The sequence below is a fragment of the Marimonas arenosa genome (genome assembly GCF_030848945.1).
In the GTDB taxonomy this organism is placed as follows: Bacteria; Pseudomonadota; Alphaproteobacteria; order Rhodobacterales; family Rhodobacteraceae; genus Marimonas; species Marimonas arenosa.
On record NZ_JANHAX010000004.1, the window covers coordinates 142,479 to 256,727 of the forward strand.

Consider the following 114,249-nt stretch of genomic DNA (forward strand, 5'->3'; position numbering starts at 1 on the left):
CGGCGCCGGTGAATTCGAGACCTGCCTTGCCGACGCCGACGCCGTAGCGCATGGCCTGGCGCGGGGCGGTGACGAAATAGAGGAAATGCGCCTTGGGCAGGATCAGCATCTCGCCCGGGGCATAGGCCGGGCCGATTTTCACCTGCTGCGGCGTGAAAACCGGGTCGAGTTCGAAGGCGCGGGCCACATGCGGCGCGGCGAGGGTTGCGGCAGTGGCGGTGAGGAAATGGCGGCGTGAAATCATGGTCGTTTCCTGCATTTGGCGGGGACTTATAGGGGATTCGATAGCGGAAAATGACGGATATCTCAACGCATCGCACGAAATCGTTAACGCGTCTTCGGGTGGGGGGCGACGGGTATGGCAGTATGGCTGGCACGCTGGCTGGCCGTCTGTCTGGCGCGCGGTGGGGCAACGGTCGGGAAAGACCCGGGTTAACACGCCGCGCGGTCGGAAAAAAACGGGGGCCCAGCGGAGCCCCCGTTTTCATAGCATGTCGCCGGAGCGGTCAAGCGAATGCCTGACGAACCCCGTGAAGGCGTCAAGCCAGCACGATGTTGGTCGCGGATTCGCGGCCGTCGCGGCCGGCTTCGACGTCGAAGGTCACCTTCTGATCGTCGGCCAGGCCGGTGAGGCCCGAACGCTCGAGCGCGCTGATGTGGACGAAAACGTCCTTGCCGCCCGATTCCGGTGCGATGAAGCCGAAGCCTTTAGAGGTGTTGAACCATTTTACGGTGCCATTGGCCATATCCGTAGTCTCCATGATTTTTTGCTGCCCGCGTTGGTGCGGCAGCCCGGCGTAGTCGGTCTGGATCGAGTGACTGAACGCCGTGTGAAGGGAGACAGTGGGTCGAAAAAGAATAACGTCTGCAAAAGCGCATATGGGGGCATGGGAGAGAAATAGCAAGGGAAATCGGCGCCGGGGTCGGGATTAAGGCGGCGTTAACCATGCGTGCCGCAGGGTGGGGCGATGTCCCGTTACCTCCGTCCCCGCGTCTTCGGCGCGACGATCTTCTTTACGGTGAACATGCAGCAAAGGGGGTCGGATGTGCTGGTGCGCGAGATTGACCGTCTGCGCCGCGCCGTGCGACAGACGCGGGCCGAGCGGCCGTTTCGCATCGACGCTTGGGTGGTGTTGCCGGATCATCTGCATGCGGTTTGGACGTTGCCGGAGCGGGACAGCGATTATGCGGTGCGGTGGGGCGCGATCAAGGCGCGGTTCACCATGAGTTTGCGTGGGGCGGGCTTCAGCCCGCCATCCGAGTTACCTGTGGTGCTTTCGGGTCGGTATGCCGGGCTGAAGCCCGGCCTACGCCATAACAAACGGGAGCGCGGCGTGTGGCAACGGCGGTTCTGGGAACACCACATTCGGAACGAGGCGGAGTCTGCGGCTTGCGTTCGGTATTGCCACATCAACCCGGTGAAACATGGGCTGGTGGAACGACCGCAGGAGTGGCTCTATTCGTCGGTGCACAGGGACATTCGGCATGAACGGTACGAACCCGCGTAGGCCGGGCTTCAGCCCGGCACCCATGCGGGGGGTTCGTGAAGCCGGGTTGAAGCCCGGCCTACGGTTCTTTTCGTCGGTTGATAGGGAGATACAGCGGGTAGGGTGGGGGTTTCTTCGAGGCGGCGAAGGTTCACCCACCGTTGAGGTGGATTGGGCGGTTTTGGTGATGGTGGTCGCAGCCGGTTTTTTTTTGGACAATGGTGGTTGAACCCGGCACAAATGCCGGAACCAACCACCCTGCGGTTAGTATTCGAGCCCGAGCGACTGCCTCAAGGCGTCTATGGAAAGCTCGTCAATGCCCAGCGGCATTATCGGAGGGCGGCCACGGATGCCCTTGGTCATGGTTGCGGGCCTTCTTTGCGTTGACGCACCCCGGCCGGTGTCACGCGTTTTTTGCTGAAGCCAAGCGATTTCGCTTTCCGTAACTGCCGAATGTGGACCGCAGACAGGCAGAACATAGAAATCCCATTGCGGTGGCTCACGGTGATCGGCGGTCGCAGGATCTTCGCCGCGGTGGTGACACAGAACATAAAGATCGCAAAGAAACCCCTCGTCCTCGCAGGGCACGCCGGGGTTGTCGCGGGTGAAGTAAAAGGGGCGCCTTCGCCAAGTGAGATTGAAGGAAGAATCGGACAGCTGCCCGCTTTTCATGTTCCATGATTGCATGCGCGCTCTGTTTTTGACCTGAATCCTAATGCGATCAGGAAACCCCCTGCGGCTGTTGCCAATCTGCAAATCCCAGGGATACCACGCGAAACCTGTGGGCCGACATTCGGAGCCAAGCGCTTCGGCAAGCATGAACTCGCACCACAAACCGCGAATGGTATTGTCCATAAGGGGTTGAGCGAAGGCTTCGCGATAGAAGCGATTCTTAACATCTTCTACACTAAGCGTTCGCTCCACCTTTGATCACCTCGTAAACTTCTTGAACTTGATCCGCTTCGGCTCCAGCGCATCCGCCCCCAGGCGGCGTTTCTTGTCTTCCTCGTAGTCCTCGAAGTTGCCCTCGAACCATTCGACATGGGCATCGCCTTCGAAGGCGAGGATGTGGGTGCAGATGCGGTCGAGGAAGAAGCGGTCGTGCGAGATCACCACGGCGCAGCCGGCGAAATCGACCAGGGCGTCTTCCAATGCGCGCAGGGTTTCGACGTCCAAATCGTTGGTCGGTTCGTCCAAGAGCAGCACGTTGCCACCCGATTTCAGCAGGCGTGCCATGTGGACGCGGTTGCGCTCGCCGCCCGAGAGCAGGTTGACCTTCTTCTGCTGGTCGCCGCCCTTGAAGTTGAAGGCGCCGCAATAGGCGCGGGAGTTGATCTCGGCATCGCCCAGCTTGATGATGTCCTGACCGTCCGAGATGACCTCCCACACCGTCTTGCCCTCGGGCAGGGCGTCGCGGGTCTGGTCGACGTAAGACAGCTTCACCGTGTCGCCGTAGTCGATGGAGCCGGCGTCGGGCTGTTCCTGGCCGGTGAGCATGCGGAAGAGCGTGGTCTTGCCGGCGCCGTTGGGGCCGATGACGCCGACGATGCCGCCGGGGGGGAGCGAGAAGGACAGGTCCTCGATCAGCTGCTTGTCGCCCATGTGTTTCGAGATGCCGTTGACCTCGATCACCTTCGAGCCGAGGCGGGGCCCCGAGGGGATGACGATCTGGGCGCGGGTGATCTTCTCCCGCTCGGACTGGTTTGCCAGTTCGTTATAGCGGTCGATCCGGGCCTTCTGTTTCGACTGCCGCGCCTTGGCGCCCTGGCGCATCCATTCCAGTTCGCGTTCCAGCGTCTTCTGCTTGGACTTGTCCTCGCGCGCCTCGTGTTCGAGCCGCTTGGCCTTCTGTTCCAGCCAGGCCGAATAGTTGCCTTCGTAGGGGATGCCGCGGCCGCGGTCGAGTTCCAGGATCCAGCCGGTGATGTCGTCGAGGAAATAGCGGTCGTGGGTGACGATCAGGCAGGTGCCCTTGTAGTCGATCAGGTGCTGCTGCAGCCAGGCGATGGTTTCGGCGTCGAGGTGGTTGGTGGGCTCGTCCAGAAGCAGCATGTCGGGCTGTTCCAGCAGCAGCTTGCACAGCGCGACGCGGCGCTTTTCGCCGCCCGAGAGCGTGTCAACAGCGGCATCGTCCGGCGGGCATCTGAGCGCCTCCATCGCCACGTCGATCTGGGCGTCGAGATCCCACAGGTTCTGGCTGTCGATCTCGTCCTGCAGCGCCGCCATCTCCTCGGCGGTTTCATCCGAGTAGTTCATCGCCAGTTCGTTGAAGCGGTCGAGCTTGGCTTTTTTCTCGGCCACGCCCAGCATGACGTTGCCGCGCACGTCCAAGCTCGCGTCGAGCTCGGGTTCCTGCGGCAGGTAGCCGACATTGATGCCCTCGGCCGCCCAGGCCTCGCCCTGGAACTCGGGGTCGAGCCCGGCCATGATTTTCAGCAGCGTCGATTTGCCGGCGCCGTTGACGCCCACCACGCCGATCTTCACGCCGGGCAGGAAGCTGAGATGGATGTTCTCGAAGCATTTCTTGCCGCCGGGATAGGTCTTGGAGACGCCCTGCATGAAGTAGACGTACTTGTGATTGGCCATGGCAATGCCCTTTGCATTCAACTTTTGCCTTCATCTAGCGAGGCATCCGGCCAAGCGCAATGTCACGCTGCGGTCACGGCGGCCGCGCGAGACGCGGTGTTTTGCCCTTCTGTTCAAAAATGATCTGGATCAAGGACAGAATGTCGCATGACGCTAAGGTGTCAAATATACGGTAACTACCTGAAAAAGGGAGGAAATTTCATGAAGTACAAGTTCAATTTCGCCGTTGCGGCCGCGATCGCCGCTGTGAGTGGGATGTTCGCCGGCGCGGTTTCGGCACAGGACATCGATCAGGGTTCGGTGGCGCGGGGCGGGAAGCTCTATGACAAATGGTACAAGGTGATCAAAGCCGATGTGCCGGAGGCATCGCATTCTCTTTATCCCGCAAGCAACGAGAAATACGCCAATGATCCCAAGAATAACTGGCGCTGCAAGGAGTGCCACGGCTGGGACGGCCGGGGGGTGGCGGGCGCCTATGCCAGCGGCAGCCACGCCACCGGTATCAAGGGGATCGATGCTCTGGCCGGCGGTGATCCGGCCGCGGTGGTGGCGATCCTGACGGCTCCGGCGCATGGCTATGGCGACAAGATGGCGGAAGCCGACTTGATGGATTTGGCGAATTTCGTGGTTTACGGCCAGATCGACTGGTCCACCTATGTCGACGCGGACACCAAGGCGCCAAAGGGTGACGCGGCAAAGGGCAAGCAAGTCTACAACACGGTTTGCGCCAATTGCCACGGCGCCGATGGCAAGCTGCCCAAGGACATGCCGCCGCTGGGGTCGCTGATGGGCAACCCGTGGGAGGTCATGCACAAGATCCTCAACGGCCAGCCAGCCGAGGCGATGCCGGCGATGCGGGCCATCGACCATCAGGTCAGCGCCGATGTCATGACCTATCTGACGATGCTGCCCAAGGAGTGAAGCGGCGCGCAGTTACGGGTGAGACATTGCACCGGGGCCCGTAAGGGGCCCCGGGAACGTTTCTGGCGCGCGAAGGGAGGCGGTGCATGGTGCGGTTGATCAAACGGATCTGGGGGTGGGTTTTTCGGCCCAGCGTGGTGGTCGGTCAGGGTATTCTTCTGCTGGTCGGAATAGTGATCGGGATCATCTTCTGGGGCGGGTTCAACACCGCGATGGAGGCCACCAACACGATGGGGTTCTGTATCTCGTGCCACGAGATGCGCGACACGGTTTATGAGGAATACAAGACGACGGTGCATTACAAGAACGCCTCAGGCGTGCGGGCGATCTGTTCGGATTGTCACGTGCCGCACGACTGGGGGCCGAAGGTGGTGCGCAAGATTCGAGCCACGAACGAGTTGTGGCACAAGGTGAAAGGTACGATCGGCACGCCCGAAAAATTCGAGGCCAAGCGGCTGGAACTGGCAACGCACGTCTGGGACACCATGAAGGCCAACGATTCACGCGAATGCCGCAACTGCCATAGCTGGGAGGCGATGGATTTCGAACATCAGAGCCGACGTGCCCGTGAAAAGATGGAACCGGTGGTGCTGGGTACCGATTTGTCGGAGGGCGAGACCTGCATCGACTGCCACAAGGGCGTCGCCCACAATATGCCAAAAATCGAGCGGGACGACTGAGATCGCGCCTTTTGGTCGCCGCGGCCTTTGCCGGAATGGCGCCACAGCAATGGTGGGTGGCGCAGGCCGGGCTGCCCGGTGCTGACGGGATCCCGCGGCAGGGTTCCCGGGAGCGACGCCCCTTTGCTTCCAACATAAGCAGGTGTTTCAAAGCGGGTCGAGCGCGCGGGCCAGTCTTTCGCGCAGTTTGGCGCCGCGCGGCGGGTTGACCTGTTCCAGCCAGGTGATCTGGCCGCTGAGCCGGGCAAGGAAGGCGGGATCAGCGAGGCGCGGATCCGCGGGATTGGAGAGGTGATGGACGGTCGCCTTGAGCCGATCATAGGCGGGGCGCGGGATGTTGAGATGCCGGTTTATGACCAGCCCGGTCACGGTCTGCCGTTGGCCCCGGCCCGAGGCCCCTGTCTTGGCGGGGTTGAGGGCGAACCCCTCGTTTTCGGCGATCTCGGGCAGGATGCGCAGAAGCGGGCGGGCGATCGCGGCATCGCCCGAGAAGGTCAGGTCGTCGGCGTACCGGGTATAGACAGCGCCAAAGCGCCGGGCGAGCCCGTCAAGCCGCCGGTCGAGCCCGTGGGCGCAGAGATTGGCGAGCGCCGGCGAGGTGGGCGCGCCTTGCGGCAGGTGGCGGTTCGAGAGCCGTTTGTCATGGCGGCGGCTGAGCCGGTGCAGGATGTAGGGTGGCGTCGCCAGCGTGGTCAGCCCGGTGAGGTCCGAAGCGACGGCGCCGGGGTATCCGAGGCAACGGTAGAGGCCGAACACGCGGGAATAGGCAATGGAGTTGAAGAACTCTCGCAGATCGAAGCGCAGCACGACGGCTTCGCCGGCGTGGCGGGCCGCGGCCTGAAGGCAATTGCGGCCGGGCACGAAACCATAGGCGGCAGGCGATGACGGCACCCGGTTCAGCAGGCCCGACAGCAACCGGCGCTGCAGCCGTTTGAGCAGGGGTTTGGGCTCTTCGATCAGGCGTTCTCCGCCCGAGGCTTTGGTCAGGATGTGGAAACGGTAATGCGGGGCGAAGGCGTTTTCCGTCCGGTTCGAGAGCGCATTGAGATCAGCAAAGCGGGTGAGCTGTTCGGGCGTGAGGCCGAGCCAGTCCGCCAGCTCGGCCCGGGTGCTGAGCGACGGCAGGCCGAGGTCGCGGAAGGCCGGCAGCGGCAGGAAGCGAGGCGGCGCGGTCTCGGGGGCGGGCCAGGTCTGATGCTGCCGGGCATGGTGCCAGATCGCCGCCATCTCGTGGGTGTTGCGCAGGGCGGCGGCCAAGTCATGGCGGCGCGGGGCGTAGGCCTTGGGAAAGCGCGCGCTCAATGTCGCGGCCAGCGGCGCCGCGTGGTGGTGCAGGCGCGGCGGCAGCAGGCGCTGCAGCCGGTCGGCCAACGCGCTCGGGGTCCAGTCGCAGGCGGTCAGGGTTGCGGCGATGGAGGTGCTGAAATCCTTGAAATTCATAGTCTGCGTGCCAGGGCGCCGGGGCACTTTCTCAACCAATCGATGCCAAGCATAACCAGCCCTGGGCGAAGCCCAGTGACGGTTGTGCGCCGAATGGCCAGGGTCAGGTGGGTCTGCGTGGGGAAACCCCACGCGGGAGGTGGATCGCTCCGCCTCCGGCTTGAGAAAGGCCCGGCTGCCGCGATTGGAGCAGAAATGAGTGGCGCGCGTCAATCTGCAATTGAAGCCGGCACGGGCGGGGCATTTCCAGGACAGGATTGACAGGACAGGGGCGCGGGGAGACAACGTGCCGATGCGGTATCACATGCCACATACGCGCGCGGGCCGGGTGGTGGGTTTGCTGGGCGGGTCGTTCGATCCGGCCCACGAAGGCCATGCTCATATCAGCCGCGAGGCGCTGAAACGGTTCGGGCTTGACGAGCTGTGGTGGCTGGTCAGCCCCGGAAATCCGCTGAAGCAACGCGGGCCGGCGCCGCTGGACGAGCGGATGGCGCGGGCGCGCGAGGTGATGGACCATCCGCGGGTAAAGATCACCGACTTCGAGGCGCGGGCGGGCACGCGATACACCGCCGAGACCCTGAAGGCGCTGATGCGGGCGTATCCCGGGGTGCGGTTCGTCTGGATCATGGGGGCGGACAACCTGCACCAGTTCGACCAGTGGCAGGACTGGCGCTGGATCATGCAGCACGTGCCGATCGGCGTGCTGGCGCGGCCGGGGCAGCGGATCGCGGCGCGACACGCCAAGGCGGCGGACATCTATCGTTTCGCCCGGCTGCGCGGGCGGCAGGCACAAGCCCTGGCATGGGGCGAGGCGCCGCGCTGGTGCTTCGTCAACGTGCCGATGGTCGATGTCTCGTCGACCGCTATCCGGGCGCGCGGCGGGTGGCGCCACGTCTGACCGGCGGCCAGGTGCCGACGGTCCGGGACGTGGGGAAAATGTGATCGAACGGACGCGCGGGCCCGCTTGTCTTGCACTGCTGCTTGCGGTTTAGTCGCGTCCATGACCAAACGCCTTTCGAGACGGGTTTTCCTCGGTGCTGGCCTGGCCGGGTTGGCTCTGCCGGCCTGGGCCAACGCCCCCGAGACGTCGCTCAGGCCGGTGCTGCGCCCCGGCGGGGGCGCCGCCAAGGCGACGGTGGCGACGAAGGCGCCGGTGCCGGGGGCCGCGGACCTGATCCAAGCGGCGCGGCTGGATGGGCAGGTGGCCTTTGCGGTGGCCGATGCCGGGTCAGGGCTGATGTTGGAGGCCCGCGACGGCAGCGTGGCGCAACCGCCGGCGAGCGTCAGCAAAGCGATCACCGCGCTCTATGCACTCGACAACCTCGGGTCGGGGCATCGCTTCGTCACGCGGCTGATCGCAACCGGGCCGGTGCAGGGCGGGGTGTTGAATGGAGACCTGGTGCTGGCGGGCGGGGGCGATCCCACGCTCGACACCAACGCGCTGGCAGAGATGGCGCGCAAGTTGAAGGCGGCAGGTGTGCGCGAAGTGCGGGGCGATTTCAAGGTCTGGGGTGGGGCCCTGCCACAGATCCACGAGATCGACCGCGACCAGCCGGACCACGTCGGCTATAACCCGGCGATTTCGGGCATCAGCCTGAACTACAACCGGGTGTATTTCGAATGGAAACGCGCCTCGAACGGCTGGCGGGTGACGATGGACGCGCGGTCGAACAAATACCGCCCCGAGGTGAGCGTGACGAAGATGCGCGTCGTGAACCGGGCGCTGCCGGTTTACACCTATGACGAGAAGTTCGATGAAGACCACTGGACGGTGGCGTCGAAAGCGTTGGGCAAGGGCGGATCGCGCTGGTTGCCGGTGCGCCAGCCCGAGAAATACGCCGGCGAGGTGTTCCGCACCTTGGCGCGTGCACAGGGGATCGTGCTGCGGCAACCGCAAGTGACGCGGTCGCGACCGGGAGGCACGGCGCTGGTCAGCCAGGCGAGCCCGGAGCTGCAGGTGATTCTGCGGGACATGCTGAAATACTCCAACAACCTGACTGCCGAGATGGTCGGGCTGGCGGCGACGGTGAAGCGCAAGGGGCGGGCCAGTTCGTTGCGCGACAGTGGCGGCGAGATGAGCCGCTGGGCGGCAACGGCGCTGGGCATGGGGCAGGCCCGGCTGGTCGATCACTCGGGGTTGGGTGAGGAGTCGCGGTTGACGGCGCAGGACATGGCGCAGGCGCTGGTCAAAGCGCGCAGCGCCGGCTTGTTGCGGTCGATCCTGAAGAAGATCGACATGCGCCACGACAATGGCAAGGTGAACAAGGGCCACCCGATCAAGGTCTACGCCAAGACCGGCACGCTGAATTTCGTCAGCGGCCTGGCGGGCTACATGGTGGCGCCGGATGGCACCGAACTTGCATTCGCGATCTTCGCCGCCGATCAGGGCGCAAGGGCCAAGATCAAGCGCGGCGACCGGGAACGGCCGCAGGGCGCGCGCAGCTGGAACAAGCGCGCGAAGCAGCTGCAGCAGAAGCTGATCGAACGCTGGGGGGAACTCTACGGGACGTGACGGGACGCACCGAAAGGGTGCAGCCCGAAGTGGTCATGCCACGCCTTGCGGCGCGGGTGCTTTCCCAAACGCGCGCAGGGGAGCCCCAGCTCGTCACGCCCAATCGGGATCTGCAACCTGGAGTGGGTCACCCGCGGCTTCAATGTCGAGACCTGCGGCCAAGAGGATGTCCTCGCGGAACCTGGGCGCAACCAGTTGAACCCCGACGGGCCGATCCCGGGTTGCGCCCGTCGCGACCGCGAGCGCGGGCAGACCTGTCGCAGGCAATCCTCGTTGCGTCAGCTGCGCTTCGAATACCCTGGCGAAGGCCTGTTCCGAACGCACATCCAACTGCTGATCGAATGGCAGTTCACCGGAAACGGGGCAGATGAAGACGGGGTAGTCCTGTAGAAAAAGCTCCCATTGCCTGACCAGCCCTGCCCGCGCCTGCAAGGCGTCCATCAGGCTTTCAAACCCGACTTCGCCTGCTTCCCTGGTCATCTGATCGAAGACAAACCGGGAATCCGGTTCGGCCTCCTTTTCGATCATGTCTTTTGCGCCGAACTGGGTTTCCGCCATCCAGAGGCGCGCGTTTATCGCCGCCGCGTGCCGCATCGGCGGGCAGTCGACCTCTTCGACGGTCCAACCGGCAGCCTTCAGTTTGTCTGCGGCATCGATCATGGCCGCCCGGACCTCGTCGGCGACGGGCATGTCATCCGGGGCTATGGTCAGCGCAGCGCGCTTTGGGAAATCCCGTTTCCCCAGGGGCGCCGGCACATGCCAGGGGTCACGGAGATCCGGCGCCGCCATGGCCGCCAGCGAGATTTCAATGTCGGAGATGCTGCGGGCAATCGGTCCGGAGACCGCCATGAGCTGGGCTCCGATAAACCGGTCCGGAGCGCTTGCATTGTAGGCCGGGACCCGGCCAAGCGTTGGCCGCAGGCCATGCAAACCACAAGCATAAGCCGGGTATCTGATGGACCCGGCGATGTCCGTGCCATGACCGAGGGCACATATCCCGGACGCGACCGCCGCGGCGGCGCCGCCGGACGAGCCGCCTGGTGTTATCTCCCTGTTGCGCGGGTTCAGTGTCTGTCCATGCAGGTTGTTCTTGGTGAACCAGCGCAGGGAAAAGGCCGGCGTATTGGTGCGTCCGACGATCACGCCCCCTGCCTTGCGAATGTTCGACACCACCGGGCTGTCATCCTGTGCCACCAGGTTTTCCAGCAGGCGCAGGCCGTTTGTGGTGGCATGTCCCTTCTGGTCAACATTGACTTTGATCGTGACGGGGACACCGCAAAGAGCCCCGGGGGCTTCGCCCCGCGAAATGGCATCGTCAACCTCTTTGGCGGCGTGCAGGGCTTCCTCGCGGCACTCCTGCACCACGGCGTTGATCTTAGGGTTTACCTCGTCGAGCCGTTCCAGATGGGCTTCTGCAACTTCCGTCGCAGACAACTTTTTTGAGCGCACCGCCGCGGCAATCTCGCTCGCGGTCATTTGCCAGATATGGCGCATGGACTCTCTCCCTGTTCCCGCCGAAGCCAATTCAAGAAACGTTCGCATCGTGCTGTTCGAAAGTCGACCACGAACTGGAATTGAGCATATCTGGACGTAGAAAAACGGGACGTTGGTCCGCAGACCTGCCGTTGGCTGGTTGCTATCTCACGACGTAGATGAATGTGTTGGCGCGGCCGTGTTCCAGCACCATGTGGTAGAGGGTGGCAGCGTTTTCCGGGTGCAGCCGCACGCAGCCGGCGCTGGCGGGGCGGCCGAGGCGGCCGATCTGGTCGGTGCCGTGGATGGCGAAATTGCCGGAGAAGAAGATCGACCAGGGCATCGGTGCGTTGTGATAGAGAGTGGAATAGTGCATCCGTTTCATCGACTGCACGGTGAAGAGCCCAAGCGGGGTGAACTTGCCGGCCCGCGCGGTGGAAACCGGCCAGCGGAAAAGCTCGCGCCCGTCGAGGAAGATGGTCATTTCCTGGTCAGACAGGTCGATCCGGGCCTCGACCTCGCCCGCCAGCGCGGGCAGAGGCAGAAGGCAAAGGAGGAAAGCTGCCAGACGGCGCATCACACCGTCATGTGCCGCGCGCGGGCGCCACGCTCGATGGCGGCGGCATGCAGGCGGTCGATGGACAGCTCGTAGCGGATTTCTTCGAGCAGGCGGAGCTCTTCGTCGCCGAGCGAGCCGTCGGCGGCCGCGACGTCGCAGGCCAGGGCATAGGCGGTCTCATAGAGCCGGGAGGGCAGGTTGTCGCGTACCAGGCCGAACAAGGCATCGAGGCCATCCTCCTGGTCGAACAGATCGAAGACCGTCCGAGACATGACCTGCATGCGGTCGATATCGTAGTTGGCGAAAACCGGAAGGTTGTTCACGGCCGACTGGATTTTCACCAGTTCCGAGGTACGGATGTTTTCGTCCGAGGCCGACACGGCGATCATCACCGCAACAAGGCAGTCTTGCGGGCTGAGCGGATGGGGGATCGGGTCGGTCATCTGGGTATCCTTTCCGGCTTGGTCTTCCCTTTTGTGAATATTGACCTCTGCCCGTCTGAACAATAGGAAACCGGGACCTGCGCGGACGGATCGCGCCGGGGAATCGGAGAATTCGCATGTCGGAACTGCGCGACGCCGCCCTGAACAGCAAAGCCTGGCCCTTCGAGGAGGCGCGCCGGGTGCTCAAACGCTATGAGAAGGCGCCGCCGGAGAAGGGCTATGTGCTTTTCGAGACCGGTTATGGGCCCTCGGGCCTGCCACATATCGGCACTTTCGGCGAGGTGCTGCGCACCACGATGGTCCGCCGCGCCTTCGAGCTGATCTCGGACATTCCGACCCGGCTGATCTGTTTCTCGGATGACCTCGACGGCATGCGCAAGGTGCCGGGAAACGTGCCCAATCAGGACATGCTGCAAGAACATCTGCAAAAGCCGCTGACCTCGGTGCCCGATCCGTTCGGAGAATACGAGAGCTTCGGCGATCACAACAATGCCATGCTGCGCCGGTTCCTCGACACCTTCGGGTTCGATTACGAGTTCTACTCTGCGACCGAGTTCTATAACACGGGCCAGTTCGACGAGATCCTGCTACGCGCCTGCGAGCGGTATGACGATATCATGAAGGTGATGCTGAAGTCCCTGCGCGAGGAACGGCAGCAGACCTATTCGATCTTCCTGCCGATCCATCCCGAGACGGGGCGGGTGCTGTACGTGCCGATGAAGAAGGTCGATGCCGAGAAGGGCGAGATCACCTTCGACGACCAAGACGGCCGCGAATGGACGCTGCCGGTGACGGGCGGCCATGTGAAACTGCAGTGGAAGCCCGACTTCGGCGCCCGCTGGGCGGCGCTGGGCGTGGATTTCGAGATGTATGGCAAGGACCATTCAACCAACACGCCGATCTACGATTCGATCTGTGAAATCCTGGGCCAGCCGGCGCCGGAACATTTCACCTATGAGCTGTTCCTCGACGAAAACGGCCAGAAGATTTCCAAGTCGTCAGGCAACGGCATCTCGATCGACGAGTGGCTGACCTATGCCTCGACCGAGTCGCTGAGCTATTTCATGTACCAGAAGCCCAAGACGGCGAAGCGGCTCTATTTCGACGTGATCCCGCGGGCGATGGATGAGTATCACCAGCAGCTGCGGGCCTATCCCGGGCAGAGCTGGGAGCAGAAGGCAAACAACCCCGTCTATCACATCCATTCGGGCGATGTGCCCGCGTCGGACATGGTGGTGCCATTCTCGATGCTGTTGAATCTGGCCAGCGCATCGAGCGCCGAGGACAAGGCGGTGCTGTGGGGGTTCATCGCGAAATATGCCCCCGAGGCCAGCCCGGAGAGCCACCCCGGGCTCGACGCGGCGGCGGGGTATGCGGTGCGCTATTTCAACGATTTCGTCAAACCTACGAAAGTCTATCGCCTGCCCACCGAGCAGGAGCGTGCGGCGCTCGAGGACCTCGTCGCCTGTTTCGGTGACGCCGAGCGGGCGCTGGCCGCGATTGCGCAGAAGAACGCGGCGATGGGCAGTGACGACCCGCTGCCCGAGGCCGATTTCGCCGACGAGGAGTTCCTGCAATCGGTAGTCTTCGCGGTGGGTAAGAACCACGGGTTCGAACCGCTGCGCGACTGGTTCAAGGCAATCTACGAGGTCTGCTTGGGCGCGAGCCAGGGCCCGCGGTTCGGCGGATTCGCGGCGCTTTACGGGATCGAGGACACCCGGGCGCTGATCAGCAAGGCGCTGGCGGGCGATTTCGTTTGACGAACGGTGGGGTGGCCCCCACCATTCCGCCATGGCAACCGGGTATGAACCGCTCAACACGCTGAAGCCGGTAGCAAAGGATATCTGGATTGTCGACGGTCCGTTGATCCGGTTCTGGGGCATGCCGTTTTCGACCCGGGCGACGGTGGTGCGGTTGGCCGACGGGGACATCTGGGTGCATTCGCCGACGGTTTTGACCGACGGGTTGCGAGCGGAGGTGTCCAGGCTCGGCCCGGTGGCGCATCTGATTGCGCCGAACTGGATCCACTACGCCTATGTGAGCGACTGGCAGGCGGCGTTTCCCGAGGCAAAGGCCTGGGCCGCCCCCGGTGTGGAGAAGCGGGCGGCGAAGAAGGGAATGACGCTCAGGTTCGACGCCGATCTGGGCGATGCGGCCGAAGACCCCTGGGCCGGCGAGATCGACCAGATGATCGTGCGGGGCAGCCGCATCCACCACGAGGCCGTGTTCTTTCATCGCGCCTCGAAATCGCTGATCCTGACCGACCTGATCGAGAATTTCGAGGCGGAGAAGCTGCCGTGGTGGATGCGGATCTTTCTGCGGCTGGCCGGAACCATGGACCCGGATGGACAGATGCCACGCGACATGAGGCAGACGTTTTTCCGCCGCGAGGATCAGCTTCGGGCGGCCGTCGAGCAGATGATCGCCTGGGGACCGGAGAAAGTGATCCTGGCGCATGGGCGGTGGTATGAGCGCGACGGGGTGGCGGAACTCAAGCGGGCGTTCCGGTTCCTGTGGTGACGCCGAAAAGGCCCGAGGTCAGGCCCCCGACGGGTGGGTCGATTTCATCTCGCCGAGCGCGACCTCGATCTCGGAGATCAGGCGGCGACGTTCCTTTTCACTGAGAAAGCTGCCGATCTCGACCTCGCGGCCATTGCCGGAAAGCGTAATGTAATATGGCACCGGGCCGCCGGTGGGGTAGATCTTGGCGCGGACCCAGTAGGTGTTGCACCGCCATTCCAGCACGTCACCCTTGCGTGGCTGGTGGATCAGGGTGGTGTCCTGCGGCGTTGTGGTGAGCACCTCCAGAACCTCGGCGGTACGGTAGGTGTGTTCCAGCGCCCACCAGAGCCCGGCGACAACGGCTAGCAGGAATGGTAGCAGGCCCCAGAGGAAAACGGTGCCCAGGAGCCCGTAGAGCGGCACAGTAGCCAACAGGAAGGCCATCAGGATGATCGCCGCAAAGCCGCGACGCGGCAGCGAGCGGTGTGGCCAGAGCGTGGCTTCGCATTTCTGTGACGTGTTGGACCAGCGGTGGGGCATGGGCTCTCAGGTCGGTTGCTCGTCTATCCTGACGGACGGTCTCGCTAGTGGCCCCGCGGGGGGTGACGAGCGAAACGTGTCGGAATTGAAAAGGGCCCCGGTTTTACCCGGAGCCCTGTTCGCGCGTTTTGTTCAGAGCCCGGCGCTTAGTGCGCGTGACCCTTGTCCCAGTCTTCCCGCTTGGGAAGGATCTCGAACGTATGCTCGGGCGGCGGCGACGGCAGCGTCCATTCGAGCGTGTCGGCATATTCGTTCCAGTAATTGTTCTCGGTGATCTTGGCGCCGGCACGCAGCGTGTACCAGACGATGCCGAAGAACAGGATGAAGGATGCAAAGCTCAGCAGGGCACCCCAGCTGGAGATGTAGTTCCAGTAGGCGAAGGCTTCCGGGTAGTCGATGTAGCGGCGCGGCATGCCCTGACGCCCGAGGAAGTGCTGCGGGAAGAAGGTCAGGTTGACGCCGATGAAGAACATCCAGAAGTGCACCTTGGCCCAGAACTCGGGGTATTGACGGCCCGACATCTTACCGATGTAGAAGTAGACGCCGGCAAAGATCGTGAAGGCGGCCCCCATCGACATGGTGTAGTGGAAGTGCGCCACGACATAGTAGGTATCGTGATAGGCGCGGTCGACGCCGGCCTGGCTGAGCACGATACCGGTCACACCGCCGATGGTGAACAGGATCAGGAAGCCGAAGGCGAACAGCATCGGCGCCTTGAACTCGACAGAGCCACCCCACATCGTCGCGATCCACGAGAAGATCTTAACGCCGGTTGGCACCGCGATCACCATCGTGGCCAGCATGAAGTAGGACTGCTGCGACAGCGACATGCCGACAGTGTACATGTGGTGCGCCCAGACCACGAAGCCGATCGCACCGATCGCGATGATCGCCCAGACCATCGGCAGGTAGCCGAACACGGGCTTGCGCGAGAAGGTGGCGAACACGTGGCTGATCAAGCCGAAGCCGGGCAGGATCACGATGTACACTTCCGGGTGGCCGAAGAACCACAGGATGTGCTGGTAGAGGATCGGATCACCGCCGCCGGCCGGGTCGAAGAAGGTCGTCCCGAAATTGCGGTCGGTCAGCAGCATGGTGATGGCGCCGGCCAGAACCGGCAGCGACAGCAGGATCAGCCACGCGGTGACAAAGATCGACCACGAGAACAGCGGCACCTTGAAGAGGGTCATGCCGGGGGCGCGCATGTTCAGGAAGGTGGTGATCATGTTGATCGCGCCGAGGATCGAACTGGCGCCCGAGACGTGCACCGCGAAGATCGCGAGGTCCATCGACATGCCGCCTTCGAGCGTTGAGAGCGGTGGATAAAGCACCCAGCCCACACCCGAGCCAAGCTGATCGTTACCGCCCGGGCTGAACAGCGAGGCCACGCCCAGCGACACGCCAGCGACATACATCCAGAAGCTGAGGTTGTTCATCCGCGGGAAGGCCATGTCGGGCGCGCCGATCTGCAGCGGCATGAAATAGTTGCCAAAACCGCCGAAGAGGGCAGGAATGACCACGAAGAACATCATCAGGACGCCGTGATAAGTGATCAGCACGTTCCACAGATGCCCGTTAGGCGTGCAGGTTTCAGGCGTCGTGAACAGGTAGAACCCTTCGAGGCACATATACTGCACCCCGGGGTGCATCAGTTCGAGCCGCATGAACACCGTGAAAAGAACGGCGATAAAGCCTACGAGGGCCGAGACAAAGAGATAGAGAATCCCGATGTCCTTGTGGTTGGTCGACATGAACCAGCGGGTAAAAAAGCCGCGGTTGTCTTCGTGGTCGTGCCCGTGGATGGCTGCGTCTGCCATGCTGCGGTGCCTCCTGTTGAATGTTCCTTGAGATGCCGGACCGTGGAATCCGCGCACCTGTTCCCTTTCGGTTTTAAAAGGCGGGGCGTGGAGGAGCAACGCCAGAATTTGATCTGGATCAACATTTTTTGTCGCACCGGGCCGGGGATCACCACCAGGGACCGGGTTGTGCCCGGTTATCCGGACGTTAAACAAGTATCTGATATGCAAGTATAAATGGCTTAGTCAAAAGAAAAACGGGGGCAGAGCCCCCGTTTTCCCCTGTCTTTGCGGCAGCGCCGGTCCGGACGGCTCAGCCGTCGGAATCGGCCGTACCTTCCTCGCCGCCTTCGGTCGAGTGGGTGGCGAGATAGGCGGACACGTCTTCGCCGCCTTTCTTGAGCTTGAAGGTCATTTTCGATTTGGTCGTGTAGCCTTGTTCGCCAAGCCAGGCTTTCGGGTCAGCGACATAGGCCGCCACGGCTTCTTCGGTCCAGACGAAGCCAGCTTCGGCGGCTTCCTGCAGGCCATTGCCGTATTTGAAGTCTTCGACAGAGCCTGCGACGCGGCCGACCACGCCATAGAGGTTGGGTCCGGTTTTGCCGCCTTTCATGATCTCGTCACCATCGGGGGAAACGATCATGTGGCAGGACTTGCACTTCTTGAAGGCCTTTTCGCCTTCGGCCGCGTCGCCTTCGGCGAATGCGGGTGCGGCGAGGGCCATCAGGGCGGCTGCGGTGGTCAGAATGGTTTTCATAGTTACCTCATTAGCTTGCGCACAGGGTGAGTCCGCATATTGATATATCCGCGCGCGACCCGGATACAAGCGATACCTTCGGATGATTTGTCGCGGAAATATGTTTCGCAAGGGGCTGGCGGGAAAACGCTCAGCCGGAAAAGACTTGCGGGAAGGTCCGCCGAAGGGCGACATCGACATCCCGCATGGTCACCGGCAGGCCGAGGTCGACAAGGCTGGTGACGCCATGTTCGGTGATGCCGCAGGGCACGATGCCCGAGAAGTGTTCGAGGTCCGGCTCGACATTGATCGACAGACCATGAAACGACACCCATTTGCGCAACCTTATGCCGATGGCTGCGATCTTGTCCTCGGCCGGGGAGCCGTCGGGCAGCCGCGGTTTTTCCGGCCGGGTGACCCAGACGCCGATCCGGCCGTCGCGAATCTCGCCCCTGACGTTGAACGCGTCGAGTGTGGCGATGACCCACTGCTCGAGCTGCTGCACGAAGCGGCGGACATCATGGCCGCGTCGGCCGACGTTCAGCATGACATAGACGACCCGCTGTCCGGGGCCATGATAGGTATATTGCCCGCCGCGCCGGGCGTCGTAGACGGGGAACCGGTCGGGGTCGGTCAGGTCTTCGCGCCTGGCCGAGGTGCCGGCGGTGTAGAGGGGCGGATGTTCGAGCAGCCAGATGCATTCGGGTGCCGTGCCGGCGGCGATGGCGTCGGCGCGGTCTTCCATGAAACGCAATGCCGCGTCATAGTCGACGAGTGCCTCAGAGATTTTCCATTCAATCATGTCATGCGCGCCTCGGGCAGGTTCGGCCATGATGTAAGCTGTGGCGACGGAAATGTCAGCCCGACGCATTATATTGAGGGAGATCAAGGCGGCCCGCTTGAGAGGGGGGCAAGCACGGTGCAGTTTGATCCGGAGTGTGTGATGGCAAACAAGCAGGGTGAAATCGAACGCAGGCTGGGGTTGAACCGGACGCGCCGGCGACGGATCTGGATATGGCTGGCGGCGCTGGCCGCGCTGGCCGCCGGCGCGGTGTGGTACTTCATGGCGGGCGATGCCGACCGCAGCGGCCCACGCTATGCCACGGCGGCGGTGTCGCGGGGCGATATCACGGTGATGGTGACCGCCACGGGGACCGTGGAACCGACCAATCTCGTGACAATTTCCAGCGAGTTGAGTGGGACGATCGAACGGGTCAGCGCCGATTTCAACGACATCGTCACGGCTGGGCAGGAATTGGCGCGACTCGACACCACCAAGCTCGAGGCGCTGGTGGCGGTGCAGCGGGCGCAGCTGCGTGCGGCCGAAGCGCGGGTGGTCAGCGCTGAAGCGACGCTGGCCGAGACTCTGAGAAGCTATGAGAACATCCGCAAACTGGACGAGCGCGGCGTGGCGACACACACCGAGTTGGTCAATGCCAAGGCGGCCTTCGACCGGGCACGGGCGAGCCTGCAGGTTGCCAATGCCGACCGCCAACTCGCGGAATCGAACCTGGCGCTGCAACAGGCCGATCTGGACAAGGCCTGCATCTGCAGCCCGATAAACGGCGTGGTGCTGGACCGGCAGGTTGATCCGGGGCAGATCGTGGCGTCATCGCTGAATGCGCCGACCCTGTTCACCGTGGCCGAAGACCTGACCAAGATGGAGTTGCAGGTCTATGTCGATGAGGCCGACATCGGGCAACTGAAACAAGGCAACCGGGGCACGTTCACGGTGGATGCCTATGACGACCGGGTGTTTCCGGCCGAGATCGAAAGCATCCGCTATGCCTCGGAAACGGTGGATGGGGTGGTAAGCTATCTCGCCACGCTGTCGCTTGAGAATACAGATCTCGCGCTGCGACCGGGTATGACGGCCACGGCAGATATCGTGGTGGCCGAGTTGACGGATGTTCTGCGGGTGCCGAACCGGGCGCTGCGTTTCGCGCCGCCGCAGACGGCGGAAGGCAGCGAGGAGGACGACAATCGCAGTGGCCTGCTGGGAATGATCATGCCGCATCGGCCGCAAGAGGTGCCGAAGCGGTCGCTCGATACGGTCTGGGTGCTGCGCGACGGGGTGGCCACCGAGATCGAGGTGCAGACCGGCGCGACCGACGGCGATTTCACCGAGATCATTGGCAGTGACCTGTCCGAGGGCGATGCGGTGATCACGGATCAGGACGACTGAGATGGCCGACACCGGGATGCCGCCGCTGATCCGGCTTGAAGACATCACCCGCATTTATGGCACCGGCGAAGCCGAGGTGCGGGCGCTGGACGGGGTGAGCTTTGACATCGCTGCCGGCGAGTTCCTGGCGATCATGGGGCCGTCGGGCAGCGGCAAGTCGACGGCGATGAACGTCGTGGGCTGTCTCGACCGCCCGACCAGCGGACACTATTTTTTCAACGGGGTCGACGTGGCCGGGCTGACCCGCGACCAACGGGCGCTGTTGCGGCGGCACTATCTAGGTTTCGTGTTCCAGGGGTTCAACCTGCTGCCGCGGACGACGGCGCTGGAAAACGTCGAACTGCCGCTGATCTACAAGGGGATGGACCGGACCGAGCGGCTGCATCGAGCCCGCGAGGCGCTGCGGCTCGTCGGGCTGGAGGGGCGTGAGCATCATGACCCAAGCGAATTGTCGGGCGGGCAGCAGCAGCGGGTGGCGATCGCGCGGGCGCTGTCGGGCGCGCCCGAGGTGGTGCTGGCTGATGAACCTACAGGCAACCTGGACACCAAGACATCGCTGGAGATCATGGCTCTTTTGGTCCGGCTGCGGCAGGAGCGGAACCTGACCATTGTGATGGTGACACATGAGGAGGACATGGCGCGCCATGCCGACCGGCTGATCTGGATGGTGGATGGCAAGGTGGCGCATGACGGGCCGATGCCGGACGGACCGCTGCACGGAGCCGCGATGGTTCCGGGGGTCACGTCGTGATCTGGGAGGCGCTGAAACTGGCCGTGAAGGCGATTTTCCGTAACACGTTGCGGTCGTTCCTGACGGTGCTGGGCATCGTCATCGGCGTGGCGGCCGTGATTGCCATGGTCACGGTGGGGCAGGGCAGTTCCGACCGGGTGACCGCGGATGTCGAGAGCCTGGGCACAAATGTTCTGATCGTGCAGCCGGGCAAGGACGCGATGGGGCCGCGGCGCGACGGCGGGCAGGCGCGGCCGTTCGGTCTGAAGGACGTGGAGACAATCCTCACCGAAATGCCGGAGGTCGAGACCGCCGCGCCGATCGGCAGTCGGACGCTGACCGCAGTTTTCGGGAACGAGAACCACGCCACCCAGGTCCTGGGCACCGATAACCGCTATTTACGGGCGACGGACTGGCCGGTGGTGATGGGACGCGGGTTCACCGAGAGCGAGGAGCGCAGCGGTAAAGCCGTTTGCATTCTGGGTGAAACGGTGCGGACCGAGTTGTTCGGATTTGCCGACCCGGTGGGCGAAACCATCCGGCTGGGCACGCTGAGCTGTGATGTGATCGGCGTCCTCGAGGCAAAAGGGGCGTCGAGTTTCGGCAGCGATCAGGACGAAATCGTGGTGATGCCGATTCGGGCCTTCCAGCGCCGGGTGGCCGGCAACACCAACGTCTCGATGATCTTCGTTGCGGTGCGCGACGGGTTTTCGACCGACGACGTCAAGCTGGAGATGGAATTCCTGCTGCGCGAGATGCGCCGGATCGGTCCCGAGGAGGAGGACGATTTCAGCGTCATGGACATGAAGCAGCTCGCCTCGATGCTGACCGGCATCAACAATGTGCTGACCGGGCTTCTGTCGGCGGTGGCGGCGGTCAGCCTGTTGGTTGGCGGCATCGGGATCATGAACATCATGCTGGTCAGCGTGACCGAACGCACCCGGGAGATCGGTATCCGGCTGGCCGTGGGGGCCCAGGGGGGGCAGGTGCTGATGCAGTTCCTGGTCGAGGCGGTCGTGCTGTCACTTCTGGGCGGGGTGCTGGGCAGCATCCTGGGACTGGCGCTGGCGGCGGTGGGGGCGCAGATGCTGTCGGTGCCGTTCACGCCCGACCCGCTGGTCGTGCTGATGGCCTTTGCCTTTTCGGCCCTGGTTGGAGTGGTGTTCGGGTTTTTCCCGGCCCGGCGGGCGGCGCGGCTTGACCCGATCGAGGCCCTGCGACACCAGTGATCAGCCTAGTTTGGCGAATTGCCGGAGCAGGCGGGCGTAGGTCTCGACCCCCTGCGCGCCGGTGACCAGGTGCTTGAGATCGAAGACCACCGACGGCACGCCGCGGATGCCCTTGTCGATCCAGAAGCGCTGCATGGTGCGCACCTCGGCGGCGAAGCGGCCGGTGCCGAGAGCCTGTTCAGCGTCCTCGGCATCGAGTCCCAGTTCGCCCGCGATAGCAGCCAATGTGGCGATGTCGGAGATGTCGCGGCCGTCGCTGAAATGCGCCTTGAGCAATGCGAGCTTCATGTCGGTCTGCCGGTCCCGGCCCTCGGCCCATTCGATGAGCTGGTGGGCGCGGAAGGTGTTCACCATCCGGCTGTCGTCGGAGAAGGCGAAGGTGAAGCCCAGCGTGGCGCCCAAATCGGTCAGCCGGGCGCGGGCCTGCTCGCTCTCTTCGCGCGTGGTGCCGTATTTCTCGGCCAGGTGCTCGCGGAGGTTCTGGCCTTCGGCCGGCATCTGCGGGTTCAGTTCGAACGGGTGCCAAAGGATCTCGACCGCCACACCGGTTTCAGCAATGGCGCGGGCCAGCTGGTGATAGCCGATTGCGCACCACGGACAGACAACATCCGAAACGATGTCGATGCGCAGGCGGGGATCGGAAGTGTCGGTCATCGGCAATCCTTTCGCGGGGTGATGGTGCAGGCTGCGGCACGGCAGGGCAAGGGCAGTTGTTTCAATCCTGCGTGTGCGGCGCTAGGTTGCGATGGCAGAGCGGGAGGACAGGCGATGGCACGACAGCAAGCAACGGCGACCCGGCTGGCCGAGGACACGCGTGTGCGGGTGACCCGGTTCGAGTTCCCGCCGGGAGCCGAGACCGGCTGGCATCGGCACGAGATGGACTATGTGATCGTGGCGGTGACCGCGTGCCGGATGCGGTTGGAAGAACCGGGCGGTGACGTGCGCGAGGTGACGGTGACCGCGGGCGAGTCCTACACGCGGCAGTCTGGTGTCGAACACAATGTGATCAACGCGTCTGACAGCGCCATGACCTTTGTCGAGGTGGAACTGAAATAGCCTGTTTGCGACACCGGGGCGCGGAGGAAGAAAGTGGCTGGCGCCCGGTGATTTTCTCTTCACATCACCGGAGGCCTTCGCTATATCGCCCTTCACCAAGCCAAGACAGTGCGGTCGTGGCGGAATTGGTAGACGCGCAGCGTTGAGGTCGCTGTGGGGTAACACCCGTGGAAGTTCGAGTCTTCTCGACCGCACCATATCTCTCTCGACAAAGCCAATAATGCTTGAGATATAAGGGCCTTATAGGTTTCCGGAGCTGGTTTGCAGCACACTTTGCAGCACACCGGAGGCACGCTGGACATGGCCATGACGATCAAGATCAAGCACGTTGACCAACTCAAGAATGGGGTCCTGCGATTCCGCAGGAAGTTCCCTAAGGATGTTGCCGAGGCGCTCGGAAAGCCCACCTTTCAAGTCCACATCAGGAATCGCGAGGGCCAAGCTTTTCAACGCGAATATGGCGCAATCCTTCGAAAGTTCGACGGTATCGTTGCGGATACTCGTGATCGTCTGGCTGGTATCGACACCCGCTCCCCCGTCACCCGCTGGCATGAAGCACTTCTGAACGCGGAAGGCCTTGTGGCCGAGGCTGTGGGATTGGAAGACGACGAGCAGTTCGCACGACACCTTCTGGTGAAAGGTTTAGCCCAACAGAAGGGCATCGACCCGCTGCTAATTCGTGCGCTCAAGAACCCTAAGGCGGCACCCCCAAGGGCAACCCTTTTGGACGCTCGTACGAGATATGAGAAGGACCGGGGCATAGTTGGTAACAAAGACGAAATGGTCCGCTCAGAAAGAACGTGGCGCAGGCTCACCGAGGCGTTAGGGCCGCTTGATCAGGTGTCACTTGTGGAACTTCGAAGGAACCACGGCACCGACTTCAAAGACCATCTTCTGGACTACAGAAAGAGCAATGGGGAGCCGATGGCGATTGGAAGCTGCAAGCGCGAAACCGACATTATTGCCGCCGCCATCAATCACGCCTTCGTAGAGTTCGACATCGAAGACAAGAGGAATCCCTTTGAGGGTCTGCCGTGGCCCAAGGAGGACACCCGAGCAGTCAACAAGAAGCTGCCCCTAAGCGACGACCTTATTGAGGTTGTTCAGGCCCGACTCGACAGGGGAAGGACCGAAGAACTTGGATCACTCTGGCGTCTCCTCAGAGCGACGGGGATGCGGTTGGGGGAGGCCGTGGGCCTTGTCGTAAAAGATTTCGAACTCGCCGGTGAGGTTCCCTGTGTCCATGTTAGACCCAACGTCATCAGGACGCTTAAGACCGCCGCGTCGGAACGAACCATTCCGCTTGTGGGAAGGGGGCTCAAGGTTGCGCAAGAATTGGTCAGCAGGGACCAGCCAGGAAATACCCCGGTGTTCCCTCGATATGCTCGCAAGAGAGGCGCGGACACAGCCTCGGCGGCGCTAATGAAGGCTGTGAGAGCAGAGACTAAGGACAAGAAGATGACGGTTCATGGTCTCCGGCATAGGGTTTCTGATGACCTCCGTGATGCTGGAGCTCCTGTCGAGGTGCGGCACGGGTTTCTCGGGCATGCATCTCAGGCTGTAGCAGAGACGACTTATGGCAGTCCGCTAGCTCGTCTGAAGGAGTTCGAGAGATGGGCCAGGAGGGCAGCCCTTTGATTGAGGCATACATTGGAAATTGCGGATAGTTCAGGGCGGGAAAGGCTACCTGCGATACTCTTGGCCAAAAGTGACAGGCCCAACCCGCCAACCAGCCTTGCTCGCAAGAACATCCGCCTTTGTCGTTTGTAGGCAACCCGGTCTGAATACATTTTCGCACGGCAGCACGCCGATGTTTATTGTCGTGCCGACGAACAAATTGAACATAAAGGCGCTTGAGAAGACAGCCCAGTGCGCTGTGGCGTCTGTGTCTAGCGCGCGCCCGCTGCTAAACTCAAAGGGATATGCTGACGCCTTCTTGCCTTGGCGCAAAGATTCCCGATTGGGAAGAAGCTTGAACAGCTGCTGCGGGACTTCTGCCTTAAGCGCAGCTTCGTTGCTTTGCCATATGACCCCCACGTGTCCATCGGGGCCTAGGATTTGACCACGCTCCTTCCAATGCAAAGCGAGAGCTAGCTTCGCTCCGTATAGAAGCATAGCCTGCGAGACCAGCGGACCCTTTAGGTTGAGTGCCCCGCATTCTTCACCGTTATGGTCGATTATTTTTCTAGCGTCTCGAATCTGCCGATGTGTGGGCTTTAGCTCTTCGGCGATGTCAGGATGCCGTGTGGCCAAGTGACTGAGCTTATTATCGAAATGAGAGATTGCATGTTCCTCGTGAGGCCCCCATTGAACACTGCCGACGAAGGAGGCGACGTCCTCAAACCACTTTGACCCTTGGTTGCAGGCTTGGCAGGAGGGGAACACCAGCCCCTCAACTCGGTCCTTCGGGAACATACCCTTGTTTGGCATGTGGTCCCACGTAGAACTCGGCTCAGAGCCACCACAATAGATGCAGAAAGGGTTGTCCTGCAGTAGCCTTTTCCTTTGCGCCCCACGTGCCACAATCAACCTCTCCTTGGCCATGAATGACCATATAGTAATTAGCGGGCGATCTGCATCTCTATTGGGAGACTTCTGATCTCATTTCACCACAAAAATTTGTCACACTGAAATAGATATAGCGGCCCCGCAATTTCCCCCCGTTGGGGTAGCGTCTTTGAGCGTGTATCTCCACCTGCGGGAAATCTCCATAAGTTAAGCAAAATCAGCTACGAGGCATGCTTCGTGTCGCGACCCATGCACGGGGAAAGTATGGCTCCATGCCGCCTTCAATCCAACGCAAGAAACACTTCAAGATCATCTTCGATATTTTCTTCGGTCGCTTCTCCGTCCTTGCCCAGCGCTAGACCATTCGAAGCCTCTTAAAGGTGACCCGCGATGGACCGGGTGAGGTCATCTTCGATCGGCCCTTCCTCAGCCTGACCTTCGCCAACCACCGACGGCTCGCGCGGTCGTAACGAAAGGGTACACTCTGACGTTACGCGACGAGGGGATTCAGAGGGCGTAACATTAGGGTTGACGGAGAAAATAAGTGACGGTAACAAAAATGAAGATACCCTAAAATTACAATCGGAGAACCCGCCATGGTTATCGCTACTGCTGACCCTGCTACCCTGAAGCAGACCGTTGAAGCCCGTGGAGGTGCCCTTTTGGGATACGCTAGGGTATCCTCAGAGGGTCAGTCGCTTGAGGTCCAGACCGCCGCCTTAGAAAAGGCCGGGGTGGCCAAGCGTCACCTCTATGCCGAGAAGGCCAGCGGCACGAAGCGAGAGGGGCGAGACCAGTTGGAGCACCTCCTGCGAAGCCTGCGCAAGGGAGACTGCGTGGTCATCACGCGTCTGGACCGGCTGGCCCGCTCGACGCAAGACCTACTGACCATTGCGGCTCAGATCGAGGAGGCAGGGGCCGACCTCACCGCGCTTGAGCAACCAATAAACACCGCATCTCCAGAGGGGCGACTCTTCTTCACGATGCTCTCAGCATTCGGGGAGTTCGAGACCGAGATTAGGAAGGAGCGCCAGCGGGAAGGCATCGCGGCGGCAAAGGCCAAGGGCGCTGACAGCCCCTACAAGGGGCGCCCTGCAAGTATCGACGCCGAGAAAGTCAGGCAGCTTCGTGAGGAAGGCGTCGGGCCTGCTGAGATAGCCAGGCGGCTGGGCATCAGCAGGCAGTCGGTCTATCGACTATCGAGACAGGTGAACCCTGCCTAAAATTGATTAACCCCCACTCTTGCCCCAATACGTCGCACCGCTTGGCGGCACCTCTTCAAGCCTGCTGCCTATTAACCGGCACTCTTGCCCCAAGAGAACCGGCCCTGCGCGGCCCATGGATTGCCGGGGCGCCGCACTCCTCAGCTGGCGATTTGGGCGTCGGTGCTCTGGACACAGGTTGATCTGGACTACGACCCGTTCCTTGATGAAGCGCCGCGGTGATCTCATGGCCGCCGGGGTTTTTTGCTTTTCGCGCATGCCTTTCAAGGGGTGGAGTCTGTCCATTTCACAGTTTGAACCCGATCTGGCGACCCCCAAGCGCCCTATAAGGAAACCTTCACATGACCCCGACAGATACCACGGCTGGTGCGCCCAGCGCAGCCCCGCACCTCCTCCTTGATCATCATGGATATCCTCTCTTCGGCGACGTCTTTCATCACCGCACAGAGACATTTGGAGGGGCGGCAATCGACATCATTGAAACCAATGGGAACATCTGGTTCAGCGGTTCCGATGCTCTCAACAGTATGGGGTTCGAGCCACACAGGAGCGGTGGACAAGGAAGGCGGCTAAAGCGTATTGAGCACCCCGACATCATCAAGATCGCCGACACCCCTTTCCGGTTCGCCGATGGACGCCGCAATCGCGGTAGCTTCATCAGTCCCCGGGCAATTCTCAAATTCGCCGATAGCAAGACGCAAGGCTTCAACCCCTTCAAGGCCCTGCCGTTCGCCGAGTGGATGAAGGACATCGCCATCTCCGGTGGGAAAGATGCGGAGGCCTGCTCCCCGGCCCGCCCACCGCCCACCACGCAAGCCCCTATATTCCATGCTATCGAAAAGGTCGCTGATAAGGACGAACATGGTCATGACCTCGACCAGCAACGCCCGGTCGGCATCTACCAACATGTCGCTGACAGCAGACCCATTTTGCATGATGAGATTGAGTTCTGCCTTTGCAGCGATGAGCGGGTTGGTCTCGGCAAATGCTGGTGCCGTGGAAAGGGCGGCATCCGCAGCTGCTTGCCACCTCTGCGCGTTGTCTATGAAGGCGATGACGTAATCGACGATGGGGACGATGGAACAGAATCCGGTTGGGTAGAGATACCCACCCGAAAATACCCACCGATGCCCTTAAGGTATTAATAGGAACCGCCACCTCGAACGGGGAAGACCCAATGCCGCTGATCGCTGCGAAGATCATGACTGAACGGGAACCCTCGGTTCTTCTTCATCGCGGCAGAGCCGCTCTGGGTCTACAATGGCGCAGCCCGCCACCTGAACGCTCATCCTGATACGATAACTGATTTCATCAGGACCACCATCAGGCTCCCTTCAAGGCCCACCTCTACTACCTCGCGACATTCGCGGACGAAGGTGGAGTTCTCCCCAATCAACAACCCTCACCAAGCCCTCACGGTCCTCCGTCGGGGACGCTTTCAGTTACATAAGAAGGGAACCCCCATGACTTCCACCAGTTACACTCGGCCTACCAAGACCCAGGCCACCGCAGTCGGCCAGAGCGGGCGCTCACGGTGGGCGCGAAAGCTCCGTAGGACGGTTTTCCGCCTCCTGCCGACCACAGACATCATGGCGGCAGAGGAGACCATCTCCAGCACCATTAGCAAGCGCAGGGGGCAAGATAAGGCTGCATGGACCAGCATTCGCGCCCGCTCCGTTCAAGTTGCGCTGCTGGACGTGCTCCGCAAGCGCCACCTAGAGAACACCGGCAAGGAAGTCTCAAGGGCCGAGGTTCTAGCGGCCCTCATGTCCGAGGGCCTCGAACGCCTCCTCGGGAACCAATCGTTCGGCGAATACCAGAAGTAACGCCGCCAGCTCAATCCAAACGCACAAGGACATCACCATGACGAATACCAAAATCACTATCCACACTGACGGCTCTTGCATCGGAAACCCGGGAAAGGGGGCTTGGGTGGCAGTCATCCGGCGATACCAAGACGGAGTCGAGGTCAAGAAGTCGACCGTTTCCGGCGGCGCACGGCAAACCACCAACAACCAGATGGAAATGCGAGCCGCGTTGGCAGGCCTCCAGAAGATCAAGCGGGATGAGCGCGCGACAATCCGGGTCTATTCGGACAGCCAATTACTCGTGAAGGGCATGAACGATTGGGTTCCAGGGTGGCAGCGCAAGAACTGGCGAAAGGCGGACGGAAGCTTGGTGAAGAACCGCGAACTCTGGGAAGCCCTTATAGCCGTTTGCGATGGCCTCAGCGTCCAGTGGGAATGGGTGCGGGGACATGACGGCGACCTTCGGAATGAGGAGGTCGATGGACTGGCTTTTGTGAAAGCAAGTCAGTTGTAGTTCTCGAAGCGTCGGAAGGTCTGAACTCGTTTTGGTCCCTCAGGTTGTTGCTTCATGAACAGCGGAAAGTGGCCCCTTCGCGGGCCCTTTCATGCTGAACCCAGCGATGTGTTCGACACGTGCGTCTCGACAGTGCCGACCGGTGTTGGCTCCAAAGGGCGGAAACCGGAAGTTCGCTGCGGGAGCAAGGCAAATGCTGGCAAACCCGAAAAGCGGTAATTGAACTGGAAAAATGGCGCCTAGTAAGCGAGCAAAGAAAGAGGCGCTGCAAACACAACGCCTCTCTGATGTTCCAGTATGCGCGTCAGACGAGCCTATTCGTCCGAACCAGGATGATAGATCATCTCAACACTCCAAAAAACGTGCTTTCGTTGTAACTGAAGGTAGTTACGATGTAGTAAATTGTCCAGAAGCAAAATTGCTACCCTATATTGTGGACGTTAGATGCAATCAATGCAGGTGTTTCGGCGCAGCTGTAAAGAACGGAGGAGTGATCACATCCCCTTCCTCTATCATTGAGCGCATTTCTTGCAGTTGTTCAGACATCTCTTCACTTGGCGTGTTTAGATATGTCCAGCAACTAAACGCTATCTCGCCAGGACTAAGCACTTCTTCCGCAAGTGCAATCTGTTCCAGAGCGGCCTCAGGGTTCCCCAACGCCATGTGAGCAAGTGCAAGGCACTGCCTAGCGTTCACGTTGGACTTAGATGATTGCATCTCACTATGCTCCACAAACATGGTGAGCATTTCAATGGGCGGCTCCAAATCCACCGCCCACTTAGCCATAGCGCGGTTGAACAGCTCGTCAACTTCGTTGCCCCCAGGATCACTTTGGATGGAGTTTTCGATAGCCTGTACTGCTTTGTGAAACTCGCCGGCGGCGATCAGACACAAGACAGCATGATTGAGAACTCGCCTTCTTTCATTGGCCGGCAACCCTTCGAATTCGGCTAGCCTCAACAACCGCTCGGCACACAGAGGAGTTGCTTCTCGCCATGACATCAAGTGCCAGACCAAAGAAAGCAATGTGTTGTACTGTTCGTTTGGTCGATCCAAGGCTGTTTTCACGTTCTCAAGCCATTCGCTCGAGAAGTCTTTTAGGACTTGTATCGCAGGGATGAGCTCGAAAGGTGTCGCCGTTTCTGACTTCAGTACTTCGCGCAAGTCCTCCAGTGAAGCTGTCTCATCTTCCGAAGAGGCAAGAGACTTGACGCCGCGAATTAAGCGGGCCCGGTCGGTATCGTAACCATGCTCAATCGCAATGCTCAGAGCTTCCAGCTCTTCAGCTTGATCGCCCAACGCCTCAAATGCTTGAGCCGCTAGAAAACCAATCTCACCATCATGGGAGTGAAGGAACAGAATATTCCGAGTTTGCTCATGCAGTCTTTCTCGTCTATCGGCATCCCTACGCTTACGGGCCCTATCAAGCTCCTCCGGTACCGCCCGGAGAGTGTAAACGGCTCCTTCCCGATCTGCAAAATTTTGCCCTATGATTTGCATGCGCAGCTCTTCCAACTCTCTAGACAGCTTCGAGTTTGGCCGAGTGATCGAGAATGTGTCCTTCGCAAGAACGTCCAGACTTTGATAGTGATGTATGGTCGTGGGGAAGCCACGGCCTCGTCTCAGTTTCCTTGAGGCGTCATCTAGCAGCTTTGCAAGAATACCCTTCTCGTCATCCAAGTCTGGGACATTGGATGGAGTGACGTGAAGATGGATCTGTTTGGACCTCATTGAGTTCTCAACGCGGATGTTTTCCACAATCGGAACCAGGCCAGTGATGTTTGAATCGTTGGGTAAGAACATGACGCTTACTGCATCTGGCAGATGTCGTGTGCAAATGCCGCCCACATCCGTATGCCCGGTTCTGCTGTCGATGAGGACGTAGTCGAACCCATGCCCGCCATACTCGGCCCACTGTTGTTTCATGTCTTCGAACAACAAATAGCCATCTTGCTTCTCGTAGAGCTCGTTCCAATCGATGTTATTAAGTGCTTCCGTATAGTCGCCGTCAGAGTGTCGCCCGGCGGGCATCACCCAAATTGGATTGCCTTCGACTTCACTCCGAACGATGAAATCTTCGCATCTCGGAGCAATCCCCGTTTCCCTATACGAAGTGACATAATCGACCAAACCGCTTGCGTTGTGGGCTCCTTGGAAGATCTCAAAGCTCGGCAAACTCGGAGCTTCGAGATCAAAGTCCACGGCGAGCACCTTCCGTCCGGACTTGGCAAGCATCGCGGCGATGTTGACCAATGCCAGAGTGCGACCGACACCCCCTTTGTAAGAAAAAAAAGTGACCACGTACATCATGCCGCCTCAAGCTGTCGGTTCGAGTTCGGTCTCAAGGAAAAGTTTCGGGCTCGTTCATGCGCAGAAGCAGAAATGGTCGTGCGAAAGGTGGGATTCCATACTCTCTGCGGATTGGCTTCGGTCCTTGGCTCCAACGCCCGAAGCTGCTTATCCAGAGCAGCGTTCTGGATTACCAAACCTGCTTCCCAGCGCTTGATTGAAGCAATCCCGATACCCGTGTGCTTGGCCAATTGAGCTTGTGACATATTCAGCTTTCCTCGAAGCTCGACAATGGCTCTCGGTGTCAACCTGCCGAGGAAATCACAGACCGCTTCATGTTTAATTTCTTCCGCCCCCTCGGCGAAGTAAGCCTCCTCACATTGATCGCATTCAACAACAGGAACACTAGCGGACAGGACATGCATCTTGTTGCCATTCTTGAAGTCGAACTCGTGGTCGACCATTGTGATTTTTGCACCTTCATGGCCGCATATCGCGCACGTACAAGTGGCGTTTGCCGCCCTCTCTTGTGACCTAGTCATGTCAGTTGCTCCTCTTGTCACTTACGTGAAAGCTGCGCCCGATTACCTTTTCGCCCACTATTTCTAATTTGATGTAGATTTCTTCGTTGTAGTTGCCTGGAATCAGCATGACATAGCCAGTTTTCCCAGGTGGTTTATCCAGAGTTATGACCTCAACATGAGCGCCACTCTCTAGGCGCGATGCCACGAATTCCCACGCACCAGCTTCAGTGAAGGGTTCAATTGACCCAGGAGGGCACAGGCTCGTTGGTGACCATTTGTTGGGGCGCCTCTTCGTGAATACGGATATCCTGGTGCGGGAAGACCTGCACAACATGGTCAGTTTCTTTCGTATCTCATCTGGGACCACCATTACCCATTGCTCACTCGCTGAGATGTTCGGTTGGCATCATATGATACCGTTTCCCGCGAATGTCAATGAGAATTCACGACTTTTCTGGTCAGGACCTGTTCCAGCCAGCAGGAGTGTTGCCCAATCTATCTGGGCATCGAGCAACCGCTTACTAGCGGTTTGTTTTCAGTGATTGGCGAGGTCGGCTCGTCATTGCCTTGAAGGAAATGCAACGCGACGAACGAACGGCAGGAATGCGAAAGCCGCACTGCGGCGATGGACGGTGGCACCAATGGCCGGTCTGGGCCGGACGTGCGAGTTGCTGTGACATTCGCGAAGGGCCGCTCGGTCCGCGTTGCGGTCGTTCGCCTTGGGTAAATGCTGCGTCGTCACGTGAACGTCCGGTTAGGGGAAGCTGCGCTGCAGCGACCGGGAAGGCCGTGAACGGCAGCTTTGGGCCGAGCGCAGCCCGAGGTACCGACCTACAGCTACGGTGGAATGGACCTGAGGGTGGTCCAGATCGACGACGAGCCGTGCCAGAGATTCCTACAACGGTCTCGGCCTGCGGCAGAGCGGGAGAGACCTCGGTCCCCGTCAATGACGACGAAAAGATGAAGAGAGGTCGCGCCTCTGTTTGTCTCGCCGGTGCTGGCAGGGCCGTCTGGGTCATCTCCGAAAGCGGCCTGAACAAGCTCATCATGCGGAGCGAAAGGGCCAAGGCTAAGCCGTTCCAATAGTGGGTCTCCCGCGACGTGCTGCCCTTGACGACCAATTGAAGCACACCGTAGAAGAACCCACAGCACACCCGCTCAGGAATGCCTCTCTTCGGTATCTTGGCAAGTGGTTGGTTTTACGTAGTGTTTCTCTGGCGTCGTGCAAGTTCGAGTCTTCTCGACCGCACCATTTACCGAGATTTAGATGAATTTTGCGCGTGTCCGACCTGTTGTGGGCGGCGCCTGTCTATGGCCTTGGAGCCGGCGTTTGCCTGACTGACGCTCAGAAGCGTAGGGTTTCGCCGTCGTTCGGTACATGTACGCGGGACTCGATTCCGCTGGTGGCCGCGAAAGTCTTAAGTTCCTGCCGTGTCAGCACGGCATGATTGACCGCCTCCATGTGCGTCGCCACGATGTTTGCCCGTGGCGCCGCATTTGAAACCTCGAGCAGGTCCGCACGACCCATGATGATCGAGCCAATCCCGTTGATCTGCGCGTCGCCGCAATTTAGGATGACCACGCCCGGCGCATGGCGGCTCAGGTTGTCCGCAACATCATCGTTCCAGACTGTATCGCCTGCAAGGTAGAGCGTTTCTTCGGCAGGGTGGCGGAACACCACGCCGCAGACTTCTCCCAGCCGGTCGCCAAGGCGCCGCATGGCCTCGTCGCTGCCATGCTGGCCCGGCGTCTTGATGAGGGCGATATCATCGAAGCTGCTGTTTTCAGACAGAAGCCGGATGTCGGTGAAGCCAGCTTCCCGGATTTTGCCGGCGTCGGCTTCGTGCTGCACGAAAAGCGGGAGGGTCTTCGGCAGGGTGTCGGCAGCGGCGCCGTCCCAGTGATCGAGGTGGGTGTGCGTCACGATGACGGCATCGACATTCGTGATGTCGTCCAAACCGATCGGCAGTTCAACCAGAGGATTGCGTTTGTGGTCGTTCGGCGTACCGGCAAAGGGTGGCAAGGAGTCCTTGGCGGACAGCATCGGATCGACAAGGAAACGTTTCCCCGCAAACTCGATGATCAGCGTGGCATTTCTGATTTGCTGGATTTCCATGGTCTCTGTCTTGGTTGATTGGGTTTGTGGCGGGTATCACGCTTTGTCTAACAAAAATCAACTCAACGCGGACCCCTTCCGTAAATCGCCGGGGTTGTGCTGCGTGTGCAGGCGCATAGAAACCGGGCGGCGACCGGCTCAGGGAGATGGCAGACGAAATTCGGCGGCCCGGGGATGAGGCCGCCGCCGACTGTACTGAACAGGGATTCGGGAATGGCCTGCAGCCTGCCCGGATCATGTGACATTGTGATGACGGGCCTGGCCGACGGCACGACGCAACGGCATTTGCGTTCCGGGGTTTACTCCGGGTCAGGCGCGGCCTCTACTCGGCCCGAGAAACGCGGAGAGAGGAAAGGACCAGAGACATGGACATGAACCTGGGCATTCGCGCGGAGCACGAACCGTTGCTGGAGCAGGTGCGCGACATGATCCGCAACGAGGTGATGCCGCTGGAAGACGAATACCATGCCGAGATCAGCAAGGGCGACCGCTGGCAATACACCGATCGCCAGCGTGAAATTCTGGAAAGCCTCAAGGCGAAGGCCAAGGAACGGGGCCTGTGGAATTTCTGGCTGACCGACAGCGATCGCGGTTTCGGCCTAACCACGGTGGAATATGCCTATTTCGCCGAGGAGATGGGCAAGACGCCGCTGGGCGCGGAGGTGTTCAACTGTTCGGCGCCCGATACCGGCAACATGGAAGTGCTGGAGCGCTATGGCGCGGACTGGATGAAGGAGAAATGGCTGAAGCCGTTGCTCGATGGCGAGATTCGCTCGGCTTACCTCATGACCGAGCCGGACGTGGCGAGCTCGGATGCGACCAATATCTCGATGTCCTGCGTGCGCGATGGCGACGATTACGTGCTCAATGGAGAAAAGTGGTGGTCGTCAGGCGCGGGCGATCCGCGTTGCAAGGTCTATATCACCATGGTGAAGACCGGCAGCGACGCGGACCCCAAGCACCAGCGGCATTCGATGCTGGTGGTGCCGGCCGACACGCCCGGGATCGAGGTGCTGCGGGCGATGGAGGTTTACGGCCACGACGACGCGCCGCACGGCCACATGCATATCCGTTTTACCGATGTGCGGGTGCCGGTGGATCACATGATTCTGGGCGAGGGCCGGGGCTTCGAGATCGCCCAGGGGCGGCTTGGGCCGGGCCGGATTCACCACTGCATGCGCGCCGTCGGCCAGGCCGAGGCGGCGCTGGAGCGGATGTGCAAACGCTCGCTGGAACGCGAGGCCTTCGGCAAGCCGATCGCACTTCTGGGGGCGAATTTCGACATAATCGCCAATGCCCGGATGGAGATCGAACAGGCCCGGCTGCTGTGCCTCAAGGCAGCGTGGATGATGGACAAGGGCGATCCGCGTGAAGCTTACCCGTGGATTTCGATGATCAAGGTGGTGGCGCCGCTGACGTCGCTGCAGGTGATCGATGATTCGATCCAGATGCATGGCGGGGCGGGGATCAGCCAGGAAACCCCGATGGGGATCGCCTGGACGCAGGTGCGCACGCTGCGCTTTGCCGACGGGCCCGACGCGGTGCACCGTCGCCAGATCGCGCGTAAGGAGTTGCGGAAGTATACTCAGCAGAAGATCTGACGACTCGGCGGAGCGGGGGAGGTCCCACCTGAGACCGGAAGCACGGGTTGGGCACGTTTGCCGAAACATGCTTTGCAGCTAAACGAAAAGAAACGGCGCCCCGATAGGGCGCCGTTTTTCGTTGGTAGGGTGGCAGGTTACTCGCCCGCGTAGCGTTTGCCAGGGCGGTAGGAGATGCTCTCGGAGGCCTTGAAACGGCCGCCTTCGAGTTTTTCGATTTTGCCTTCGCGCAGCAACTGGCCGAACGAGCGCAGCCCGTCTTCGCGCGAAAAGTCCTCCTGCTCGACCTGGCGCACCTGGGTCATCAGCTGCGGGCGCGAGAACTGTTTGCGGCCTTCGACGAAAGACAGGTAGGCGGCGGCCGCCTCGAGCAATTCGGGGAGGGAATTGGCGCCGACGTTTTCGGCGTATTCCGCGAAATCGCTGTCCGAAGTGATATCATCGACCAGCTCGGCTGCCGGGGCACTGACGCGGCGCGGCCGGATCGGCATCCGTTCTTCCGTCTTTTCGAGATCGACACGTTGTTCCGCCACCAGCTTGAGCGGTGCCGGGCGCGTCGGGTTGGGACGGCGGGTGTGGGTCTTGCCGGCCTCGGGACGGCGGGGCCGCACCACGCTGTCGAGATCGTCGCGATAAGCCTCGGTGTCGGGGCCGTGGGTGCGGATCTTGCCACCCTCGGCCTTGGCGGCAGCCACTGCGGCGCGCAGGTGCGCGATGGCATTGCGGCGGCCCTTGCCGGCCTCTTCGTCCATCTGGCTGTCGGCCATGTCGAACATGCGTTCCATGTCGGTTTCGGTGTCGTCGGTGAAGCGCGTCGTCGGCCGCGGCTGTTCCTCTTCGTCTTCCGCGTCGTCCAGGGCAACGGGTTCGTCCTCGGCCTCGCTTTCGTCGCTGTCTCCGAAGATCTCGGCATAGTCGGGGCCGGCTATGCCCTGGTCGTCGTCGTCTTCGTCGGAGTCGGCGCCGGCGAAGGCGGAGAGGTCGATGGGCGTTTCGTCTTCGTCTTCCTCTTCGAATTCGACGACCGCGAACTCGTCTTCGTCACCGGAGTCTTCGGGCGGGGCCAGTTCAGCCTCGACGGCGGCCAGTTCGCGCAGGAGATCGGCCTCATCTTCGGCGGACAGGCTCGAATCTTCGTCCCGGTCTTCGAGCTCATCGGTGGCAGCGTCGAGATCCTCTTCGAGATCGCCGGATGTAACCACCGCCTCGAAATCGGCGCGTTTCATTTTGATCACGCGGGCGCGGATCTGGGTTTCGGACACCTCGTCCTCAGCCGCGCCGCCGAGGGCATCTGCCGCGTCTTCGGGCGAACCGAAGAGTGAATCCTCGGCGTCCGACGAGAACAGCGCGTCATCCTCGTCGATTTCCGCGACATCGGTTTCGTCGGCGATGTCTTCCATTTCCTCCAAGGTTTCGTCGGCGTCGGCCTTCTGATCTTCGTCAGGCTCCAGTCCCACCGGTTCCTCACCCGCCTGGGGCTCGTCTGCCAGTTCTTCGTCTGTCAGCACCTCTTGGAGCAGGTCCGCTGCGACAAACGTTTCCTCGGCCAGTTCCTCCTCGGCCGACTCCTCCTCGGCCAGTTCGACCTCGGCCAGTTCGACCTCGGCCTGAGCGGCTTCGGCTTGTTCTTCACTGTCAAAGCGGTCGAGGAGTGCGGTCACCGCCGCGCTATCGTCGGTATCTTCCTCAACTTGCCAGGCGTCGCGCGCCTTTTCGGCCTGATCGTCGATGGCGAGGGCGGCTTCGATGTCTTCGTGCGCGTCCGCGAGGAATTCGTCGGCATGTTCGTCTTCGGAGAAATCGGTCCCGACAGCTGCCGCATTATCCTGCGAGACGACGGCGCGAATGCGCGACAGCTTTGCGGCGACGCTGTCGGTGTCGTCGCTCTGAACCTCCGGGGCCGGCTGGGTGGTTTCGGCGGTTTCGAAGAACGACGCGGCGTCGTCTTCGGGCCAGGCGATTTCGTCTTCCTCTGCTTCGTCGGCGGCGATGGTCGGTGCCTCCGTCGCCTCGGCCTCGCCGGCCACGAGGTCTTCGGCAAGCTCTTCGGTGTCGTCAACTGAGGTTTTGGCGCGACCTGTGAGCAGTTGCGTCAGCCCGGAAAAGCCGGTGGCGGCGTCGCCGGCCCGGGCTTCGGCGGCTTCGGCCGGGCCAGCGGTGTCTTCTGTGTCTGCGGGTTGCGGCCGGGCGACGGCGGCCTCGGCATGGACTTCCGGTTTTTCGGGGGCGGCTTCTGCGGCACGGGTCGCCACGGGCAGAACCGAACCCGGATCGGCGCGCAGGCGGATATTTTGATTTTCAATCTGGGCCTCGACCCGGCGCGCGATTTCGCGTTCGGCGATGCGGGCAAGCATCTCGGCATCCGGCGTCGGCGGTTCGGCGCCGAAATAGCGGTCATCTGCGGCAAGATCCCGGAAATATTCGGCAATGGCCTTCATGGTGCCGAAGGCATCCTCGAATCCTTCGAGGGTGCACGAAAACGTGCCGTAGGAGACTGTCAGGATTTTGTTGGAATTGACCATGTGATTGCTCGCCAAACGGTTATTGCTTTGTTTAAACTTGAAACATCTTTACCTCGTCCAAACCGGCCCGAATCTGCGATGTTTACCGTATCATTTCGTGACATAAATGTGATCCGTTTCCCGAACGGGCACAAATAACAGATGGGCGAGGAGATTGTTCACGATTCGCTACCCATTGTTCTAGTTGGTGGTGGAAAGGTGAAAAAAGCGCTGCTGAAGGCGGCGATTGTTCACGGGTCCAAGATTGTGGCGGCCGACGGCGCGGCGCGCGTCGTGCTCGAAAATGGGTTTGTGCCGGAGGCGGTGATCGGGGATTTCGACTCGATTTCCGAGGCGACGCGGGCGGTGGTACCGGAGGAACGCTGCCACGTCTTCGACGATCAGGATACCACGGATTTCGAGAAGTGCCTGAGCCTGATCGAGGCCCCGCTGATCATCGGAGTGGGCTTTCTCGGCGGCCGGGTCGATCATCAACTGGCGGTGCTGCACGGGCTGATACGCTTTGCCGCGCGGCCCTGCCTGTTGCTGGGCAAGCGCGATTTGGTTTTTCTCTGCCCACCCGATCTGCGGCTCGACCTGCCTGTCGGCAGCCGGTTTTCACTGTTTCCGATGACGGATATCAGGGCGCGGTCGGACGGCCTGCGCTGGGCGTTGGATGGTATCAGCTTCGCCCCGGGCGAACGGATTGGAACGTCGAACGAGGTATGCGGTCCGGTCCGGGTCGAGGTTGACCGCCCGGGGATGATCGTCATTCTGCCGGCTGGGCGGTTTGCGACGGTGGTGCGGGCGCTCGCCGACCCGCAGGCGCCGCGGTGGACTTTTCAGTGATCGCCACATAGAGCCCGGCGGCGACGGTGACGAGAATGCCCATCAGTGCGAGGGCATCGGGCCAGTCGCCGAACACGGCCAGTCCGATCATGGCGGCAACCGGGATTTCGAGATATTGCAGCGGCGCCAGCGTGGCGGCGGGGGCAAAGCGCAGCGACCAGGTCATCAGCAGATGCGCCAGCGTACCGAGCAGGCCGATGCCTAACAGCAACATCCATTCGGTGCCGTTCGGTGAGATCAGCGCCAGCGACTCCAACGGCAAGACAGGGCCCAGCAGCAGTGCCGGCCCGATCAACCCGACGGCAAACACGCCGGAGACCGCCTGAAGGCCGACGGGGTCGGTCTCCTTTGCGATCTGGCGGGTGACCAGGATGAAAAAGGCGAAGTTGAGCGCCACGCCCAACGGCAGCAGGGCGGCCCAGCCGACCTCGGTGAAGCTGGGCTGGATCACCAGCAGCGTTCCGGAGAACCCGGCGAGCGCGGCGAGGATGCGGCGGCGACCAACCTCTTCCTTGAGAAGCAGCCTTCCGAGGACCAGCAAAAGAAAGGGCATAACGAAACAGATCGCGATGGCGTCGGCCAGTGGCAGGTATTGCAGGGCAGCGACCATCAGGCCGATGCCGAAGACATGCATCACGGTGCGCAGCAGTGTCAGCCGCAGGACGCGTCCGCGCATACGCCAGGGCCGCGCGGTGACCCAGACCAGCGGGATCAGCAAGACTGCTTGTATGGCAAAACGGAAAAAGACCAACTGACCGATTGGCATGGTCTGTCCGAGCAGCTTGGCGACAGCATCGGCCGCGGGGGCAACAATGCAAAAACCGAGCATCAGCAGCAGACCATAAAGAGGGCGATCGGAAACCATGGAGCGACGCTAGGAGGGTTCCGGCACCTTTGCAACTTTATGTTTTAGAAAGTAAGTGGATTTCAATTTATGAGGTTGTTGGCATCGAGTGCCTTGCCACGTGCACGGGATGTGCCGCGACCCTGCGCCGATCAGCAGTTCGGCACGTTGACAGCAAGACCGCCGAGCGAGGTTTCCTTGTATTTCTCGCCCATGTCGAGACCAGTCTGGCGCATGGTCTCGATACAGGCATCGAGCGGCACCAGATGGGTTCCGTCACCGCGCAGCGCGAGACTCGCGGCCGAGACCGCCTTGATCGCGCCCAGCCCGTTGCGTTCGATGCAGGGCACCTGAACCAGGCCCTTCACGGGGTCGCAGGTCATGCCAAGATGGTGCTCCAGTGCGATCTCGGCGGCGTTTTCCACTTGCGCGGGCGTGCCGCCCATCACCGCACAGAGGCCAGCCGCAGCCATGGCCGACGCGCTGCCGACCTCGGCCTGGCACCCTGCCTCGGCGCCCGAGATCGAGGCGTTGAACTTCACCAGCCCACCGATGGCGGCGGCAGTGAGCAGGAAATCCTCGATTTTCGAGGGCACCGCGCCGGGGATATGGTCGAGCCAGTAGCGGATCACCGCCGGCATCACCCCGGCGGCGCCGTTGGTGGGGGCGGTCACGACCTGGCCGCCGGCGGCGTTTTCTTCATTTACCGCCATGGCGTAGGCGGAAATCCAGTCGTTGATCGTGTGCGGTGCGTTGAGGTTCATCCCGCGCTCGGCTTCGAGCTGCTCGCGGATCGACCTGGCGCGGCGCTTGACCCGCAGGCCCCCGGGAAGCTCTCCCGACGTGGTCAGACCGCGTTCGATGCAGTTGTTCATCACCTGCCAGATCCGCGCGGTGCCGGTGGCGAGCGACTGGGCGCAACCGCGGGCGATTTCGTTGGCGCGCTTCATCTCGGCGATCGACTTGCCGGAATGCAGCGCCATGTCGAGCATCTCCGCTGCGGTCTTGAACGGGTAGGGGACGGGAGCGCCTTCGTCGGTGGCTTTGCCCTGAGCCAGCTCTGTCTCGGTCAACACGAAACCGCCGCCGATGGAATAGTAGGTCTCCTGCAGGATCACGTCGCCCTGGGCGTCCGTGGCCATCAGGATCATGCCATTGGCATGGCCCGGCAGCGCGGGGCCATAGTCGAAGACGAGGTCTTCCCTTGGCAGAAAATTCAGCGTCGGCAGGCCGGGTGGCATGATGCGGCCGGTTTCGCGGATGGACACGAGTGTTTCCTCGGCCTTGTCGTGCTCGTAGGTTTCCGGCTGGAACCCGGCGAGGCCGAGAATGGTGGCGCGGTCGGTGGCATGGCCGATTCCGGTGAAGGCCAAGCTGCCATGCAGCGAGCCGCGCAGCCCGGAAAATTCGAAAGGCGAGGCGCGCATGAGATCGAGAAACCGCCCGGCGGCCGACATCGGGCCCATCGTGTGCGAGGAGGATGGGCCGACGCCGATTTTGAACATGTCGAAGACGGAGAGAAACATCTAGCGCGCGCTTCCTTCGGGCGGGGTGGCATGGCGGGGTCGGGAGAACGGGGTTTCGCCCAACCCTTCGGCAGCTTTGGCGCGGGTGACGCTGTCGCGCTGTTCGATCCGCGCCGCAAGAGCGTGCAAATGCGGCGTGTCGGCGAGACGGAACCAGCCGGTTACACCTGCGGGATAGAGGGCCATCCAGCGCAGAAGGGCCGGGAGGTAGAGATCGAGCGCGGTAAGCGGGATGCCGTTCAGAACCGGCGTCTGGGCGGCGGCGAGGGTATCGAGCTTGGTCAGGTGGGTCTTGAGGCTGGTTTGCATCCGGGTGCGCAGGGCGTTTCCTGCGCCCGGATCGGCGCCAACGTATTTCTCGGGGTAGAACAGCATCCTGAGCCCGGCATGGACCGTGTTCGAGGTGAAAAATAGCCATTTGAGAAAAGCGCCGCGCTCGCGGTCGTCTGGCGCAGGAGCCAGTGCCCCGTGGGTGTCGGCAAGCCAGAGAAGGATCGCGGCGGTTTCGAAGATCGGGCCGCGGGGCGTCTCCAGCGTCGGGATGAGGCCGTGGGGATTGAGCGCCAGATAGGCCGGGCTGTGCTGGCCCCCGGCGGCGCGGTCGACCAGGGCCGTTTCGTATGGCTCGCCGAGTTCCTCCAGCGCCAGCCGCACGATCAGCGAGGCGTTGTCGGGGGCATAGTGCAGGCGGTAGGGCGGTGACATGCAACTCGACCACGCTGTTTCGGGCGGTTCCTCGCTTGGTTCAGATTGTACCAGTCGGTGCTGTGAGCGAAACGGTATTTTTCCGCGGATGTGCTGGAAAAACGTGTCTCTCGGCTTTATCGATCAATTTTTGATTGATTGGCGGACAGCATGGCCTGCCTTTGTCGGAAAGTGCGGTGCTGGAACATACTCAGTGATGGATAAGTGAAAGAGGACAGGCAATGCGAAGAATTCTGACGGCAACGGTGGCGGTATTGCTGGCTCTGTCGGGGACCGCGATGGCGCAGGACACGAAGGCTGCTGCGCCAGCCGCAGAGAAGACGCTGGCCCTGAAAGACCTGCCGCAATCGCTGAGCTATGTCGAGCGCGGTCCAGCGTCAAATGCGATTCAATGGCTGGCGACGATTATGCTTCAGGTCGATCCGAGAGGTGACATCACCGGTGAGACACTGGCGGTCTATGAGAACATTCTGGTGGCCGAGATGCGGGCCAAGGCGATGCAGCAGTTGATCGCGATGGACCTGGATTTCGATGGTCTCCTGCTGCCCGAGGAGCGCGACGCGGTACTGAGCCGGATGGACAGTCGCCGCAAGGTCGACGCCGCGCTGATCCTGTCGGCTGCGGATGCCAACGGCGACGGCGCGATTTCGACCGACGAGATGCGCGAGGCTGCTAGAGCCCCCGGCGCACTGGACCGGCGATCCGAGAACGCATTGGCCCAGGCACGGGATCTGATGTTCTTCGATCTCGATGACGACGGGGCGGTGAACCTCCAGGAAATGGCGCGCGGCGTGCGTGGCATGATGGTGGAATGACGCCGGTTCTTCGTTGCCTTGCGCTTGCGCTGGCCGTTCTGGTGCCGGGGCTGGGCCGGGCTGACACGGGCATCGAGATATTCAACCGCATCACCAAGCAAAAGTTCTTTCAGAACGAGTTGCAGAGAATCTTGTCGGACCCGGAGGCGGCCAAGCGCCGCTATCTCGGGGTCGCGTTTCGTGTCGAACACGACGGCCATGTCAGTCGCATCGCCGTCGAGCGGCGGTTTCGTTTCGAAGACGCGCAGTGGCGGGCGCGGGAAGTTTCGAAGATGCTGAACTACGACCTTGACGGTGACGGCGCGGTGTCGGTCGAAGACATGAAGGAGATGGAGCAAATCCTGCCGTCGAACAATGCCGCACGAATTAGGGCGCGGCACTTTGCGGCCGACCGGGACGGGAACGGAACCGTGACGGTTCCGGAGATCCTTTCCGGGCTGGGCGAGAAGCCCGCTGAAGTGGGAGGGTTGAGAAACAGCAACGAAATCACCGTGATCCTTGGCATGGATCTGGACGGCGATGGCGTGACCACGCCCGACGAAATCATCGCCGCGATCGACCTGTTGCGCGATGCCGCAAAGCGCTGAGCGGACGAAAAACCGCAGCCCCGCCTGACAATCGCGTCTCGCTTCGGGTCCGGAATGTTCCTATAAGGCCGATGGGGACAAAGACGGAGAGCTGCCGATGACCGGAGAACTATCACCCATCGACAAGGCTAAGTTCGTTGCCGCCAAACGCGCCGCCGACATGGTCGAAGACGGCATGCGCGTGGGCCTCGGCACCGGCTCGACCGCGGCGTGGCTGGTGCGCTGTCTGGGCGAGATGGTGCGCGACGACGGGCTGAAGTTCAAAGGCGTGCCGACCTCGACACGTACGGCGGAGCTAGCCCGTGATGTCGGGATCGAGGTGATCTCGCTGGACGAGGCCAAGTGGCTCGACCTGACAATTGACGGGGCGGACGAGTTCGACAGTGAGCTGAACCTTATCAAGGGCGGCGGCGGGGCGTTGTTGCAGGAAAAGATCGTGGCAACGGCCAGTGACCAGATGGTGGTGATCACCGACGCCAGCAAGGAAGTCGAGACGTTGGGCGCGTTTCCGCTGCCGGTCGAGGTGATTCCGTTCGGCTGGCAGACCACCAAGGCGTTGATCGAGGAGACGCTGGTCTCGATGGACGTGCTCGGGCGGCAGACGACGTTGCGTATGAACGGCGAGGTGCCTTACATCACAGACGAGGGTAACCACATCATTGACCTGCATCTGAACCGGATCGGCAATGCCCGCCAGCTTGCCATGGTGCTGAACCAGATGCCGGGCGTGGTGGAAAACGGGCTGTTCATCGACATCTGCGACCGCGTGGTGATCGGATACGGCGACGGGCGGGTCGTGGTCCGCGATATCAACGAAGGCACCGAAGAAGAGGACCGGTTGGATTTCGTCGAGGACGACAACCTGTTCAGCGATTTGTTGGAATAGCACCGGAAACACGGATTTTCGGCGAAATTTCCTGCCTTCTCGGGATCGGCGATGCCGCTTTGGCTGGACTCCGCGGCCCTTTGCAATAGATGTGTCCGGAGCGCTGCAGCGGAAAAAGGGCGGACCATGAGTGATTTCGACTATGATCTCTTCGTGATCGGCGGCGGCTCGGGCGGCGTCCGCGCGGCGCGGGTTGCTGCGGTCGAGGCGGGGGCCAGGGTGGCCCTGGCCGAGGAGAGCCGCTACGGCGGTACCTGTGTGATCCGTGGCTGCGTGCCGAAAAAGCTGATGGTCTTTGCCAGCGAATATGCCCCTGCGATGGAAGATGCCGCCGCCTATGGCTGGACGGTACATACCGACGGGTTCGACTGGCCGGTTTTCCGTGGCAATCTCGAAGCGGAGCTGGACCGGTTGGAAGGGATCTATCGCAAACTGCTCGCCGGCAGCGGAGTCGAGACCTTCGACGCCCGGGCACGTATCGTCGATGCGCATACGGTCGAACTGTCCTCCGGAGAGCGGAAGTCGGCCAAGCATATTCTGCTGGCGATGGGTGGGCGACCGGTGAAGCCGGGTATTCCGGGCGAGGAGTTGGCCATCACCTCGAACGAGATTTTTCACCTCGATGAACTGCCCAGGTCGATCCTGATCGTCGGTGGCGGCTATATCGCCTGCGAGTTTGCCGGCATCATGAACGGGTTGGGCGTCAAGACCACGCAGTACTACCGGGGTGCACAGGTCCTGCGGGGATTCGATGAAGAGGCGCGCGGGCTGGTCAGCGAAGAGATGATCCAGAACGGGGTCGAACTGCATCTCGGCACCAACGTGATCGAGATGGAGCCGGCGGATGGCGGCGGGGTGCATGTCAAGGCCACCAACGGGGATAAGCGCGATTTCGACGTTGTGATGTTCGCCACCGGGCGGCACCCCAACACAGAGGATATGGGCCTTGAAGACGTGGGCGTGAAACTGGGCCGCAAGGGTGAAGTGCTGGTTGATGACTACGGTCAGACGGCAGTGCCCTCGATCTATGCCGTCGGCGATGTGACCGACCGGGTGAACCTGACGCCGGTGGCGATCCGCGAGGGCATGGCCTTTGTCGAAACGGTGTTCAAAGGCAACCTCACGAAACCCGACCACGAACTGATTCCGACGGCGATCTTCACCCAGCCGGAATTCGGCACGGTGGGAATGAGCGAGGAAGAAGCACGCGACGCAGGGCCGATCGAGGTTTACGCAACCTCGTTCCGGCCGATGCAGACGCTGTTTGCAGGGCGCGAGGCACGGGTGCTGATGAAGTTGATTGTCTGTGCCGAAACCCGGAAGATTTTGGGTTGTCATATCGTGGCGCCGGGAGCGGGCGAAATGATTCAACTCGCCGGAATTGCGGTGAAGATGGGGGCGACGAAAGAGGATTTCGACCGCACGGTGGCGGTGCATCCGACAATGAGCGAAGAGATCGTGACAATGAGGACTCCGACGCGCGTCGTGGGTTGATTTTTCCGGACCCACTGCACAGGTAGTGAAAACCGGACGAAGAAGAGAGGAAAGCTGTAGATGGCAGGAAATTCGGGCGGCCCCTGGGGCGGCGGCGGAAACAACGGCGGCGACGACCGCGGTGGACGCGACAACGGACGCGGCGGCGGCCGACGTCCGGGCGATGACGGGCCGCAGATTCCCGAAATCGAAGAATTGATGAAGAAAGGCCAGGAGCAGCTCAAGGTGCTGATGGGCGGCCGTGGCGGCGACGGATCGCGGCGCGGTGGCGGCGGCGGTGCGGGGGGCGACGGCGGCCCGGCGCTGACGCGCGGTACCGTGCTGCTTGGCGTGCTTGCGGTGGTGGCGCTCTGGGCCTATGCCAGCTTCTACACGGTCAAACCGGAAGAACAGTCAGTGGAACTGTTCCTCGGCAAGTATTCCGATACCGGCAACCCGGGCCTCAATTTTGCTCCGTGGCCGGTGGTAACCGCCGAGGTGCTGCCAGTGACGCGCGAACAAACCGAGGATATCGGCGTCGGGGCCACCCGGTCAGATTCGGGCCTGATGCTGACAGGCGACGAGAATATCGTCGACATCGATTTCCAGGTGGTATGGAACATCAGAGATCCGAAGAACTTCCTGTTCGAACTGGCCGAGCCGCGTGAAACCATCCGCGCGGTGAGTGAATCGGCGATGCGTGAGATCATCGCCCAGAGCGAACTGGCACCGATCCTGAACCGTGACCGCGGCATCATCGCCGAGCGGTTGCAGGACCTGATTGAATCGACCCTCGACAGTTACCAGTCGGGCGTAAACATCGTTCGCGTCAACTTCGACAAGGCCGACCCGCCCGAGCGGGTGAAACAGGCCTTCTTCGCGGTACAATCGGCGGAGCAGGAGCGCGACCGGCTTGAAAAGCAGGCCGATGCCTATGCCAACAAGGTGCTGGCGGCAGCCCGCGGTGAAGCCGCCCAGGCGCTGGAAGAGGCCGAGGGCTACCGTGCGCAGGTGGTCAACGAGGCCGAGGGTGAGGCCAGCCGCTTCAGCGCGGTGCTGGAAGAGTACCAAAAGGCGCCGGACGTGACCCGCAAGCGACTCTACCTGGAAACCATGGAAGAAGTGCTGGGCCGCGTCGACAAGATCATCATCGACGAGCAAAAGGGTGGCCAGGGCGTGGTACCTTACCTGCCGCTCAACGAGCTGCGTAAATCGAATGCCGGGGGAAACAACTGATGCGGAAATCAACCTATATTCTTCCCGTCGTCGTATTGGTTCTGGCGGGATTGCTGTCGGCGGTGTTCATCGTGGACGAGCGCGAAAAGGCGCTGGTGCTGCAATTCGGACGGGTGGTGTCGACCAAGGACGAGCCCGGGCTTTATTTCAAGATACCGCTGATCCAAGAGGTGGTGCGCTATGACGACCGTATCCTGAGCCGCGAGGTGGACACGCTTCAAATCACGCCGTCGGACGACCGCCGGCTGGAAGTCGACGCCTTTGCCCGGTTCCGGATTGCCGACGTCAACAAGTTCCGCGAAGCCACCGGCGCCGGGGGTGATCAGGCGATTGCTGTCGCCGGGCGGCGGCTCGATTCGATCCTGCGGTCGAAAACCCGCGAGGTTCTGGGCGGGGTGTCATCGAATGACATCCTTTCGAGCGACCGGGCGGCGCTGATGCTGCGGATCCGCAATTTCGCCATCACCGAAGCGCGGGCGCTGGGGCTGGAAGTGATCGACGTGCGGCTGAAGCGGACCGATCTGCCCGAGGCCAACCTGGATGCCACTTTCGCGCGGATGGAAGCCGAGCGTGAACGCGAGGCCGCCGACGAGATCGCCCGCGGGAACGAGGCCGCGCAGCGCGTGCGCGCCCAGGCCGACCGGACCCAAGTCGAGATCGTGTCGGAAGCCGGCAAGCAGGCCGAGATCATCCGCGGTGAGGCCGACGCCCGCCGCAACGCGATCTTTGCCGAAGCCTTTGGAGCGGACAAGGAATTCTTCGAATTCTACCGCTCGCTCAATGCCTACAAGGAGGCGCTGCGGCAGTCGAACACGACCATGGTGATGTCACCGGACAGCGAATTCTTCGACTATCTCAAGACCGACCGTCCCGAATGATCGTCGGGACGGCACTCCTGGCCCTCGGGCTGGTACTGATCGTGGAGGGGCTGGTCTATGCACTGGCCCCTTCGCTTGTTGAAGAGATGCTCGAGGCACTGCGGCAGATCCCGCCCGAGGCGCGACGTCTGATGGGATTGTTGGCGCTGGTGCTGGGCCTGTTGCTGGTCTGGGTGGCCAAGTTGCTTGGGGCGTGAGCTCTGGGATTTACGCGGTTTTTCGCGTATCTTCACATTCGGTTGAGAAATCGTGGCCGGGTTTGTGTTGCGCGACAGGACACCTAGATTACTGTCAGTAATCAAAGCGGCCCCCTGCAAGGAGAGCTGCGGTTTGAACTTCACTTTGAATAAGGAGACCCGGAAGTGAAAAATCTGGCAGTTGCACTTCCCATCCACCGAAATGACTCGAACCGGGCGCTTCAGCTTGTCTGGCTGGGCGTTCTGTCGGCGCTCTTCCTCCTGGTACAAACGATTCAGGCCGCGGCGCGGCCCGAAAGCTTTGCCGATCTGGCCGATGAAGTCAGCCCGGCGGTGGTGAACATCACCACCTCGACCGTTGTGGCGCAAGGCACAGGCCCGGGGCCGATCGTACCGGAAGGGAGCCCATTCGAGGATTTCTTCCGCGAATTTCAGGACCGGAACCGGGAAAACGGTGACCGGCCGCGGCGCTCGTCGGCTTTGGGTTCGGGGTTCGTGATCTCGGAGGACGGCTATATCGTCACCAACAATCACGTGATCGAAAGCGCCGACGAGATCGTGATCGAGTTTTTCACGGGCGAAGAGCTGGAAGCGAAGGTGATCGGCACCGACCCCAATACAGATATCGCGCTGCTGAAAGTCGAGGCTGAAAAACCTCTGGCCTTCGTGCCTTTCGGCGACAGCGATACCGCCCGTGTCGGCGATTGGGTGATGGCAATGGGCAACCCGCTGGGGCAGGGGTTCTCGGTTTCCGCCGGCATCGTGTCGCAGCGTGGCCGGGCATTGTCAGGGGCCTATGACGATTACATCCAGACCGACGCGGCGATCAACCGGGGCAACTCGGGCGGACCGCTGTTCAACATGGATGGCGAAGTGATCGGTGTGAACACGGCGATCCTGTCGCCCAATGGCGGTTCGATCGGGATCGGGTTCTCGATGGCGTCAAACGTGGTGGTGAAGGTTGTCGACCAACTCAAGCAGTTCGGCGAGACGCGCCGCGGCTGGCTCGGCGTGCGCATCCAAGATGTAACCGAGGACGTAGCCGAGGCGATCGGTTTGGAAAAGGTGGCCGGCGCTCTTGTGACCGACGTTCCGGACGGACCAGCCAAGGACGCCGGAGTCCAGTCGGGTGACGTCATCCTGAGCTTCGATGGACAGGACGTGGAAGACACCCGAGGTCTGGTGCGACAGGTCGGCAATTCCGAGGTCGGCAAGACCGTCCGCTTGGTGGTGTTCCGCGAAGGCAAGACCCAGACATTGAAGGTCACGCTGGGTCGCCGCGAAGAGGCAGAAGGCGCGATCCCGGCCGCGCAGCCGGGTGGTGAGGATGATGGCGGAGCCACCGAGAAGGACGTGCTGGGCATGACGCTGAGCCAGATGACCGACGAACTGCGCGGTCAGCTCGATCTCGACGCCAGTGCCGAAGGATTGATCGTGCGCGACATCGACGAAACGTCGGAGGCCTACGAGAAAGGACTTCGCGCGGGCGATCTGATCACCGAGGCCGGCCAGCAGAAGGTCAAGGTCGTCGCCGATCTGGAGGCGCGCATTGACGAGGCCAAAGAGGCCGGGCGCAAGTCGCTTCTGCTGCTGGTGCGGCGTGCGGGTGATCCGCGCTTTGTGGCGCTGTCGCTGGAGAAGTGATGCCAGCCCGGGTGTGCCCGGGGCCAGGCGGAGAAACGAAGTAGGCCGGGCTCGCGCCCGGCCTACTTCGTTTCGCGCGGGATGGTCTCGGGGTGTTCGGCCAACCAAAAAGCCCTGGCCTCGGGCGGAAGGGTTTCAAGCATGCGGTCGAAATCTACCTGCCGGACATGTGCGCGCAGGGCACGGGCGGTGGCCTCGATGGCGTGTTGTGGCGTCAGATTGTGATGTGGGCGCAAGGCGCGGGCTTCGGCATTGAGTTCTTCGAGGCTGATCCAGGGTTCGGGGGGCTGCGAGATGTCCCAACGCGCGACGAAGATCGCCCGCAGCACCGCCGGGAGCTGATCGGCGAAGGCGAGGCCCTGTGTCGGCGTCAGGCGACGTCGGAAGGTGAGCAGCACGCCTTGTACCGCGGTATATGCCATATTGTCTGAGGTTAGCCCCAGTTCCTCCTTGGCATCCTCAAGAAAGGCACGCCAGTCGCGTGTCGCGTGGCGATAGGCCCAAGGCATGGGCACGGGATCACTCCTTTTCCGGCCGTTCCACGGGCACCAGGCCCAACTTGCGGGCGGCTGCCAGCGACAGGATCGCGCTGTCGAGGCCCTGCGGAGCCTGATAACGGCGGACGGCGTGACGGGTGCGACCGTCCATCTCGCCGGTGATGGCGCCGTGATAGTGGCCACGGGCCTGCAGGGCGCGTTGCAGCGAGGCGGTGAAATCGGGCGGCAGGTCTGCCTCGCAGGGCATGCGGAACCAGAGCTCGCGCTGCGGTTCAATGATGGCCTTACGGTCCTCGCGTTTGTAGATCGGCTCGGACATGACGGTGCCATCAGCCAGCACTTGCGCCGGCTGGACCATGACGTGGCCCGAGACGGTCTTGTAACGTGGCGGCGTGACCTCTTTGCCCCAGCAGCTGCCGTCGGGGGCACCGGGCGGGGCCTGTTGGAAGGTCTGTACCAGGGCAGGCTCGGAAAACCGGGTCACTCCGGGCGCGGGGTTGCAGGCGGCCAGCATGGCGCAGGTGCCGAACGCGGTTAACAGGATCCTCGGTGACATGGCTGCTCTGCCTGTGTTTTCTTTGGCAACAGTTTACCCGGTTTGTACGTTTTGGGAAAGTGTGCCGTCATGTCGGCCGTCGGGACCGCTCTGTTCGAGCGCGAGCAGGCGGTCGAGAAGGGGCGAGATGTCCTCGATCCGCTCGGCAATGAGATGCATGACCCCGTTCTCGCATTGCAACCGCCCCGTCACCCGCAGACAGCGCCCGGCGATCACCGCGCGGCGGAACCGTTCGTAGAGCGCGCGCCAGACGATCACGTTGACGATGCCGGTTTCATCTTCGAGCGTGAGAAAGATCACCCCCTTGGCGGTGCCGGGCCGCTGGCGCAGGATGACGATCCCGGCCACGGTGATGCGCTGGCCGTTGAGCCGGGTAGAGAGATGGCTTGCGGGCAGGCAGGCGGGCGGGCGAAGCGGAGAATGCTGTGTCGAGGGCGATGGATCAGGCATGTGAACAAAAATAGAACATTTGTGGATTCGCGCAAGACCGCGGGGATACATCGCAAATGGGGCTGGCGACCGGATGGCGGCTTCGCTAGAACATCCCGGACGATTTCAGAGGGGAGCCCAGCGGCGACATGGCGAAGATCACCTATATCGAGTTTGGCGGCACCGAGCATACCGTGGACGTGGCCAATGGCCTGACGGTGATGGAAGGTGCGCGCGACAACAACATTCCCGGCATCGAGGCCGATTGTGGTGGCGCCTGCGCCTGTTCGACCTGTCACGTCTATGTCGACGCGGCCTGGGTGGCCAAGATGCCGCCCAAGGAGGACATGGAGGCGGACATGCTGGATTTCGCCTATGAACCCGATCCGGAGCGCTCGCGCCTGACCTGCCAGATCAAGGTGACCGACGATCTGGACGGACTAATCGTGCATATGCCCGAAAAGCAGATCTGATGCGGCGCGCGGCAGGGCACCTCTTCGCGTGCCTTGCGGCGCTTTTCACGGCGGCGCCTTTGGCGGCCGCGGACGTGATCACCGCAGCCCGCTATCTCGAGCCGACCACCCGGTACGATCACGCGGTTTTGGGTGACGCCGTGGAATGGGGCGCGCTGGAGTTGACCGTGGCCGGTCGACGATATGTTCTCCGCCTGGCCGAGTCCCGCGTTTTCGAAGACATTGCCCCGCGCATCCTGCCCGGCGGTGCCGCGGTAGTGGTCGTTGAAAGCGACCTGCGGAAAGGCGCGCGGCTGGCGATCTATGGCATCGCGGGTCTGGTCGCGGCCACGCCGTTCATCGGGCAGAGCCATCGCTGGCTGGCGCCGGTGGGAGCTGCGGACCTTGACGGCGACGGCAAGATCGAGATCGCCTATGTCGATCGGCCACATCTTCGTAAAGTCCTTCGGATCTGGCGGTTTGACGGGGAAGCGCTGCATCTGGTCGCCGATCTTCCGGGGCTGACCAACCATCGGATCGGCTGGGATTTCATTCCTGGCGGGATCCGCGATTGCGGCCGGGGTCTCGAGATGATCCTGGCCGACGCAGACTGGCGTGACGTGATTGCCATCCGGTGGGACGGGCAGAGTGCGCAGGCCCGGCGGCTGGGCGCCTATGGCGGTCCCGAAAGCCTCGATCGGGCTTTGAACTGCAACTGAGGTGTGGGCAGAACGCGGCACTTGTGGTCTTATCGGTCCCATGTTGCGCACGCGTCACCTGAGCCTGCTTGTCGGATGCCTGGCCGTTCTGCTGGCGGCTTGCACACGCCCGGCGGTGACCGGGTTTTCGCAGCCTGTACCCGAGGCCACGGTTCAGCGCGTCTTCGTCGCAACCCAGCGCACCGCCAGCCAGATAGGCCAGATTTTCGGAGAAAATCGCAATCCGGTGATGAATTACGCGGCGGTGGATGTCTCGATCCCGCCGGATCACGAACTGGGTCATCTTGAGCGGACGTCGGGGCTCGCCGATCCGCGCCGCTATTTCGCGCCGGTGGGAATCGAGGCGATGAATGGCGCGCCGGCGCTGACCTCGGCTCTACGCCGTGCCCGGGCCGGTGACGGCGGGCTGTTGTTGTTCGTGCACGGTTACAACAACACGCTGGAAGACGCGGCCTTCCGCCTGGCACAGATCCGGCACGATTTCGCCCTCGAGGAACCGGCGCTGCTGTTTTCTTGGCCGTCGGCGGGTGACCCGCGCGGCTATGTCTATGACCGGGACAGCGTGATGTTCGCTCGCGATGGCTTCGTGCAGCTTCTGCGCGATCTGAACCGGTCGGGTCAGAAGCGTATCCTGCTGGTGGCGCATTCGATGGGCAGCTACCTGGCGATGGAGTCGTTGCGGCAAATCGCGCTGACCGGCGACCGCCACCTCTATGGTGCGCTGGAAGGGGTGATCCTGATGTCGCCGGACATCGATCCGGATGTCTTCCGTCAGCAGGCCGCCGCGATCGGCAAGCTGCCGCAGCCGTTCATCATCATGACTTCACAGAGCGACCGGGTGCTCAGCTTGTCGGGACTGTTGACTGGTCGCAAGGCGCGGCTGGGACGGATCAAGGGACCGGAGGAAGTCGAAGGTCTGAATGTGACGGTGATCGATATATCGGGATTTGACGATGCCGCTTTGGGCGGGCACAACGTGCCGTTTTCGTCGGCCAAGGCAATCGTTCTGTTGCGCGGACTGGACCGTCAATTGCGCACCGGGAGGACGGTGCTCGACGAGTTCGTGTTCCTGGGGCGGGATCTGACGACAGGCCTGCGCGTTCCGTAGGGACGCTTCGTGATTTGAACGGACGCGAAGGCGGGCGTAAGCTGGTGCGGGTTTGTGAAGGGAGCGGATCATGGCCGGAGGCTGGGCGAAGGACGGCGCGGTGAGCGAACAGATCGAGGCGTCGATCAAGGATGAACTGGCACGCCTGAAAATTCGCAAGACACCGGTGGGCGAGAGCCTGACCGAATGTGCTGAATGCGGCGAGGAGATTCCGGAAAAGCGGCGGCAGGCCATCCCCGGTGTGAAACTGTGCATCGATTGCCAGAAGGAGCGCGACGGCACTTACAAGGCGCGCGGCGGGATCAACAGGCGCGGTTCGAAGGACAGCCAGTTGAAGTGAGGTGAGTGCGACCGCGCGGCGCCGGGCCGCGAAACGTGGGGGCGCTGCCCCCACACCCCCGGGATATTTCCGGTCAGATGAAGAACCCGTCGAGCGCGGCGGGCCGCCGGCCTCTCGTCCGCGCGGTCGATGTCGAATTCTCCGGTGACGTTGAATGGCAGTCCATCATGGCGACGAGGGCGTCGGTGAAGTAGTCGGTGCTCGAGGTCGAACCGTCCTGCGACGCGGCTGTCCGTGAACGTGGTGCGCAGGGCGCGGCCGACGGGTGGATCGGCCGGGTCACGGTCGACGCGCCCGGATTTGCCATTCACCGAAAGGCGCGGGGTGATCGAGGTGTTGTTGCACCAGATTTGATTGGTTTCGTTGGCGCCGTCTGCGAAGCGAGGATGCAGGCGGATGTTGAAATCGCCTGCACGGAATTGCCAAAGGTCACTGCGCGCGCTGAGCACCCTGGCCGAGGGGTTGTCATGCGTGATCTCGCCTGCCGGCGTGGTGACGGCCCGACTGTCCTGGGCGGTGGCGAAGCCGGGCAGGGTGGCGAACAGAAGGGCGGAAAACAGGTGTTACATTTGGTGCCTCCGCGCTCAGTCGGTCTTGACGCGGGACACCGTGACCGGGCGCGCGATGGTCACGGGCACGCCCTGTGCGGTACTCTGCAGCTGCGTCGCGCCATACATCGCGTCGCGGTTCACCACGGCGAGGCGATAGGTGAAATGCATCGGTGCACCGTTCGGCCCGGAAACGGTCGCCTGCGCCTTGAGGCGCGGGGCTTTGCTCAGATCGCAGCCGAGCACGGTGGCCAATTCGTTGTCGTCGAATTCGGGGGGGAAGACGCGGGTGCCATCGGACACCGCGTTGAACCGCCAGCGGGGTTCTTCGACCCATTCGAAGACAAGTTCCTTAGCCACTTTCGGACTGATCGAAACCAGGTTCGTGCCGTTGTGAATGAACTGGAACTGGTGGACTTCGGGATCACCGGGGAAAGGCATGATCCCCTGCGGCGATTTCGCGACACCGGCCTTGTGTTGCATGGTCCAGATATCGGCTAAGAAAGGTTCGACCTTTTTCAATCCGACAGGGTGCCGGTCTGACAGGGGGGCGAACGCGTCAGGCGCGGGCAAGGCGGGATCCTGTGCGACTGCGGCGGGCGTGATCAGGAGTGCTGCGGCGAGACTGGCCGCGTGTTTGAAATTGATGGTCATCGCAATTGTCCGTTTGACTATGATGACGACAAAGGGGACTGCGACCGGTCAGGTCAAACGGACTGCATCGTGGCCGGCAAAGACCGCGGGTCGCAACGACCTGTTGCTAGAACCAGCCGCGCAGCGCGAAAGCGACAAGACCGAGCGCCAGTACGAGATTGAGAGCCCGGAACACGACCGTTTGACGTTTGAGGGCCGGGAGATTTGCCAGACGCTTAATCATACTTGAACCTTTCGGAAATGATATTGAGCGCCGGCACGCCGAGGTTGATCAGCGTCCGTTCGGCCGAGTCCATCATCGCCGGCGGTCCGCACAGAATATAGAGCCATTGCCGCATCTCCGGTTGGGTCACAACCTTACGGATCAGCGCGGCATCGCACATGCCGTGATAGCCGTCCCAGTCTTCGGGTGGTTCATAAAGCGCGTGAACGACACGAGTGCCGTGCTCACGGGCAAGCGTGTCCAGTTCGTCGCGATAGACGATCTGGTCTGCATTGCGGTTGCCATAGAGCAGCAACGTGGGCCGCAGGTCGTCCTCCAGCCGCAACTGCCGCAGGATGCTCAGAATCGGCGCGATACCAACGCCGCCGGCGATCATCGCGATGCCCGGGGCGTCGCGCCCGGTGATCACCATGTTGCCGTGCGGCCCGTCGACATCGGCGCGTGTGCCCGGTGCGATCTGCCCAAGCGTGCGGGTGAAATCCCCCAACTCTTTGATGACGAATTGTAACCGGTCGCCCGAACCCGGAGCCGAGGCGATCGAAAACGGGTTGTCGTTGAGCGATATGGCAGAGCGGCCGACGCTGATCCAGGCGAATTGTCCAGACCGGTAGCGCAGACCGGCATGCCCCCGTGGCGCGAGTGTCAGCTCCCAGGTGCGCTCGGCGATCTGGCGCACGCTGTCGACTTGCCAGGGGCGCAACCGTTTGAGCACCGGTTTGATCGCATAGATGAAGACCAGGGACAGGACCGCGACGGCGAACAGACCAATCCACAGCGCCGCGAGAACCGGATCCTGCGCCAAGCTGCCGGCGTAAAGCACGTGGTGCAGCACCAATCCCGCGATGACCGCCGCGCCGATCCCGTGCAGCAGGCGCCAGCTTTCATGGCGCAGGTCGGACCTGTCGCGAAAGATTGCCATCAGGAAAAGCAGTGCCAAGAGCGCCCAGGCGATAATACCTGTGGCCAGCGCTGACAGGTCAAACCCCATTGACGGGTTGCGATAGCCAAAAGGATGCAGCAGCGCCAGCACCACGGCGCTGCGGGCCAGCAACTGGTGAAACCGCATGGTGATGTCGATGCCGATTTGACGCGAAACGGTGCGAAAGCGGCCCGACAGCAGGAATTCCGTGAGCAGAATGGCATAGGCGAGCATGCCGGCTCCGGCAGCGAGCTCATCGGCGACGCTGCGTGGCGGACGGGCGCCGAGGGCGCTCAGCACCAGCGGCAGCAGCACAACGGCGAGGTAGAGGCCGATCAGTAGGCGAGCATTCATGACGCGATCCGCTGGAGATAGAGTATGGACTCCTTATCGCAGGCCGTGGCCTAAAAGGAAACGGGGTGCGCCCGATCAGGAACCGGAACGCAAGCTCCAGATTCGGGCGACAGGCTGATGGGGAGCGTTAGTCCTCCATCGCCTCCAACTGGTCGATGAAACCGGCGATCATACCGAGACCCTTGTCCCAGAATTTCGGGTCGGACGCATCGAGGCCGAAGGGCGCCAAAAGCTCTTTGTGATGTTTGGAGCCGCCGGCCTTCAGCATATCGAAATACTTGTCCTGGAAGCCTGTGGGTTGTTCCTCGTAAACCGCGTAGAGTGCGTTCACCAGCCCGTCGCCGAAGGCATAGGCGTAGACGTAGAACGGCGAGTGGATGAAGTGCGGGATGTAGGACCAGAAGGTCTCGTAGCCGTCCATGTATTCGAACGCCGGCCCGAGACTTTCGGCCTGCACGCTCATCCAGATGGCGTTGATGTCGTCGGGCGTCTGTTCACCGCCCCGCCGCGCGGCGTGGAGTTTGCATTCGAAATCGTAGAACGCGATCTGGCGAACCACGGTGTTGATCATGTCCTCGACCTTGCCGGCAAGCAGCACCTTGCGCTGGGTGTCGGTCTTGGCGCCGTCGAGCATCTTGCGGAAGGTCAGCATCTCGCCGAAGACCGAGGCGGTTTCGGCCAGCGTCAACGGTGTGGACGACAACATTTCGCCCTGACCGGCGGCCAGCACCTGATGCACACCATGACCGAGTTCATGCGCCAGCGTCATCACGTCGCGCGGTTTGCCGAGATAGTTCAGCATCACGTACGGATGCACGTTGGTCACCGTCGGGTGGGCGAAGGCGCCCGGCGCCTTGCCGGGTTTCACGGCGGCGTCGATCCAGCCCTTGTCGAAGAACGGCGCGGCGATCTCGGCCATGCGCGGGTCGAACCCGGCATAGGCGCCCATCACCGTATCGCGCGCCTCGTCCCAGCCGACAATGCGGGGGTCTTCGATCGGCAGTGGCGCGTTACGGTCCCAGACCTGCATCGCATCAAGTCCCAGCCATTTGCGTTTGAGCTCGTAATAGCGGTGCGACAGTTTCGGGTAGGCCGCGACGACAGCATCGCGCAGCGCCTCGACCACCTCGGGCTCGACGTCATTGGAGAGGTGCCGGGCGGTTTGCGCGGTCGGCATCTTGCGCCAGCGGTCGATGATTTCCTTTTCCTTGGCCAGCGTGTTGTGCACGCGGGAGAAGGTCTTGATGTTGTCCTGAAACACCCGCGCCAGTTCACGCGCCGCCGCCTCGCGCTTGCCGCGATCGGGGTCGGTCATGAAATTGGTGGTGCCTTCGATGTTGTAGGATTCGCCGTCGACGGTGAATTCCAGCCCGGCGATGGTTTCATCGAAAAGCTTCTCCCAGGCGTCACCGACGGCGCCGAGGTCATGCAGGAATTTCTCGAGTTCGTCGGAGAGCTGGTAGGGGCGCAGGGCACGGCGGCGGTCGAGCACCGATCTGTAGCGGGCAAGATCGGCATTCTCCGCAATCATCGCGGCATAGGCGTCGTCGGTGATCTGGTTGAACTCCAGCCAGTAGAATACCAGCGCCGACGAGGCGTTGATGATGCGCTCCTGCATATCGGACATGAACTTGGCGCGAGCGGCGTCGGTGGTCAGTTGATAGTAGAGCAGCCCGGCGAAGGACATGATGCGGCCGGCGATGTTGTCCATCTTTTCCGAGCGCTGGATCGAGGTAAGCAGCTCGGCCGCCGACAGCGAGGTGAGCTTGCCCTCGTAATCGGCGGCGAAGGCCTGGGCTTCTTTCTCGAACCACTCGAGATCGCGCTGCAATTCTGCTGCGTCTTCGCCGGTATAGAGATCTGTGAGGTCCCATTCGGGCAGGTCGCCCAGGTCCTTTCCTCCGGCACTGGCGTTGGCGTCAAAGACGGGGAAGGGGAGGGTGAGCATGAAAGGCGCCTTTCCTGTTGCGGGTTCCGGCAGAGATAAGCCGGGTGGCGCTAGGGCTCAAGGGGGCATCGCGGTGAGAGACAGGCTGTTGAGATCGCCGCGTGTTCAGTACCGCCGGGCTGGACCGGCGGGCAGCGTCAGACGCCGATGGCAGTCTCGACGGGTTGTTCGGCGAAGAAAGCCTGCATTGTGTCGAGGATACGCGCCTGAGTTTCGGGAGTATCCATCAACACCTCATGTTCGCCGGCGTCGATCAGTTCGAGCCGGCCGTCCGGCCAGCGGGCCATGCGGGAATGGATACGGCCGGCGTCGACGATCCGCTCGTTTGTGCCGAGAAAGGTGATGGCGGGGTGCGCCGGCGACGGCATCCGGTCGAGTTCGCGGCATTCGCGCAACGCCTCGTGAAGCCAGCGCAATGAAGGGCCGCCTAGCAACAGTTCGGGATGGGCTTCGAGGTGGTCCTTCATGTACTGCCACATGCCGGGGTCCCGTGTAAGCAGGTTATCCTCGAACGGTGCCGTGGCGACATAGCCGATGGCGCCGGTCCCGGGCGCATAAACATGCCCCAGCCCCAGAAGCTTGCCGCCCCAGGCGAGTGCCCAGGCGGCAGGACGGGTCGAGGGCGACATCTTGATCCCCCACATCGGGCCGGTAAAGCAGGCAGCCCGGACCGGCAGGTCCTCGTGAAGCGCGCGAAGGCCGATGCAACCGCCCATCGAATGGGCAATCAGGTAGTAGGGTTCCGGCAGGCCCATCTCGCGGATCGCCGCGATCACCGCCTTCACGTCTTTTTGATAGTCGGGAAACCAGTGAACATGGCCGGCAATCGGATCCTCGATCAACCGATCTGCCAGCCCCTGTCCGCGCCAGTCAATCGAAACGGTGGCCAATCCACGATCGGCCAGCAGGCGGGCGGTACGGCCGTATTTCTCGACATATTCGGTGCGGCCGGGAAACAGCAGGACGGTGCCGTCCGGGGCCGGTCGATTCCACACCCCGATGCGGATGCGCACGCCATCCTCGGCCATCAGCCAGTGAGCCGCCCCATCCTCGGGCCCGTCGGCAGCAGCATCGAAAAACGGCGCACTTTCCATGGCTTAGCCGAGAACGGCACCCAGCTTCATGGCGAGACCCATGTCGCCATCGACGCTGAGCTTGCCAGACATAAAAGCCGCCGTCGGGTTCAGATCGCCTTCCATCATGGATTGGAAGACGTCAGCCTCGGCGGTCAGCGTTACATCGGCGGGCTCGTCCCCGGCGCGGGCGCCCTCCGAATCCAGCACGATCGCGCCTTCGCCTTCGATCACGAATTTCGCGGAGCCGTCGAATCCGCCGCCGCCGAGTTTTTCATTGAGGGTGTTGACTGCTGCGTCGATCACGTCGCTCATGGGGTATCCCTTTCTGGTCTTCGTCCGGGGATGACATTCCTCGCGGACAGGCGTTAAACTCGGATGCACTATGAGCGTGTTTCGGTCCAATCTCAAACCTATCGTCGCGGCAATCGCCGCGACAGTTGGCTTTTCCCTGCCCCTGGCAGCCGGCCCGGTAACGCTGGACGAGCTGCTCCAGCGGTTGCAGACCGCCGACGCAGTGGATGCAGCCCGTATCGAGCGCGAAATCGAGCTGGAATGGGCCAAGTCGGGCTCGCCGGCGATGGACCTGCTTTTCAAGCGTGGGGTCGAGGCGCTGGAGGCGGAGGACTATGCGGTGGCGATCGAGCATCTGACCGCGCTGACCGACCATGCGCCGGATTTCGCCTCGGGCTGGTACAATCGCGGCCAGGCCTTTGCGCTGGCCGGCATGATCGGCCCGGCGCTGCACGATCTTGAACGCGCTCTTGTGCTCGACCCGAGGCACTATGATGCGATTTTCGGGCTGGGCACGATTTTAGAGCAGATCGGCCGCCCCGAGCGCGCCTATGACGCCTATCGGCTTGTGCTGGACCTGCATCCGCACCATGAAGAGGCACAGCAACTTCTGAAACGGCTCGAGGGTGACGTGAACGGCGTCGAACTCTGAGGCCCCAAATCCCCGGGGAAAGGTCATGAGCGCAGACGGGCGGGTCGTTGCGGTCCTCGGGCCCACGAATACCGGCAAGACGCACTATGCCATCGAGCGGATGCTCGGTTATCGCACAGGCATCATCGGGTTGCCTCTGCGGCTTCTGGCGCGCGAAGTCTACGACAAGATCGTCAAGGCGCGCGGGCCTTCGGTGGTGGCGCTGGTCACGGGGGAAGAGCGGATCGTGCCGGAGCGGGCGCAATACTGGGTCTGCACCGTCGAGGCGATGCCCGAGGGCATGGGGGCCGATTTCGTCGCGGTGGACGAGGTCCAGCTCTGTGCCGATCCCGAGCGCGGCCATGTCTTCACCGACCGGCTGCTGCATGCGCGGGGGCTGCACGAGACGGTGTTCCTGGGCGCCGACACGATGCGCGGGCCGATCCGGGCGCTGGTGCCGGGGGTGATCTTCGTCGGCCGGGAGCGAATGAGCGAACTGTCTTATACCGGCCCCAAGAAGATAAGCCGGATGAAGCCGCGTTCGGCTATTGTCGGTTTCTCGGTCGATAGTGTCTATGCCATTGCCGAGCTTTTACGCCGTCAGCGTGGTGGGGCGGCGGTGGTGATGGGGGCGCTGTCCCCGCGCACCCGCAACGCCCAGGTCGAGATGTATCAGTCGGGCGAGGTCGATTTCCTGGTGGCCACTGATGCGATCGGCATGGGGCTGAACCTCGATATTGATCACGTCGCCTTTTCGTCGCTGACGAAATTCGACGGGAGACGGATGCGGCCGCTGGCGCCGAACGAGTTGGCACAGATCGCCGGTCGCGCCGGCCGTGGGATGAGTGATGGCACTTTCGGCGTCACGGGAGAGGCGATGGATCTGCCGCCGGAAGTCGCCGAGGCCATCGTCGAACACAGCTTCACCCCGATCCGCAAGCTGCAATGGCGCAACTCGGCGCTGCAGTTCGGGCGGCTCGACGCGCTGATCCGTTCGCTGGAGGAAAAACCGCAGAATGAATGGTTTCTCAAGGCCCGCGAGGCGGACGACCTGATGGCGCTGAAGGCTTTGGCGGAAGACGTCGAAACCTCTGCGCGGGCGTCGGACGCGGCCTCGGTCAAATTGTTGTGGAATGTCTGCCGAATCCCGGATTTCCGCGGCATCAGCCATGCCGAACATGCCGGGCTTCTGACGCAAGTGTTTCACTTTCTGCACGAATCCGGGCAAATTCACGAGGACTGGTTCGCGCGGCAGGTTCAAAGAATCGACAAAGTGCAGGGCGACATAGACACATTGTCGAAACGTCTGGCCTATATCCGCACTTGGACCTATGTCGCGCAGCGAAAGGGCTGGCTGCGCGATGAAGAGCATTGGCGCGGTGAAACCCGCGCGGTAGAAGATCGCCTGTCGGATGCGTTGCACGACGCATTGACGCAAAGATTCGTGGACCGGCGCACCAGCGTGCTGTTGCGCCGGCTCAAGCAGAAGGAGGCCTTGGTGGCCGAAGTGAACGACAAGGGTGAAGTGACGGTCGAAGGCCATGTGGTCGGCCGTCTGGAGGGGTTCCGGTTCGCGGTCGACAAGAGCGGCGGCGGGCAGGAAGCCAAGACGCTGCAACAGGCGGGGATGCAGGCCTTGAGACCGCATTTCAGCCTGCGGGCGGACCGGTTCTATAACGCGCCCGATACCGAGATCGATTTCACCGAACAGGGCGGGCTGATGTGGGGCGAAAGCGCCGTCGGCAAGCTGGTGGCCGGGGCCGATCCGATGAAACCCACCGTGCAGGCCTTTGTCGATGAAGAGGCCGGCGACGACGTGGTGCAGAAGGTCACGCGCCGGCTGCAGCATTTCATCGACCGAAAAGTCGCGACCCTGTTCGAACCGCTTCTCAACATGAGCCGTGACGAGATGCTGACCGGGCTGGCGCGCGGTTTTGCCTTCCGGCTGGTCGAGAATTTCGGGATCATCCCGCGCGAAGCGGTGGCTGAGGATGTGAAGGTGCTGGACCAGGATGCCCGCGGCCTGTTGCGCAAGCACGGCGTGCGGTTCGGGCAGTTCACCATCTTCATGCCGCTCCTGCTGAAACCCGCGCCGACCCGGTTGCGGCTGGTGTTGTGGTCGCTGGCGCGGGGGCTCGACAATTTTCCCGAGGCGCCGCCGCCGGGCCTGGTAACAGTTCCAACGCCGAAGGAGGACACGCCCGGCGTCGACGCGATGAGCGGCTACCGCTCTGCCGGCGAGCGGGCGATCCGGATCGACATGCTGGAGCGGCTGGCCGACCTGCTGCGCGCGGAGGACAGCCGCAAAGGCTTCGAGGCTAATCCCGACATGCTGTCGATCACCGGTATGACGCTCGAGCAGTTCGCCGAGTTGATGCAAGGTCTGGGCTACCGTGCCGAAAAAGGCGAGCGCGAGAAGATGCGCCCGGAGCCTGCGGAAGAGGTGGAGGCCGCCCCGCCGAAGGAAGCCGGTGCCGAGCAACCCGCCGTGGCGTCTGGAGAGGCGACGAAACCTGTAACCGAAGCGACGCCGGAGCCGGCACCTGAGGCCGCGCCGGAGCCAATGCCCGAAGCGGTTGAGCAACCTGCGCCGGAGCCTGCCGCGGTCGACAGTGACGCGGAGGAGACCGGGCCGGAGATCGAGGTGTTCTATTCGTTCACCTGGGGCGGGCAGCGGGGCGCGCGCCGCGGTGGCGGCCCGCGTCGCGAGGGAGGAGATCGATCGCGCGGTCAGGGCAAGCCGAAGGGGGCCGCCAAGGGGCGCAAGGGCAAGCCGCGCCGCGATCAGGGCAAGCCGCAGGGTGCTCGGAAATTCGAGGCGAGGCCGCCGAAGAAGGACAAGATCGACCCTGACAATCCCTTTGCCGCCGCGCTGATGGGATTGAAAGACAAGAGCTGAGGCTTGGCAGAGGCTTCCGGAAAGATCCGCCTCGACAAGTGGCTGTGGTACGCGCGCTTTTTCAAGACGCGCGGGCTGGCCGCGAAGGTGGTCAGCGGCGGTCACGTCAGGGTGAACGGTGCCAAGGTGGCGAAACCGGCTCAGTCGGTGGCACCGGGGGATGTTCTGACTTTCCCGCAGGCGCGCGTGATCCGGGTCGTGCGGATCCTGTCGGCCGGCACCCGCCGCGGCCCGGCAAACGAGGCACAGGCGCTCTATGAAGACCTCACGCCCACACCCGGTCCAGGGGCAAACTCATCGCGTCCGCGCGGTGGCGGTGAGCGCCCGACCAAGCGCGACAGACGGGCCATGGAGGCGTTGAAAAAAGGTGAGCCGGGAATGTGAACCCCGCGACAAGACAGGTGCTTGAATGATCGGGATGACTCAATTAGCTAGTGCGGAACGCCGATAATGATGGATTCCCGATATGACTTATGTCGTGATCGATAACTGCATCGCCTGCAAATACACTGACTGCGTGGAAGTGTGCCCGGTGGATTGCTTTTACGAAGGCGAGAACATGCTGGTGATCCATCCCGACGAATGCATCGATTGCGGCGTCTGCGAGCCGGAATGCCCGGCCGACGCGATCCGGCCCGACACCGAGCCGGACATGGACAAATGGGTCGAGTTCAACCGGAAGTACTCTGAAATGTGGCCGGTGATCATCTCGAAGAAAGACCCGATGCCCGAGGCCGAGGACCGCGACGGGGAAACCGGCAAGCTGGACAAATATTTCTCGGAAAACCCTGGCGAGGGCGGCTGATTCGGCACGGGCGAAGAAAGGCTGCGCCTCGTAACCCTGCCTAAACACGGGCTAATCAGTCCGACTGTTGCCGCGGCACTTTGAAAGAGCCGTGATTTGTGTTATATTTATAAATGAAATGAGGAATCTTGCCTGAAGCCATCCATACGAGCAGCCGTTCCGTGGGTGGTTTTATTTGCGACAAACCAATCCGTGCGGTGGGCTAGCTAGTCCGCTGCCGGTAACGTGTCGATGTAAGGAAAGGTCGGGTTCCGGGATGCGATGCTGAGGAAAAAATTGCATGAGCAAAGCGAAAAAATCGGAGTTTCGTCCGAATGACTACGTTGTGTATCCGGCCCATGGTGTAGGGCAGATCGTTTCGATCGAGAAACAGGAAGTGGCGGGCTTCGAGCTCGAACTTTTCGTGATCTCGTTCGAGAAAGACAAGATGACCCTGCGGGTGCCGACCAACAAGGCGACCGAGATCGGTATGCGCAGCCTGTCGAGTCCCGACGTGGTGAGCCAGGCGATGAAGACGCTGAAGGGCAAGGCCAAGGTCAAGCGCGCGATGTGGTCGCGCCGGGCGCAGGAATACGAACAGAAGATCAACTCGGGCGACCTGATCGCGATTGCCGAAGTGGTGCGCGACCTGCACCGCAACGACGACCAGCGCGAGCAGAGCTATTCCGAGCGCCAGCTCTACGAGGCGGCGCTGGAGCGGCTGACTCGCGAAGTGGCAGCCGTTGCCGACGGTGACGAAGCCGCGGCGGCCAAGCAGGTCGACGAGGTATTGCTGAGCCGGGCCGCCTGACGGTAACTGCCGGAAAGAGCCAGGAAATGCCGCGCCCGGAAGGGCGCGGTTTTTTTTTGCTTGCGTCGGATGCTGTGCGGCCTCGTGAGTCAGAGGGTGGCGGTGAGGGCGAGAAGCGCTGCGATTTCAGTGATTTGCTGGGTGGCGCCGAGGACATCGCCGGTCTGGCCGCCGACCTTGGCAAGGGCGAGGTTGGCAACGAGAACGCAGGCTGCCGCTGCGGCGACAATCGCCCAGATCCCGGCCCAGCCGGCGAACAGCAGGGCGATGACCGCTGCGATCAACAGCGCTGCGCGCAGGGCATCGGCGCCGGGGAGACCGGTGGTGTGTGACAGCCCGTCGGGGCGGACGCCGGGCAGGGTGTCCATCACGTAGGCCATGGCCGCACGCGAGGTTGCCGCCGGCACGACCAGCGCCGCGAACAGATGATCGGACAGTGCGATGAGTCCGGCGCCGCGCAGCAACAGCGACAAAACCAAAGCCAGCACGCCATAGCTGCCGATTCGGCTGTCGCGCATGATCTCGAGCCGCCGAGTGGTCTCGAAGCCGCCCCAGAACCCATCGGCGGTATCGGCCAACCCATCCTCGTGCAGCGCGCCGGTCAGAACCACCAATGTCGTCAAGGCCAGAAGAGCGGAAATTTCTTCGGGAATTCCAAGGATTTGCGCGATCCAAGCGGTGAGGGCGGCAAGCCCGGCCAGGGCAAGTCCGACCAGCGGCCAACTCCAGGCGGTGCGGGCACCGCGGGCGAGCGCGCGCTCGGGTATGCGCAGTGGCCAGCGGCTGAGCAGCGCCAGCGCGGCGGGGAAATCATCGGGACGAAAAAGGCGGTCGCTTTCGTGCATGGGTCTGTCTCTTTGCGGCCTTGTGGGGCGGGGTCAATTCGTTAAACACGGGGGCCAAGACCAGATCAACGGGGATTTCGATGTCTGATTTCAAGACTCTAGGGCAGTTCCGTGAGCAATTGCAAAAGGCACCGCGCGCTGACGATTCGGCGCGGTCCGCGGCCAAGGTGCGCAACGTGCAGCTGACCAAGCCGCCGGGCGCGTTGGGACGGCTGGAGGAACTGGCGATCTGGTATGCCGGCTGGCGCGGCCAGGCGCGGCCCCGGCTGGAGCGGCCGCAGGTGATTGTTTTTGCGGGAAATCACGGGGTGACGGCGCAGGGGGTTTCGGCCTTTCCGGCGGATGTCACCGAACAGATGGTGCTGAACTTCCAAGCCGGCGGGGCGGCGATCAATCAGTTGGCGCAGGTATTCGGCGCGCAAATGGATGTGTATGCGCTGGCGCTGGACCGGCCGACAGCCGATTTCACTGCCGGGCCGGCGATGGATGAGGCGGAGTTTCTACATGCAATCGCAACGGGTTGGGATGCGGTGGATGCGCAGGCCGGACTGCTGGCCACCGGCGAGATGGGGATCGGCAACACCACCAGCGCTGCCGCCGTGGCCTGCGCGTTGTTCGGTGGGAACGCCGAGGACTGGGTTGGCCGAGGCACCGGCGTGGACGACGCCGGGCTGGTCCTGAAGGCAAAGGTGGTGCGCGACGGACTTTCTCGTAATTCCAACGCGCTAGGCGATGGTCTCGAGATATTGCGCTGTCTTGGCGGGCGCGAGTTGGCGGCGATGGCAGGAGCGATGGCTCGGGCGCGGGTCGAGCGGATTCCGGTGATCCTCGACGGGTTCATCTGCTGTGCTGCCGCCGCGTGCCTGGACCGCGCCGTGCCGGGGGCTCTGGATCATGCCGTGGCGGGCCACAGGAGTGCCGAGGCGGCGCATGGCAAGCTTCTGGAAAAGCTGGGAAAAGAGCCACTTCTGCAGCTCGATATGCGGTTGGGCGAAGGCTCGGGCGCGGCGCTGGCGATCGGCGTGCTGCAAGGCGCGATCGCCTGCCATTCCGGCATGGCGACATTTGCCGAAGCCGGGGTGTCTGAGGGATAGGTTAAGGCGTCGTCCCGATGGGTTAACGTGGCCGCGGCTTGGAACATCGCTGGTATGGCAGTCCGGCTGGCAGGCTGGCTGGCGGCCTGTCTGGCGCGCGGTGGGATAAGGAGTCGGTAATTCTCGGGTTAACAGGCCGTGCGGCGGGATCGGCTCAGTGACAGGGTGCCCGGCTGACGTCCGGACCAAAGCTGGCCTGCATAAAGGCTGCGGCGTTGGGCGGTCTTGCCCGTGCCGGGAAAATCGGAGAGACAGGAACCATGACCAAGCGGACTGAATTGCCGTCGACATCGCGGTCGCTGCCGATAGCGATGCTGCGGGCGCGCGAGACCATGATGGCGCCTATTCGCCAGATGCTGAACAAGGCCGGCGTGACCGAGCAGCAATGGCGGGTGCTGCGGGTGCTGGACGAGCGCGGCACCACCGATCCCAAGGACCTTGCCAGCGCGGCCTGCCTGCTGAACCCGTCGCTGACGCGGATCATGCAGCTTCTGGAAAAGAAGGGGCTGATTTCGCGCACCGATCACCCCAGCGACCGACGCAAGGTGCTGCTCGACATCACCGACGAGGGGCGGGCGCTGCTGGCCGCGGCGGCACCGGAGAGCAACATCATCTTCGCAAGGCTGGAGGAGCGTTATGGGCGCGAGCGGATGGACCAGCTTCTCGATCTGCTCAACGATCTGAGTGCGGTCGATCTGGATTGAGCCTCGGGAGCTCTGCTCCCAAACCTCCGGAGTATTATGGGAAAGAAGAAAGCGGGGAGCCCCGCTTGACTTGGCGTCCGGGCGCCGGGAGGGTGCAGCTGTGACCTAGGGAGGGGCCATGGCGAATTTACGCGAGATCGAGGAGATCGAGGATCAGGGCATCGTCCTGAGCGACGGTTGCCGGTTGTCGGCGCGGGTCTGGCGGCCGGTCGATGCCGGGGACGACCCGGTGCCGGTCATTCTTGAGTATCTGCCGTATCGCAAGCGTGACGGGACGTGCGCCCGCGATGCGCTGACCCACCCGTATCTTGCCAAGCGCGGCTATGCCTGCGTGCGGGTCGACATGCGTGGCAATGGCGACAGCGAAGGGCTGATGGAGGACGAGTATACCGCGCAGGAGCTGTCGGACGCGGTCGAGGTGATCAACTGGCTGGCGGCGCAGCCATGGTGCAGCGGCAAAGTCGGCATGATGGGGATCAGCTGGGGCGGCTTCAATGGCTTGCAGGTGGCGGCGCTGAACCCGGAGCCGTTGAAGGCGGTAATCACGCTGTGTTCGACCGTGGATCGTTATGCCGATGATATTCATTACAAGGGTGGCTGTCTGCTGAATGAAAATCTCGGTTGGGGCTCGACGATGTGGGCCTATTCCAGCCGCCCGCCCGATCCCGCATTGCGCCCCGACTGGCGCGAGATGTGGATGCAGCGGCTAGAGGCGGAGCCGTTTCTGCCGGTTGTCTGGCTGGGACATCAAACCCGGGATGCCTATTGGAAGCATGGCTCGATCTGCGAGGATTATTCGGCGTTGAAAGCCAAGGTCCTGGCGGTCGGGGGCTGGGGCGATGCCTATAAGAACGCAGTCCCGCAAATTGTCGAGAACCTGCCTGGAGCCAAGGGCATCGTCGGGCCCTGGGTGCACAAATACCCGCATTTCGCGGTACCCGAACCGAGGATCGGGTTTTTGCAGGAGGCGCTGCGCTGGTGGGACAAATGGCTCAAGGGCATTGACAGCGGTGTCGAGGATGACCCTGACCTGAGCCTCTATGTCATGGACGGGGTGCGGCCCAAGACGTGGTATGCCGAAAGACCGGGCCGGTGGATTGATCATGTGACCGGGCTGGTCGGTTGCGTTCGGTATCATCTTGAAGAAGGCGGTGCCCTGGGACCGCGCGGCGAACGTTTTGAAACCCAAATCATGAGCCCTGCTGATACCGGTATGGAAGGCGGTGAATATTGTGCGATCTGGCTGGGGCCGGAGATGCCGGGAGATCAGCGCGCCGACGATGCAAAATCTGCTTGTTGGGACAGTGCCCCATTGGCCGAGGAAATGCCGATTACAGGGTCGCCAGAAGCTGTGTTGCGACTCCGCTCCGAAGCGGTGCAAGGGCAGGTCGCGGTGCGGCTCAATCATGTGCATCCGGATGGGGCGAGTACGCGGATTACTTATGGGGTGCTGAACCTGACCCACCGTGGCGGCCATGATAGCCCGACAGAATTGGTGCCCGGCGAGGAGGTCGAGATCCGCGTTAAGTTGGATCACATCGCCTATGTCGTGCCAGAAGGCCATCGTATCCGCGTGGCGGTTTCAAACGCCTACTGGCCGCTTGTTTGGCCTGCGCCGGAAGCCGGTGTTTTGACGGTGACAGGTGGCTGGCTGGATATGCCGGAACGGGAGTCGGTTGGGGTCGATGAACGCGGATTCCCGCCGCCTGAGGCCGAATCCCCGTGGGAGGTGGAAACCCTGCGCGAGGCCGCCAACAGCCGCAGGATCGAACGCGACATGGGCACCGGTATCGTCAGCCTGATCATCGAGGACGATTTCGGCAAGCGGCGCGATCTGGGGCATGGGCTGATCACCGGCGGCAAGGCGCGCGAGCGCTGGGAGATCCATCCCGACGATCCGTTGCGCGCCAGAGGCATCACCCACTGGACCGAGGAGATGCAGCGCGGCGAGATCCGGATCAGGACCGAGACCCATGCCGAGATGCGGGCGGACCGGGAAAATTTCTTTCTCAAGGCCCGGTTGGAAGCCTACGAAAACGACGTACTGGTGTTCGAGAAAGACGTGGCCGAGACCATCCCGCGCGACGGGGTCTGAGGCCGTGTCCGGGGTTTCGGTCAAGAAATGCCTTGAAGCACGGGGGCGGATACGGTTTTCTTGATCCGACAATCAATAACGCAGGGCTGATGAACGGCCTTTCGGAGAAAACACATCAGGGAGAAGATGATGACAGATCGAAAAGATCAGCTTGACTATCTGAAGGTGCGCGCGGCGATGGGGCGGATGTCGCGCCGGGAGTTTTTTGGCCGCACGGCGGCGCTGGGCCTGACGGCGGGTATGGCGAACATGCTTCTGGCCGACGCGGTGCAGGCCGCCGGGCCGCAGAATGGCGGCACCATCAAGGTGGGTGTGAATGGCAGCGGTTCGGCTGACAGCCTTGATCCGGCCCTGTCGGCCAACCAGGGCCAGACGCTGGTTACGCGCATGTGGGGTGAACCATTGCTGGAGCTTGCAGTGGGCAACACGATCGAACCGGTTCTGGCCGAGAGCTACTCGTCCTCGCCGGACGCAAAGGTTTGGACCTTCAAAATTCGGTCGGGTGTGACGTTCTCGAACGGCAAGACGATGACGGCAGACGATGTACTGGCCACGATGGAGCGCCATTCGGGGGACGAGACCAAGTCCGGTGCGCTGGGCATCATGCGCGGCATCGCCTCGATGAAAGTCGAGGGCGACAGCTTTATCATCGAGCTGGAGCAGCCCAACGCTGACCTGCCTTACCTGATGACGGATTATCACCTGCTCATTCAGCCGAATGGGGGCAATGACGATCCGACGGCGGCTGTCGGCACCGGGCCGTATGTACTCAAATCGGCCGAGCCGGGTGTGCGCTTCGTGTTCGAGAAGAACGAGAGCTACTGGAGAGATGGCGGTAATGCAGGCACCATCGAGCTGATCGTGATCAACGACGACACGGCGCGCGTGGCTGCGCTTCAGTCGGGTCAGGTGGACATTATCAACCGCGTGCCGCCGCGCACGGCGAGCCTGGTCGACCGGGCACCGAACATCACGGTGCACAAGGCGTCGGGCCCGGGCCATTACGTGTTCATCGCGCACCGCGATACGGATCCGTTCTCGGACAACGATGTGATGCTGGCGCTGAAATGGGGCATGAACCGTCAGGAGATGGTCGACAAGATCCTCTTCGGCTACGGCTCGGTGGGCAACGACACGCCGATCAACGCCTCCTACCCGCTGTTCACGGAAATGCCGCAGCGCGAGTACGACCCTGAAAAAGCCGCGCATCATTGGAAGAAGTCGGGCCGAACGGACCCTGTTTTGCTGCGCACCTCCGACAACTCGTTCCCGAGCGCGCCTGACGCGGCGGCGCTGTTCCAGCAATCGCTGGCACAGGCGGGCATTCCGCTTGAAGTCAAGCGCGAGCCCAATGACGGCTACTGGTCGGAAGTGTGGAACAAGCAGCCGTTCTGCACCAGCTACTGGAGCGGCCGCCCGGTTCAGGACCAGATGTATTCGACGGCCTACCTGTCGACGGCAGACTGGAACGACACCCGGTTCAAGAACGAGAAATTCGACCAGCTGCTCATTGCGGCGCGGGCCGAGCTGGATGAAGCCAAGCGCAAGCAGATGTATGCCGATATGGGCATGATCCTGCACAACGAAGGCGGGTTGATCTGCCCGATGTTCAACGACTTCCTCGATGCTTCGACCGACCGTGTCGCGGGCTGGGGCGAGTCGGCGGGCTTTGGCCTGATGAACTATTACGCTCCGATCAAGATGTGGGTCGCCGCCTGACATGGGGCCCGCGTTAAAACTTGTTGCCCAGCGCCTTGCGCTGGGCGTCCTGCTGCTTTTTCTTGTGTCGATCCTGATCTTCGTCGGCACGCTGATCTTGCCCGGGGACGTGGCGCAATCGATCCTGGGCCAGTCGGCCACGCCCGAGGCGCTGGCCAACCTGCGCGAGGAGCTGGGGCTGAACGAGCCGGCGTTGACCCGCTATTTCGACTGGCTGGGCGGGGTTTTGACCGGCGACCTGGGCACCGCGCTGACCAACGGCATGGATATTGCCGAGGCGCTGGGCACGCGGCTTGGGAATACGCTGTTCCTGGCCTTCTGGGCGGCGGTGATCTCGGTGCCGCTGGCGATTTTCCTCGGCCTGCTGGCGGTACGTTACCGCGACCGCTGGCCGGACAAGCTGATCTCGGCGGTGACGCTGTCGACGATTTCGATCCCGGAATTCCTGATCGGTTACGTTCTGATGTATTTCGTCGGCGTGAAACTGGGCTGGGCGCCGACCGTGTCGACGATCTATGACTCGATGAGCCTGGGCGAGAAGCTGAACGCCATCGCGCTGCCGGTTGCGGTGCTGACGCTGGTGGTGCTGGCGCACATGATGCGGATGACGCGCGCCGCGATTCTCAACGTGATGCAGTCAGCCTATGTCGAGACGGCCGAGCTGAAGGGCCTGACGATGTTCAAGATCATCTGGCGGCACGCCTTTCCCAACTCGATCGCGCCGGTGGTCAACGTGGTGATGCTGAACCTCGCGTACCTGGTGGTGGGTGTCGTCGTGGTCGAGGTGGTCTTTACCTATCCCGGCATGGGCCAATACCTGGTCGATCACGTCAGCAAGCGTGACCTGCCGGTGGTGCAGGCCTGCGGCCTGATCTTCGCCGCGGTCTATATCGGGCTCAACATGCTGGCCGATATCATTTCGATCTTGTCCAACCCGAGATTGAGGCACCCGAAATGATCAAGAACATTCCTTTCGCGGCGGCCGTCGGGCTGTTTTTCACCACAATCTATTTCTTCGTGGCGATCTTCGCACAGTGGATCGCGCCCTATGGCATGGCCGAGGTCGTGGGCGGGGTCTGGGAGCCTGCGTCGTCCAAGCATTGGCTGGGGACCGACAATATCGGGCGCGACCTGCTGACCCGGATGATCTATGGCGGGCAGACGACGATCTTCATCGCCACGGCGGCGACGATCCTGAGCTTTTCCACCGGTTCGGTGCTGGGGTTCCTGGCCGCCGTGCTGGGCGGTTGGGCCGACCAGGCGCTGTCGCGGTTTGTCGATCTGGTGATGTCGATCCCGTCGCTGATCCTGGCGCTGGTGATCCTGTCGGTCACTCCGGTGACAGTGCCGGTGCTGATCGTGGTGATGGGGTTTCTGGACAGCACCCGGGTGTTCCGGCTGGCCCGGGCCGTGGCGGTGGACATCAACGTGATGGATTACGTCGAGGCCGCGAAACTGCGCGGTGAAGGCCGCAGCTGGATCATCTTCCGAGAGATCCTGCCCAACGCGCTGTCGCCGCTGGTGGCCGAGATGGGGCTGCGCTTCATCTTCATGGTGCTGTTCATTTCGACGCTTTCGTTCCTTGGCCTGGGCGTGCAGCCACCGATGGCCGACTGGGGCGGCATCGTGAAAGAAAACAAGGACGGGATCGTCTATGGCATCGGCGCGGCGCTGTGGCCGGCAGTGGCGATTGCCACGCTGGCGATTTCCGTCAACCTGGTGGCCGACTGGATCCTAAACCGCACCACCAGCCTGAAAGGGGGGCGGGGATGAGCGAAGACAAGCTTCTGAAAGTCCGTGGCTTGAAGATCGGGGCCACCGTCTATCCGCCGAACGAGAGGCCGCATGACATCGAGATCGTCCACGGTGTCGATTTCGACCTGGAAGGCGGCAAGGTGCTGGGTCTGATTGGCGAATCCGGGGCCGGCAAGTCGACCATCGGGTTGGCGACCATGGCGTACGGGCGCGGCGGGGTGAAAATCACCGGTGGCGAGGTCTGGCTGAATGGCCGCGAGATCCTCAACGCATCCCGCAAGGACGTGCGGCGTCTGCGCGGGCTTGAGGTGACATATGTCAGCCAGTCGGCGGCGGCGAGTTTCAATCCGGCTAAGAAGATCATGGACCAGGTGGTCGAGGCGAGTGTCGAGAAGGGTAAGTTTTCGCGCAAGGAGGCCGAGCGGCGGGCGGTGGAGTTGTTTGCCAAGCTGGGCCTGCCCGAACCGGAGACGATCGGCAACCGCTATCCGCACCAGGTGTCGGGAGGGCAGTTGCAAAGGTGCATGACCGCGCTGGCACTGTGCCCGGAACCGGACATGGTGGTGTTCGACGAACCCACCACGGCGCTGGACGTGACGACCCAGATCGACGTGCTGATGGCGATCAAGGAGGCGATCCGCGATACCGGCGTGGCGGCGCTCTATATCACCCATGACCTGGCGGTGGTGGCGCAGGTTTCCGACGACATCATGGTGCTGAAGATGGGCGACATGGTGGAGTATGGCCCCGTCCAGCAGATCATCGAAGCGCCGCAGGAGGACTATACCCGCGCGCTGGTGTCGGTCCGGTCGATCGACCACAAGGAAAAACCGCCGACCCCGGAGCCGGTGCTGAAGGTCGAGAATATCAAGGCGCGCTACAAGGGCACCAAGTTCGACGTGCTGAGCGATGTCAGCGTCGAGCTGCACCCGGGCCAGACCCTGGCCGTGGTCGGCGAAAGCGGTTCCGGCAAGTCGACGCTGGCGCGGGTGATCACCGGGTTGTTGCCGCCGCGCGAAGGACGGATCGAATTTGCCGGGCGGACGCTGTCGCCGGATCTGCCCAGCCGTTCGAAGGAGGACCTGCGCGAGCTGCAGATGATCTATCAGATGGCAGATGTGGCGATGAACCCGCGGCAGACGGTGGGCACGATCATTGGCCGGCCGCTGGAATTCTATTTCGGTCTGAAGGGCGCGGAACGGCGCAAGCGGGTGATCGAGCTTCTCGACGAGATCGAGATGGGGGTCGAGTTCATCGATCGCTATCCGGCGGAATTGTCGGGCGGGCAGAAGCAGCGGGTCTGCATCGCCCGGGCGCTGGCGGCGAAACCGAAAATGATCATCTGCGACGAGGTCACGAGCGCGCTCGATCCGCTGGTGGCGGACGGCATTCTGAAACTGCTGCTGAACCTGCAAAAAATAGAGGATGTCGCCTATTTATTCATCACCCATGACCTGGCGACGGTGAAGGCGATCGCGGATTCCATTGCCGTGATGTACCAGGGCCGGGTCGTGCGCTACGGCTCGAAAAGTGAGGTGCTGAGCCCACCGTTCGACGACTACACCGACCTGCTGCTGAGCTCGGTTCCGGAGATGAAACTGGGCTGGCTGGAAGAGGTGATCGCGAGCCGTAAAATGGAGAGCGCCGGAAACTGATCCAGACCGGGACTTCTCGCGTAGTTGTTAGTTTGACTGCAGATCAGAAACGGAATGGTGGGTATCTCGACGCGACTTTTCAGCGCCCTCTGTCTGTGTGCCGTGTTCGGAACACCGGCGCAATCGCAGGACAGGATGGTGGTGTGGCAGGGCGATGGCCTGACGGTACGGTCGCATTTCCAGGGCGGTATCAACCTGGTGAGCGAAGGCAACCTGTTCTGGAACTTCGCCGATACAGCCGCGCCGGGATCGGGCTATGACTCGGATACGAACTGGGCCGAGTTCTACATCAAGCCGGGACTGAGTTTCGAGAACTTGCTGGATGGCGGCGACGTATTCTATGGCAAGCTGTCGGGGGTGGTGTCTTACACAATGGGCACCGATGCCTATGCCGCCGGCGACACCGGGCGGGCGACGCTGGAAGAGGCCTATCTGGGGTATCGCACGACATCGGCGAACGGGACACGGTTCGATTTCTCGCTCGGTCCACGCGAGCTGAAGCTCGGCACCGGGATGCTGATCGCCAACGGCGGATCGAGCGGGTTCGAGCGCGGGGCACTGAAATTCGGGCCGCGCAAGGCGTGGGAGATGGCGGCGATTGCCAAGCTGTCGCAGGGCGGGTTCACCGGGACCATGTTCTATATCGACCCGAACGAAAACCCGTCGAGCGACAATGACAACCGACTGGCCGGCCTTGACCTGCGCTTTGACGGCGCAGGCGGCGGATATCAGGGCCTGACCTTTGTGAAGGTTCTGAAATCCGGATCGCCCTATGTGCAGGCCGCCGCGGGCGGTATCGGCGCGCCGACGATCCTGCCGGGCGCGCGCGAGGGCACCAATGCACTGAGCTACTACGGCCGCACCGGCAAGCTGGGCGGCGGGTTCGAGAATGCGTTCTTCGCGCTCGACATGGCGTATCAATGGAACGACCGGGTCAACCTCAGGGCTTGGGCCGGGCGGGTGCAAGCGGGCTATACTTTCACCGATCTGCCGTGGTCGCCGACCTTGAGCTATGGTTTCCAGACCTTTTCGGGTGACGATCCCAATACCGCGCGGCTGGAACGGTTCGACCCGCTCTACTACGAGGGCTCGCCCAGTTCCTGGGCGACGGGATCGAAATCGTCGATGGTGTTCATCAATTCCAACGTGAAAGCCCATAACCTGACGCTGCGGCTGAAACCGTCGCCGAAGGACACGATCACCTTCCGCTATGCCCATATCCGCGCCAACGAGCTTCTGAGCCCGATTCAGTTCGGGCAAGGCACCCGGGTGGTGCTGGCGAACGGGGTACCTTTGGTGATTTCGGGCGTGACGGGCGCGCATCTTGCGGATGATTTCTTTCTCGAATACAGCCGCATCATCAACCGCAACACGTTTCTGACGGCGGGCGTGAGCCTGTCGAAACCCGGCACCGGGATCACCGGGGCCGTTGGCGGAAGCGTGCCAAACTGGACGGGAGGATTTGTGAATGTCGTTTTCAATTTCTAAGGCGACCGCGTTGGCGGCCGGGTTCGTTGCCGTGCTGGCCTTGCCAGGCGGTGCGATGGCGCAGGGCAAGCCGCTGTCGGCGGCCGAGTCCGATCCGACGGTTCTGGGCTGGATGGAAGGGTTTCCACCGCCGGCCGACAAGCTGATCACGCAGCCGGATTCGAACTATTTCAGCTTTCCGAAGCTGCGCTGGTCGGTCTGCCACCTGCGCGAGTTCCTACCCACCGAGGAAATCAGCCGCGGCCTCGGCGCGCCGGTTGCGCTGGACTATCCGACGCCCGCCGAATTCGCCCAAATGGCGCGCGAGATCGATGCTCTGACCTTCATGCCCATCGGCGGCACCGAGCCGATGACCTGGGAAGACTCGCTTTACGCCAACTACACCGACGGCATGCTGATCCTGCACAAGGGGCAGGTTGTCTATGAACGCTACTTTGGCTGTCTCGAAGAGGACGGCAAGCACGCCATCATGTCGATGACGAAGTCGATCACCGGCCTTCTGGGCGAGATCCTGGTGGCCGATGGGGTGCTGGATGACAGCCTGCTGGTGCGCGACGTGATCCCAGAGATCGGCGAGAGCGCCTTTGCCAGCGCCACGGTGCGGCAGGTGATGGATATGACCACGGGGGTTCAGTATTCCGAGAACTACTCGGACCCCAATGCCGATATCTGGGTCTATTCCCGCGCCGCCAGCCCGCTGCCCAAGCCCGAGGGTTATGACGGGCCCGACGGATACTGGGAATACTTGCAGCAGGTCAAGCCCGAGGGCAATCATGGCGACGCCTTCCACTACAAGACGATCAATTCCGACATGCTGGGCTGGATGATCAGCCGGGTGACCGGCAAGGCGGTGACCGAGCTCGCCTCGGAACGGCTGTGGCGGCCGATGGGCGCCGAGCAGGACGCCTATCAGACGGTCGATGGCAAGGGTGTGCCTTTTGCCGGCGGAGGTGTGACCGCGGGGTTGCGTGACCTGGGGCGGCTGGGGATGCTGATGCTGAACGGCGGCGAGATCAACGGCGAGCGGCTTTTCCCGCAAGCGGTGGTCGAGAAGATCGCGGCAGGCGGCGATCCGTCGAAATTCCACGGCTTCGCGACTATTCCGAACGGCAGCTACACGAGCCAGTGGTGGGTGTTCCACAACGACAACGGCGCCTATGCCGCGCGCGGCGTGCATGGGCAGACGATCTATGTCGATCCGACGGCCGAGATGGTTCTGGTGCGGCTGGCCTCGTTCCCGCGGGCACAGAACGGTTTCATCGATCCGACCTCGCTGCCGGCCTATCAGGCGGTGGCCGATTACCTGATGTCGAAGTGAAGGCGGCTGGGTCCAGCGAAAGCAATCCGTGAGGGGGACGCCGTAAGCACCCATCGCGGGTTCCCGTATCGCGGTGGACAAGGCGGTATTCGGGAGGATCCGTAGAGGCATCACCGTGACGAGAACGCGGATGGCGAAACCGGTCTATCCTGACGCCTGTGTCGTACTCGCGGCGAAGGGTGTTCTGCGGCATTTATGTCCCGCACCGGACGGTGGTTTGCGTTGCGGCGGTTGGGCCGAGACTTGATCTGCCGCAAGGTCAGCGGCCGCGCGTCATGTATTTTGCACATGCAGCATGATAGGATTATGCTGCAGCATGACATGAGGCGGTGACCGATGTTCCAACGTCCCCTTGAAGCCCTGTTCAATCCCACTGGTATTGCGGTGTTCGGCGCCAGTGAATCGCCGACCAGCGTTGGGTCGAAAGTCCACGCCAACCTGGTGGACGGAACGTTCGAGGGACCGGTGGTGCCGGTCAATCCGAAATATGACAGCGTGCGCGGGCAGGTCTGCTACGACAAGATCGCCGAGGTGCCTGAAAAGATTGACCTGGCCGTGATTGCGACGCCGGCGAAGACCATCCCCGGCATTATCAAGGAACTGGGCGCGGCCGGGGTGGGCGCGGCGATCGTGCTGTCGGCAGGGTTCCGCGAGGCCGGCGAGGACGGCAAGGCGCTCGAGGCGAAGTTGGTCGAGGCGGCGCGCAAGGCGGGCGTGCGCTTCCTGGGGCCGAACTGCGTCGGTCTGGTGCGGCCCTGGTGGGGCATGAATGCGACCTTTCTCAATTCCGACACCCCGCCCGGGCGGTTGGCGATTGTGTCGCAGTCCGGCGCCTTGTGTTCGGCGATTTCCGATTATGCCGGCCCGCATCACCTGGGGTTTTCGGCGGTTGTGTCGCTGGGCAATTCGACCAACGTGGATTTCGGCGACGTGCTGCAATTTCTTGCGACCGACCCGAAAACCGATTCAATCCTGCTCTATGTCGAGGGGATCAACAACGCGCCGACCTTCCTGAGCGCGCTGCGGATCGCGGCGCGGTCGAAGCCGGTGATCGTGTTGAAATCGGGTCGGCATGTGCAGAGTTCGAAAGCGGCCAATACCCATACCGGGGCGCTGATTGGGTCGGACGCGGTGTTCGACGCGGCCCTGTCGCGGTCGGGCGCGGTGCGGGCCAATACCTTCGGACAGCTGTTCGCCGCCGCGGAAATCCTGTCGGCGAACAAACGCACCGGGGGCAAGCGGCTGGGGATCGTGACCAACGGCGGTGGCGCCGGGGTGCTGGCGGCCGACCGGGCCGGTGATCTGGGTCTCGACGTGGCCGATATTTCCGACAAGACGCGGGCGGCGCTCGACGCGATTCTGCCGCCCTACTGGAGCCGGGGCAATCCGGTGGATATCCTGGGCGATGCCTCGGCCGAGGCCTATGGCACGGCGGTGAAAGCCTGCTTCGAGGACAAGGGGCTTGACGGGGTGCTAGTGATGCTGACGCCGCAGGCGATGACCGATGCCAGTGCGGTGGCCGAGGCGGTGGTTGCGGCGGTACCAAAACGCGGGCGCAAGCCCGTGCTGGCCTGTTGGATGGGCGAGACATCGGTAGCGGCAGGTCGACGGTATCTGAGCGAGAACGGCATTCCCGATTTCCACACCCCCGAGCGCGCCGTCGAGGCGTTTTCCTACCTGGCGCAGCATTTCCGGCACCAGCGGCTGGCGCTGGAAGTGCCGGGGCCGATGACCGATGTCACCGAGCCCGACCTGGTGGGGGCACGGATGATCATCGACACCGCGCTGCGCGAGGGCCGCGGGATGCTCAACGATATCGAGAGCAAGGCGGTACTGCGGGCGTTCCGGATCCCCACCAACATGACCATCGAAGCCGACAGCGCCGGCGATGCGCTGGTGGCGGCGGAGACGGTCGGTTTTCCGGTCGCGATGAAAATCCTGAGCCCGCAGATCAGCCACAAATCCGACGTCGGCGGAGTGATGTTGGGGCTGATGAACGCGGCTGACGTGATGCAGGCCTATCGCGAGATCACCGAGCGGGCCAAGGCGCTGCGGCCCGAGGCGGTGATCGAGGGCGTGACGGTCGAGCAGATGGCGCAGGTTGACGACGCCCGCGAGCTGGTGGTGGGCGCGAGCCGCGACCCGGTGTTCGGGCCGGTGATCATGTTCGGCGCCGGCGGCACGATGGTGGAGATTTTGCGCGATAACGCGGTGGCGCTGCCGCCCCTGAACGCGGTGCTGGCGAACCGGCTGATCGACCGGACCAAGGTGGCGCGGCTGCTCGATGCCTTCCGTGATCGCCACGCGGTCAAGCGCGAAGCGGTGGTCGAGGTGCTGCTGAGGGTCTCGGACATGATCTGCGAACTGCCCGAGATCACCGAGCTTGACCTCAACCCGCTGTTCGCCGGACCCGAGGGCGTGTTGTGTGTCGACGCGCGGATCGCGATCAAGCGGCCGCCGAGCAAGGACGGGCCGTATGATCACATGGCGATCCGGCCCTATCCGCGGCACCTGGTGCGCGAGGATCACCTCAGCGACGGGCGGCTGCTGACGATTCGGCCGATCCGGCCCGAGGATGCCGAAAGCGAAGCCGGTTTCGTGCGAGACCTGTCGCCGCAGGCCAAGCGGTTCCGGTTCATGGGCACGATCAATGAATTGAGTCCGGAGATGCTGGCGCGGTTCACCCAGATCGACTATCGCGCCGAAATGGCACTGGTGGCGCTGGTGGGTGAAGAGGGGGCGCAGGAGCAGATCGGGGTGGCGCGTTATGCCATCAATCCCGATCGGCGGAGCTGTGAGTTCGCCATCGTGGTCAGCGACAAGGTCCAGCACCAGGGCATCGGCACGCGGCTGATGAAGGCACTGATGGAGGCCGCGCGCGACCACGGATTGGCGGTGATCGAAGGCACGGTGCTGAAAGAGAACGGGCCGATGCTGCACCTGATGGAAGAGTTGGGCTTCACCATCGAGCGGGCGCCGGAGGATCCCGAGATCATGGCAGTGCATCGCGAACTGTAATGCCGCGGTGGCGGGAGGAGACGACATGCTGGCCTATATCACCCATGCCGAGTGCCATGCGCACGACACCGGTTCGTTACATCCCGACCAGCCCGAGCGGCTGTCGGCGATCGACAACCAGCTGATCATGTCGGGTCTCGATTTCGTGGTCCGCTATCACGACGCACCGCTGGTCGAGCGGGCGCAGCTGGAACGTGTGCATGACAAGGCGTATCTCGACCGGATCTACGCGGTGGATGCCTCGGCTGGGCCGGTCGAGATCGACGGCGATACAGTGATGTCGCCGGGCACGCTGCGGGCTGCCGAGCGCGCGGCGGGGGCTGGGGTTCTCGCGGTCGACCTGGTGATGGCGGGCGAGGCGCATGCGGTCTTCTGCGCGGTAAGGCCGCCGGGGCATCATGCCGAACGCGGCCAGGCCATGGGATTCTGCCTGTTCGACAACATCGCGGTGGCGGCGGCGCATGCGCTGGAGGCGCACGGGCTGTCGCGCGTCGCGATCGTCGATTTCGACGTGCATCACGGCAATGGCACAGAGGACATCTTCAAAGCAGACCCGCGGGTGCTGTTCTGTTCCTCTTTCCAGCACCCGTTCTATCCCTTTACCGGCCACGAAAAGGAAACCGCGAACCTGGTCGACGTGCCGCTGAGCGCGGGGGCCGGGGGCGATGAATTCCGCGAGGCGGTACGCGAGCACTGGCTGCCGGCGCTGGAGGCGTTCAAACCGGAATTCCTGTTCATCTCGGCCGGGTTCGACGCCCATGTTGCCGACGACATGTCGCATCTGCGGCTGACTGACAATGATTACCGCTGGGTCACGGAACGACTGGTCGAGGTGGCGAAGACCCATGCCGGCGGACGCATCGTGTCGATGCTTGAGGGCGGATACGAACCGGCGGCGCTGGCGCGCAGCGTGGTGGCGCACATCAATGTGTTGATCGGATAAACGGCCGGCGGGTCTGCGGGTGTCCCACCCGTTGCGTCAGCTTTTTGCCCTTGGGGTTGCCAAGCGAGGCAAAAGGCATCGGGATGAGGGCGTTGGCGTGCAACTTGACCTTGCAGCCGGGCCGGGCTTCCGAAAGATTGGGCGGAATGACGGACGTGATGAAAATTGCCTTCGGCAGCATCGTTGTCGGTGTCCTGGTGCTGGCGCTGAAGGCGCTGGCCTGGTGGATGACCGGCTCGATCGCGCTGATGTCGGATGCGATGGAAAGCATCGTCAACGTGGCCACCGCAGTGGCGGCGCTGATCGCCATCCGGGTGGCGGCGCTGCCGGCCGACCACAACCACCCGTTCGGCCACCACAAGGCCGAGTTCATGAGCGCGGTGCTTGAAGGTGTGCTGATCATCATCGCGGCGCTGTTCATCCTGCGCGAGGCGGTGCAGGGGTTCCTGGTGCCGAAGGTGCTCGACGCGCCGCTGGAGGGGCTGGCGGTCAACGTGCTGGCCAATTTGTTGAATGGGATCTGGTGCTGGGTGCTGATCCGGCGCGGGCGGGCGTTGCGCTCGCCGGCACTGGTGGCCGATGGCAAGCACCTGCTGAGCGACGTGGTGTCCTCGGTCGGGGTGACCACGGGGGTGCTGCTGGCGATCGTGACCGGTTGGGCGGTGCTCGACCCGGCGCTGGCGGCGCTGGTGGCGGTGAACATCCTGTGGTCGGGCTGGAAAGTGGTGACAGCCTCGCTGAGCGGGCTGATGGACGAGGCGGTGCCGGAAGGGGAGCTGGAGTTGATCCGGACCATAATCGCCGAGGCCGCCGAGGGGGCGATAGAGGCGCATGACCTGAAAACTCGGCAAGCAGGCCAGGCGACCTTCATCGAGTTCCACCTCGTGGTGGACGGGCAGGCGACGGTCACGCAGGCGCATGACATCTGCGACCGGATCGAAAAGGCGCTGAAAGCGCAGGTGCCGGATGCGCGGATCACCATTCATGTCGAACCCGACGACAAGGCCAAGCATTCGGGGGTGCTGGTACTATGAGTCGGGTTTGCGGGTCGGGGGTTTCACCGGTCGCACCCGGCGGCGCGCAAGTCTGCTCGGCAGAGCGAAGCCGCCCTCGGTCGGTCTCGGTCTAGAGACTGTCGACGCGGCTTATCGTGTATCATCCGGACCGTGCCGCACGATGTTGAATCCCTCACCGGTGGACGGGACCACGAAGTGTTCGGAAAGTTGCCGGAACTGCTCATCCGTTACGACAAATGGATGTTCGCCGCCCGCATTCCGGGCTCGGAGCCGGGCGATGCATACCTCGTCCGGGACATCCAGGTAATGCAGCCGATGAGCGACATTCGCCGCCTGGATTATTCCGCGCATCCATGTTCGGCTGGCCAGCGTATTCGCGGGGAAATCCAAAACGACCGAGACCCCTGACTTCAGCAAAGACGCTACATGCGGCCCCATGGTATTCCGCAACTTGGCAGCGCAACGCGCATAGTCTGAAATCGACGACATCTCATCGGAAAAAAGCGCTGACAGCCAATCATCTTCGGCAATGACGACCGTTCCCGGCGATTGCCCAAGCTTGCGGGTCAGCGTCGATTTGCCAGAGGCGACCTTGCCGCACACGAGGTGCAGCGTTGGCGATGATCGAGACATGAAAGATACCTTTCTAGGTGCTTGGCGCACATCAGACATTCAGGAAGCATACATCCGGCCCGACCGTCAGGCCGGGAAGGTAATTCGGATTCTGTAGCGGCGGCTCTGAACCTGAACAACGGTATTCATGAGCGTTTGATGACACGCTTGGGTTCGGGAGTCTATGTCTGCGATGGGCTCGGACCGGGCAATGACCAGCAGACCGTTTGCGTGGCAGTTTCTTCGCCAATTGCCACTCTGGCGCACGCCGCCGGGATGTTGTTCAATCACGAAAAGACGGAGGGTGCGTTGGATCGAAAATTTCTGCTGATCATTCTCGACGGGGTGCCGCTGGGGAATTTCAGGCGGCTGTTCGGTAACCTGGAAGGCTGGGTCGACAGCGGTGAGGCGCAGCGTTGGGTGCATCGCGCGGTGCTGCCGTCGATCTCGGCCAGTTGCTATGCTTCGATGCACACCGGCGTCAGCCCGCAGGTGCATGGCTGCACCGGCAACGGCAACGTGTTTCGCGTGGCGCAGCCGGACGTGTTTGCCCAGGTGCGCAAGGCCGGTGGCGTGACCGGGGCGGTGGCGCATTCCTTCTGGTCCGAGTTTTTCAACCGGGCGCCGTTCGATCTTGTGCGCGACATCGAATATGACGAGCCCGACAGCGATACGATCAATCACGGCCGGTTCCACACCATGACGGGATACGGTTTGATCAACCAGATGACGCCGTCGGACGTGGACCTGTTTGCGACGCTGACCATGCTGTGCCAGAGATATGGGCTGAACTACGGCATGCTGCACACCTGCACGCTCGACAGCATGGGGCATCGGTTCTTTCATGAGTGTCAGGAGATGGACCACGCCTGCGCGGTGATGGACGAGATGCTGGCGCCGTTCATCCCGAAATGGCGGGCGATGGGCTATGAGGTGATCGTGACGGCCGATCACGGCCAGGATGAGCGCGGGCATCACGGCGGCCGCAGCGACCTGCAGCAGTTGACTGCGATGTATTATTTCGGGCCGGCGCAGGGGCCGGAGCGAGATGCGGAGATCGACCAGTTGCAGCTGGCGCCAACGATCCTGTCGCGGCTGGGGGCGGAGATCGCAGGCTCCATGACGGGCGCGGTGTTCTTGACGTGACGGCCGTCCCCGGGGCACGCCGCCCACCCCGTCGCGCCCCGGGGCTTGATGCGCATGCCGGGCCGACGCGCGGGCGGTGCGGTCACGACAGTGAGTATTTGCGCCAAGAAAGAGACAGAGCCGGGTTCATGACCGGCACTTGGTGCTCTTTCTTGGCCAGAATACTCATATTGGAACCGCCGCGGTGGATCAGCGGAGTCCTGGCAAGACAGGGCCATGCCCAAGACCGACGCGCGTGGCGCGAAAGCGGGACGCAAGGAAATACGGGAGCGTCCCTTATCCCCAGAGATCGGACAAGGTGAAGCCGCCGCCGAAGGGATCGGTGGGGTCGATCATGTAATTGGCCATGCCGGTGATCCAGGCCTGTCCCGACAGAGAGGGCACGATCGCGGGGTAGGGGCCGATCCGGGTTTCGCGCAGGATGCGGCCGGTGAAGGTGGTGCCCATCGGACCTTCGTTGACATAGTCCGCGCCGGGGGCGAGCAAGCCGCGGGCGTGCAGGCAGGCCATCTTGGCGCAGGTGCCGGTGCCGCAGGGGGAGCGGTCGAGCACCCCAGTGAGCGCGTGCGGTTTTTCGGGGTTGAAGGCACCGGACGAGACGGTGACCGCGGATTTGCCGTGGGCCTGAGGCAATGTGGCCGGGCCGGTCAGTTGCGAGATCGTGGGGCCGGTGATGCCGGGCTGGTCGGGGTGGCTGACCGGCAGCTGTTCGGCCGCGGCGTGGCGCAGCGCTTCGGACACCCGGACCATGTCGGCACCGGTGTCGGGCGCGATCTCGAGCCCGAACTGGGCGGCCTCGGCAATCACGTAGAACATGCCGCCCCAGGCAATGTCGACCCGGGCGGTGCCGAGCCCCGGCACTTCGAGCTCGGCGTCGAGATGGACGGCGAAACCGGGGACGTTTTCGATCGTGACGCGGGTGACCTTGCCGTCCGCGCAGTCGGCGCGCACCCGGACCAGGCCCGCGGGGGCTTCGAGAGTTAGTTCGGTGACCGGTTCGACCATCGGCAGGAGGCCGGTTTCCAGCAGCACGGTGACGGTGCAGATCGTATTGGAGCCCGACATCGGCGGATACTCGGTCTGCTCCATGATGATGAAACCGGCGTCGGCGGCGGGGTCGCACGGTGGCACGATGGCATTGCAGCACAGCGCCGGATAGCCGCGCGGCTCGCGCAGCATGACGAGGCGGATGTCGTCGCGGTGCTCTTCCAGCCAGCGCATCTTGTCATAGACGGAGGCACCGGGGATATGTGGCAGGCCGGCGGTGATGACGCGCCCGGGCTCGCCTTCGGCATGGGCGTCGACGGCGGTGATGACGGAAGAAATACGCATGTGGGACCTCGGGGCGTCTTCGGATGTCGCGCGCCACGCCGGGTGTCTCGCGCGCTGCGAGCCCGAGTGGCAAGACCTGTCTAGCGCAGCGCGTCTGCAAGGTGCAATCCGGCCCCGGGTCTTGCTTATGGGGGTCAGCCGCGCAGAGCCGCCCGGCGACTGCGGGACAGGGTCAGGCGCAGTGCCAGGGCGATTACCCAGAGGCTGAGGAACAGCCAAAGGATGCCCCATACGATGGTAAGCCCGCCGAACTCTTCGGCCATCAGGCGCGCGTCCGAGCGTTGGTCAGCGCGTTCCAGCGTGTCGGAGAAGATGTCGAGCGGGACATAGATCATCGACGTTAGCCCGATCAGCCGCAGCAGCAGGTCGCAGGCGGCATGGCCGAGCCAGCTGGCAGTGATGAGCAGTACCGTTCCCGAGGTGACGGTGAAGGCCAGGGCGAAGCCGTCGCGGATGTAGAACGCGGCCACCAGCAATAGCAGCCCGCCGAGACCCGCCGTCACCCAGCGGTCGGCGCGGCTGCTCAGGGCGGTGAGAAAGATCGCCAGCCCGATCAGCAGCGAACCGAGATAGCCGGAGCTGAGGATCAGGAACCGGTTGCCGCCGCGCGACAGCACCATGCCGCCCTGGTGTGGCGTCAATGTCAGTGCCTCGGGCGAGCCGCCGGTGAGAAGAGCGGTCAAAAGATGCGAGAATTCGTGGAAGAACACGACCAGCATCTTGAGCGGCAACAGCATAGGTGTCGACCACAGCGCAATCACCGCGGCGGTCAGGAGCAACAGCGGCCAGATTTGGCGCAGCCCGGAGATCATGACAGCCTGGCGCGGGCTTCGCCGGGGGTCATGCCGGTCCAGCTTTGAAATGCGCGGTAGAAGGAGTTCGGGTCGCGGTAGGCCAGCAGGTAGGCGATTTCCTGCACGCTTTTGTCGGCCTGCCCGAGATAGTGCATCGACAGATCGGATCGGGTGCGCTCCAGCACCGCCTGGTAACTTTCACCTTCGTCCCGGAGGCGGCGCTGCAGCGAGCGGCGCGACATCGCGAGGCGGGTGCAGACCGTATCGATGCCGCAGTTGCCGGCCGGCAGGATATCGACGAGCACGCGGCGCACGCGTGCCGTCACCCGGGCGGCGGATTGGCGTTCATCAAGCTGCCGCCGGAGGCCGGCGGTGATCTGCCGGTACTGTGCGTCGTTGGCGAAGAGCATAGGGCGGCGCGCGTCCTCGGGCCGGAGGCGGATTTCGGCGACCGAGGCAGGCTGCGGAGCGGTGCCGAAGAAATCGATCAGTGCCTCGTCCAGCCGAGGGCCCGTCGGGGCGCCGACGGACAGCGGCACGATGGCGCCGCCGGTGAAGTTGCGACAGAGTTCGAGGAAGAACACCAGTTCGAACAGGGCAAATTGCGGCGAGGCGGTGATACCGGGCGGCGGCGACCAGCGCAGGGTGAGGCCGTCTGGCTCACGCGTGGCGGTCAGGGCGATGGGGGCGACAAGGGGCTTGAACAGGGCCAGGCGGGCGAATCCGGTTTCGACATCGGGACTGGCGGCAAAGCCCTGAATAGCCGGGATCATCGGGCCGCGGGCCATTGCGCGGCCGAGACGCAACGGCAGGTCGGGACGTTTGGCTTCGGCTTCGGCGGCCCGCCAGACCGCGAAGAACTGATCTGCGGTGACAGTCTGCCGGTCGTGTTCGAGCAGGTCGGCCGGCAACCTGGCGCGGCGCAGGACCCGCGCCAGGTCGAGCCCGAGCGCGCGCGTGGCCTGGGTGATCTGGGGGCCGAGCGGATAGGTTTCGGAACTGCGCATCTGGTCCTGTCGCCAGTTTCGGGTTCGCCCCGGCCGCAGGGTCGTTGCGGTCGGCAGCCGGATGGCGCGATCGCACCGCGCGCAGCCGCGTGGCAGAGGGAATCTGGCACTGAATGCATGCGATTTGGCGTGAATTGCAAGTTTCAATTGTCACGATCCGGGCTAGATATCTCTAAGGGAAGCCGGGAAACGCGTCGAAAGAAAGGCGGGCTTATGCAGATTTTGGTCGATGGGGTGGCGCATGAGGTGGATGTCGAGGACGACATGCCGCTTCTGTGGGTGCTGCGGGATGAGCTGAGCATCCAGGGTGTCAAATACGGCTGCGGCATCGCGCAGTGCGGTGCCTGCACCGTTCATATCGACGGCGAGGCGGTGAAGTCCTGCCAGGTCGCGGCAGCCGACGTCTGGGGCGAGGTCACGACGATCGAGGGCCTCGGTCAGCCGGATGCGTTGCATGCGGTGCAGGAGGCGTGGATCGCACATCAGGTGGCGCAGTGCGGCTATTGCCAGAGCGGGCAGATCATGCTGGCCGCGGCCCTGCTGGCAGAAACGCCGGATCCGACGGAGGCGGAAATCGACGAGGCGATGGGCGCGAACCTGTGCCGCTGCGGCACCTATCCGCGTATCCGCGCGGCGGTGAAGACGGCCGCGGTCAAGCTGAAGGAGGCGTCGTAATGGGCAAGGTCGGCAAGATTGCGCGGCGGGCATTCCTGATCGGGTCGGCGGCGGTGGCCGGCGGCGTGGCCTTCGGCGTCTGGCGGGTCAAGACACCTTGGCCCAACCCGTTGGAACAGGGCCTGGCCGAGGGCGCGGCGACGTTCAACCCCTGGGTCCTGATCGATGCCGAGAAGGTCACGCTGATCACGCCGCATGCCGACAAGGGGCAGGGCGTGGCGCATGTTCAGGCGGCTCTGATCGCCGAGGAGATGGATATCGAGTTTGGCCAGTTCGAGATCAGTTTCGGACAGCCCGACAAGGCCTACTGGAACCGGGCGCTGGCCGCGGAAGGCGCGCCGTTCCTGGCGACGGACGAGGGTTTCACGGCGCAAACCGCGCGCGGCGCAATCGGCGGGCTGATAAAGCTGATCGGGTTGCAGATCACCGGCGGTTCGAGCGCGGTGCCGGACAGCTATGTCAAGCTGCGCGAGGCGGGCGCGATGGCGCGTGAGACCGTTAAGAAAGCCGCTTCCGAGAAGACCGGCTTGCCGGTTGCGGAGTTGAAGACCGCGCAGGGTGCGGTGCACCTGCCCGACGGCTCGACGCTGAGCTATACCGAGCTTGCGGGGATCGCCGCGGAGATCGCGCCGGTGACGGATGTCCGCCTGCGTGACAGATCGGACTGGAGGCTGCTGGGCAAACCGATGCAGCGGCTCGACATCGTGGCAAAATCAACCGGCACGCAGCGCTATGGCATCGACATCGATCTGCCCGGCATGGTGCACGCGGCCGTTCGGGTGAACCCGCGGCAGGGTGGGGCGCTGAACCGCTATGACGCCAGTGCCGCCGAGGGCATGCGCGGGGTTCAGAAGATCATCGAGGTGACGGGGGGTGTGGCCGCGGTCGCCGACAACACCTGGCGCGCTTTCCAGGCGGTCGAAGCCATCGACTGCGATTGGGGGCCCGCGCCTTACCCGGCGGAGCAGGAAGCTCATTGGGCGGCAGTGGCGGCCTCGTTCACCGAAGAGCGGCTCGACAGCACGTGGCGAGACGAGGGCGATGCGGGCGTGGCCACGGCGGACGGTACGGTGGAGGCGGAATATCGCGCGCCTTACCTGGCACATGCGCCGCTGGAGCCGTTGAATGCCACCGTGCGGGTGACGGAGACGGCGGTCGAGGTCTGGGCCGGGCAGCAGATTCCGCGACAACTGCAGGTGCTGGTGGCGGCGATCACCGGCCATGACGCCGATCAGGTGATCTTTCACAACCAGTTCATGGGCGGCAGTTTCGGGCACCGGCTGGAGTTCGAGCACGTCAAGCTGGCGGCCGAGATCGCCAACCAGATGCGGGGTGTGGCGGTGAAGTTGACGTATAGCCGCGAGGAAGATTTCGCCCATGACTTTCCGCGCCAGATCGGCATGGCGCGCGCCCGTGGCGCGGTGACGGGCGGTAAGGTCGAGGCGATCGACCTGCAGGTGGCAATGCCCTCGGTGACGGCGTCGCAGATGGGGCGGGCCGGACTGCCCGGCGGCGGGGCCGACAGCCAGATCGCGGCAGGGGTCTGGAACAACCCTTACGCGCTGCCGCATTTCCGGATGCGGGCGTATCGCGTGCCGGAACTGGCACCGGTGTCGAGTTGGCGTTCCGTCGGGGCGTCGGCAGGCGGGTTCTTTTTCGACTGCTTCCTCGACGAGTTGATCCATGTCGCCGGCGCCGATCCGATGGCGGAGCGGATCAGACTGATGGCGCATGACCCCAGCCGCAAGGTACTGGAGGCGGTGGCGGAGATGAGCGGCTGGGACGGCCCGCGCCCCGCCGCGGGCAAGGGCCGCGGCGTGGCCTTCGTGGAAAGCTTCGGGGTGCCCTGCGCCGAGGTGGTCGAGGTGAGCGTGGTGGACGGTGCGATCCGGATCGACAAGGTTTGGGTGGCGGCGGATGTGGGCGTGGTCCTCGACCCGGTGAATTTCGAGAACCTGGTTCAGGGCGGCGTGGTTTTCGGTCTTGCGCATGCGATGAATTGCGAGATCACTTACGCCGACGGAATGGCCGAGCAGAGTAACTACGACAGCTACGAGGGGATGCGGATCGGGCAATGCCCCGAGATCTTCGTGCGCGGGCTGGAGAACGGCGCGAAGATCCGCGGTATCGGCGAGCCGCCGGTGCCGCCGGCTGCCCCGGCGCTGGCCAACGCGATCTTCGCTGCCACGGGGAAGCGGCTCAGAGAGATGCCTTTCTCGAAATTCGTCGATTTCGCTTAGCGCCGCCAGCGGTCATTCGACGGTCGCTTGCCCAAGGTTCACTTCGAACCCACGATACCGAACTTCCGCGATGCGGCGAATGGCTTTTGCCGCCCGTGTAACCCGCGTTATCCGTCTCGTCCTGGTTCGTTCGGATCGCTGGAGAAAAGCGCGATCTTGTTGCCTTGAGGATCGCGAAGGTAGCCAACATAGAAGTGAGGTCCATAAGAGGCGCGAAAGCCCGGCTGGCCCTCGTCGGAACCGCCGGCGAAAAGCGCGGCGGCGTGAAGGTCACGAACCTGCTTTTGATTGCGCGCCTCGAACGCGACCATAGAACCGTTGCCAGCCGAGGCCGGACGTCCATCAAACGTAGGTTTAACGTAGAAGTCAGGCAGAATGGGAGACTGACCCGGTTGTACGGGCAGTGCGTAGCTTAGTCCCGCAGGCCCCCCCTTCAGTTCGTAACCAAGGGCTGGCAGGAACGCGGAATAAAACCGTTTCGCGCGCGCGATGTCATCCGCACCGACTGTGACGTAGGCAATCATGCTTCCTGTTTCTTTCCGGAAGTTTGGTCATTCAAATAGGAGTAGTATATTAATTCAAGCCAAGACAGAATTCGGCTGAACAAATGACGCCTCGTCGATCCCTAACGTCGACATTGGCGCAATTGCAGCGAAAGCTCACCTCGTCCCACTTAGCAGACAGTGCGGCGAAGCGCGGCGGAAGTCCGGTTCGGGACCGGGACCGCTGTGCCGCGGCAACGCTTCGAGCGGGCTTGCTGCCGGCGGTCTCCGGCCCTAGGTTGCCTCCATGATCTATCGTTTGCCGATCCGGGTTTACTATGAGGATACCGACATGGCCGGTATCGTCTATTACGCCAACTACCTGCGCTATATCGAGCGCGGCCGCAGCGAATGGGTGCGCGAGGTCGGGCTGGACCAGAACCGGATGAAGGACGAAGACGGCATCGTCTTCGCCGTCCGCAGGGTCGAGGCCGACTACCTGGCGCCGGCGCGGCTGGATGACGAACTGGTGGTCGAGACCTGGGTGGAAAGCCTCAAGCCGGTGCGCATGGTGATGGGCCAGGAGGTCAAGCGCGGCAGTGAGGTGCTGTTCCGGGCAATGGTGACGGTGATCTGCATGACGCTTGGGGGCAAACCGGTGCGGCTGCCGAAATGGCAGGAGCCGGGCTAGGGCATCCGGCCAGGCCACCGCGTCACCGGTTTTCGGCGACGGGCGCGAAACGTGTACATGCGGTATGCTTCCCGTCTCATGCCTGTCCCGGGGCAACAAGCGAGACGCTCTGGCAAGCGGAAAATCGCTGTTGTGGTGGGCCGGATGGCGCTTCACCCCGATTTGAGCCAGATTCCGTTGGTTTTCCCCTTCCGATCGGGTAATTTGCCTGCAAAGAAGGCTGGCAAACGGCTCTCAACGAAAAAACGAGCAGGCAGATGGAAACAGAAACACTGGCCCTGGCGCAGGAGATCGATTTCTCCCTGTGGGCCCTATTCGCGCGCGCCACGCTGACCGTTAAACTGGTGATGGTCCTGCTGATTGTCGCCTCGTTCTGGTCATGGTCGATAATCATCCAGAAACTGATCAATTACCGCAAGGCGCGGGCCGAGGCGGACCGGTTCGACCGTGTCTTCTGGTCGGGTGAACCGCTGGACGGGCTGTTCGAGGAGATCGGCGCCAGCCCGCAGGGACAGTCCCAGAAGGTGTTCGCCGCCGGTATGATCGAGTGGCGCCGGTCGCACAAGCCGACCGGCGAGCTGATCATGGGGGCACAGGCGCGGATCGACCGCAGCATGGACGTGGCCATCGCCAAGGAGGCGGAAAGCCTGCAGAAGGGGCTGCCGGTGCTGGCGACGGTCGGCTCCACCGCGCCGTTCGTTGGGCTGTTCGGGACGGTGGTGGGGATCATGAATTCCTTCATCGAGATTGCTCAGCAGCAGAACACCAATCTTGCCGTGGTGGCGCCGGGGATCGCCGAGGCGCTGCTGGCGACGGGGCTGGGCCTGTTGGCGGCGATCCCGGCGGTGATTTTCTACAACAAGCTCAGCGCCGACGGTGACCGGATCATCGCGGGCTACGAGGCTTTTGCAGACGAGTTTTCCACCATCCTCAGCCGCCAGCTGGATTCCTGAGCCATGGGAGCAGGCGTGATCAAACCCGCCCATGCGGGATCGAGCCGCCGCCGCAGAGGCGGACGGGTGCAGCCGATGAGCGAGATCAACGTCACGCCGTTTGTCGACGTGATGCTGGTGTTGCTGATCATTTTCATGGTGGCAGCGCCGCTGATGACGGTGGGGGTGCCGGTGGAACTGCCCAAGACGGCGGCCAACGCGCTGCCCAGCGAAGCCGAGGAGCCGCTGACGGTGACTGTGACGTCGGACGGCATGGTGCTGGTGCAGACCACGGAAGTGCCACGCGATCAGTTGCTGGCCAAGCTGCGGGCGATTGCCGCCGAGCGGGCGAGCGACCGGGTATTCCTGCGCGCCGACGGGGCGGTGCCCTATGCCGACGTGGTCCAGGTGATGGGGGCGCTCAATCGTGGCGGCTTCTCGAATATCGGGCTGGTAACGGATACCGGCGGACCCGCCCTGGACGAGACCCAGAACTGACACAGTCATGAACACGGGGCAGGTCATATCCGGGCTGGGGCACATCGGCCTGATTGGCTGGATGCTGTTCGGCGGCAATTTCCGGTCCGAGCCGCTGCCTTTCGACGTGACCGACGTCACGGTGATCAGCGAAGCCGAGTTCGAGGCGATGCTGGCCGGCAACAATGCGCCCGACACGGTAACCGACGTGGCGGTGCCGGCCGCGCCCGAGCCCGAGGTGCCGCCGGCCCCGGCGGTGGCACCGGCACAAGATCCGGCGCCCGAGCAGGTTGAGCCGGAGGTGGCCGAGACGCCGCCGCCGGAGGCGCCGCCGGCGCCAGTGCTCCCTGCACCGGAACCGCTGCCGCAACAGGTCGAGGACCAACCGCCCGAGGTCGTGCCACCGCCCGATGAGGAGGTGGCCGCGCTGGTGCCCGAGCGCAGCCCGGAGCCGCAGGTGCGACCGGTGCCCCGGGTGGCCCCCGAGCCGGTGGCCCAGCCGCCCGAGCCCGAAGCGCAGCCCGATCCGGCGGTGCGCGAAGAGACCAGCGATGCGCCGGCCGAGCAACAGCGCCCGGAGGAGGAGGCCACGGCCCCGCCGGAGGCGGTGACCGAGATCACGCCCGAGGCCGATGCTCCGGTGAGCGCGGCCCCGGCGACGTCGGTGCGCCCCAAGGTTCGCCCGAACCGCCCGGCCGCACCGGCCCCGCCAGACACCACGACCACGGCGGTGAACACTGCCCTGGCCGAAGCCCTGGGCGGCGAAAGCGGTGGTGGCAGCTCGGGTGCCGGCAGCGATCCGTTGACCCAGGGCGAAAAGGATGGGCTGATCCTCGCCATCAAGCAATGCTGGTCTGTCGACCCCTACGCCGCATCGGGTAAGGTGACGGTGGTAGTAAAAGTGGAACTCAACCGCGATGGCAGCATCGCCGCCACGCCGAGATTCCTCAGCGCCAGCGGCGGCGATCAGGCAGCGATCGATGTTGCATTTCGCAATGCCCGCACGGCGGTGATATCCTGCGGTCGGCGGGGTTTTGATCTGCCAGAGGAGAAATACGAGCGATGGCGCGAGATCGAAATCACGTTCAACCCGGAGAAAATGAGGCTGGAATGATGATCAGGTGGGTTTTGGCAGCGGTTCTGACACTGGGAGTGTGGCATGTGGCCGGCAGCGCGCAGGCACAGAACGGGCCACTCAGGATCGAGATTACCGACGGGGTGCAGGAGCCGCTGCCTTACGCAGTGCCCGATTTCGTCCCGGAAACTCCGGCCGCGGGGCAGATGGCGCAGGAGATTGCCCGGGTCGTGGCCGACGACCTGAACGGCACCGGGCTGTTTCGCGAGATCGGCAAGGACGCCTTCATCAGCCAGATCACCAGTTTCTCGAGCCCGGTTCAGTTCGCCGACTGGAAGGCGATCAATGCCCAGGCATTGATTACCGGGGCGGTGGCGGTGAACGGCGGCAACGTCACCGTCAAATTCCGGGTCTGGGACGTGTTCGCCGGCCAGGAGCTGGGCCAGGGGCTGCAATTTGCCGGCACCACGGATGGCTGGCGACGGATGGCGCACAAGGTGGCGGATGCGGTCTATTCGCGCATCACCGGCGAGGGCGCCTATTTCGACAGCCGGGTGGTCTTCGTCAGCGAATCCGGCCCCAAGGACGACCGCAAGAAGCGGCTGGCGATCATGGATTACGACGGTGCCAACGTGCAGTATTTGACCGACTCGCGGTCGATCGTGCTCAATCCGCGGTTTTCACCCACCGGCGACCGGGTGCTCTATACCAGCTTTGAAAGCGGCTTCCCGCGGATCCACGTGCTCGACGTCGCCAATGTCGGCCGCCGGGTGTTGCAGAGCGAAGAGGGTACGATGAGCTTCGGCTCACGATTCAGCCCGGATGGGCAGAAGGTCGTGTTCTCGTTGGAATCAGGAGGCAACACCGACCTCCATGTCATGGACATCGCCAGTGGTAACAAGACCCGGCTGACCTCGGCGCCGTCAATCGAGACCTCGCCCTCCTTTGCGCCGGACGGCAGCCGGATCGTGTTCGAAAGCGACCGTTCGGGGTCGCGACAACTCTACGTGATGCCGTCAGGCGGCGGTGAGGCCCAGCGGATCAGTTTCGGTCCCGGCAACTACGGCACGCCGGTCTGGAGCCCGCGCGGCGATCTGATCGCTTTCACCAAGCAGCACAAGGGGCGGTTCCATATCGGGGTGATGCGCACCGATGGTTCGGGCGAGCGGCTGTTGACGGCATCGTTCCTGGAGGAAGGACCAACCTGGAGCCCGAACGGCCGGGTGATCATGTTCACCCGCGAAACCCAGGGCGCGCAGGGGCAGGCGAGTTTGTATATGGTCGACATTACCGGCCGGTCGCTGAAGAAGGTCCGCACCCCGGGCGGTGCGTCGGACCCGAGCTGGTCGCCGTTGCAGCGGTAGGACAGGCGAAGAGCAGTCTTTCGCTGTGCAGTCCGAGACGGCCCGCTTTGCGGGGGAGGCGGACCTTCGCCGCTCACCAATTTGAGGTCCGCTTTGCGGACGAACCCGCCTGTTGCCGATGCAGCGACACCTGCCTCGGGGTCTCGATCATGTCTCGAAGTAGTTTGCAGCGCTGCAGCAAAGTTTCCCGAAAGCGGACATTCACAGCATGTCAGATCGGCCAGATTCAAACCGGCCGTTCGCTGCTCCCGTGTCTGATGTCTCACATGCGGACAAAGCTGCCATTCATATGTCGAAGGTTGGTAACTCCGGTCGCGCCATGGCATCATCAAAACATAGCCATCTGGAACCGCATGTGGTCGTCAATGAAGTAAATCAAAGAAAGAGAAAAAAGTTTCGAAAACCATATTTCGTGCATGCGAGATGATTTCATGGAGAAGATGACGTGAGACGATCACATATTCTTGGGCATCGCAGCATGTACTTCGATGGCTTTTCGGCGGTTTGGGTCCTTTGATAAACGCTGAACGACTTTTGATCGCATCCGCGCTACGCGCAGTGCGCTTGCTGCCGTTTTCTTCGCGGCTGGCTGCGTATCTGGGTATCGCAGAGTTTAGGTTGCTGAACACACCTGTTCTTCTCGGCTGCGCACTTGTTGCAGCAGCCCTTGGTGTCTACCCCTCCAACCTCGGGCACATCGAAACAACACCCTTCATCAACGTCATCTTTCCCATCATCTCTTGCGTGAACCCGGTCCTTGGGATGATGTCGGCCCTTGTTTTCGCATTGGCCGATTTCGCAGAGAAGATGGTGACCAACAATATCTACTATGAAGGGGAGCCCGGTACGCTGTTTGGAAACCCCGGCGACTACATTGGAGCGCGGATCGGGTATTTGCTGGGATACAGCATGGTGGCCGTTTGGGGCGTACTTCCAGGGCTTCTGTCACGTGTATTCAGAACCGCAGCGCAAAACTGGACCAAACGCCGCATCGAGCGCCGCTCGATTGGCGCCGCGGCGGTGCCCACAACAACAGAACGTGCGGTGGAAGTGGCAGCCAGTGCCATCGGAGCGGCGACCGGAGGCGGATTGGCGAATATTGTAAACATCGCGCTGGAAGCTCCGGCTTTCCTGCTCCGACCGACGCCGGACTTCACGTGCTACAACGTTGCGGTTGGCAACCTCACCAAAGGCGCGGCAGTCACGGCAGCATCGGCTGGTATCGGTGGACCGATTGCGCAAAACCTGCTTAACCCGGGCGCACCGGCTATGAGCGGAGGTCGAGCATCGGCACCAGTCAAGCCTGCGGGGCCGAAGCCCGGCGGCGCGCCGGCAGTATCTGGGACCGAGATCAAGGGCGGCCCGGATGCCCGTAAGTGGTTGGAAGACAACAAATTCATTGACACCAACGGACGCGTAACCAACAAGTTCCGGGTTTGGCACAGCCAGACCCACGGTAGCACCGGCATCGGTGGGCTGGACGCATTTGCCGGCAAGCTGGACGATGATGGGAAGCTGCTGGAAGATCCAGCGATCGTGGTACGCACGGGCAAGCCCGCGCCCCCGGATATCGCCGACGAAGAGAAGGGGCCCGAAGAAAAGGGGCCCGAGCCGGAAAAGAGCCCCGAAAAGCCGGCGAAGACTGACACGGACAAGAAATTGAAAGGGCCTTTCACACCGCCGCCCGCGCCCCCGACCGAAGGGGAAACTCCGCCCGTGTCGCCACCCCCGCCACCGTCCGAACCACCCGAAACGCGTAAGCCGGATCAGGGGAAAGATGAGGAACAGGAGCGCGGCCCGAAGGACCCCTGCCGCGAGGAGCGCGAGGCGTTCCTGGCCGCGGTCCTGGCGGCGACCACGCTCAACAAGCTGCTCAACACAGTGAATGGAAAGCACTACGAGGCGACGCTGCGCTATCTGAACGCCTACCACACGGGCTATTTCGGCAGCGTTGTCGATCTTGCCTTCATCTGGGCGCAGCTTGGCAAGGGTGGACCGAAGCTAATGGCTTCGGACACGACGATGCAGAAGATCAAGTCGGCCATCGTCAAACGTACGCTGAAACAGGTGCTGAAGGACACCGCCAAGGTCTATGGGTCGACCGCGCTGCCGGATGGCTCGGTCCCGGGCGGCAAGTCGGTTTCGTGGACGGATTACCTGAAGAAGCCGGCCATTCACGGCGCGCTGAAGAAGTTCATCGCCGAGCAGATCCGGTTGAACACGTTCTTCCGGGCGGCCAGCGGCGAATCCATCGGCATCAAGCTGGTGATGGGAACCGAGGCGGTTCAGTCGGGCGGCGAGGCGCTTGACGCTGGCGGCGATCTGACAAGCCTCGATTGGAAGAAGATCGCCGATCCGAAGGCAAGTATGCGCGCCAAGACGCTGTCTGGCGTGTTCAGCTTCGCCTGGTCGATGCTGATGGCGGCGCAGAACTTCGAGAAATCCAGAAAGGAGATCACGCAGCGACGCAAGGAGATGAACGAGATCCGCCGCAAGAAGATCAGCGAAATCCGTTCCAAGTTGGCGGATGCAAAAGACGAGGTGGATATTGCCAAAGCGGTCTACGAGCGTTGCTTGCGGGTGACCAAGCAGCACGGGACTGATGAGAAAGTTCAGGCCAATATAGACAGCGAAATTCAGCGCTGGAACACGCCCGCGGGACGGCGCAGGCCGCACGATTCTGGCCGGATCAGCGAGGAGCATGAAAGATGGAACAAGCTTTATGAACGTTGGAAGTCCATGCAGTGATCACACAATTCCGCCGGAGCGGAGGCAATGACGGCACTGCGCGTGTTGGAACCCGGTTATGTCGAGGCGCTTGCCGAGCGGATCGACATCGAATTGAAGCTGGGGCTGCTCGATCCGGACGGAGTGCGGGCGATGCTCGAAGAGTTCAAACTGCGTGACGAGGCGGGACACTACTGGACCTTCGGACCGGTCAGCCAGCGGTGGTACCAACATGACGGGATGGACTGGGCGCCGTCACAGACGACGCCGCACGGTTTGGAGGGGCCGGACTTTCTGGGCGACCGGGAAACCATCGTGGCGGAGCCATCGGAAGACGATCTTGGCCCTCAGGCACGAACGGCGGCCGAGGCATTGGAACGCGTGCGCCAGCAAGTCCGCGAGGCGTACGTCTCGGGGTCGATCGACAGTGATCAGGTTCTTGAGCTTTTGAGCGAGCAGATCCTTATCGAGAAGGATGGCACGATTTGGATGCCTGGCTTTCACACCGGACAATGGTATGGCTTCAACGGGCAGACCTGGATACTGGGTCAGGCCCCCGCCGAAGAGAAACTGGTCTCGACCGACGGTGACCCGTCGAACTGGAACCCGGACGGTCGCGTGCTGGAAAACGTTGCCGAATGGCTCGACCGTGGCGACGATATTTTTCCTGAGCCGGTCTGTGCCCCCTGGTCGCCGCCGGAAGGCTTCCCCGAAATGCCCCGCGGAACCGAAACCCGCTGCCCGGCCTGCGGTCGAGAGAACGAGAGCGACAGCCGTTTTTGCCGTCATTGCGGCGCTCAGTTGCCTGGCGGCGGAACCTGAGCAGGCGGCAGCCGAACTTGGGCTTCGCAACCCGGAGAGAGTGATATGCAAAGCACAAAATGTCCGAGCTGCGGCGCAACGATCGTGGGATCGGTGCCAAGCTGCTTGGTTTGCGGGGCGGATTTGCCGACTTGTTCGAACTGCGGCGCCTTGCGGTCTCCGGATACCAAGTTCTGCCCGTCATGCGGTGTGGCGGTGCCCGAGACACCGCCACCTATAGCTGAGCCAACTGAAGCAACGCCGCGGGTCTGCACATCGTGCGGCGCAGAGGCCCCGGCCAACAGCCGGTTCTGCAACCACTGCGGTCAGCCAATGGACGGCACTGTGGTGCAGGCGCAACCCGTTCGCCAAACTCGGCCTGCCGAAAAGGCGTCGCCAGCGCGTTTGGGGTGGGGCGCGAAACTCGGGGTCGTGATCCTGTGGGCGCTGCTTTTTGGCCTGGCCTGGGGGGGCGCGATGTTCGGCTTCGGCTTGGTCGAATTCGAGCTCTTGAAGTCAATCGGGCGTCCAAGCCCACTCTTCGCTTTTTTCCCAATGAGTGGCCGGGATGATTTGTTGACCATGGCCCTTCTCCACGCAGTACCGGGCTTCGGGGTGGGGGCAATCGCGGCGGTTGCAAGTGGTTCGTCCACGAAATGGTCTGCGCACGTATTTAGGGCGGGCAACATGATTGCTTTGGTGACTTACTACGCTCTAGCCTTGGCCGGGATGAGCCTTGTAGTTTCGCACGGCATCGACGAAGCGATCCGAAGGGGGGCCTCGATTGGCTCCGCACTGGACTTCTATGGGATATTGCATACGAGCGTTTGGAGTCTTGTGAGTTTTGCTGGCGGGCTGCGCTTTGGTCTTCGAGCCAAGAGGCTGAATCCCGAATTAGGGATTGGAGGAGTGACCACTATAGCCTTCGGTTGGGCAGGAGCTGCGTTTCTAGGGTTCCTGAACCTACCGTACATAACACTTATTTTTTAACCTATCAGCGAGCGGACAACTCGCCGGTTGGAATACTCAGAGTTCAAAATCGTAAAATCGCATTTTGAAACTTCTCATGTTTCCCCCCATTTGCAGACAACGCGCTCATCCCGAAGTTTTCTGCTGCCTCGTTGTGCGCGTCTTGAATTTGCATAGTGGACATTTGGCCCGATCGCAAAAATGGACGCTATCCGCAGTTCGCACTGGATGCCGCGCCGTGCACCAACGACTTGAACGGGCTCATTGCCGCCTTTAGATCGGTTGCAGCATAGTCATCCGTTGGTCTCTATTGCCCATACAGGAACGGCCCATTGCTGCCGTTGGCGGCCGCTCGCGTCTCTGCGGCGCAGCTTTCCTGAACCGGACGTTCGGTTGGCGACGCAGCATTTACCCAGTGCGAACGACCGCAACGCGGGAAGAAGCTGTCATTTAGTACTCACTTGCTGGCACAGGGCCTACATTTATTCTTCCTGTCTAATATCCGAACCACCAAAAAGCCGATAGCATCAAGATGAAAAGTCCAATGCCAATTCCCGCCAACCAGAGTAGAGCTAGGACCAACAACCAAAATCTCGAAAACTCACGACGGTTACTGATCAATTACCAAAGCGCATAAAGAGAAGGGAGGAGGGAAAGGTACGAGAATAAGGCCAAATACTCCGCCTCACGCGCATTTGCCAAATAGAAATCTCCACCCTGGTCGGCGTAGATCCATGAGAGGATCTCATGGATTACGTAAACGATAGGCCATACAACCAGAGGACCAACAACAATCCACTTTACTGTGCGAAGTGCAGCAAAACCCAAAAAGCGAACCCTCTTGGCATTCTCCTCGCTAACTTGGCTCACCCGAAAGGATGGAGCAAGCATCACCAACGTTGGTAGTCCGCTTCGGGCTCAGAGCGGACCTCCGCTACGGCCCGGTCGAACTACTGTTAAGCGGGACAATGCCGCCTTTCACCGATTACATATTTCTCACCCGCGCCAGGTTTCGAATTGCCAAGGTTCGGATCTAATTTGGGAACACTTGCGCGCAACCGGTGAACTGAATGTATCGCCGGGTCGATAGCGCGGTCCAGCTAGTCCCAATGCATCTGATGCAGGAAACCGTGCACCGACGGCGGTCGGTGGGCCTCCTCCTGATCCGGCACGCGGATCAGTGCGACGCACAGGACGCCCAGCACGCATGCTCCCGCGCAGACCGAAAACGCCAGCGGAAAGTTCCCAAGATCTCCTAAGGTCCCGCCCAGAACCGGAAAAGCGATTCCGCCGGCACCGTAGCTGAGAAAAACTAGCGGGTAGTTTTGACCAATGCGGTCGTTGCCAAATGTATCTGCTGTTATCGCCGGGAAAAGCGCAAAGTTGCCGCCGAAATTGAACCCGATCAAAGCAGCCCCCAAATATAGCAGCCATGGTGTGCCGGCCATCGACGTGAAGGCGAACAGAAAAACTGCTTGGCTGGCAGCCATGATCATCAGGGACCGGCGGCGTCCCAATGCGTCGCTGATTGTCCCCCATGCAACGCGTCCAACCCCGTTTGCCAGGGAAAAGAATACCGCCATGGCGGTCCCCGCAACGGCGCTCGCTTCGGCGAGGGTCAGACCCTGCATCTGGAGCGCCTCCATCGGATAGAGTTTCATCAGCCCAATTGACATCAGCCCACTGCCAGCAGAAACGGCAAACGTCATGAAAATCAAATAGAATTGTGGTGTTCTCAACATCTCTACGGTGGTGAAATTCTCGCGCCCCTTGCGCCCCGTCGCAGCCGCCGAAACAACATATCCTTCAGGCACCCACCCCTTGGGCGGCATCCGCATCCACAGTGACCCAATCACGATCAGCGCGGCAAAAACCACGCCATAGGTGACGAAAGTTCCATCCAGTCCGATCCGTTCGATCAATCCGCCCCAGCTGCCCGCCAATTTCACCCAGCCCATCGCACCAAAGCCAAAACCGGCGACAGCCAGACCGGTGATCATACCTTTTCGGTCGGGAAACCACCGCATACCCACCGCGATCGGCACCATGTATGCCAGCCCGATACCCGCACCACCGATCAGTCCGACACAAATCGCGACGACCCAGAATGAATGGGTGCCCAGCAAACCAGCCAGTACGTAGCCGGCTCCCAATGTCGCTCCGCCCATCAACGCCAGCCTGCGTGGCCCCAATCGGGCCAATAGGCGCCCGGCAAACACCATCACCACGGCGAACATCGCAAGGCCGATGGCAAATACCGCCTGGGTCTGTAATTTGCTCCAGCCAACCTCAGTCAAGGCAGGCGTAAACACCGACCAGGCATATATTGCTCCCAACGACAGTTGGATCAGCACAGCCCCTAGCACGACCCACCAGCGGTTGAGCACTTGCCTTTGCGTCTCAGAGCCCTTGGTCATTATTTCAATTCCTCCACGAGTGCTCCCAGATTGCCCACAGTAACCATTACCCGAAAATGATTTAGATCAGGACCTCCCAATCCGGCCATTAGATGGCTTGCAGCGAATGTCCAGGAAGGGCTCAAAACCGACATTCGCCGCATAATCAGCCAAGGTCCGCTCTTGGCTGCCGTGGGTCTTGGGTAAAGTCACGCCACCCATTCCGACACCGGCGCGGCGGCCTCGGAGAGCGGCTGGGAGTGGATGTCGACCAGTGTCGGCCCGTCATGGGCGATGGCCTTGGCCAGCACGGTGCGCAGGTCGTCGGGGTCGCGCACCGTCCAGCTTTTCACGCCGAAGGCGGAGGCCACGGCGGCGTGGTCGGTACGGTTGAAATCGACATTGTAGTAGCGTTCTTCGAAGCCCGCTTTCTGGCCGGCCTTGATCCAGCTGTAGGTGGCGTTGGAAAACACGATGTTGGTGATCGGCATGTTGTGGCGGACCATGGTCTCGAACTCGCCGCAGGCAAAACCGAAGCTGCCGTCGCCCATCACGGCCAGCGTCTTCACATCTGGCCGGCCGACATGGGCGCCCATCGCCGCGCCGATTGAAAAGCCCAGGGCGCCGTGGGCGCGGTTGGTGATGAACTGCCGCCCGTCACGGGGCCACCGGTAATACGCGCTGAAATAGGGACAGGGGGTGCCCGGGTCGGCGACGATTACCGCATCGTCGTCAAGCACGCCCATCAGGTCGGCCATGACCCGCTCGGGCAGGATCGGCGTGGCCGAGGAGGCCGCCAGCGGTGCGAACTGCGCCTGTTTCGCGGTCCAGGCGACTTTACAGCGGCTGGCACCGTTCTGTGGCGTGCAGTCGCGGGCTGCCAGCGCATCGGCCAGCGCCTCGAGCGCCAGCCGGGCATCGGCCACGATCGATACGGCGGTGTCGTAATTGGTTCCGGGCACGGCCGGGTCGCTGTCGATATGGATGACGGTCGTGCCTTTGGCGGGCGACCGCCAGCGTTCGGTGGTCACCGAACCGGCGCGGCAACCGATGAAGAGCACGACATCGGCCGCATCGACCTCGGCGCGCGTTGCCGGGATGCCACCATTCGAACCGACGACGCCAAGCGCCAGCGGGTCGGTCTCGGCAATCGAACCTTGCCCCGAGACGGTGGTGGCGACCGGTATGTCGAGCGCTCGGGCAACCCGGGCCAGCGCGGCCTCGGCGCCCGAGATCACCGGGCCGCCGCCGCAGATGGCGATCGCGTTGGAGGCTTTGGACAGGATCGCTGCGGCCTCCTCGATTGCTGCCGGATCGGGAGACTGGCGGTCGGCGGGGAAGCGGCCATAGGAGAGGTCGCCGTAGACCTCGGCGGTGTCGACCGGGGCATTCTGGGTATCGAAGGGCAGCGACAGATGCACTGCGCCGGGGGTGCCGGTGGTCATCTGCCTGAAAGCTTCGCGCACCATCGCCGGCAGCTGCGCGGCATCGTCGAGCGAGGCGTTCCACTTGGTCAGCGGTTTGAACAGCGCGGGTTGGTCGAGTTCGGTCAGCGGGTATTTGCCGCGGCTGGTGGTGGCGACGTCGGAAGTGATGGCGAGGATCGGGATCGAAGATTCATTGGCCTCGACCACGCCAGGCAGGATGTAGGTGGCGCCGCCACCCGAAGGGCCTTCGCACACGCCCGGGCGGCCGGTGACGCGGGCATAGCCATCGGCCATGTAGGCGGCGTGGCGTTCGTCGCGGGTCAGGAAATGCGTGATCTGGTGATCGAGCCGGGCCAGGGCATCGTAGAATGGCAGCGTGGTGTCGCCGCAGAGTCCGAAAATGTGGCGTACGCCGTGGCCTTCGAGCAGGCGGACCATCGCCTCGCCTCCGGTCATCTGGTTGTGGCTTGCCTCGGGCATCTTCGTCTCCCTGATTGCGCTTGTGTTGAAAGTTATGCCCAATCGTAGGGGAAACACCAGATTCGCGAGAGGGAATGGCCAAGCATGAAGGCACGGGGCGGCAAGGCGATTTACGGCGCATCGGTGGGCATCCTGATGCTGGATGCGCGGTTCCCGCGCATTCCGGGCGACATGGGCAACGCGCTGACCTGGCCCTTTCCGGTGCACTACCGGATCGTTCGCGAGGCCTCGCCCGACCGAGTGGTGCGGCGCGGGGCCGAAGGGATGCTGGACGCCTTCATCGATGCGGCCCGCGAGCTGGAGAGCGACGGGGTGGACGGGATCACCACCAATTGCGGCTTCCTGGCCTTGTTCCAGGAGGAGCTGGCGGCAGCGGTCGGCGTGCCGGTGGTGACCTCGTCGCTGATGCAGGTGGAACAGGTCAACCGGGTGCTGCCCAGGGGCAAAAGAGCCGGTATCCTGACGATTTCGGCGTCGACCCTGACGCCGCTGCACCTTGAGAAGGCAGGGGTCCCCAAAGGCACGCCGATCGGCACCACCGAGGGCGGACGCGCGTTCACCCGCGCGATTCTCGACAACGAACTGGAACTCGATACCGACCTGGCGCGCCAGGACAATGTCACGGCGGCGCTTAAGCTTAAGCGTGACAACCCGGATCTGGGCGCCATCGTGCTGGAATGCACCAACATGACCCCCTATGCCGCCGACATCGGCGAGGCCACCGGGCTGCCAATCTTTTCTATCGTGTCCCTGGTAACATGGTTCCAGTCGGGGCTGGTGCCGCGGCGCTATTTCTGAGCGCGCCTATTTGCGTGCATAGACGTCGTCATAGCGGGTGATGTCGTCTTCGCCGAGATAGGTGCCGGTCTGCACTTCGATCAGTACCATAGGCACCTTACCCGGGTTTTCCAGCCGGTGCTTTTCACCCAGCGGGATGTAGACCGACTGGTTTTCGCTGAGGAGCTGCTCTTGTGCGCCGATGGTCACGCGGGCGGTGCCTTGCACCACGATCCAATGCTCGGCGCGGTGGACATGGCTTTGCAGGCTGAGCGCGGCGCCGGGATGCACGACGATACGTTTGACCTGGAACCGGTCGCCCACCACCAGGCTTTCGAACCAGCCCCAGGGACGGAAGTCGCGCGGGTGCTGGGTGGCCTGCTTGGCGCCGCGGGCTTTCAGCGCTGCGACAGCCTCTTTCACCCGCTGGGATTCTGCGCGTTTCGCGACGAGCACGGCGTCGGGCATGGCCACGGCGATCATGTCTTCAAGCCCGATACCGACCAGCTCGAGGCTTTCGCTTTCCGAGCGCAGCAGCGTGCCAGAGCAGTCGATGGCCGTGGCTTCGCCGGTGCAGACGTTGCCGTCGGCGTCGGGGCCGGTCTCCTGATGCACTGCGTTCCAGCCGCCGAGATCGGACCAGCCTCCCGAATAGGGCATCACGGTCAGGTTTTCGGCCTTTTCCATGATCGCGTAGTCGATCGAGATGTCCGGTACCTCGGTCCAAGGCTCGGGTCCGAGGCGGGTGAACCCGAGATCGGGGGTCGCCGCCGCAACCGCCGCCGCAACCGGCGAGAGCACCTCGGGGGCATACGTTTCGAAGGCGGCGACGATGGTGCGGATCGACATCAGGAAGATGCCAGCGTTCCACAGATGCTGCCCGTCAGCGACCATCGCCTCGGCGCGATGGAGGTCGGGCTTTTCAACGAAAGCGGCGAGCGCCTGCGGTTCCTGTGCGCCTGCTGAGCTGCCCGGCGCAAGCTGGAGATAGCCGTAGCCGGTTTCCGGCCCGGTGGGGTGAATGCCGAAGGTGACGAGTTGCCCGGCCTGCGCTGCGGGCGCGGCAGCGCGCACCGCGGCGCGGAAGGCGGCATCGTCGGCGATGACGTGATCCGACGGGGCCACCAGCATCAGGGCATCCGCATCCTGGGCGGCGAGCAGCAGTGCGGCCGCCAGCACGGCGGGAGCGGTGTTGCGGCCTTCCGGTTCGATCACGATGGCATTGGGGGCCATTTCGATGGCGGCGAGCTGTTCGGTGACGATGAAGCGGAAGGCATCACCGGTAACGATCGTGGGCGCGGAAAAGCCTTCGCCGTTGCAGCGCCGGGCCGAGGCCTGGAAGAGCGAGTCGTCGGAGATCAGCCGGGCGAACTGCTTGGGATAGCTTTGCCTTGACAGTGGCCAGAGGCGAGTGCCCGAACCGCCGCACAGGATCACAGGATGGATGGCGGGCGGGCTTGGCATGGCACTCGGACTTCTCTGGGCGCAAGGTCGATCTGAGTTTCCCGCCCGTGGGCAGGCAAATCAACCCCGGAGCGGGGCAACATTTGAGCTGGCTGACAGCTTGGGTAGCGCAGGATTTGGGCATTTTTAGGGAAATGCCCGGCGGATTTTCGACCATGCTGCCGGATACGGGGCCATCCTTGGCAAGGCCGCGTCGAACATGTATCGATTTCAAAGGGGGTATTCGGGGTTTGACGGGGACGGAGCGGAATGAGAATTGCCTATACCATGGCCAACCGGCGCGGCGGCACGGACCTTTTACTCCGTGAGGTGTCGGAAGCCGCCCAGGCGCGCGGGGTCCAAGCCTGCGGGCTGGTCCAGATTAACACCGAATGCGACAGCGGCGGGCCCTGCGACATGGACGTGCGGGTTCTGCCCGAGGGGCGAGTCATTCGCATTTCGCAATCGCTGGGCCCGGGGGCGCGGGGATGCCGTCTGGACAGCCAGGCGCTGGAGGAGGCGGCTGGTCTGGTGGCGGCAGCGCTGGGGCGTGGCCCGGACCTGCTGATCATCAACAAGTTCGGCAAGAGTGAGGCCGAGGGCCGGGGCCTGCGCGGGGTGATCGCCGAGGCGATTGCACTGGGTGTGCCGGTGCTGGTGGGGCTCAACGCCAGCAACGAGGCGGCCTTCGAAGCGTTCGCCGGCGGTCTGGCCGAAAAGCTGCCGCCGGAGCATGAGGCGATCCTGGGCTGGCTGACGGAGGCTGTGGCCGACGGGCCCGAGGCGGCCAGCGCCTGAGCGCAGACCGTCAGCCGAGAATGCCAGGCAGGTTGAGGCCGTGATCGCGGGCGCACTGGATCGCGTCCTCGTATCCGGCATCGGCATGGCGCCAGACGCCCGAGGCCGGATCATTCCACAAGACCCGTTCGAGGCGGCGCGCGGCGTCGGGCGTGCCGTCGGCGACGATCACCATGCCGGCATGCTGGGAGAACCCCATGCCGACGCCGCCGCCGTGATGCAGGCTGACCCAGGTTGCGCCGGAGGCGGTGTTGACCAGCGCGTTCAGGAGCGGCCAGTCGGAGACGGCGTCGGAGCCGTCCTTCATCGCCTCGGTTTCACGGTTGGGGCTGGCGACCGAGCCTGAATCGAGGTGATCGCGGCCGATCACGATCGGGGCGTTGAGTTCGCCTGACGCCACCATTTCGTTGAACTTCAGCCCCGCCCTGTGGCGCTCGCCCAGCCCGATCCAGCAGATCCGCGCCGGCAGGCCCTGGAAGGCGATGCGGTCGCGGGCCATGTCGAGCCACTGATGCAGGTGGGTGTTGTCGGGGAAAAGTTCTTTCATCGCCTGATCGGTCTTGTAGATATCCTCGGGATCGCCCGAGAGCGCGCACCAGCGGAAGGGACCGATGCCGCGGCAGAACAGCGGCCGGATATAGGCCGGAACGAAGCCGGGGAAAGCGAAGGCGTTTTCCAGTCCTTCCTCCAGGGCGACCTGGCGGATGTTGTTGCCGTAGTCGAGCGTCGGCACGCCGTCGTCCCAGAAATCGACCATGGCCTGGACGTGGACCTTCATGCTGGCCCGGGCCGCGTGTTCCACCGCCTTGGGATCGGTTTCCCGCTTTGCCCGCGCCTCGGCCAGCGTCCAGCCGCTGGGCAGATAGCCGTTCAGCGGGTCATGTGCGCTGGTCTGGTCGGTGACGATATCGGGCCGCAGGCCGCCGGCCTTCATCCGGGCGTGGATCTCCGGGAAGATGTCGGCGGCATTGCCGAGAAGGCCCACCGATTTCGCCTCGCCCGCGCGGTTCCAGCGGTCGATCATCGCGAGCGCCTCGTCGAGGGTTTCGGCCCTTTCGTCGAGATAGCGCGTGCGCAGGCGGAAGGCGATGCGGTCGGGATCGCATTCGACGGCGAGGCACGAGGCGCCGGCGAAGATCGCGGCCAGAGGCTGGGCGCCGCCCATGCCACCCAGCCCGGCGGTCAAGATCCAGCGTCCCGTGAGATCGCCGCCATAGTGCTGGCGCCCGGCCTCGGCAAAGGTCTCGTAGGTGCCCTGAACGATGCCCTGGGTGCCGATGTAGATCCACGACCCGGCGGTCATCTGGCCGTACATCGCCAACCCCTTACGGTCGAGTTCGTTGAAATGGTCCCAGGTGGCCCAGTGCGGCACCAGGTTCGAGTTGGCGATCAGCACGCGGGGGGCATCGGCATGGGTTTTCACGATGGCCACCGGCTTGCCGGACTGGACGACGAGGGTTTCGTCGGCCTCCAGTTTCTTGAGCGATTCGACGATGCGGTCGAAGTCTTCCCAGGTCCGCGCTGCGCGGCCGATGCCGCCGTAGACCACAAGCTCGTGCGGGTTCTCGGCCACGTCCGGGTGGAGATTGTTCATCAGCATCCGCATCGGCGCCTCGGTGAGCCAGGATTTGGCGGAGATCTCGGGGCCGGTCGGCGGGTAGATGTCGCGCAGGTTGTGGCGGGGATCGGTCATGCGGGCCTCCAGCGGATCAGGGTTTCGAGGATGGTCTTGAGATGCGTGCGGAGCCGGTCCGCCTTTGTGTCGTCATAGCTCCAAGGCGGCGCCTCGTCGGACAGATAGGCGGATTGGGCGAGTTCCATCTGGATGACATGAACGCCGTCTTCCGCGCGGCCGTAGTGGCGCGTGGTCCAACCGCCTTTGAAACGACCGTTGAGAACCGCCGTGCGACCCGGCGCGGCGGCGCAGATCCGGGCGACGGCGGATTCGATTTCGGGCGCACAGGTGGTGCCGTTATTGGTGCCGATGTTGAAATCCGGCAGGCGACCGTCGAACAGAAACGGGATATGGCTCCGGATCGAGTGGCAATCGTAAAGGATCGCGAAGCCGTACTGCGCCTTTACCCGGTCAAGCTCGGCCCGTAGGGCGGCATGGTAAGGGGCGTGGTAGGTCTCGCGCCGGCGGGCGATCTCGGCGTCGTCGGGTTCGTGTCCGGAGCGGTAAAGCGGGTGCCCGTCGAAATCGGTCAGCGGGCACAGCGTTGTGGTGTTCTGGCCGGGATAGAGGCTTTCGCCGGACGGGTCGCGGTTGACGTCGATGGCGTAGCGATGAATTCGGGTGCGTATGGTAGTGATGTCGCCGATGAGGTCGGCATAAAGACGGTGGATGTGCCAGTCGGTATCGGCCAGCGCGCGGCCGGTGTCGTTGAGCCCATCGGCGATGTCGTCCGGAAGAGACGTACCCGTATGGGGCAGGCCGAGGACCAGCGGGCTACCGCCGCGTTTGATCTCCAGGATTTTCATGCCGGCAACTCAAGCCCGGCGGCTTCCGCCACCGCGCCGGAGGTCACCAGCGCGGCGGCCCTGGCGAGATCGGGGGCCAGGAACCGGTCCTGCGCGAGCGCGGGGATGTCGGCGCGCAGGCGGGCAATGGCCGCCTGAAGCGGCGCCGAGGTGTTGAGTGGCGCCCGGGCCTCGATGCCTTGTGCCGCGCAGATGGCCTCGATCCCGAGAATCGTGGCGAGGTTGTCGGCCATGCGGCCGAGGCGTCGCGCCGCATGGGCGGCCATCGAGACGTGATCTTCCTGGTTGGCCGAGGTTGGCGTCGAATCGGTCGAGCAGGGATTGGCGAGGTGCTTGTTCTCGCTCATCAGCGCGGCGGCCGTGACCTCGGCGATCATCAGACCGGAATTGAGGCCGGGTTCGGGGGTGAGAAACGGCGGCAGATCGTGGCTGAGCGCGGGATCGACCATCAGCGCGATGCGGCGCTGGGCGATGGCACCGATTTCCGCGAGCGCCAGCGCAATCTGGTCGGCGGCGAAGGCAACCGGCTCGGCATGGAAATTGCCGCCAGAGAGAATGGCGCCGTCGGCGACAATGACCAGCGGATTATCTGTGGCGGCATTGGCTTCGGTTTCAAGGGTCTGACCGGCAAAGCGCAACAGGTCGAGCGCGGCGCCGGTGACCTGAGGCACGCAGCGGATGCAGTAGGGGTCCTGCACCCGGGTGTCGCCGTCGCGGTGGCTTTCGCGGATTTCGCTTTTTTTCAAGAGCTTGCGCATGGCCCGCGCGGTATCGATCTGGCCCTTGTGGCCGCGCAGGTCATGGATTTCGGGCCGCAGCGGCGCAGTCGATCCCATGATCGCGTCGGTGGACAGCGAGGCGGTGACGAGGCTGGCGCGCAACAGGTGACAGGCGCGAAACACGCCGGTCAGAGCAAGCGCGGTGGAAAATTGTGTGCCATTGATCAGCGCGAGCCCTTCCTTCGGGCCGAGGGTGACCGGGGTAAGACCTGCACGCCGCAAGGCTTCGGCGCCGGCAAGGGTCTGGCCCTGATACATCGCTTCGCCTTCGCCGATCATCACCGCGGCCATGTGGGCCAGCGGGGCGAGATCGCCAGAGGCGCCGACAGAGCCCTGATCGGGAATGGCGGGGCTGACGCCCTGATTGAGCATGGCTTCGAGCAGCGCACAGATCTCCCACCGCACGCCCGAGGCCCCGCGCCCGAGCGAGAGGAGTTTCAGCGCCATCATCAACCGGGTGGTCGGGGCGTCGAGCTGCTGGCCCACGCCGCAACAATGCGACAGGACCAGGTTGCGCTGCAGCTGTGCGGTGTGCTCGGGCGGGATCTTGACCGTCGCGAGCTTGCCGAACCCTGTGTTGACACCATAGATGGCAGCGGTGCCTTGCGCGGCCTCGGCAATGGTCGCGGCGGAAGCTTCGACCGCCGGCCGCACGGCGTGATCGAGCCTGAGGGTATCGCTGCCCTGCCAGACCCGCTCGAGCTGGGCGAGACCTGCTGCACCGGGGGTGAGCGTCAGCATCACAGTACGCCTCCGTATATCCGGGCGTGCAACGGGTTGACGCCGAACCGGTAGGACAGTTCGGCCGGGTCTTCGACATCCCAGATCGCCAGGTCGGCGCGCTGCCCGGGCGCGATGCTGCCGCGGTCGGTGAGGCCCAGCGCGCGGGCGGCGTTTCGGGTGGTGGCGGCCAGAGCCTCGGCAGGGGTAAGGCCGAACAGGGTGCAGCCCATGTTCATCGCCAGAAGCAGTGAACCCATCGGCGAGGAGCCGGGGTTCCAGTCGGTCGCCAGCGCCATCGGCACGCCGTGACGACGAAGGCTGTCAACGGGCGGTTTTTGTGTTTCGTGCAGTGTGTAGAAGGCGCCGGGGAGCAGGACCGCGGTGGTTCCGGACCGGGCCAGGGCCGCGGCGTCGGCCTCGGCGGCATATTCGATATGGTCGGCTGAAAGGGCGCCGTAGCGTGCCGCGAGTTGCGTGCCGCCGGTATGCGAGAGCTGTTCGGCGTGGAGCTTGACCGGCAGCCCCAACGCGCGGGCATGACCGAAGACGCGGGCGATCTGTGACGGGTTGAAGGCAATGCCCTCGCAGAAACCGTCGACGGCATCGACCAGGCCTTCGGCTTGGGCCGCGTCGAGGGCGGGAAGGCAGATATCGTCGACATAACTGTCACCGTCCATACCACTTGGTACAGCGTGGGCGCCGAGAAAGCTTGTAACAATGGTCACAGGGCGGGCGCGGCCCAGCGCCCGGGCGGCGCGTAGCATGGTCATTTCGGTGTCGATATCGAGCCCATAGCCGGATTTGATCTCGATGGTGGACACGCCCTCAGCGATCAATGCGTCAACACGTGGGAGTGCCGCGGAGACCAGGCTGACCTCGCCGGCGGCGCGGGTCGCGGAAACGGTGGATATGATGCCGCCGCCGGCGCGGGCGATTTCTTCGTAGCTGGCGCCCTCCAGCCGCATCTCAAATTCGCGGGCGCGGTGACCGGCATGGACGATATGGGTGTGGCAGTCGATCAACGCCGGGGTGACAAGGCGACCATCAAAGCTGTGCCGGGGCAGGGTGGCCAGCTCGCCGGGACAGTCGGCGCGCGGGCCGACCCAGAGGATCCTGTCGCCATCGAGCGCGATGGCGGCATCGGGAATCAGCCCGTAGGTCGCGGCGCCGACCGCCATCGTGGCAGCTCGCACCTCGGTAATCAGGACGCGGGCGGACATTTCGACTCCTTGAATATGTAGAGATATCATTATAATATGTAGCTACATAATATTGTCAACGAGTCAGGGGACGAGCCAGATGAAATGCCGAATATTGCGGTAAAACAAGCGCTTACCTCGGAGGGTTGGGCTCGGGACGTGCTCATCTCGATCGACGCGGACGGGCGAATCGCGCGGATCGGCGCGGGCGCTGAGGCGGCGGATTGCCATGTTGATATCGCCCTGCCTGCTCCGGCGAACCTGCACAGCCACACGTTTCAGAGGGCCATGGCCGGGCTGACCGAGTTCCGTGGGCCGGATCCACAGGATTCGTTCTGGACCTGGCGGAGTCTGATGTACCGGTTTCTCGACAAGTTGACGCCGGATCATGTCGAAGCCATCGCAGCGCAGGTGTTCCTGGAGTCGCTCGAGGCGGGTTTTGGCGCGGTGGCGGAATTCCACTATCTGCATCACGCCCCGGGCGGCGTGACCTATGATGACATCGCCGAAATGGGCGCGCGGGTCGTGGCGGCTGCGGTCGACACTGGGGCCGGGTTGACGCTGCTCCCGGTGCTCTATTCCCAGGGGGGCTGCGATGGGCGGCCGCTGGTAGGGGGGCAACTGCGGTTTGGCAACGATCCGGACTCGTTTGCCAAACTGCATGCCGCTTCGGTCTCTGCGGTGATGTCCGGGCCGGCGGATTTCAGGACCGGCGTCGCGCCGCATTCGTTACGCGCGGTGACCTCTGATGCGCTGGAAATGGTCGCGGAAGAACATCCGGACGGACCCGTCCATATTCACCTTGCCGAACAGGTTGCGGAGGTCGATGAGGTTGTTGCGACCTATGGTGTGCGACCGGTGAAGTGGTTGCTGGAACATACGCCGGCGGATGGCCGTTGGTGCGCGATCCATGCAACACAGATGACGGCCGCGGAAACCGCCGGTCTTGCCACGCGCGGCGTGGTGGCCGGGTTGTGCCCGATCACCGAGGCCAATCTTGGTGATGGCACATTCTGCGGCACCGCATTCCGGGCGGCGGGTGGGACATTCGGCGTGGGATCCGATTCCAACGTGCATGTCGCGCTGTTCGAGGAATTGCAGGCGCTGGAATATTCGCAGCGTCTGCGGGATCGCCGCCGGGCCGCGCTGGCGGACGCGGAACGGTCGACGGGCCGGGTTTTGTTCGAGGAGGCGGCGCGCGGCGGGGCGCAGGCGGCTGGGCGCGTCGCGGGGACCCTGGCCGTCGGGGCGCAGGCGGATATCTTGGGTGTCGCAGCAGACAATGAATGGCTGTGCAACCGACAGGGGGATGCGGCACTCGACAGCCTGATCTTCGGCGGGCACGGGCGGGACTGTATTACTGATGTCTGGAGTGCCGGACGGCACGTGGTGCGGGACGGCCGCCATATCCGACGCGATGAGATCACGGGGCGGTTTCGCGCGGTTATGGACGAATTGGGGCAGGCGATCTGATGGCTGCGCGGCAAGACAGGCGGTCCTGGCGGGATGTGTTGGAAGAGATTCGGAACCGGGTGCTGACCGGCCGCTATGGCCCCGGAGACAAGCTGCCCCGGGACGAAGACATTGCAGCCGAACTGGGGTGCGCGCGGTCAACGGTGCAGCGGGCAATGCGGGACCTGGCGGATCGTGGCGTCGTCGAACGGCGGCGCAAGGGGGGCACGCGGGTACGGCCGGATCCGGTTACGCGGGCCGTGTTCGACATTCCGGTCGCGCGCAACGAAGTGGAAAGCCGCGGCGGCAGCTATGGCTATCAGCTGATCCGGGCGGCAATAGAGGAGACGCCGCCACCCGTGGCCGCGGCGCTGGACATGCGGGCGCCGTTGCCGATGCTGCACGTCGAGGCGCTGCATCTGATGAACAGCCGGCCGTTTCTCTACGAGGATCGCTGGGTGCTGACCCGCACCGTGCCCGAG

Annotated in this window: 102 protein-coding genes, 1 tRNA gene and 1 pseudogene (2 of these 104 running past the window's edge); 63 read left to right on the forward strand and 41 right to left on the reverse strand. The window is 62.8% G+C overall.

The features are described 5' to 3' along the window. Both NO357_RS14030 and NO357_RS14035 read right to left on the reverse strand, forming a co-directional pair. Positions 1-244, reverse strand: partial view of a L,D-transpeptidase gene (locus tag NO357_RS14030; protein WP_306736321.1) — the start only. 311 nt of this gene lie to the left of the window's left edge; only the first 244 of its 555 coding nucleotides appear in the window; it begins with the start codon at positions 242-244; the stop codon falls past the left edge of the window. Positions 245-539: 295 nt separating this feature from the next. Beyond that, positions 540-746 carry a cold-shock protein gene (locus NO357_RS14035; RefSeq protein WP_306736322.1) on the reverse strand — a complete coding sequence of 69 codons (207 nt, stop codon included), beginning with the start codon at positions 744-746 and terminating at the stop codon, positions 540-542. 222 nt (positions 747-968) lie between these two features. Between NO357_RS14035 and NO357_RS14040 the strand changes: the two genes are divergently transcribed. Beyond that, on the forward strand, positions 969-1,508 hold the full coding sequence (locus NO357_RS14040; RefSeq protein ID WP_306736323.1) for an REP-associated tyrosine transposase: 540 nt from the start codon (positions 969-971) through the stop codon (positions 1,506-1,508). 243 nt (positions 1,509-1,751) lie between these two features. Here NO357_RS14040 and NO357_RS14045 read toward each other — a convergent pair whose 3' ends face one another. Together NO357_RS14045 and ettA are read right to left on the reverse strand one after the other, a co-directional pair. Next, positions 1,752-2,411: a hypothetical protein gene (locus NO357_RS14045; protein ID WP_306736324.1), complete on the reverse strand. Its 660-nt coding sequence runs from the start codon at positions 2,409-2,411 to the stop codon at positions 1,752-1,754. Positions 2,412-2,417: 6 nt separating this feature from the next. Next, on the reverse strand, positions 2,418-4,073 hold the full coding sequence (gene ettA, locus NO357_RS14050) for an energy-dependent translational throttle protein EttA (RefSeq protein ID WP_306736325.1): 1,656 nt from the start codon (positions 4,071-4,073) through the stop codon (positions 2,418-2,420). A gap of 201 nt (positions 4,074-4,274) precedes the next feature. Here ettA and NO357_RS14055 point away from each other — a divergent pair, with 201 nt between their 5' ends. Together NO357_RS14055 and NO357_RS14060 are read left to right on the forward strand one after the other, a co-directional pair. Continuing rightward, positions 4,275-4,994, forward strand: coding sequence for a c-type cytochrome (locus NO357_RS14055; RefSeq protein WP_306736326.1), 720 nt, complete (start codon positions 4,275-4,277; stop codon positions 4,992-4,994). A gap of 86 nt (positions 4,995-5,080) precedes the next feature. Beyond that, entirely contained in the window at positions 5,081-5,674 is a 594-nt protein-coding gene (locus tag NO357_RS14060) for a NapC/NirT family cytochrome c (RefSeq protein WP_306736327.1), read from the forward strand. 147 nt (positions 5,675-5,821) lie between these two features. On the opposite strand, the gene NO357_RS14065 is transcribed toward NO357_RS14060, so the two are convergent. Next, positions 5,822-7,114, reverse strand: coding sequence for a reverse transcriptase family protein (locus tag NO357_RS14065; RefSeq protein ID WP_306736328.1), 1,293 nt, complete (start codon positions 7,112-7,114; stop codon positions 5,822-5,824). A gap of 292 nt (positions 7,115-7,406) precedes the next feature. Here NO357_RS14065 and NO357_RS14070 point away from each other — a divergent pair, with 292 nt between their 5' ends. Both NO357_RS14070 and dacB read left to right on the forward strand, forming a co-directional pair. Further along, positions 7,407-8,012 carry a nicotinate-nucleotide adenylyltransferase gene (locus NO357_RS14070; RefSeq protein WP_306736530.1) on the forward strand — a complete coding sequence of 202 codons (606 nt, stop codon included), beginning with the start codon at positions 7,407-7,409 and terminating at the stop codon, positions 8,010-8,012. 102 nt (positions 8,013-8,114) lie between these two features. After that, positions 8,115-9,626, forward strand: coding sequence for a D-alanyl-D-alanine carboxypeptidase/D-alanyl-D-alanine endopeptidase (gene dacB / locus NO357_RS14075; protein ID WP_306736329.1), 1,512 nt, complete (start codon positions 8,115-8,117; stop codon positions 9,624-9,626). A 93-nt stretch (positions 9,627-9,719) separates the two neighbouring features. On the opposite strand, the gene NO357_RS14080 is transcribed toward dacB, so the two are convergent. The 3 genes from NO357_RS14080 to NO357_RS14090 form a co-directional block, all read right to left on the reverse strand. Continuing rightward, complete coding sequence (locus tag NO357_RS14080) at positions 9,720-11,150, reverse strand: amidase family protein (protein ID WP_306736330.1); 1,431 nt, start codon at positions 11,148-11,150, stop codon at positions 9,720-9,722. A gap of 112 nt (positions 11,151-11,262) precedes the next feature. After that, the gene (locus tag NO357_RS14085) at positions 11,263-11,676 is read right to left on the reverse strand and encodes a L,D-transpeptidase (protein ID WP_306736331.1); all 414 of its coding nucleotides are present in this window, start codon (positions 11,674-11,676) and stop codon (positions 11,263-11,265) included. Further along, a complete protein-coding gene (locus tag NO357_RS14090) occupies positions 11,676-12,101 on the reverse strand; it encodes a tellurite resistance TerB family protein (RefSeq protein ID WP_306736332.1) in 426 nt (141 codons plus the stop codon). Before NO357_RS14090 ends, NO357_RS14085 begins: the two co-directional genes overlap by 1 nt. A 116-nt stretch (positions 12,102-12,217) precedes the next feature. Between NO357_RS14090 and NO357_RS14095 the strand changes: the two genes are divergently transcribed. After that, on the forward strand, positions 12,218-13,861 hold the full coding sequence (locus NO357_RS14095; protein ID WP_306736333.1) for a lysine--tRNA ligase: 1,644 nt from the start codon (positions 12,218-12,220) through the stop codon (positions 13,859-13,861). 31 nt (positions 13,862-13,892) lie between these two features. Next, positions 13,893-14,621 carry a DUF4336 domain-containing protein gene (locus tag NO357_RS14100; RefSeq protein WP_306736334.1) on the forward strand — a complete coding sequence of 243 codons (729 nt, stop codon included), beginning with the start codon at positions 13,893-13,895 and terminating at the stop codon, positions 14,619-14,621. An 18-nt stretch (positions 14,622-14,639) separates the two neighbouring features. On the opposite strand, the gene NO357_RS14105 is transcribed toward NO357_RS14100, so the two are convergent. The 4 genes from NO357_RS14105 to lipB all read right to left on the reverse strand — a co-directional run bounded on the left by NO357_RS14105 (position 14,640) and on the right by lipB (position 18,507). Then, positions 14,640-15,143: a DUF2244 domain-containing protein gene (locus NO357_RS14105; protein WP_306736335.1), complete on the reverse strand. Its 504-nt coding sequence runs from the start codon at positions 15,141-15,143 to the stop codon at positions 14,640-14,642. Between the two features lie 146 nt (positions 15,144-15,289). Beyond that, on the reverse strand, positions 15,290-16,960 hold the full coding sequence (locus tag NO357_RS14110; protein WP_306736337.1) for a cytochrome c oxidase subunit I: 1,671 nt from the start codon (positions 16,958-16,960) through the stop codon (positions 15,290-15,292). Between the two features lie 292 nt (positions 16,961-17,252). Next, positions 17,253-17,696, reverse strand: a complete 444-nt coding sequence (locus tag NO357_RS14115) for a c-type cytochrome (RefSeq protein ID WP_306736338.1) — start codon at positions 17,694-17,696, stop codon at positions 17,253-17,255. A 130-nt stretch (positions 17,697-17,826) separates the two neighbouring features. Then, positions 17,827-18,507, reverse strand: a complete 681-nt coding sequence (lipB, locus tag NO357_RS14120; RefSeq protein ID WP_306736340.1) for a lipoyl(octanoyl) transferase LipB — start codon at positions 18,505-18,507, stop codon at positions 17,827-17,829. 111 nt (positions 18,508-18,618) lie between these two features. Between lipB and NO357_RS14125 the strand changes: the two genes are divergently transcribed. The 3 genes from NO357_RS14125 to NO357_RS14135 are packed head-to-tail and all read left to right on the forward strand — an operon-like array spanning position 18,619 to position 21,819. Further along, the gene (locus tag NO357_RS14125) at positions 18,619-19,860 is read left to right on the forward strand and encodes an efflux RND transporter periplasmic adaptor subunit (RefSeq protein ID WP_306736341.1); all 1,242 of its coding nucleotides are present in this window, start codon (positions 18,619-18,621) and stop codon (positions 19,858-19,860) included. 1 nt (position 19,861) lies between these two features. Next, positions 19,862-20,611 carry an ABC transporter ATP-binding protein gene (locus NO357_RS14130; RefSeq protein ID WP_306736342.1) on the forward strand — a complete coding sequence of 250 codons (750 nt, stop codon included), beginning with the start codon at positions 19,862-19,864 and terminating at the stop codon, positions 20,609-20,611. Further along, complete coding sequence (locus tag NO357_RS14135; RefSeq protein ID WP_306736343.1) at positions 20,608-21,819, forward strand: ABC transporter permease; 1,212 nt, start codon at positions 20,608-20,610, stop codon at positions 21,817-21,819. The genes NO357_RS14130 and NO357_RS14135 overlap by 4 nt, the downstream gene beginning before the upstream one ends. Here the strand turns inward: NO357_RS14135 and NO357_RS14140 are convergent, their stop codons facing one another. After that, on the reverse strand, positions 21,820-22,473 hold the full coding sequence (locus tag NO357_RS14140; protein ID WP_306736344.1) for a DsbA family oxidoreductase: 654 nt from the start codon (positions 22,471-22,473) through the stop codon (positions 21,820-21,822). Positions 22,474-22,587: 114 nt separating this feature from the next. Between NO357_RS14140 and NO357_RS14145 the strand changes: the two genes are divergently transcribed. The 6 genes from NO357_RS14145 (at position 22,588) to NO357_RS14170 (ending at position 28,928) form a co-directional block, all read left to right on the forward strand. Then, a complete protein-coding gene (locus NO357_RS14145) occupies positions 22,588-22,875 on the forward strand; it encodes a cupin domain-containing protein (RefSeq protein ID WP_306736345.1) in 288 nt (95 codons plus the stop codon). 110 nt (positions 22,876-22,985) lie between these two features. Further along, positions 22,986-23,072: transfer RNA gene (locus NO357_RS14150), tRNA-Leu, on the forward strand. 109 nt (positions 23,073-23,181) lie between these two features. Further along, positions 23,182-24,513 (forward strand): tyrosine-type recombinase/integrase, encoded by a 1,332-nt coding sequence (locus NO357_RS14155; protein ID WP_306736346.1) that lies wholly within the window; start codon positions 23,182-23,184, stop codon positions 24,511-24,513. 1,466 nt (positions 24,514-25,979) lie between these two features. Further along, on the forward strand, positions 25,980-26,606 hold the full coding sequence (locus NO357_RS14160; RefSeq protein ID WP_306736347.1) for a recombinase family protein: 627 nt from the start codon (positions 25,980-25,982) through the stop codon (positions 26,604-26,606). Positions 26,607-26,947: 341 nt separating this feature from the next. Beyond that, a complete protein-coding gene (locus NO357_RS14165) occupies positions 26,948-27,751 on the forward strand; it encodes a hypothetical protein (protein ID WP_306736348.1) in 804 nt (267 codons plus the stop codon). Between the two features lie 718 nt (positions 27,752-28,469). After that, entirely contained in the window at positions 28,470-28,928 is a 459-nt protein-coding gene (locus NO357_RS14170) for a ribonuclease H family protein (protein WP_306736349.1), read from the forward strand. A gap of 450 nt (positions 28,929-29,378) precedes the next feature. On the opposite strand, the gene NO357_RS14175 is transcribed toward NO357_RS14170, so the two are convergent. The 3 genes from NO357_RS14175 to NO357_RS14185 all read right to left on the reverse strand — a co-directional run bounded on the left by NO357_RS14175 (position 29,379) and on the right by NO357_RS14185 (position 33,857). Then, positions 29,379-31,238 carry a tyrosine-protein kinase family protein gene (locus NO357_RS14175; RefSeq protein WP_306736350.1) on the reverse strand — a complete coding sequence of 620 codons (1,860 nt, stop codon included), beginning with the start codon at positions 31,236-31,238 and terminating at the stop codon, positions 29,379-29,381. Beyond that, a complete protein-coding gene (locus NO357_RS14180) occupies positions 31,235-31,759 on the reverse strand; it encodes a type II TA system antitoxin MqsA family protein (protein WP_306736351.1) in 525 nt (174 codons plus the stop codon). The genes NO357_RS14175 and NO357_RS14180 overlap by 4 nt, the downstream gene beginning before the upstream one ends. Before the next feature lie 1,327 nt (positions 31,760-33,086). Further along, positions 33,087-33,857 (reverse strand): MBL fold metallo-hydrolase, encoded by a 771-nt coding sequence (locus tag NO357_RS14185; protein WP_306736352.1) that lies wholly within the window; start codon positions 33,855-33,857, stop codon positions 33,087-33,089. Between the two features lie 365 nt (positions 33,858-34,222). Between NO357_RS14185 and NO357_RS14190 the strand changes: the two genes are divergently transcribed. Beyond that, entirely contained in the window at positions 34,223-35,458 is a 1,236-nt protein-coding gene (locus tag NO357_RS14190) for an acyl-CoA dehydrogenase family protein (RefSeq protein ID WP_306736353.1), read from the forward strand. 137 nt (positions 35,459-35,595) lie between these two features. Here the strand turns inward: NO357_RS14190 and NO357_RS14195 are convergent, their stop codons facing one another. After that, complete coding sequence (locus NO357_RS14195) at positions 35,596-37,980, reverse strand: chemotaxis protein CheA (RefSeq protein ID WP_306736354.1); 2,385 nt, start codon at positions 37,978-37,980, stop codon at positions 35,596-35,598. 198 nt (positions 37,981-38,178) lie between these two features. Between NO357_RS14195 and NO357_RS14200 the strand changes: the two genes are divergently transcribed. After that, entirely contained in the window at positions 38,179-38,808 is a 630-nt protein-coding gene (locus NO357_RS14200) for a thiamine diphosphokinase (RefSeq protein ID WP_376744388.1), read from the forward strand. Here the strand turns inward: NO357_RS14200 and NO357_RS14205 are convergent. The 3 genes from NO357_RS14205 to NO357_RS14215 all read right to left on the reverse strand — a co-directional run bounded on the left by NO357_RS14205 (position 38,729) and on the right by NO357_RS14215 (position 41,883). After that, complete coding sequence (locus NO357_RS14205) at positions 38,729-39,673, reverse strand: DMT family transporter (protein ID WP_306736356.1); 945 nt, start codon at positions 39,671-39,673, stop codon at positions 38,729-38,731. The two genes, NO357_RS14200 and NO357_RS14205, sit on opposite strands and share 80 nt — an antisense overlap. 131 nt (positions 39,674-39,804) lie before the next feature. After that, positions 39,805-41,178 carry an L-serine ammonia-lyase gene (locus NO357_RS14210; RefSeq protein ID WP_306736357.1) on the reverse strand — a complete coding sequence of 458 codons (1,374 nt, stop codon included), beginning with the start codon at positions 41,176-41,178 and terminating at the stop codon, positions 39,805-39,807. Continuing rightward, entirely contained in the window at positions 41,179-41,883 is a 705-nt protein-coding gene (locus NO357_RS14215) for a glutathione S-transferase family protein (RefSeq protein WP_306736358.1), read from the reverse strand. A gap of 221 nt (positions 41,884-42,104) precedes the next feature. Here NO357_RS14215 and NO357_RS14220 point away from each other — a divergent pair, with 221 nt between their 5' ends. The 8 genes from NO357_RS14220 (at position 42,105) to NO357_RS14255 (ending at position 49,599) form a co-directional block, all read left to right on the forward strand. Further along, positions 42,105-42,698 (forward strand): EF-hand domain-containing protein, encoded by a 594-nt coding sequence (locus NO357_RS14220; RefSeq protein WP_306736359.1) that lies wholly within the window; start codon positions 42,105-42,107, stop codon positions 42,696-42,698. Continuing rightward, a complete protein-coding gene (locus NO357_RS14225; RefSeq protein ID WP_306736360.1) occupies positions 42,695-43,285 on the forward strand; it encodes an EF-hand domain-containing protein in 591 nt (196 codons plus the stop codon). The genes NO357_RS14220 and NO357_RS14225 overlap by 4 nt, the downstream gene beginning before the upstream one ends. A 97-nt stretch (positions 43,286-43,382) precedes the next feature. Beyond that, positions 43,383-44,171 carry a ribose-5-phosphate isomerase RpiA gene (gene rpiA / locus NO357_RS14230; RefSeq protein WP_306736361.1) on the forward strand — a complete coding sequence of 263 codons (789 nt, stop codon included), beginning with the start codon at positions 43,383-43,385 and terminating at the stop codon, positions 44,169-44,171. 126 nt (positions 44,172-44,297) lie between these two features. Further along, entirely contained in the window at positions 44,298-45,665 is a 1,368-nt protein-coding gene (gene gor / locus NO357_RS14235; protein WP_306736362.1) for a glutathione-disulfide reductase, read from the forward strand. Positions 45,666-45,725: 60 nt separating this feature from the next. Beyond that, on the forward strand, positions 45,726-46,880 hold the full coding sequence (gene hflK / locus NO357_RS14240; protein WP_306736363.1) for an FtsH protease activity modulator HflK: 1,155 nt from the start codon (positions 45,726-45,728) through the stop codon (positions 46,878-46,880). Further along, positions 46,880-47,758 (forward strand): protease modulator HflC, encoded by an 879-nt coding sequence (gene hflC, locus NO357_RS14245; RefSeq protein WP_306736364.1) that lies wholly within the window; start codon positions 46,880-46,882, stop codon positions 47,756-47,758. The genes hflK and hflC overlap by 1 nt, the downstream gene beginning before the upstream one ends. Beyond that, positions 47,755-47,955: a DUF2065 family protein gene (locus tag NO357_RS14250; RefSeq protein WP_306736365.1), complete on the forward strand. Its 201-nt coding sequence runs from the start codon at positions 47,755-47,757 to the stop codon at positions 47,953-47,955. Before hflC ends, NO357_RS14250 begins: the two co-directional genes overlap by 4 nt. Positions 47,956-48,120: 165 nt before the next feature. Next, positions 48,121-49,599, forward strand: coding sequence for a Do family serine endopeptidase (locus NO357_RS14255; protein WP_376744389.1), 1,479 nt, complete (start codon positions 48,121-48,123; stop codon positions 49,597-49,599). Between the two features lie 62 nt (positions 49,600-49,661). On the opposite strand, the gene NO357_RS14260 is transcribed toward NO357_RS14255, so the two are convergent. From NO357_RS14260 to NO357_RS14270, 3 genes are read right to left on the reverse strand one after another with little or no spacing between them, the layout of a single operon-like run. After that, positions 49,662-50,108 carry a DUF2267 domain-containing protein gene (locus NO357_RS14260; protein ID WP_306736532.1) on the reverse strand — a complete coding sequence of 149 codons (447 nt, stop codon included), beginning with the start codon at positions 50,106-50,108 and terminating at the stop codon, positions 49,662-49,664. A gap of 10 nt (positions 50,109-50,118) precedes the next feature. Next, complete coding sequence (locus NO357_RS14265; protein WP_306736366.1) at positions 50,119-50,652, reverse strand: peptidoglycan-binding domain-containing protein; 534 nt, start codon at positions 50,650-50,652, stop codon at positions 50,119-50,121. Positions 50,653-50,685: 33 nt separating this feature from the next. Continuing rightward, positions 50,686-51,102 carry an OB-fold nucleic acid binding domain-containing protein gene (locus NO357_RS14270; RefSeq protein ID WP_306736367.1) on the reverse strand — a complete coding sequence of 139 codons (417 nt, stop codon included), beginning with the start codon at positions 51,100-51,102 and terminating at the stop codon, positions 50,686-50,688. A 128-nt stretch (positions 51,103-51,230) separates the two neighbouring features. Here NO357_RS14270 and NO357_RS14275 point away from each other — a divergent pair, with 128 nt between their 5' ends. From NO357_RS14275 to NO357_RS14290, 4 genes are all read left to right on the forward strand, one after another. Next, positions 51,231-51,554 (forward strand): 2Fe-2S iron-sulfur cluster-binding protein, encoded by a 324-nt coding sequence (locus NO357_RS14275; protein WP_306736368.1) that lies wholly within the window; start codon positions 51,231-51,233, stop codon positions 51,552-51,554. Next, complete coding sequence (locus tag NO357_RS14280; RefSeq protein WP_306736369.1) at positions 51,554-52,252, forward strand: VCBS repeat-containing protein; 699 nt, start codon at positions 51,554-51,556, stop codon at positions 52,250-52,252. The genes NO357_RS14275 and NO357_RS14280 overlap by 1 nt, the downstream gene beginning before the upstream one ends. Before the next feature lie 40 nt (positions 52,253-52,292). Then, positions 52,293-53,360, forward strand: coding sequence for an alpha/beta hydrolase (locus tag NO357_RS14285; protein ID WP_306736370.1), 1,068 nt, complete (start codon positions 52,293-52,295; stop codon positions 53,358-53,360). Between the two features lie 70 nt (positions 53,361-53,430). Next, positions 53,431-53,700 (forward strand): DksA/TraR family C4-type zinc finger protein, encoded by a 270-nt coding sequence (locus tag NO357_RS14290; protein ID WP_306736371.1) that lies wholly within the window; start codon positions 53,431-53,433, stop codon positions 53,698-53,700. A 584-nt stretch (positions 53,701-54,284) separates the two neighbouring features. Here NO357_RS14290 and NO357_RS14295 read toward each other — a convergent pair. From NO357_RS14295 to NO357_RS14315, 5 genes are all read right to left on the reverse strand, one after another. Further along, positions 54,285-54,902 (reverse strand): hypothetical protein, encoded by a 618-nt coding sequence (locus NO357_RS14295; protein WP_306736372.1) that lies wholly within the window; start codon positions 54,900-54,902, stop codon positions 54,285-54,287. 215 nt (positions 54,903-55,117) lie between these two features. Then, positions 55,118-56,398, reverse strand: a complete 1,281-nt coding sequence (locus tag NO357_RS14300; protein ID WP_306736373.1) for a ferredoxin reductase family protein — start codon at positions 56,396-56,398, stop codon at positions 55,118-55,120. A gap of 127 nt (positions 56,399-56,525) precedes the next feature. Continuing rightward, a complete protein-coding gene (locus NO357_RS14305) occupies positions 56,526-58,346 on the reverse strand; it encodes a M3 family oligoendopeptidase (protein ID WP_306736374.1) in 1,821 nt (606 codons plus the stop codon). A 137-nt stretch (positions 58,347-58,483) separates the two neighbouring features. Further along, positions 58,484-59,440 (reverse strand): alpha/beta fold hydrolase, encoded by a 957-nt coding sequence (locus NO357_RS14310; protein WP_306736375.1) that lies wholly within the window; start codon positions 59,438-59,440, stop codon positions 58,484-58,486. A gap of 3 nt (positions 59,441-59,443) precedes the next feature. Continuing rightward, positions 59,444-59,734, reverse strand: a complete 291-nt coding sequence (locus NO357_RS14315) for an SCP2 sterol-binding domain-containing protein (protein ID WP_306736376.1) — start codon at positions 59,732-59,734, stop codon at positions 59,444-59,446. A 70-nt stretch (positions 59,735-59,804) separates the two neighbouring features. Here NO357_RS14315 and NO357_RS14320 point away from each other — a divergent pair, with 70 nt between their 5' ends. The 5 genes from NO357_RS14320 (at position 59,805) to NO357_RS14340 (ending at position 64,838) form a co-directional block, all read left to right on the forward strand. Beyond that, positions 59,805-60,365 (forward strand): tetratricopeptide repeat protein, encoded by a 561-nt coding sequence (locus NO357_RS14320; protein ID WP_306736377.1) that lies wholly within the window; start codon positions 59,805-59,807, stop codon positions 60,363-60,365. A 25-nt stretch (positions 60,366-60,390) separates the two neighbouring features. Continuing rightward, positions 60,391-63,243: a helicase-related protein gene (locus tag NO357_RS14325; protein WP_306736378.1), complete on the forward strand. Its 2,853-nt coding sequence runs from the start codon at positions 60,391-60,393 to the stop codon at positions 63,241-63,243. A 3-nt stretch (positions 63,244-63,246) separates the two neighbouring features. Then, positions 63,247-63,627: an Hsp15 family ribosome-associated heat shock protein gene (locus NO357_RS14330; RefSeq protein WP_306736379.1), complete on the forward strand. Its 381-nt coding sequence runs from the start codon at positions 63,247-63,249 to the stop codon at positions 63,625-63,627. An 82-nt stretch (positions 63,628-63,709) separates the two neighbouring features. Further along, positions 63,710-64,048, forward strand: coding sequence for a ferredoxin FdxA (gene fdxA / locus NO357_RS14335; protein ID WP_306736380.1), 339 nt, complete (start codon positions 63,710-63,712; stop codon positions 64,046-64,048). Positions 64,049-64,328: 280 nt separating this feature from the next. Beyond that, positions 64,329-64,838 (forward strand): CarD family transcriptional regulator, encoded by a 510-nt coding sequence (locus tag NO357_RS14340; protein WP_306736381.1) that lies wholly within the window; start codon positions 64,329-64,331, stop codon positions 64,836-64,838. Between the two features lie 89 nt (positions 64,839-64,927). On the opposite strand, the gene cobS is transcribed toward NO357_RS14340, so the two are convergent. After that, complete coding sequence (gene cobS, locus NO357_RS14345) at positions 64,928-65,683, reverse strand: adenosylcobinamide-GDP ribazoletransferase (RefSeq protein WP_306736382.1); 756 nt, start codon at positions 65,681-65,683, stop codon at positions 64,928-64,930. 80 nt (positions 65,684-65,763) lie between these two features. On the opposite strand from cobS, the gene cobT reads away from it, so the two are divergent. From cobT to NO357_RS14405, 12 genes are all read left to right on the forward strand, one after another. After that, complete coding sequence (gene cobT / locus NO357_RS14350; protein WP_306736383.1) at positions 65,764-66,777, forward strand: nicotinate-nucleotide--dimethylbenzimidazole phosphoribosyltransferase; 1,014 nt, start codon at positions 65,764-65,766, stop codon at positions 66,775-66,777. A 260-nt stretch (positions 66,778-67,037) separates the two neighbouring features. After that, positions 67,038-67,481 (forward strand): homoprotocatechuate degradation operon regulator HpaR, encoded by a 444-nt coding sequence (hpaR, locus tag NO357_RS14355; RefSeq protein ID WP_306736384.1) that lies wholly within the window; start codon positions 67,038-67,040, stop codon positions 67,479-67,481. Positions 67,482-67,599: 118 nt separating this feature from the next. After that, the gene (locus tag NO357_RS14360; protein WP_306736385.1) at positions 67,600-69,576 is read left to right on the forward strand and encodes a CocE/NonD family hydrolase; all 1,977 of its coding nucleotides are present in this window, start codon (positions 67,600-67,602) and stop codon (positions 69,574-69,576) included. Between the two features lie 129 nt (positions 69,577-69,705). After that, entirely contained in the window at positions 69,706-71,295 is a 1,590-nt protein-coding gene (locus NO357_RS14365; RefSeq protein ID WP_306736386.1) for an ABC transporter substrate-binding protein, read from the forward strand. Between the two features lies 1 nt (position 71,296). Continuing rightward, positions 71,297-72,253, forward strand: a complete 957-nt coding sequence (locus tag NO357_RS14370) for an ABC transporter permease (RefSeq protein WP_306736387.1) — start codon at positions 71,297-71,299, stop codon at positions 72,251-72,253. Further along, positions 72,253-73,068 carry an ABC transporter permease gene (locus NO357_RS14375; protein WP_306736533.1) on the forward strand — a complete coding sequence of 272 codons (816 nt, stop codon included), beginning with the start codon at positions 72,253-72,255 and terminating at the stop codon, positions 73,066-73,068. Before NO357_RS14370 ends, NO357_RS14375 begins: the two co-directional genes overlap by 1 nt. Continuing rightward, positions 73,065-74,705, forward strand: coding sequence for an ABC transporter ATP-binding protein (locus NO357_RS14380; RefSeq protein ID WP_306736388.1), 1,641 nt, complete (start codon positions 73,065-73,067; stop codon positions 74,703-74,705). Before NO357_RS14375 ends, NO357_RS14380 begins: the two co-directional genes overlap by 4 nt. A 135-nt stretch (positions 74,706-74,840) precedes the next feature. Further along, positions 74,841-76,193, forward strand: a complete 1,353-nt coding sequence (locus NO357_RS14385) for an alginate export family protein (RefSeq protein WP_306736389.1) — start codon at positions 74,841-74,843, stop codon at positions 76,191-76,193. After that, positions 76,174-77,511, forward strand: coding sequence for a serine hydrolase domain-containing protein (locus NO357_RS14390; protein ID WP_306736390.1), 1,338 nt, complete (start codon positions 76,174-76,176; stop codon positions 77,509-77,511). The genes NO357_RS14385 and NO357_RS14390 overlap by 20 nt, the downstream gene beginning before the upstream one ends. A 336-nt stretch (positions 77,512-77,847) precedes the next feature. After that, complete coding sequence (locus tag NO357_RS14395; protein ID WP_306736391.1) at positions 77,848-80,529, forward strand: bifunctional acetate--CoA ligase family protein/GNAT family N-acetyltransferase; 2,682 nt, start codon at positions 77,848-77,850, stop codon at positions 80,527-80,529. Between the two features lie 25 nt (positions 80,530-80,554). Next, the gene (locus tag NO357_RS14400; protein WP_306736392.1) at positions 80,555-81,472 is read left to right on the forward strand and encodes a histone deacetylase family protein; all 918 of its coding nucleotides are present in this window, start codon (positions 80,555-80,557) and stop codon (positions 81,470-81,472) included. 146 nt (positions 81,473-81,618) lie between these two features. After that, positions 81,619-82,506 carry a cation diffusion facilitator family transporter gene (locus NO357_RS14405; RefSeq protein ID WP_306736393.1) on the forward strand — a complete coding sequence of 296 codons (888 nt, stop codon included), beginning with the start codon at positions 81,619-81,621 and terminating at the stop codon, positions 82,504-82,506. A 111-nt stretch (positions 82,507-82,617) separates the two neighbouring features. On the opposite strand, the gene NO357_RS14410 is transcribed toward NO357_RS14405, so the two are convergent. Further along, positions 82,618-83,121 carry a P-loop nucleotide/nucleoside kinase family protein gene (locus NO357_RS14410; protein WP_306736394.1) on the reverse strand — a complete coding sequence of 168 codons (504 nt, stop codon included), beginning with the start codon at positions 83,119-83,121 and terminating at the stop codon, positions 82,618-82,620. Between the two features lie 288 nt (positions 83,122-83,409). Between NO357_RS14410 and NO357_RS14415 the strand changes: the two genes are divergently transcribed. Continuing rightward, positions 83,410-84,246, forward strand: a complete 837-nt coding sequence (locus tag NO357_RS14415) for an alkaline phosphatase family protein (RefSeq protein WP_306736534.1) — start codon at positions 83,410-83,412, stop codon at positions 84,244-84,246. 276 nt (positions 84,247-84,522) lie between these two features. On the opposite strand, the gene NO357_RS14420 is transcribed toward NO357_RS14415, so the two are convergent. The 3 genes from NO357_RS14420 to NO357_RS14430 form a co-directional block, all read right to left on the reverse strand. Next, positions 84,523-85,578 carry a proline racemase family protein gene (locus NO357_RS14420; protein WP_306736395.1) on the reverse strand — a complete coding sequence of 352 codons (1,056 nt, stop codon included), beginning with the start codon at positions 85,576-85,578 and terminating at the stop codon, positions 84,523-84,525. A 134-nt stretch (positions 85,579-85,712) separates the two neighbouring features. After that, positions 85,713-86,390 carry a M50 family metallopeptidase gene (locus tag NO357_RS14425; RefSeq protein ID WP_306736396.1) on the reverse strand — a complete coding sequence of 226 codons (678 nt, stop codon included), beginning with the start codon at positions 86,388-86,390 and terminating at the stop codon, positions 85,713-85,715. Beyond that, on the reverse strand, positions 86,387-87,379 hold the full coding sequence (locus NO357_RS14430) for an AraC family transcriptional regulator ligand-binding domain-containing protein (RefSeq protein WP_306736398.1): 993 nt from the start codon (positions 87,377-87,379) through the stop codon (positions 86,387-86,389). The genes NO357_RS14425 and NO357_RS14430 overlap by 4 nt, the downstream gene beginning before the upstream one ends. Before the next feature lie 213 nt (positions 87,380-87,592). On the opposite strand from NO357_RS14430, the gene NO357_RS14435 reads away from it, so the two are divergent. Together NO357_RS14435 and NO357_RS14440 are read left to right on the forward strand one after the other, a co-directional pair. Beyond that, positions 87,593-88,054, forward strand: coding sequence for a (2Fe-2S)-binding protein (locus NO357_RS14435; protein WP_306736399.1), 462 nt, complete (start codon positions 87,593-87,595; stop codon positions 88,052-88,054). Then, positions 88,054-90,294, forward strand: a complete 2,241-nt coding sequence (locus tag NO357_RS14440; protein WP_306736400.1) for a xanthine dehydrogenase family protein molybdopterin-binding subunit — start codon at positions 88,054-88,056, stop codon at positions 90,292-90,294. The genes NO357_RS14435 and NO357_RS14440 overlap by 1 nt, the downstream gene beginning before the upstream one ends. A 107-nt stretch (positions 90,295-90,401) precedes the next feature. Here NO357_RS14440 and NO357_RS14445 read toward each other — a convergent pair whose 3' ends face one another. Beyond that, positions 90,402-90,818 carry a VOC family protein gene (locus tag NO357_RS14445; RefSeq protein ID WP_306736402.1) on the reverse strand — a complete coding sequence of 139 codons (417 nt, stop codon included), beginning with the start codon at positions 90,816-90,818 and terminating at the stop codon, positions 90,402-90,404. Between the two features lie 265 nt (positions 90,819-91,083). Here NO357_RS14445 and ybgC point away from each other — a divergent pair, with 265 nt between their 5' ends. The 9 genes and pseudogenes from ybgC (at position 91,084) to NO357_RS14485 (ending at position 99,833) form a co-directional block, all read left to right on the forward strand. Continuing rightward, entirely contained in the window at positions 91,084-91,467 is a 384-nt protein-coding gene (ybgC, locus tag NO357_RS14450; protein WP_306736403.1) for a tol-pal system-associated acyl-CoA thioesterase, read from the forward strand. 257 nt (positions 91,468-91,724) lie between these two features. Further along, complete coding sequence (tolQ, locus tag NO357_RS14455) at positions 91,725-92,420, forward strand: protein TolQ (protein ID WP_306736404.1); 696 nt, start codon at positions 91,725-91,727, stop codon at positions 92,418-92,420. A gap of 3 nt (positions 92,421-92,423) precedes the next feature. Next, positions 92,424-92,897, forward strand: a complete 474-nt coding sequence (gene tolR / locus NO357_RS14460; RefSeq protein ID WP_306736405.1) for a protein TolR — start codon at positions 92,424-92,426, stop codon at positions 92,895-92,897. A 7-nt stretch (positions 92,898-92,904) separates the two neighbouring features. Next, positions 92,905-93,990: a cell envelope integrity protein TolA gene (tolA, locus tag NO357_RS14465; protein WP_306736406.1), complete on the forward strand. Its 1,086-nt coding sequence runs from the start codon at positions 92,905-92,907 to the stop codon at positions 93,988-93,990. Continuing rightward, positions 93,990-95,315 carry a Tol-Pal system beta propeller repeat protein TolB gene (tolB, locus tag NO357_RS14470; RefSeq protein WP_306736535.1) on the forward strand — a complete coding sequence of 442 codons (1,326 nt, stop codon included), beginning with the start codon at positions 93,990-93,992 and terminating at the stop codon, positions 95,313-95,315. The genes tolA and tolB overlap by 1 nt, the downstream gene beginning before the upstream one ends. A 618-nt stretch (positions 95,316-95,933) precedes the next feature. Next, positions 95,934-98,063: a hypothetical protein gene (locus tag NO357_RS14475; protein ID WP_306736407.1), complete on the forward strand. Its 2,130-nt coding sequence runs from the start codon at positions 95,934-95,936 to the stop codon at positions 98,061-98,063. 27 nt (positions 98,064-98,090) lie between these two features. Further along, positions 98,091-98,864 carry a zinc ribbon domain-containing protein gene (locus NO357_RS14480; protein ID WP_306736408.1) on the forward strand — a complete coding sequence of 258 codons (774 nt, stop codon included), beginning with the start codon at positions 98,091-98,093 and terminating at the stop codon, positions 98,862-98,864. Between the two features lie 45 nt (positions 98,865-98,909). Further along, positions 98,910-99,173, forward strand: a pseudogene (locus tag NO357_RS21425) (zinc-ribbon domain-containing protein); the annotation flags it as partial. 3 nt (positions 99,174-99,176) lie between these two features. After that, a complete protein-coding gene (locus tag NO357_RS14485; RefSeq protein WP_306736409.1) occupies positions 99,177-99,833 on the forward strand; it encodes a hypothetical protein in 657 nt (218 codons plus the stop codon). Between the two features lie 1,079 nt (positions 99,834-100,912). On the opposite strand, the gene NO357_RS14490 is transcribed toward NO357_RS14485, so the two are convergent. Together NO357_RS14490 and NO357_RS14495 are read right to left on the reverse strand one after the other, a co-directional pair. Next, positions 100,913-102,229 (reverse strand): L-lactate MFS transporter, encoded by a 1,317-nt coding sequence (locus NO357_RS14490; RefSeq protein ID WP_306736410.1) that lies wholly within the window; start codon positions 102,227-102,229, stop codon positions 100,913-100,915. A 188-nt stretch (positions 102,230-102,417) separates the two neighbouring features. Next, complete coding sequence (locus tag NO357_RS14495) at positions 102,418-104,115, reverse strand: thiamine pyrophosphate-binding protein (protein ID WP_306736411.1); 1,698 nt, start codon at positions 104,113-104,115, stop codon at positions 102,418-102,420. Positions 104,116-104,199: 84 nt separating this feature from the next. On the opposite strand from NO357_RS14495, the gene NO357_RS14500 reads away from it, so the two are divergent. Continuing rightward, complete coding sequence (locus NO357_RS14500; protein ID WP_306736412.1) at positions 104,200-104,913, forward strand: aspartate/glutamate racemase family protein; 714 nt, start codon at positions 104,200-104,202, stop codon at positions 104,911-104,913. A gap of 6 nt (positions 104,914-104,919) precedes the next feature. Here the strand turns inward: NO357_RS14500 and NO357_RS14505 are convergent, their stop codons facing one another. Further along, entirely contained in the window at positions 104,920-106,356 is a 1,437-nt protein-coding gene (locus tag NO357_RS14505) for a mannose-1-phosphate guanylyltransferase/mannose-6-phosphate isomerase (protein ID WP_306736413.1), read from the reverse strand. 249 nt (positions 106,357-106,605) lie between these two features. Between NO357_RS14505 and NO357_RS14510 the strand changes: the two genes are divergently transcribed. Further along, entirely contained in the window at positions 106,606-107,133 is a 528-nt protein-coding gene (locus NO357_RS14510) for a DUF2478 domain-containing protein (protein ID WP_306736414.1), read from the forward strand. Between the two features lie 10 nt (positions 107,134-107,143). Here NO357_RS14510 and hutU read toward each other — a convergent pair whose 3' ends face one another. From hutU to hutI, 4 genes are read right to left on the reverse strand one after another with little or no spacing between them, the layout of a single operon-like run. After that, positions 107,144-108,826 carry a urocanate hydratase gene (gene hutU / locus NO357_RS14515; protein ID WP_306736415.1) on the reverse strand — a complete coding sequence of 561 codons (1,683 nt, stop codon included), beginning with the start codon at positions 108,824-108,826 and terminating at the stop codon, positions 107,144-107,146. Continuing rightward, complete coding sequence (gene hutG, locus NO357_RS14520; RefSeq protein ID WP_376744391.1) at positions 108,823-109,614, reverse strand: N-formylglutamate deformylase; 792 nt, start codon at positions 109,612-109,614, stop codon at positions 108,823-108,825. The genes hutU and hutG overlap by 4 nt, the downstream gene beginning before the upstream one ends. Further along, on the reverse strand, positions 109,611-111,134 hold the full coding sequence (gene hutH / locus NO357_RS14525; protein WP_306736416.1) for a histidine ammonia-lyase: 1,524 nt from the start codon (positions 111,132-111,134) through the stop codon (positions 109,611-109,613). Before hutH ends, hutG begins: the two co-directional genes overlap by 4 nt. Continuing rightward, positions 111,134-112,336, reverse strand: coding sequence for an imidazolonepropionase (gene hutI, locus NO357_RS14530; RefSeq protein WP_306736417.1), 1,203 nt, complete (start codon positions 112,334-112,336; stop codon positions 111,134-111,136). Before hutI ends, hutH begins: the two co-directional genes overlap by 1 nt. Positions 112,337-112,420: 84 nt before the next feature. On the opposite strand from hutI, the gene NO357_RS14535 reads away from it, so the two are divergent. After that, on the forward strand, positions 112,421-113,788 hold the full coding sequence (locus NO357_RS14535) for a formimidoylglutamate deiminase (protein ID WP_306736418.1): 1,368 nt from the start codon (positions 112,421-112,423) through the stop codon (positions 113,786-113,788). Then, positions 113,788-114,249, forward strand: the 5' portion of a protein-coding gene (gene hutC, locus NO357_RS14540) for a histidine utilization transcriptional repressor HutC (protein WP_306736419.1). 243 nt of this gene lie beyond the right edge of the window; 462 of the gene's 705 nt are visible here — the first part of the coding sequence; it begins with the start codon at positions 113,788-113,790; its stop codon lies beyond the right edge, outside the window. Before NO357_RS14535 ends, hutC begins: the two co-directional genes overlap by 1 nt.

Coding starts and splice junctions, on each gene's coding strand:
- NO357_RS14035 (WP_306736322.1), bottom strand. CDS start 746: ATGGCCAATGGCACCGTAAAATGGTTCAACACCTCTAAAGGCTTCGGC.
- NO357_RS14040 (WP_306736323.1), top strand. CDS start 969: ATGTCCCGTTACCTCCGTCCCCGCGTCTTCGGCGCGACGATCTTCTTT.
- ettA (WP_306736325.1), bottom strand. CDS start 4,073: ATGGCCAATCACAAGTACGTCTACTTCATGCAGGGCGTCTCCAAGACC.
- NO357_RS14055 (WP_306736326.1), top strand. CDS start 4,275: ATGAAGTACAAGTTCAATTTCGCCGTTGCGGCCGCGATCGCCGCTGTG.
- NO357_RS14060 (WP_306736327.1), top strand. CDS start 5,081: ATGGTGCGGTTGATCAAACGGATCTGGGGGTGGGTTTTTCGGCCCAGC.
- NO357_RS14065 (WP_306736328.1), bottom strand. CDS start 7,114: ATGAATTTCAAGGATTTCAGCACCTCCATCGCCGCAACCCTGACCGCC.
- NO357_RS14070 (WP_306736530.1), top strand. CDS start 7,407: ATGCGGTATCACATGCCACATACGCGCGCGGGCCGGGTGGTGGGTTTG.
- dacB (WP_306736329.1), top strand. CDS start 8,115: ATGACCAAACGCCTTTCGAGACGGGTTTTCCTCGGTGCTGGCCTGGCC.
- NO357_RS14085 (WP_306736331.1), bottom strand. CDS start 11,676: ATGCGCCGTCTGGCAGCTTTCCTCCTTTGCCTTCTGCCTCTGCCCGCG.
- NO357_RS14090 (WP_306736332.1), bottom strand. CDS start 12,101: ATGACCGACCCGATCCCCCATCCGCTCAGCCCGCAAGACTGCCTTGTT.
- NO357_RS14095 (WP_306736333.1), top strand. CDS start 12,218: ATGTCGGAACTGCGCGACGCCGCCCTGAACAGCAAAGCCTGGCCCTTC.
- NO357_RS14100 (WP_306736334.1), top strand. CDS start 13,893: ATGGCAACCGGGTATGAACCGCTCAACACGCTGAAGCCGGTAGCAAAG.
- NO357_RS14105 (WP_306736335.1), bottom strand. CDS start 15,143: ATGCCCCACCGCTGGTCCAACACGTCACAGAAATGCGAAGCCACGCTC.
- NO357_RS14110 (WP_306736337.1), bottom strand. CDS start 16,960: ATGGCAGACGCAGCCATCCACGGGCACGACCACGAAGACAACCGCGGC.
- NO357_RS14115 (WP_306736338.1), bottom strand. CDS start 17,696: ATGAAAACCATTCTGACCACCGCAGCCGCCCTGATGGCCCTCGCCGCA.
- lipB (WP_306736340.1), bottom strand. CDS start 18,507: ATGGCCGAACCTGCCCGAGGCGCGCATGACATGATTGAATGGAAAATC.
- NO357_RS14125 (WP_306736341.1), top strand. CDS start 18,619: ATGGCAAACAAGCAGGGTGAAATCGAACGCAGGCTGGGGTTGAACCGG.
- NO357_RS14130 (WP_306736342.1), top strand. CDS start 19,862: ATGGCCGACACCGGGATGCCGCCGCTGATCCGGCTTGAAGACATCACC.
- NO357_RS14140 (WP_306736344.1), bottom strand. CDS start 22,473: ATGACCGACACTTCCGATCCCCGCCTGCGCATCGACATCGTTTCGGAT.
- NO357_RS14145 (WP_306736345.1), top strand. CDS start 22,588: ATGGCACGACAGCAAGCAACGGCGACCCGGCTGGCCGAGGACACGCGT.
- NO357_RS14155 (WP_306736346.1), top strand. CDS start 23,182: ATGACGATCAAGATCAAGCACGTTGACCAACTCAAGAATGGGGTCCTG.
- NO357_RS14160 (WP_306736347.1), top strand. CDS start 25,980: ATGGTTATCGCTACTGCTGACCCTGCTACCCTGAAGCAGACCGTTGAA.
- NO357_RS14165 (WP_306736348.1), top strand. CDS start 26,948: ATGACCCCGACAGATACCACGGCTGGTGCGCCCAGCGCAGCCCCGCAC.
- NO357_RS14170 (WP_306736349.1), top strand. CDS start 28,470: ATGACGAATACCAAAATCACTATCCACACTGACGGCTCTTGCATCGGA.
- NO357_RS14175 (WP_306736350.1), bottom strand. CDS start 31,238: ATGATGTACGTGGTCACTTTTTTTTCTTACAAAGGGGGTGTCGGTCGC.
- NO357_RS14180 (WP_306736351.1), bottom strand. CDS start 31,759: ATGACTAGGTCACAAGAGAGGGCGGCAAACGCCACTTGTACGTGCGCG.
- NO357_RS14185 (WP_306736352.1), bottom strand. CDS start 33,857: ATGGAAATCCAGCAAATCAGAAATGCCACGCTGATCATCGAGTTTGCG.
- NO357_RS14190 (WP_306736353.1), top strand. CDS start 34,223: ATGGACATGAACCTGGGCATTCGCGCGGAGCACGAACCGTTGCTGGAG.
- NO357_RS14195 (WP_306736354.1), bottom strand. CDS start 37,980: ATGGTCAATTCCAACAAAATCCTGACAGTCTCCTACGGCACGTTTTCG.
- NO357_RS14205 (WP_306736356.1), bottom strand. CDS start 39,673: ATGGTTTCCGATCGCCCTCTTTATGGTCTGCTGCTGATGCTCGGTTTT.
- NO357_RS14210 (WP_306736357.1), bottom strand. CDS start 41,178: ATGTTTCTCTCCGTCTTCGACATGTTCAAAATCGGCGTCGGCCCATCC.
- NO357_RS14215 (WP_306736358.1), bottom strand. CDS start 41,883: ATGTCACCGCCCTACCGCCTGCACTATGCCCCCGACAACGCCTCGCTG.
- NO357_RS14220 (WP_306736359.1), top strand. CDS start 42,105: ATGCGAAGAATTCTGACGGCAACGGTGGCGGTATTGCTGGCTCTGTCG.
- NO357_RS14225 (WP_306736360.1), top strand. CDS start 42,695: ATGACGCCGGTTCTTCGTTGCCTTGCGCTTGCGCTGGCCGTTCTGGTG.
- rpiA (WP_306736361.1), top strand. CDS start 43,383: ATGACCGGAGAACTATCACCCATCGACAAGGCTAAGTTCGTTGCCGCC.
- gor (WP_306736362.1), top strand. CDS start 44,298: ATGAGTGATTTCGACTATGATCTCTTCGTGATCGGCGGCGGCTCGGGC.
- hflK (WP_306736363.1), top strand. CDS start 45,726: ATGGCAGGAAATTCGGGCGGCCCCTGGGGCGGCGGCGGAAACAACGGC.
- hflC (WP_306736364.1), top strand. CDS start 46,880: ATGCGGAAATCAACCTATATTCTTCCCGTCGTCGTATTGGTTCTGGCG.
- NO357_RS14250 (WP_306736365.1), top strand. CDS start 47,755: ATGATCGTCGGGACGGCACTCCTGGCCCTCGGGCTGGTACTGATCGTG.
- NO357_RS14260 (WP_306736532.1), bottom strand. CDS start 50,108: ATGCCTTGGGCCTATCGCCACGCGACACGCGACTGGCGTGCCTTTCTT.
- NO357_RS14265 (WP_306736366.1), bottom strand. CDS start 50,652: ATGTCACCGAGGATCCTGTTAACCGCGTTCGGCACCTGCGCCATGCTG.
- NO357_RS14270 (WP_306736367.1), bottom strand. CDS start 51,102: ATGCCTGATCCATCGCCCTCGACACAGCATTCTCCGCTTCGCCCGCCC.
- NO357_RS14275 (WP_306736368.1), top strand. CDS start 51,231: ATGGCGAAGATCACCTATATCGAGTTTGGCGGCACCGAGCATACCGTG.
- NO357_RS14280 (WP_306736369.1), top strand. CDS start 51,554: ATGCGGCGCGCGGCAGGGCACCTCTTCGCGTGCCTTGCGGCGCTTTTC.
- NO357_RS14285 (WP_306736370.1), top strand. CDS start 52,293: ATGTTGCGCACGCGTCACCTGAGCCTGCTTGTCGGATGCCTGGCCGTT.
- NO357_RS14290 (WP_306736371.1), top strand. CDS start 53,431: ATGGCCGGAGGCTGGGCGAAGGACGGCGCGGTGAGCGAACAGATCGAG.
- NO357_RS14295 (WP_306736372.1), bottom strand. CDS start 54,902: ATGACCATCAATTTCAAACACGCGGCCAGTCTCGCCGCAGCACTCCTG.
- NO357_RS14300 (WP_306736373.1), bottom strand. CDS start 56,398: ATGAATGCTCGCCTACTGATCGGCCTCTACCTCGCCGTTGTGCTGCTG.
- NO357_RS14305 (WP_306736374.1), bottom strand. CDS start 58,346: ATGCTCACCCTCCCCTTCCCCGTCTTTGACGCCAACGCCAGTGCCGGA.
- NO357_RS14310 (WP_306736375.1), bottom strand. CDS start 59,440: ATGGAAAGTGCGCCGTTTTTCGATGCTGCTGCCGACGGGCCCGAGGAT.
- NO357_RS14315 (WP_306736376.1), bottom strand. CDS start 59,734: ATGAGCGACGTGATCGACGCAGCAGTCAACACCCTCAATGAAAAACTC.
- NO357_RS14320 (WP_306736377.1), top strand. CDS start 59,805: ATGAGCGTGTTTCGGTCCAATCTCAAACCTATCGTCGCGGCAATCGCC.
- NO357_RS14325 (WP_306736378.1), top strand. CDS start 60,391: ATGAGCGCAGACGGGCGGGTCGTTGCGGTCCTCGGGCCCACGAATACC.
- fdxA (WP_306736380.1), top strand. CDS start 63,710: ATGACTTATGTCGTGATCGATAACTGCATCGCCTGCAAATACACTGAC.
- NO357_RS14340 (WP_306736381.1), top strand. CDS start 64,329: ATGAGCAAAGCGAAAAAATCGGAGTTTCGTCCGAATGACTACGTTGTG.
- cobS (WP_306736382.1), bottom strand. CDS start 65,683: ATGCACGAAAGCGACCGCCTTTTTCGTCCCGATGATTTCCCCGCCGCG.
- cobT (WP_306736383.1), top strand. CDS start 65,764: ATGTCTGATTTCAAGACTCTAGGGCAGTTCCGTGAGCAATTGCAAAAG.
- hpaR (WP_306736384.1), top strand. CDS start 67,038: ATGACCAAGCGGACTGAATTGCCGTCGACATCGCGGTCGCTGCCGATA.
- NO357_RS14360 (WP_306736385.1), top strand. CDS start 67,600: ATGGCGAATTTACGCGAGATCGAGGAGATCGAGGATCAGGGCATCGTC.
- NO357_RS14365 (WP_306736386.1), top strand. CDS start 69,706: ATGACAGATCGAAAAGATCAGCTTGACTATCTGAAGGTGCGCGCGGCG.
- NO357_RS14370 (WP_306736387.1), top strand. CDS start 71,297: ATGGGGCCCGCGTTAAAACTTGTTGCCCAGCGCCTTGCGCTGGGCGTC.
- NO357_RS14380 (WP_306736388.1), top strand. CDS start 73,065: ATGAGCGAAGACAAGCTTCTGAAAGTCCGTGGCTTGAAGATCGGGGCC.
- NO357_RS14385 (WP_306736389.1), top strand. CDS start 74,841: ATGGTGGTGTGGCAGGGCGATGGCCTGACGGTACGGTCGCATTTCCAG.
- NO357_RS14390 (WP_306736390.1), top strand. CDS start 76,174: ATGTCGTTTTCAATTTCTAAGGCGACCGCGTTGGCGGCCGGGTTCGTT.
- NO357_RS14395 (WP_306736391.1), top strand. CDS start 77,848: ATGTTCCAACGTCCCCTTGAAGCCCTGTTCAATCCCACTGGTATTGCG.
- NO357_RS14400 (WP_306736392.1), top strand. CDS start 80,555: ATGCTGGCCTATATCACCCATGCCGAGTGCCATGCGCACGACACCGGT.
- NO357_RS14405 (WP_306736393.1), top strand. CDS start 81,619: ATGACGGACGTGATGAAAATTGCCTTCGGCAGCATCGTTGTCGGTGTC.
- NO357_RS14410 (WP_306736394.1), bottom strand. CDS start 83,121: ATGTCTCGATCATCGCCAACGCTGCACCTCGTGTGCGGCAAGGTCGCC.
- NO357_RS14420 (WP_306736395.1), bottom strand. CDS start 85,578: ATGCGTATTTCTTCCGTCATCACCGCCGTCGACGCCCATGCCGAAGGC.
- NO357_RS14425 (WP_306736396.1), bottom strand. CDS start 86,390: ATGATCTCCGGGCTGCGCCAAATCTGGCCGCTGTTGCTCCTGACCGCC.
- NO357_RS14430 (WP_306736398.1), bottom strand. CDS start 87,379: ATGCGCAGTTCCGAAACCTATCCGCTCGGCCCCCAGATCACCCAGGCC.
- NO357_RS14435 (WP_306736399.1), top strand. CDS start 87,593: ATGCAGATTTTGGTCGATGGGGTGGCGCATGAGGTGGATGTCGAGGAC.
- NO357_RS14440 (WP_306736400.1), top strand. CDS start 88,054: ATGGGCAAGGTCGGCAAGATTGCGCGGCGGGCATTCCTGATCGGGTCG.
- NO357_RS14445 (WP_306736402.1), bottom strand. CDS start 90,818: ATGATTGCCTACGTCACAGTCGGTGCGGATGACATCGCGCGCGCGAAA.
- ybgC (WP_306736403.1), top strand. CDS start 91,084: ATGATCTATCGTTTGCCGATCCGGGTTTACTATGAGGATACCGACATG.
- tolQ (WP_306736404.1), top strand. CDS start 91,725: ATGGAAACAGAAACACTGGCCCTGGCGCAGGAGATCGATTTCTCCCTG.
- tolR (WP_306736405.1), top strand. CDS start 92,424: ATGGGAGCAGGCGTGATCAAACCCGCCCATGCGGGATCGAGCCGCCGC.
- tolA (WP_306736406.1), top strand. CDS start 92,905: ATGAACACGGGGCAGGTCATATCCGGGCTGGGGCACATCGGCCTGATT.
- tolB (WP_306736535.1), top strand. CDS start 93,990: ATGATCAGGTGGGTTTTGGCAGCGGTTCTGACACTGGGAGTGTGGCAT.
- NO357_RS14480 (WP_306736408.1), top strand. CDS start 98,091: ATGACGGCACTGCGCGTGTTGGAACCCGGTTATGTCGAGGCGCTTGCC.
- NO357_RS14485 (WP_306736409.1), top strand. CDS start 99,177: ATGGACGGCACTGTGGTGCAGGCGCAACCCGTTCGCCAAACTCGGCCT.
- NO357_RS14490 (WP_306736410.1), bottom strand. CDS start 102,229: ATGACCAAGGGCTCTGAGACGCAAAGGCAAGTGCTCAACCGCTGGTGG.
- NO357_RS14495 (WP_306736411.1), bottom strand. CDS start 104,115: ATGCCCGAGGCAAGCCACAACCAGATGACCGGAGGCGAGGCGATGGTC.
- NO357_RS14500 (WP_306736412.1), top strand. CDS start 104,200: ATGAAGGCACGGGGCGGCAAGGCGATTTACGGCGCATCGGTGGGCATC.
- NO357_RS14505 (WP_306736413.1), bottom strand. CDS start 106,356: ATGCCAAGCCCGCCCGCCATCCATCCTGTGATCCTGTGCGGCGGTTCG.
- NO357_RS14510 (WP_306736414.1), top strand. CDS start 106,606: ATGAGAATTGCCTATACCATGGCCAACCGGCGCGGCGGCACGGACCTT.
- hutU (WP_306736415.1), bottom strand. CDS start 108,826: ATGACCGATCCCCGCCACAACCTGCGCGACATCTACCCGCCGACCGGC.
- hutG (WP_376744391.1), bottom strand. CDS start 109,614: ATGAAAATCCTGGAGATCAAACGCGGCGGTAGCCCGCTGGTCCTCGGC.
- hutH (WP_306736416.1), bottom strand. CDS start 111,134: ATGCTGACGCTCACCCCCGGTGCAGCAGGTCTCGCCCAGCTCGAGCGG.
- hutI (WP_306736417.1), bottom strand. CDS start 112,336: ATGTCCGCCCGCGTCCTGATTACCGAGGTGCGAGCTGCCACGATGGCG.
- NO357_RS14535 (WP_306736418.1), top strand. CDS start 112,421: ATGCCGAATATTGCGGTAAAACAAGCGCTTACCTCGGAGGGTTGGGCT.